Origin of the sequence: Shimia sp. R9_1 (genome assembly GCF_017743775.1) — a bacterium.
Classification (GTDB): domain Bacteria; phylum Pseudomonadota; class Alphaproteobacteria; order Rhodobacterales; family Rhodobacteraceae; genus Shimia.
On sequence record NZ_JAGHRN010000004.1, the window covers coordinates 54,978 to 168,627 of the forward strand.

106 protein-coding genes (1 of these 106 running past the window's edge) are annotated in these 113,650 nt (G+C 59.6%); 62 read left to right on the forward strand and 44 right to left on the reverse strand.

The window, feature by feature from the left end; translation table 11 throughout:
* Positions 1–541 precede the first annotated feature (541 nt).
* The 6 genes from J7399_RS13645 to tldD form a co-directional block, all read right to left on the reverse strand.
* Complete coding sequence (locus J7399_RS13645; protein ID WP_209086911.1) at positions 542–1,171, reverse strand: CoA transferase subunit B; 630 nt, start codon at positions 1,169–1,171, stop codon at positions 542–544.
* A gap of 2 nt (positions 1,172–1,173) precedes the next feature.
* The gene (locus J7399_RS13650; RefSeq protein ID WP_209081011.1) at positions 1,174–1,896 is read right to left on the reverse strand and encodes a CoA transferase subunit A; all 723 of its coding nucleotides are present in this window, start codon (positions 1,894–1,896) and stop codon (positions 1,174–1,176) included.
* Positions 1,897–2,087: 191 nt separating this feature from the next.
* Complete coding sequence (locus tag J7399_RS13655) at positions 2,088–3,443, reverse strand: adenylate/guanylate cyclase domain-containing protein (protein WP_209086913.1); 1,356 nt, start codon at positions 3,441–3,443, stop codon at positions 2,088–2,090.
* Positions 3,444–3,571: 128 nt separating this feature from the next.
* On the reverse strand, positions 3,572–6,175 hold the full coding sequence (gene topA, locus J7399_RS13660) for a type I DNA topoisomerase (RefSeq protein WP_209086915.1): 2,604 nt from the start codon (positions 6,173–6,175) through the stop codon (positions 3,572–3,574).
* A gap of 179 nt (positions 6,176–6,354) precedes the next feature.
* A complete protein-coding gene (gene dprA, locus J7399_RS13665; protein ID WP_209086917.1) occupies positions 6,355–7,503 on the reverse strand; it encodes a DNA-processing protein DprA in 1,149 nt (382 codons plus the stop codon).
* A 157-nt stretch (positions 7,504–7,660) separates the two neighbouring features.
* Positions 7,661–9,082, reverse strand: a complete 1,422-nt coding sequence (gene tldD, locus J7399_RS13670) for a metalloprotease TldD (RefSeq protein WP_209086919.1) — start codon at positions 9,080–9,082, stop codon at positions 7,661–7,663.
* A 178-nt stretch (positions 9,083–9,260) separates the two neighbouring features.
* Between tldD and coxB the strand changes: the two genes are divergently transcribed.
* The 11 genes from coxB to J7399_RS13725 all read left to right on the forward strand — a co-directional run bounded on the left by coxB (position 9,261) and on the right by J7399_RS13725 (position 19,271).
* A complete protein-coding gene (coxB, locus tag J7399_RS13675; RefSeq protein ID WP_209079405.1) occupies positions 9,261–10,109 on the forward strand; it encodes a cytochrome c oxidase subunit II in 849 nt (282 codons plus the stop codon).
* 95 nt (positions 10,110–10,204) lie between these two features.
* Positions 10,205–11,143 (forward strand): heme o synthase, encoded by a 939-nt coding sequence (gene cyoE / locus J7399_RS13680; RefSeq protein ID WP_209079404.1) that lies wholly within the window; start codon positions 10,205–10,207, stop codon positions 11,141–11,143.
* A 2-nt stretch (positions 11,144–11,145) separates the two neighbouring features.
* Positions 11,146–11,313 carry a hypothetical protein gene (locus J7399_RS13685; RefSeq protein WP_058240054.1) on the forward strand — a complete coding sequence of 56 codons (168 nt, stop codon included), beginning with the start codon at positions 11,146–11,148 and terminating at the stop codon, positions 11,311–11,313.
* Positions 11,313–11,912, forward strand: coding sequence for a cytochrome c oxidase assembly protein (locus J7399_RS13690; protein ID WP_209086921.1), 600 nt, complete (start codon positions 11,313–11,315; stop codon positions 11,910–11,912). The genes J7399_RS13685 and J7399_RS13690 overlap by 1 nt, the downstream gene beginning before the upstream one ends.
* A 48-nt stretch (positions 11,913–11,960) precedes the next feature.
* Positions 11,961–12,761: a cytochrome c oxidase subunit 3 gene (locus J7399_RS13695; RefSeq protein ID WP_209063767.1), complete on the forward strand. Its 801-nt coding sequence runs from the start codon at positions 11,961–11,963 to the stop codon at positions 12,759–12,761.
* Positions 12,762–12,871: 110 nt separating this feature from the next.
* Positions 12,872–13,558: an SURF1 family protein gene (locus tag J7399_RS13700; protein ID WP_209086922.1), complete on the forward strand. Its 687-nt coding sequence runs from the start codon at positions 12,872–12,874 to the stop codon at positions 13,556–13,558.
* Positions 13,555–14,943, forward strand: a complete 1,389-nt coding sequence (gene thrC / locus J7399_RS13705) for a threonine synthase (RefSeq protein WP_209086923.1) — start codon at positions 13,555–13,557, stop codon at positions 14,941–14,943. The genes J7399_RS13700 and thrC overlap by 4 nt, the downstream gene beginning before the upstream one ends.
* Positions 14,940–16,202: a pitrilysin family protein gene (locus J7399_RS13710; RefSeq protein WP_209086924.1), complete on the forward strand. Its 1,263-nt coding sequence runs from the start codon at positions 14,940–14,942 to the stop codon at positions 16,200–16,202. Before thrC ends, J7399_RS13710 begins: the two co-directional genes overlap by 4 nt.
* Positions 16,202–16,792 carry a GNAT family protein gene (locus J7399_RS13715; RefSeq protein ID WP_209086925.1) on the forward strand — a complete coding sequence of 197 codons (591 nt, stop codon included), beginning with the start codon at positions 16,202–16,204 and terminating at the stop codon, positions 16,790–16,792. Before J7399_RS13710 ends, J7399_RS13715 begins: the two co-directional genes overlap by 1 nt.
* Before the next feature lie 180 nt (positions 16,793–16,972).
* Positions 16,973–17,794: an MBL fold metallo-hydrolase gene (locus J7399_RS13720; protein WP_209086926.1), complete on the forward strand. Its 822-nt coding sequence runs from the start codon at positions 16,973–16,975 to the stop codon at positions 17,792–17,794.
* Between the two features lie 73 nt (positions 17,795–17,867).
* Positions 17,868–19,271: an FAD-binding oxidoreductase gene (locus J7399_RS13725; protein ID WP_209086927.1), complete on the forward strand. Its 1,404-nt coding sequence runs from the start codon at positions 17,868–17,870 to the stop codon at positions 19,269–19,271.
* 116 nt (positions 19,272–19,387) lie between these two features.
* Here J7399_RS13725 and J7399_RS13730 read toward each other — a convergent pair whose 3' ends face one another.
* A complete protein-coding gene (locus tag J7399_RS13730; protein WP_209063752.1) occupies positions 19,388–19,927 on the reverse strand; it encodes an adenine phosphoribosyltransferase in 540 nt (179 codons plus the stop codon).
* A 71-nt stretch (positions 19,928–19,998) separates the two neighbouring features.
* The gene (locus J7399_RS21105; RefSeq protein WP_280637739.1) at positions 19,999–20,127 is read right to left on the reverse strand and encodes a hypothetical protein; all 129 of its coding nucleotides are present in this window, start codon (positions 20,125–20,127) and stop codon (positions 19,999–20,001) included.
* A gap of 110 nt (positions 20,128–20,237) precedes the next feature.
* On the opposite strand from J7399_RS21105, the gene J7399_RS13735 reads away from it, so the two are divergent.
* On the forward strand, positions 20,238–20,462 hold the full coding sequence (locus J7399_RS13735; protein WP_209087344.1) for a hypothetical protein: 225 nt from the start codon (positions 20,238–20,240) through the stop codon (positions 20,460–20,462).
* Between the two features lie 36 nt (positions 20,463–20,498).
* Here J7399_RS13735 and J7399_RS13740 read toward each other — a convergent pair whose 3' ends face one another.
* The 4 genes from J7399_RS13740 to J7399_RS13755 form a co-directional block, all read right to left on the reverse strand.
* Positions 20,499–21,128: a LysE family translocator gene (locus J7399_RS13740; RefSeq protein ID WP_209063750.1), complete on the reverse strand. Its 630-nt coding sequence runs from the start codon at positions 21,126–21,128 to the stop codon at positions 20,499–20,501.
* A 79-nt stretch (positions 21,129–21,207) separates the two neighbouring features.
* The gene (locus tag J7399_RS13745; protein ID WP_209063748.1) at positions 21,208–22,047 is read right to left on the reverse strand and encodes a hypothetical protein; all 840 of its coding nucleotides are present in this window, start codon (positions 22,045–22,047) and stop codon (positions 21,208–21,210) included.
* Between the two features lie 63 nt (positions 22,048–22,110).
* Complete coding sequence (locus J7399_RS13750; RefSeq protein WP_209086929.1) at positions 22,111–23,007, reverse strand: S-methyl-5'-thioadenosine phosphorylase; 897 nt, start codon at positions 23,005–23,007, stop codon at positions 22,111–22,113.
* Positions 23,008–23,132: 125 nt separating this feature from the next.
* Positions 23,133–23,705: an invasion associated locus B family protein gene (locus J7399_RS13755; RefSeq protein ID WP_209086931.1), complete on the reverse strand. Its 573-nt coding sequence runs from the start codon at positions 23,703–23,705 to the stop codon at positions 23,133–23,135.
* A gap of 319 nt (positions 23,706–24,024) precedes the next feature.
* On the opposite strand from J7399_RS13755, the gene J7399_RS13760 reads away from it, so the two are divergent.
* Positions 24,025–25,698 carry a SulP family inorganic anion transporter gene (locus J7399_RS13760; protein ID WP_209086933.1) on the forward strand — a complete coding sequence of 558 codons (1,674 nt, stop codon included), beginning with the start codon at positions 24,025–24,027 and terminating at the stop codon, positions 25,696–25,698.
* An 81-nt stretch (positions 25,699–25,779) separates the two neighbouring features.
* On the opposite strand, the gene J7399_RS13765 is transcribed toward J7399_RS13760, so the two are convergent.
* Positions 25,780–26,160 carry a DUF805 domain-containing protein gene (locus tag J7399_RS13765; RefSeq protein ID WP_209063739.1) on the reverse strand — a complete coding sequence of 127 codons (381 nt, stop codon included), beginning with the start codon at positions 26,158–26,160 and terminating at the stop codon, positions 25,780–25,782.
* A gap of 125 nt (positions 26,161–26,285) precedes the next feature.
* Here J7399_RS13765 and J7399_RS13770 point away from each other — a divergent pair, with 125 nt between their 5' ends.
* A complete protein-coding gene (locus J7399_RS13770; RefSeq protein ID WP_209086935.1) occupies positions 26,286–27,197 on the forward strand; it encodes an AEC family transporter in 912 nt (303 codons plus the stop codon).
* A 93-nt stretch (positions 27,198–27,290) separates the two neighbouring features.
* Here J7399_RS13770 and J7399_RS13775 read toward each other — a convergent pair whose 3' ends face one another.
* Positions 27,291–27,923, reverse strand: coding sequence for a CatB-related O-acetyltransferase (locus J7399_RS13775; protein ID WP_209086937.1), 633 nt, complete (start codon positions 27,921–27,923; stop codon positions 27,291–27,293).
* 21 nt (positions 27,924–27,944) lie between these two features.
* Positions 27,945–28,553, reverse strand: coding sequence for a flavin reductase family protein (locus J7399_RS13780; RefSeq protein ID WP_209086939.1), 609 nt, complete (start codon positions 28,551–28,553; stop codon positions 27,945–27,947).
* Positions 28,554–28,646: 93 nt separating this feature from the next.
* On the opposite strand from J7399_RS13780, the gene J7399_RS13785 reads away from it, so the two are divergent.
* The 3 genes from J7399_RS13785 to J7399_RS13795 all read left to right on the forward strand — a co-directional run bounded on the left by J7399_RS13785 (position 28,647) and on the right by J7399_RS13795 (position 31,170).
* Positions 28,647–29,135, forward strand: a complete 489-nt coding sequence (locus J7399_RS13785) for an N-acetyltransferase (RefSeq protein ID WP_209079385.1) — start codon at positions 28,647–28,649, stop codon at positions 29,133–29,135.
* Between the two features lie 44 nt (positions 29,136–29,179).
* Positions 29,180–30,337 (forward strand): amidohydrolase, encoded by a 1,158-nt coding sequence (locus tag J7399_RS13790; RefSeq protein WP_209086941.1) that lies wholly within the window; start codon positions 29,180–29,182, stop codon positions 30,335–30,337.
* Between the two features lie 65 nt (positions 30,338–30,402).
* A complete protein-coding gene (locus tag J7399_RS13795) occupies positions 30,403–31,170 on the forward strand; it encodes an EcsC family protein (RefSeq protein WP_209086943.1) in 768 nt (255 codons plus the stop codon).
* 80 nt (positions 31,171–31,250) lie between these two features.
* Here J7399_RS13795 and ptsP read toward each other — a convergent pair whose 3' ends face one another.
* A complete protein-coding gene (gene ptsP, locus J7399_RS13800; RefSeq protein ID WP_209063727.1) occupies positions 31,251–33,494 on the reverse strand; it encodes a phosphoenolpyruvate--protein phosphotransferase in 2,244 nt (747 codons plus the stop codon).
* A gap of 249 nt (positions 33,495–33,743) precedes the next feature.
* On the opposite strand from ptsP, the gene J7399_RS13805 reads away from it, so the two are divergent.
* Positions 33,744–35,585: a hypothetical protein gene (locus tag J7399_RS13805; protein WP_209086945.1), complete on the forward strand. Its 1,842-nt coding sequence runs from the start codon at positions 33,744–33,746 to the stop codon at positions 35,583–35,585.
* Between the two features lie 52 nt (positions 35,586–35,637).
* Here the strand turns inward: J7399_RS13805 and J7399_RS13810 are convergent, their stop codons facing one another.
* The 4 genes from J7399_RS13810 to J7399_RS13825 form a co-directional block, all read right to left on the reverse strand.
* Positions 35,638–36,873, reverse strand: a complete 1,236-nt coding sequence (locus tag J7399_RS13810) for an aspartate kinase (RefSeq protein WP_209063725.1) — start codon at positions 36,871–36,873, stop codon at positions 35,638–35,640.
* A 205-nt stretch (positions 36,874–37,078) separates the two neighbouring features.
* On the reverse strand, positions 37,079–37,723 hold the full coding sequence (locus J7399_RS13815; protein ID WP_209086947.1) for an SDR family NAD(P)-dependent oxidoreductase: 645 nt from the start codon (positions 37,721–37,723) through the stop codon (positions 37,079–37,081).
* Between the two features lie 20 nt (positions 37,724–37,743).
* Positions 37,744–38,214 (reverse strand): DUF1178 family protein, encoded by a 471-nt coding sequence (locus tag J7399_RS13820; protein ID WP_209086949.1) that lies wholly within the window; start codon positions 38,212–38,214, stop codon positions 37,744–37,746.
* Positions 38,215–38,301: 87 nt separating this feature from the next.
* Entirely contained in the window at positions 38,302–38,790 is a 489-nt protein-coding gene (locus tag J7399_RS13825; RefSeq protein ID WP_247742900.1) for an NUDIX hydrolase, read from the reverse strand.
* A 262-nt stretch (positions 38,791–39,052) separates the two neighbouring features.
* Between J7399_RS13825 and J7399_RS13830 the strand changes: the two genes are divergently transcribed.
* The 9 genes from J7399_RS13830 to murD all read left to right on the forward strand — a co-directional run bounded on the left by J7399_RS13830 (position 39,053) and on the right by murD (position 50,432).
* Positions 39,053–40,279: a PIN-like domain-containing protein gene (locus J7399_RS13830; protein ID WP_209086951.1), complete on the forward strand. Its 1,227-nt coding sequence runs from the start codon at positions 39,053–39,055 to the stop codon at positions 40,277–40,279.
* A 946-nt stretch (positions 40,280–41,225) separates the two neighbouring features.
* Positions 41,226–41,717, forward strand: a complete 492-nt coding sequence (gene mraZ / locus J7399_RS13835) for a division/cell wall cluster transcriptional repressor MraZ (protein ID WP_247742913.1) — start codon at positions 41,226–41,228, stop codon at positions 41,715–41,717.
* A 2-nt stretch (positions 41,718–41,719) separates the two neighbouring features.
* Complete coding sequence (gene rsmH, locus J7399_RS13840) at positions 41,720–42,712, forward strand: 16S rRNA (cytosine(1402)-N(4))-methyltransferase RsmH (RefSeq protein ID WP_209086953.1); 993 nt, start codon at positions 41,720–41,722, stop codon at positions 42,710–42,712.
* A complete protein-coding gene (locus J7399_RS13845) occupies positions 42,713–43,060 on the forward strand; it encodes a cell division protein FtsL (protein WP_209063715.1) in 348 nt (115 codons plus the stop codon).
* Positions 43,057–44,841, forward strand: a complete 1,785-nt coding sequence (locus J7399_RS13850) for a penicillin-binding protein 2 (protein ID WP_209063712.1) — start codon at positions 43,057–43,059, stop codon at positions 44,839–44,841. The genes J7399_RS13845 and J7399_RS13850 overlap by 4 nt, the downstream gene beginning before the upstream one ends.
* 22 nt (positions 44,842–44,863) lie before the next feature.
* The gene (locus tag J7399_RS13855; protein ID WP_209086955.1) at positions 44,864–46,345 is read left to right on the forward strand and encodes a UDP-N-acetylmuramoyl-L-alanyl-D-glutamate--2,6-diaminopimelate ligase; all 1,482 of its coding nucleotides are present in this window, start codon (positions 44,864–44,866) and stop codon (positions 46,343–46,345) included.
* Entirely contained in the window at positions 46,342–47,784 is a 1,443-nt protein-coding gene (gene murF / locus J7399_RS13860) for a UDP-N-acetylmuramoyl-tripeptide--D-alanyl-D-alanine ligase (RefSeq protein ID WP_209086957.1), read from the forward strand. The genes J7399_RS13855 and murF overlap by 4 nt, the downstream gene beginning before the upstream one ends.
* Complete coding sequence (gene mraY, locus J7399_RS13865; protein WP_209086958.1) at positions 47,784–48,866, forward strand: phospho-N-acetylmuramoyl-pentapeptide-transferase; 1,083 nt, start codon at positions 47,784–47,786, stop codon at positions 48,864–48,866. The genes murF and mraY overlap by 1 nt, the downstream gene beginning before the upstream one ends.
* 159 nt (positions 48,867–49,025) lie before the next feature.
* Positions 49,026–50,432 carry a UDP-N-acetylmuramoyl-L-alanine--D-glutamate ligase gene (murD, locus tag J7399_RS13870; RefSeq protein ID WP_209086959.1) on the forward strand — a complete coding sequence of 469 codons (1,407 nt, stop codon included), beginning with the start codon at positions 49,026–49,028 and terminating at the stop codon, positions 50,430–50,432.
* Here murD and J7399_RS13875 read toward each other — a convergent pair.
* Positions 50,429–51,625, reverse strand: coding sequence for an NAD(P)/FAD-dependent oxidoreductase (locus J7399_RS13875; RefSeq protein ID WP_209086960.1), 1,197 nt, complete (start codon positions 51,623–51,625; stop codon positions 50,429–50,431). The two genes, murD and J7399_RS13875, sit on opposite strands and share 4 nt — an antisense overlap.
* A 232-nt stretch (positions 51,626–51,857) precedes the next feature.
* On the opposite strand from J7399_RS13875, the gene ftsW reads away from it, so the two are divergent.
* The 15 genes from ftsW to J7399_RS13950 all read left to right on the forward strand — a co-directional run bounded on the left by ftsW (position 51,858) and on the right by J7399_RS13950 (position 68,499).
* Positions 51,858–53,024: a putative lipid II flippase FtsW gene (ftsW, locus tag J7399_RS13880; RefSeq protein WP_209063699.1), complete on the forward strand. Its 1,167-nt coding sequence runs from the start codon at positions 51,858–51,860 to the stop codon at positions 53,022–53,024.
* Positions 53,021–54,118: a UDP-N-acetylglucosamine--N-acetylmuramyl-(pentapeptide) pyrophosphoryl-undecaprenol N-acetylglucosamine transferase gene (locus J7399_RS13885; RefSeq protein ID WP_209086961.1), complete on the forward strand. Its 1,098-nt coding sequence runs from the start codon at positions 53,021–53,023 to the stop codon at positions 54,116–54,118. Before ftsW ends, J7399_RS13885 begins: the two co-directional genes overlap by 4 nt.
* 1 nt (position 54,119) lies before the next feature.
* A complete protein-coding gene (murC, locus tag J7399_RS13890) occupies positions 54,120–55,529 on the forward strand; it encodes a UDP-N-acetylmuramate--L-alanine ligase (RefSeq protein ID WP_209086962.1) in 1,410 nt (469 codons plus the stop codon).
* Positions 55,530–55,597: 68 nt separating this feature from the next.
* Entirely contained in the window at positions 55,598–55,867 is a 270-nt protein-coding gene (locus J7399_RS13895; protein WP_209086963.1) for a DUF2484 family protein, read from the forward strand.
* A complete protein-coding gene (locus J7399_RS13900) occupies positions 55,864–56,109 on the forward strand; it encodes a DUF2484 family protein (protein WP_209086965.1) in 246 nt (81 codons plus the stop codon). The genes J7399_RS13895 and J7399_RS13900 overlap by 4 nt, the downstream gene beginning before the upstream one ends.
* Positions 56,106–56,432 carry a hypothetical protein gene (locus J7399_RS13905; RefSeq protein ID WP_209086967.1) on the forward strand — a complete coding sequence of 109 codons (327 nt, stop codon included), beginning with the start codon at positions 56,106–56,108 and terminating at the stop codon, positions 56,430–56,432. The genes J7399_RS13900 and J7399_RS13905 overlap by 4 nt, the downstream gene beginning before the upstream one ends.
* A gap of 96 nt (positions 56,433–56,528) precedes the next feature.
* Positions 56,529–57,455 (forward strand): UDP-N-acetylmuramate dehydrogenase, encoded by a 927-nt coding sequence (gene murB / locus J7399_RS13910; RefSeq protein WP_209086968.1) that lies wholly within the window; start codon positions 56,529–56,531, stop codon positions 57,453–57,455.
* A 238-nt stretch (positions 57,456–57,693) separates the two neighbouring features.
* Positions 57,694–58,608 (forward strand): D-alanine--D-alanine ligase, encoded by a 915-nt coding sequence (locus J7399_RS13915; protein ID WP_209086970.1) that lies wholly within the window; start codon positions 57,694–57,696, stop codon positions 58,606–58,608.
* Complete coding sequence (locus J7399_RS13920; protein WP_209086972.1) at positions 58,596–59,489, forward strand: cell division protein FtsQ/DivIB; 894 nt, start codon at positions 58,596–58,598, stop codon at positions 59,487–59,489. Before J7399_RS13915 ends, J7399_RS13920 begins: the two co-directional genes overlap by 13 nt.
* Positions 59,486–60,820: a cell division protein FtsA gene (ftsA, locus tag J7399_RS13925; RefSeq protein WP_209086974.1), complete on the forward strand. Its 1,335-nt coding sequence runs from the start codon at positions 59,486–59,488 to the stop codon at positions 60,818–60,820. Before J7399_RS13920 ends, ftsA begins: the two co-directional genes overlap by 4 nt.
* 370 nt (positions 60,821–61,190) lie before the next feature.
* Positions 61,191–62,876, forward strand: coding sequence for a cell division protein FtsZ (ftsZ, locus tag J7399_RS13930; protein WP_209086975.1), 1,686 nt, complete (start codon positions 61,191–61,193; stop codon positions 62,874–62,876).
* 212 nt (positions 62,877–63,088) lie between these two features.
* Positions 63,089–64,012, forward strand: a complete 924-nt coding sequence (gene lpxC, locus J7399_RS13935) for a UDP-3-O-acyl-N-acetylglucosamine deacetylase (protein ID WP_209063677.1) — start codon at positions 63,089–63,091, stop codon at positions 64,010–64,012.
* Positions 64,013–64,120: 108 nt separating this feature from the next.
* The gene (locus J7399_RS13940) at positions 64,121–64,975 is read left to right on the forward strand and encodes an outer membrane protein assembly factor BamD (protein ID WP_209063675.1); all 855 of its coding nucleotides are present in this window, start codon (positions 64,121–64,123) and stop codon (positions 64,973–64,975) included.
* A gap of 34 nt (positions 64,976–65,009) precedes the next feature.
* On the forward strand, positions 65,010–66,656 hold the full coding sequence (gene recN / locus J7399_RS13945) for a DNA repair protein RecN (RefSeq protein ID WP_209086976.1): 1,647 nt from the start codon (positions 65,010–65,012) through the stop codon (positions 66,654–66,656).
* 154 nt (positions 66,657–66,810) lie between these two features.
* The gene (locus tag J7399_RS13950) at positions 66,811–68,499 is read left to right on the forward strand and encodes a chloride channel protein (RefSeq protein WP_209063671.1); all 1,689 of its coding nucleotides are present in this window, start codon (positions 66,811–66,813) and stop codon (positions 68,497–68,499) included.
* 16 nt (positions 68,500–68,515) lie between these two features.
* On the opposite strand, the gene J7399_RS13955 is transcribed toward J7399_RS13950, so the two are convergent.
* The 9 genes from J7399_RS13955 to J7399_RS13995 form a co-directional block, all read right to left on the reverse strand.
* Complete coding sequence (locus J7399_RS13955; RefSeq protein WP_209086977.1) at positions 68,516–69,172, reverse strand: DUF3299 domain-containing protein; 657 nt, start codon at positions 69,170–69,172, stop codon at positions 68,516–68,518.
* A gap of 11 nt (positions 69,173–69,183) precedes the next feature.
* Positions 69,184–69,351: a hypothetical protein gene (locus J7399_RS13960; protein WP_209086978.1), complete on the reverse strand. Its 168-nt coding sequence runs from the start codon at positions 69,349–69,351 to the stop codon at positions 69,184–69,186.
* Positions 69,352–69,518: 167 nt separating this feature from the next.
* A complete protein-coding gene (locus tag J7399_RS13965; protein ID WP_209063667.1) occupies positions 69,519–69,863 on the reverse strand; it encodes a DUF427 domain-containing protein in 345 nt (114 codons plus the stop codon).
* Positions 69,864–69,946: 83 nt separating this feature from the next.
* Positions 69,947–71,743, reverse strand: coding sequence for an aminopeptidase P family protein (locus J7399_RS13970; RefSeq protein WP_209086979.1), 1,797 nt, complete (start codon positions 71,741–71,743; stop codon positions 69,947–69,949).
* Positions 71,744–71,974: 231 nt separating this feature from the next.
* A complete protein-coding gene (gene cobT, locus J7399_RS13975) occupies positions 71,975–73,849 on the reverse strand; it encodes a cobaltochelatase subunit CobT (RefSeq protein ID WP_209086980.1) in 1,875 nt (624 codons plus the stop codon).
* 96 nt (positions 73,850–73,945) lie between these two features.
* On the reverse strand, positions 73,946–74,362 hold the full coding sequence (locus J7399_RS13980; RefSeq protein ID WP_209063661.1) for a hypothetical protein: 417 nt from the start codon (positions 74,360–74,362) through the stop codon (positions 73,946–73,948).
* 220 nt (positions 74,363–74,582) lie between these two features.
* Positions 74,583–75,569, reverse strand: coding sequence for a cobaltochelatase subunit CobS (gene cobS, locus J7399_RS13985; RefSeq protein WP_209063659.1), 987 nt, complete (start codon positions 75,567–75,569; stop codon positions 74,583–74,585).
* A 193-nt stretch (positions 75,570–75,762) separates the two neighbouring features.
* Entirely contained in the window at positions 75,763–77,325 is a 1,563-nt protein-coding gene (locus J7399_RS13990) for an adenylate/guanylate cyclase domain-containing protein (protein ID WP_209086982.1), read from the reverse strand.
* Positions 77,326–77,489: 164 nt separating this feature from the next.
* Positions 77,490–78,113 carry a J domain-containing protein gene (locus J7399_RS13995; RefSeq protein WP_209063655.1) on the reverse strand — a complete coding sequence of 208 codons (624 nt, stop codon included), beginning with the start codon at positions 78,111–78,113 and terminating at the stop codon, positions 77,490–77,492.
* A 74-nt stretch (positions 78,114–78,187) separates the two neighbouring features.
* On the opposite strand from J7399_RS13995, the gene J7399_RS14000 reads away from it, so the two are divergent.
* Positions 78,188–78,454, forward strand: coding sequence for a BolA family protein (locus tag J7399_RS14000; protein ID WP_209086984.1), 267 nt, complete (start codon positions 78,188–78,190; stop codon positions 78,452–78,454).
* Between the two features lie 15 nt (positions 78,455–78,469).
* On the opposite strand, the gene J7399_RS14005 is transcribed toward J7399_RS14000, so the two are convergent.
* The 3 genes from J7399_RS14005 to J7399_RS14015 form a co-directional block, all read right to left on the reverse strand.
* Entirely contained in the window at positions 78,470–78,889 is a 420-nt protein-coding gene (locus tag J7399_RS14005) for a DUF4177 domain-containing protein (protein ID WP_209086986.1), read from the reverse strand.
* Between the two features lie 49 nt (positions 78,890–78,938).
* Positions 78,939–79,532, reverse strand: coding sequence for a class I SAM-dependent methyltransferase (locus J7399_RS14010; protein WP_209086987.1), 594 nt, complete (start codon positions 79,530–79,532; stop codon positions 78,939–78,941).
* 123 nt (positions 79,533–79,655) lie between these two features.
* Complete coding sequence (locus J7399_RS14015; RefSeq protein WP_209086988.1) at positions 79,656–80,156, reverse strand: thioesterase family protein; 501 nt, start codon at positions 80,154–80,156, stop codon at positions 79,656–79,658.
* 550 nt (positions 80,157–80,706) lie between these two features.
* On the opposite strand from J7399_RS14015, the gene J7399_RS14020 reads away from it, so the two are divergent.
* Positions 80,707–82,236, forward strand: coding sequence for an SEL1-like repeat protein (locus J7399_RS14020; RefSeq protein WP_209086989.1), 1,530 nt, complete (start codon positions 80,707–80,709; stop codon positions 82,234–82,236).
* Between the two features lie 232 nt (positions 82,237–82,468).
* Here the strand turns inward: J7399_RS14020 and gatB are convergent, their stop codons facing one another.
* The 4 genes from gatB to pepN form a co-directional block, all read right to left on the reverse strand.
* Complete coding sequence (gatB, locus tag J7399_RS14025; RefSeq protein WP_209086990.1) at positions 82,469–83,977, reverse strand: Asp-tRNA(Asn)/Glu-tRNA(Gln) amidotransferase subunit GatB; 1,509 nt, start codon at positions 83,975–83,977, stop codon at positions 82,469–82,471.
* A 74-nt stretch (positions 83,978–84,051) separates the two neighbouring features.
* A complete protein-coding gene (locus J7399_RS14030; RefSeq protein ID WP_209086991.1) occupies positions 84,052–85,383 on the reverse strand; it encodes a hypothetical protein in 1,332 nt (443 codons plus the stop codon).
* Positions 85,384–85,496: 113 nt separating this feature from the next.
* On the reverse strand, positions 85,497–85,931 hold the full coding sequence (locus tag J7399_RS14035) for a hypothetical protein (protein ID WP_209086992.1): 435 nt from the start codon (positions 85,929–85,931) through the stop codon (positions 85,497–85,499).
* Positions 85,928–88,489, reverse strand: a complete 2,562-nt coding sequence (gene pepN, locus J7399_RS14040) for an aminopeptidase N (protein WP_209086994.1) — start codon at positions 88,487–88,489, stop codon at positions 85,928–85,930. The genes J7399_RS14035 and pepN overlap by 4 nt, the downstream gene beginning before the upstream one ends.
* A gap of 208 nt (positions 88,490–88,697) precedes the next feature.
* Here pepN and J7399_RS14045 point away from each other — a divergent pair, with 208 nt between their 5' ends.
* The 4 genes from J7399_RS14045 (at position 88,698) to J7399_RS14060 (ending at position 93,914) form a co-directional block, all read left to right on the forward strand.
* A complete protein-coding gene (locus J7399_RS14045) occupies positions 88,698–90,830 on the forward strand; it encodes a malate synthase G (protein ID WP_209086996.1) in 2,133 nt (710 codons plus the stop codon).
* A 51-nt stretch (positions 90,831–90,881) separates the two neighbouring features.
* Entirely contained in the window at positions 90,882–91,307 is a 426-nt protein-coding gene (locus J7399_RS14050; protein ID WP_209063632.1) for a heme-binding protein, read from the forward strand.
* Between the two features lie 65 nt (positions 91,308–91,372).
* Entirely contained in the window at positions 91,373–92,152 is a 780-nt protein-coding gene (locus tag J7399_RS14055) for a gamma-glutamyl-gamma-aminobutyrate hydrolase family protein (protein WP_209086998.1), read from the forward strand.
* A 265-nt stretch (positions 92,153–92,417) separates the two neighbouring features.
* Positions 92,418–93,914: a diguanylate cyclase gene (locus J7399_RS14060; RefSeq protein WP_209087000.1), complete on the forward strand. Its 1,497-nt coding sequence runs from the start codon at positions 92,418–92,420 to the stop codon at positions 93,912–93,914.
* Between the two features lie 57 nt (positions 93,915–93,971).
* Here J7399_RS14060 and J7399_RS14065 read toward each other — a convergent pair whose 3' ends face one another.
* Complete coding sequence (locus tag J7399_RS14065) at positions 93,972–94,724, reverse strand: SDR family NAD(P)-dependent oxidoreductase (protein ID WP_209087002.1); 753 nt, start codon at positions 94,722–94,724, stop codon at positions 93,972–93,974.
* Positions 94,725–95,026: 302 nt separating this feature from the next.
* On the opposite strand from J7399_RS14065, the gene J7399_RS14070 reads away from it, so the two are divergent.
* The 13 genes from J7399_RS14070 to J7399_RS14130 all read left to right on the forward strand — a co-directional run bounded on the left by J7399_RS14070 (position 95,027) and on the right by J7399_RS14130 (position 107,144).
* Complete coding sequence (locus J7399_RS14070; protein ID WP_209087004.1) at positions 95,027–95,494, forward strand: isoprenylcysteine carboxylmethyltransferase family protein; 468 nt, start codon at positions 95,027–95,029, stop codon at positions 95,492–95,494.
* 134 nt (positions 95,495–95,628) lie between these two features.
* Positions 95,629–97,200 (forward strand): Re/Si-specific NAD(P)(+) transhydrogenase subunit alpha, encoded by a 1,572-nt coding sequence (locus J7399_RS14075; protein WP_209079338.1) that lies wholly within the window; start codon positions 95,629–95,631, stop codon positions 97,198–97,200.
* A gap of 13 nt (positions 97,201–97,213) precedes the next feature.
* Entirely contained in the window at positions 97,214–98,653 is a 1,440-nt protein-coding gene (locus J7399_RS14080; protein WP_209063618.1) for an NAD(P)(+) transhydrogenase (Re/Si-specific) subunit beta, read from the forward strand.
* 831 nt (positions 98,654–99,484) lie between these two features.
* A complete protein-coding gene (locus J7399_RS14085; protein ID WP_209087006.1) occupies positions 99,485–99,850 on the forward strand; it encodes a VOC family protein in 366 nt (121 codons plus the stop codon).
* Between the two features lie 201 nt (positions 99,851–100,051).
* The gene (locus J7399_RS14090; RefSeq protein ID WP_209087008.1) at positions 100,052–101,332 is read left to right on the forward strand and encodes a DUF3422 domain-containing protein; all 1,281 of its coding nucleotides are present in this window, start codon (positions 100,052–100,054) and stop codon (positions 101,330–101,332) included.
* Between the two features lie 291 nt (positions 101,333–101,623).
* On the forward strand, positions 101,624–101,905 hold the full coding sequence (gene ihfB, locus J7399_RS14095; RefSeq protein ID WP_209063612.1) for an integration host factor subunit beta: 282 nt from the start codon (positions 101,624–101,626) through the stop codon (positions 101,903–101,905).
* Positions 101,906–101,908: 3 nt separating this feature from the next.
* Positions 101,909–102,259, forward strand: a complete 351-nt coding sequence (locus J7399_RS14100; RefSeq protein WP_209063609.1) for a LapA family protein — start codon at positions 101,909–101,911, stop codon at positions 102,257–102,259.
* A gap of 39 nt (positions 102,260–102,298) precedes the next feature.
* Positions 102,299–102,943, forward strand: a complete 645-nt coding sequence (locus tag J7399_RS14105; protein WP_209087010.1) for a phosphoribosylanthranilate isomerase — start codon at positions 102,299–102,301, stop codon at positions 102,941–102,943.
* Positions 102,944–102,973: 30 nt separating this feature from the next.
* A complete protein-coding gene (locus J7399_RS14110) occupies positions 102,974–103,375 on the forward strand; it encodes a hypothetical protein (RefSeq protein WP_209087012.1) in 402 nt (133 codons plus the stop codon).
* A gap of 95 nt (positions 103,376–103,470) precedes the next feature.
* Entirely contained in the window at positions 103,471–104,724 is a 1,254-nt protein-coding gene (trpB, locus tag J7399_RS14115; RefSeq protein ID WP_209087014.1) for a tryptophan synthase subunit beta, read from the forward strand.
* 200 nt (positions 104,725–104,924) lie between these two features.
* Entirely contained in the window at positions 104,925–105,182 is a 258-nt protein-coding gene (locus tag J7399_RS14120) for a hypothetical protein (protein WP_209063599.1), read from the forward strand.
* Positions 105,183–106,103: 921 nt separating this feature from the next.
* Positions 106,104–106,616 (forward strand): hypothetical protein, encoded by a 513-nt coding sequence (locus J7399_RS14125; protein ID WP_209087016.1) that lies wholly within the window; start codon positions 106,104–106,106, stop codon positions 106,614–106,616.
* Between the two features lie 15 nt (positions 106,617–106,631).
* Complete coding sequence (locus J7399_RS14130) at positions 106,632–107,144, forward strand: helix-turn-helix transcriptional regulator (protein ID WP_209063594.1); 513 nt, start codon at positions 106,632–106,634, stop codon at positions 107,142–107,144.
* A 46-nt stretch (positions 107,145–107,190) separates the two neighbouring features.
* Here the strand turns inward: J7399_RS14130 and J7399_RS14135 are convergent, their stop codons facing one another.
* Positions 107,191–107,511, reverse strand: coding sequence for an antibiotic biosynthesis monooxygenase (locus J7399_RS14135; RefSeq protein ID WP_209087018.1), 321 nt, complete (start codon positions 107,509–107,511; stop codon positions 107,191–107,193).
* Between the two features lie 166 nt (positions 107,512–107,677).
* A complete protein-coding gene (locus J7399_RS14140) occupies positions 107,678–108,052 on the reverse strand; it encodes a DUF2237 domain-containing protein (protein WP_209087020.1) in 375 nt (124 codons plus the stop codon).
* Between the two features lie 113 nt (positions 108,053–108,165).
* Here J7399_RS14140 and J7399_RS14145 point away from each other — a divergent pair, with 113 nt between their 5' ends.
* Positions 108,166–109,530: an FAD-dependent oxidoreductase gene (locus tag J7399_RS14145; protein WP_209087022.1), complete on the forward strand. Its 1,365-nt coding sequence runs from the start codon at positions 108,166–108,168 to the stop codon at positions 109,528–109,530.
* Positions 109,531–109,595: 65 nt separating this feature from the next.
* Here J7399_RS14145 and J7399_RS14150 read toward each other — a convergent pair whose 3' ends face one another.
* The 4 genes from J7399_RS14150 to J7399_RS14165 form a co-directional block, all read right to left on the reverse strand.
* The gene (locus J7399_RS14150; RefSeq protein ID WP_209087024.1) at positions 109,596–110,762 is read right to left on the reverse strand and encodes a serine hydrolase; all 1,167 of its coding nucleotides are present in this window, start codon (positions 110,760–110,762) and stop codon (positions 109,596–109,598) included.
* 72 nt (positions 110,763–110,834) lie between these two features.
* Positions 110,835–111,872, reverse strand: coding sequence for a DUF2332 family protein (locus J7399_RS14155; protein ID WP_209087026.1), 1,038 nt, complete (start codon positions 111,870–111,872; stop codon positions 110,835–110,837).
* Positions 111,869–112,588, reverse strand: coding sequence for an aminoacyl-tRNA hydrolase (gene pth / locus J7399_RS14160; protein WP_209087027.1), 720 nt, complete (start codon positions 112,586–112,588; stop codon positions 111,869–111,871). Before pth ends, J7399_RS14155 begins: the two co-directional genes overlap by 4 nt.
* Positions 112,589–112,648: 60 nt before the next feature.
* A protein-coding gene (locus tag J7399_RS14165; protein WP_209087028.1) for a fatty acid desaturase crosses the window boundary here: on the reverse strand, positions 112,649–113,650 show its 3' portion. 90 nt of this gene lie beyond the right edge of the window; the window shows 1,002 of its 1,092 coding nt (coding positions 91–1,092); the start codon falls outside the window, past its right edge — the gene reads right to left on this strand; the stop codon is at positions 112,649–112,651.

The window sequence follows — 113,650 nt, forward strand, 5'->3', positions numbered from 1 at the left end:
ATTTCAGGTTTGGATTTTGAACAAAAAAAAGAGGCCGATCAATCGCCTCCGTCGCCGTCTCCATCGCTGTCCCACGCACCGCCCGCTGCGGAGGGGTCAGTGTAAGAGCTTCTTTCGTCGCCATGCCATTCTATCCAGACGTAGAGGCCGTCGTCTTGTTGTCGCAGGGATTTCCTTCGAACCCGGTTTCGGTAAAGGGAGAAGGCGATGAACGCGATCATCAAGGCGCATTGAAAAGGGTGGAATACCCATCCGGTATCCGCACTGTAGCTCAGCATAAGCTGTTTCCATCTGTTGTTTCGGAAGGTCAGACGAGAGCGCGTTGGGAAGCTTTGGCGAGGTTAGAGCTGTCCAACCTCTTGTGACCTTAGCAACCTGTAAAATCGAAACACGTCTCATGTCTGTCTCAATTGTAAGACGCGGAATGTAACGATTGCATGACAGGTGGCGAAGTGACGTGATTGTCTTGGGCGCACAGCGTGAAAAAACGCCCCGCCAGAAGCTGGCAGGGCGTTGAGATCTTTGTAAAGTCGCGCGCAGTTTAGTTGACCAGCGTGGCCTCGGTTGCGGCGCGGAACTCTTCTTCCGTGACACCATCGGCCAGCTCGACAAGCTTCAGGCCGCCTTCAACCACATCAAGCACACCGAGGTTGGTGATGATGCGGTCCACGACGCCTTTGCCGGTGAGGGGCAGGGTGCATTCCTTCAGCACTTTGGATTGGCCGTGTTTGTTGGCGTGATCCATCACAACCACCACGCGGCCCACGCCGGCGACCAGATCCATTGCGCCGCCCATGCCTTTCACCAGCTTGCCGGGGATCATCCAGTTGGCCAGATCACCGTTTTCCGCCACTTCCATCGCGCCAAGGATGGCCATGGCGATTTTGCCGCCACGGATCATCGCAAAGCTCTGCGCGCTGTCAAAATAGGCGGTTTGCGGCAGCTCGGTGATGGTCTGTTTGCCGGCGTTGATCAGGTCTGCGTCCTCATCTCCCTCAATAGGGAAGGGGCCCATGCCAAGCATGCCGTTTTCAGATTGCAGTGTGACTTCGACACCTTCGGGGATGTAGTTGGACACCAGCGTCGGGATGCCGATGCCGAGGTTCACATACCAGCCGTCTTGCAGTTCCTGTGCGGCGCGTGCCGCCATTTGATTGCGATCCCAAGCCATTGTTATGCCTCCTCGCGCGGGCGCACAGTGCGCTGTTCGATGCGTTTTTCGTGGTCGCCCTGAATGATGCGGTGCACATAGATGCCGGGCAGGTGGATCGCGTCCGGATCCAGCGAGCCAGTGGGCACGATTTCCTCAACCTCGGCGATGCAGATCTTGCCGCAGGTGGCTGCGGGCGCGTTGAAGTTGCGCGCGGTTTTGCGGAACACCAGATTGCCGGTTTCATCGGCTTTCCAGGCTTTCACAATGGCCAGATCGGCAAAGATGCCCTCTTCCATGATGTAGTCTTCCATGGCGCCATCCGGCCCGGTGGGGAACTGCTTTTCCAGTTTGCCTTCGGCAATCACGGTGCCCACGCCGGTCTTGGTGAAGAAGCCCGGAATGCCCGCACCACCGGCGCGCATGCGCTCGGCCAGCGTGCCCTGCGGGTTGAACTCCAGCTCCAGCTCGCCGGAGAGATACTGGCGCATGAATTCCGCGTTTTCGCCCACATAGGAGCTGATCATCTTTTTGACCTGTTTGGTCTGCAGCAGGATGCCGATGCCAAAATCATCAACGCCCGCGTTGTTGGAGGCGAAGGTCAGGTCTTTGACGCCGCTGTCTTTGATGGCGTCGAGCAGAAGCTCGGGGATGCCGCAGAGGCCAAAGCCGCCTGAGGCGATGAACATGCCGTCAGACAGCACGCCCTCAAGCGCGTCTGCGGCATTGGCATATACCTTTTTCATGGGTGTCTCTCTCCCTAGGGTCAGCAAATTGCGCAAAGTTGTGACGGGGCGTCACAGGGGAGTCAACGACCGCAGGGGCAAAGGCGTATTACTACGGGGGGCTGTTTGCGGGACAGGGCGAGGGGCCCGCCCCTCGCGCTCCCCGGAGTATTTGGCGCAGAATGAAGTTTGGATGGGGGGCTGTTTGTTCGCTAGGCCGTTGAGGAGACATAGTGTGGGTCTTGATGCACTTCAAAGATTGGCCATGGGGTGTCAAAGCCCTTGAGCTGGTGCGTGCCTATCGGATCAAAGGCCAGTGAGGTTTTGCCGATGGTGAGTTCGGTGACTGTGCGCGAGACGAGGATTTGGCCGGGCTGGCAGAGGGCTTCGATCCGGGCTGCGGCATGCACGGCGAGGCCGCCGATGTCTGCGCCGCGCAACTCGATTTCGCCGGTGTGCAGGCCGATGCGGCTTTGCAGCCCCAATGCACGTAAGGTTTTGCGCAGGTTGAGCGCGCAGTCGACGGCGCGGCCCGGTGCATCAAACAGGGCCAGCAGGCCATCACCGGTGAACTTGATCAGGCGGCCCCCGAAAAGATCAATGCAGGCTGCGGCTTGTGCTTCCATTTTCTGCAGCAGGACGTGCCATTTATGGTCACCCGCAGCTTTGGCGGCTTCGGTGGAGTGTACGATATCGGCAAAGAGCGGGGTGGCGAGCACCCTTTGGGTATCAAGCTGGTGCATTGGGCGGTCCATCAGGAAAGACCGTATGGTTGCCACGATCCGCGCGTTGTCATTGCCCCAGAAGAAATGCCCGCCGGGGCCGCAATCTTCAAACCGCGCATTGGGCACCTGTTTGGCAATATAGGTGCTGTTTTCGATGGGCACCTGCTGATCGGTGCTGTGGTGCAAAACAAGCGTCGGGTGCTGCACCAAGCCTAGAATGGCGCGGATGTCGATTTGCAGATTGAGATCAAAATACTGGCGCATGGCTGCCGGGGGGCAGGAGGCGCGCTGGATCTTGCCAAAGAGCTGTTGAGCGGCAGGCGAATGCGCCAGTTCGGGCACGAAGATCCCAAGGGTTTCCCCCGTGCCCCAACGCGCCAAAGTGTGTTCAATGGCTGCGCGGCGCACATCTGCGGGGGGCATATGGGGGTAATCGGCGCTGCCGCAGGCTTTGGCATAGGCGCCAAAGGTGATCACCTTGGAGATGTCAGAGGGGTGTGTGGCCGCATAGAGCAGGGCCATGGCCGCCCCTTCGGAGAGGCCGAAGAGCACGCAATCGTCAAGGTTCAACGCGGTGATCAATGCGGAGATGTCATTGGCGCGTTCTTCCAGCGTGGGCGCGGCACTTAGGCGATCAGAAAACCCCTGACCGCGCTTGTCAAATTCGACCACGCGGGCGAATTCCGTCAGTCGGGCGATGAAGTCGCTGTATTGTGGGAAGTCGTGATAGAGTTCGCAATGGGAGAAAATACCGGGCACCATGAGAATGGCGAGAGGACCGGAGCCGGAGCTGCGGTAGGCGATACTAAGCCCGTCACACTCCACATAGCCGCTTTCACTCATACCACCCTCACACTTTGCACAGATCTACAGTGTTGGGCATTGTCGGGCAGAAATCGACAGTTTTGTGGCGTGCCCTTTGCACAAAAACAAAAGGCCCCGCGTGGGGGCCTTTCTTTGGGTGGGACAGCTTATTCTGTGTCAGCCGCTTTTTTTGTTGTGGCCTTCTTGGCCGCTGCCTTTTTGGCGGGCGCTTTCTTTTTCGCAGCGGTTTTCTTGGGGGCCGCTTTCTTGCGCGTCGGCTTTTTCTTGGCCGCTTTTTCGGCGATCCACTGGACCGCCTGCTCCATGGTCACGTCGGCCACTTCCACCTCTTTGGGGATGGTGGCGTTGACTTTTTCCCATTTCACATAGGCGCCGTAGCGGCCGTCCATGATGTTGACCGCGCCGCCGTCATCGGGGTGTTCGCCCAGCTCGCGCAGCGGTTTGGCAGCTGCGCCGCCGCCGCGACGGCCCGGGTTGTTGCGCTTTTCAGTCAGCAGCTCGACCGCGTGGTTCATGCCGATTTCAAAGACATCGTTGGGGTCTTTGAGGTTGGCGTAGACCGGCTTTGCGTCGTCGGGCAGCTGGTGCATCACGTAAGGGCCGAAACGGCCAAAGTTCGAGGTGATCATGCCGCCTTCGGGGTGCATGCCGATTTCACGGGGCAGGGACAGGAGCGTCAGGGCCTTGGCGAGGTCCATGTCGTCCTTGTTCCAGCCACGGGGCAGGGAGGCACGTGGCGGCTTCTTGTTCTCAGGCGTTGGCTCACCACGTTGCACATAGGGCCCAAAGCGGCCAGCCTTGAGCCAGATTTCATCCCCTGCGTCTTCGCCAAGCACACGCTCGTCGCCATCAGCGCCTTCACCCGCAATCGGTCGGGTGTAGGTGCATTCGGGGTAGTTGCCGCAGCCGACAAAGCCGCCGGTGCGGGAGCTTTTGAGATGCAGCTGGCCGTTGCCGCATTTCGGGCAGACGCGCGGATCGGAGCCGTCTTCGCGTGGCGGATAGAGCTGTGGGGCCAGCGCGTCATCGAGCACGTCGAGCACCTCGGAAATGCGCAGCTCGCTGGTTTCGCCGATGGCGGCGGAAAAATCTTTCCAGAAGCGCGCAAGCACGTTTTTGTAGTCGCGGTTGCCTGCGGAGACGTCATCGAGCTCCTCTTCGAGGTTCGCGGTGAACTCATAGCCGACATAGGTGCGGAAGAAGTTCAAAAGGAAGATCGTGACGATGCGGCCTTTGTCCTCTGGGAAGAGGCGATTTTTGTCTTTGCGGACGTATTCGCGATCCTGAATGGTGGTGATCACGGAGGCATAGGTGGAAGGGCGGCCGATGCCGAGCTCTTCCATCTTTTTCACCAGTGTCGCCTCGGTGTAGCGGGGCGGTGGCTGGGTGAAATGCTGCTCCGGGGTCACGGTGCGTTTGTCGGCCTTTTCGCCCTGCATGATCTGGGGCAGGCGCTTGTCGTCGTCATCGACAACCTGATCGTCGCGGCCTTCTTCATAGACGCGCATGAAGCCGTCAAACAGCACCACCTGACCGGTGGCGCGCAGCTCGACCTGTTGATCGTCAGAGGCGATGTCGACCGTGGTGCGCTCCATGCGGGCGCCAGCCATTTGGCAGGCCAGCGTGCGCTTCCAGATCAGGTCATAAAGCTTGCGCTGATCGGCGTCGGTGACTTTCAGGTCATCGGGTTTGCGCATCATATCCGTTGGGCGGATACATTCGTGCGCTTCCTGTGCGTTTTTGGCTTTGTTTTTGTAGATGCGCGGCTCGGCGGGCACGTAGTCATCGCCATAAAGCGTCTGGATCGCGTCACGCGCTGCGGCCACGGCTTCGGGCGCCATGTCGATGCCGTCGGTCCGCATATAGGTGATGTAACCGGCCTCATAGAGGCGCTGGGCGGCGCTCATGCATTGGCGGGCACCCATGGAGAATTTGCGGCTGGCCTCCTGCTGGAGCGTGGAGGTCATGAAGGGCGCAGATGGGTTGCGGGAGGCGGGCTTGGCCTCGACGCGCGCCACAGAGAGGTCGCGGGACTGGATCGCCTGCACGGCCAGTTCGGCGGCGGTGCTGTTTTCCAGCGCGTATTTGTCGAGCTTCTCGCCGCCCAAAACGGTGAGGCGGGCCTCAAACTCTTTGCCGCGCGGGGTGGCGAGCAGGGCTTTTACGGACCAGTATTCGCGAGCGTTGAACGCCTCGATCTCCATCTCGCGCTCAACGATGAGGCGCAGGCACACCGATTGCACGCGGCCCGCAGAGCGCGCGCCGGGCAGTTTGCGCCAGAGCACGGGGGAGAGATTGAAGCCCACAAGATAGTCGAGCGCGCGGCGGGCGAGATAGGCATCCACCAGCGGCTGATCCACCTGACGCGGGTTCTGCATCGCCTCGGTCACCGCGGTTTTGGTGATCGCATTGAACACCACGCGAGACACAGGCGTGTCTTTCTTGATGGCGCGGCGCTTGCGCAGGGCTTCCTCAAGGTGCCAGCTGATCGCCTCTCCTTCGCGATCGGGGTCGGTCGCGAGAATGAGCGCGTTGTCTTCTTTCAGCGCATCGGCGATGGCTTTGACATGTTTGCGGCTGTCGGTGCCGACTTCCCATGTCATGTCAAATTCATTGTCGGTGTCGACCGAGCCGTCTTTGGCCGGGAGGTCGCGCACGTGGCCGTAGGACGCCAGAACAGTATAATCTGAGCCAAGATACTTATTGATCGTTTTGGCTTTGGCTGGGGATTCTACGACAACTACTGGCATTCAATTTCCTCTCGACTCGGCGCGAGCCTTATGGCGGCGAAAAATGTGGGGCGAAAGGGGGGATTGTCAATCCATGGTGGTTTTTGTTGTTACTTTGAGGTGAACAGGGCGTGTGTGTGATGTGGGGGGCAGGGCATTTGCGTGCAAGGTTTGGGCGGCTGCACAAAACACATGCGGGCTCAGTTTTTGCAGAGCAACCCACCGGAGAGGCGGGTGATTTTGCCGCTGACCTCCAGATCCAGAAGCGCGGGGGTGAGCTTTTGCGGGGATAGGGAAAGGTCGCGCACTAGCTGATCTTCGCTGAGCGGGGAGGGGCCGAGGCGGCCCAGGATTTCAGAATGCAGCGCGGCGGTTTCACGCAGATTGCGTTCGCGGCGCGGCGCGGGATCTGCGGGGATGTCGGTGGGAACGGCCTGTGGCTGCGCGCGCAGGGGCAGGGTGGTCAGCACCTCAAGCACATCCTCCGCACCGCGCACGAGCGTGGCCCCGTCGCGAATGAGGATATTGGTTCCGGCGGCGCGGGCATCAAACGGATGGCCGGGCACGGCCAGCACGTCGCGGCCCTGATCCAGCGCAATGCGCGCGGTCAGAAGGCTGCCGGATTTAGAGGCGGCCTCCACCACCACAACGGCGCGGGTCAGGCCGGAGATGATGCGGTTGCGGGCCGGGAAATGGCGCGCGCGGGGCTCCATGGCGGGGGGCTGCTCTGACAGGCACAGGCCCTGCGTGGCAATGTCGCCCGCAAGCGTCAGGTTCTGCGCGGGGTAGGGACGGGACAGGCCGCCTGCGTAAACGGCGATGGTGCCGGTTTCCAGCGCGGCGGCATGGGCGGCGGCGTCAATGCCGCGCGCAAGGCCTGAGACAATGGTGAAGCCAGCCTCACCCAGCTCTTTGGAAAGACGTGCCGCCATGCGCAGCCCCAAAGAAGAGGCGTTGCGCGCTCCGATCACGGCAATGGTGGGTTTGTGCAAAAGGTCCATTTGCCCCTGCGCCCACAGCATTGGCGGGGCATCGGGAATGTCGGCCAGAAGCGCGGGATACTCCGATTCTCCAAAAAAAATCGGCCGCGCTCCTGTAGCACGGCCGTCTTTCAGCTCTCGCTCTGCATCTTGATGGGAGGCGGCGCTATAGCGCGCAACTCCAGCGGATCTGGCAATGCCCGGCAGCGCCTCAAGCGCAGCCTCCGCTGTGCCGTATTCTGTCATCAATCTGTGGAAGGTGGTGGCCCCGACGCGTCGGGATCGCAAGAGGCGAAGCCGCAGCAATCGCGCTTCCTCCGTGGTGGGTGGGATTTGGGGGTGAGTGGAAGAAATTCGATCTTCGGTCATCCGCAACTCCGCCTGCTTGCAAGAGAATGTTTATGTCTTCAGTGGTTAACAGGGCGTAAACCAACGCATGAAAATCGAATTTTTTTCAAAATTATTTTCAAGCTCTGGTTGGAAGCCCTTGTTTTGTTGAGCTTAGGCAGTCGAGTTAAGTTGACGTTCAGGCAGCTGAGCCCCCCACGGTCAATCCGTCCATGAGAACAGTGGGTTGGCCGACGCCGACTGGAACCCATTGACCGGCCTTGCCGCAGTTGCCCATGCCCGGGTCCAGCGCCATGTCATTTCCGAGCCCTTTGATCTGCATCATGGCGGTGGCGCCATCCCCGATCAGCGTGGCGCCTTTGACGGGCGCGCCGACTTTGCCGTTCTCCACGCGGTAGGCCTCGGTGCAGGAGAACACAAATTTGCCGTTGGTGATGTCCACCTGACCGCCGCCAAAGCCGACGGCGTAGATGCCATCTTTCAGCGAGGCCACCAGATCGGAGGGATCTGAGATGCCGCCCTCCATGTAGGTGTTGGTCATGCGCGGCATGGGCGCATGGGCGTAGCTTTCGCGGCGGCCGTTGCCGGTGGGGGCGACGCCCATCAGGCGTGCGTTTTGGCGGTCCTGCATGTAGCCCACGAGAATGCCGTCTTCGATCAGCGTGGTTTTGCCAGAGGGCGTGCCCTCGTCATCCACGGTGATGGAGCCGCGGCGGTCGGGTATGGTGCCGTCATCAATCACCGTCACGCCTTTGGAGGCGACCTGTTGGCCGATCATGCCGGCAAATTTGGAGCTGCCTTTGCGGTTGAAGTCGCCCTCAAGGCCGTGGCCCACAGCCTCGTGCAGAAGAATGCCGGGCCAGCCGGGGCCAAGCACCACTTCCATCGGGCCAGCGGGGGCTGGGACCGCAGAGAGGTTCACGCAAGCGATGCGCAGCGCTTCGCGGGTTTTGGCCTGCCAGTCCGCCGGATCGAGCAGACCGTCAAGGCCAAGCCGCCCGCCACCACCGGCAGAGCCGCTTTCGCGGCGGCCGTTTTCCTCAACGATCACGGAGACATTCACACGGGTCATTGGGCGCACATCTGTGATCTGGGTGCCGTCAGGGCGCAGGATCACCACTTCCTGATGTGAGGCGGCCAGAGTGGCGGAGACCTGAACCACGCGCGGATCAAGATCGCGGGCAAAGGCGTCGATCTCACGCAGGGTTTCGATTTTCACCGGGAAGTCGATGCCGCCAATGGGATCTGCATCCGTATAAAGCCTGCGGTTGGTGGGCGAGGGGCCTGCGGCCAATGTGCCGCCGCCCGCGCCAACGGCGAGCCGTGCGGTTTCGACCGCGCGCTTGATCGCGGATTCGCTGATCTCTGAGGCATGGGCATATCCGGAGACTTCGCCGTTCACAGCACGCAGACCGAATCCCTCTGCGGCGTCATAACTGGCGGTTTTCAGACGTCCATCATCAAAAACCAAAGCTTCGGAGCTGCGACGCTCCAAAAACAGCTCTCCGTCTTCGGCGCCATCGGTGGCTGCGCGCAAAAGTCGCAGGGCGGTGCCCTCATCAACTTTATTTTCAAAGGGTTGGAAGTGGTTTTCGGCCATAGCCCATCATGCCTCTTAATTTGATCTAGATCAAAAAAGCGTCCGTTTGCCGCAAGCTTCGATCTTTATTTGAGTCTTAGAATATGGTTTCTAAGCCTAAAACAACAGCGGGGATGTGTTGAGAGCACAGCGCTTCCGCACAATTGAAAAAACAATACGCAACCGATCAGGGTGAGACATGCGACTTCTATCGACATTCCTGGGCCTAACGGCAGCTATTTCAGCGTCCTCCGCGCTCGCGCAAAGTGCTGAGACCATTGGCAAGCCAGTCCCCAATGCCACAGGGTTCCAGCCCGCAGCGACCGAGCTGGCACGGCAAATCCAGTCTCTTGATTGGTTGATCCTGGTGATCATCACGCTGATCGTGATTTTTGTGACCGCCCTGATCGTCTACTGCATGGTGCGCTTCAACCGCCGCTCCAACCCGACACCTTCTGCGTTTACCCACAACACACCGCTGGAAATTGCCTGGACGCTTGGTCCGATCCTGATCCTGCTGTTCATTGGTGTGAACAGCCTGCCGGTTCTGTTCAACCAGCAGGAAATCCCGGAAGGGGACGTGCACATCAAGGTGACCGGCTACCAGTGGTACTGGGGCTATGAGTACACCGACCACGAGTTCGAGTTTGACAGCTTCCTGTTGGGCAAAGAGGCGCTGGCGGAGTATGGCTACAACGAAGACGAGTATCTGCTGGCAACCGACACCAAAGTGGTTGTGCCTGTTGGCAAGACCGTGGTGATGGATGTGACCGGTGCGGACGTGATCCACAGCTGGACCATCCCATCCTTCGGCGTAAAGCAGGATGCGGTGCCTGGCCGTATCGCGCAGCTTTGGTTTGAAGCGGAGCGTGAAGGCATCTTCTTTGGCCAGTGTTCCGAGCTTTGCGGCAAAGACCACGCCTATATGCCGATCACAGTTCAGGTGGTGTCTGAAGAAGAATACAATGAGTGGCTGAAAGGCGCGATCGAGGAATATGCGGGCGACATGTCCACGCTGCCAGGCGTGCAGGTTGCTTCTGCTGACTGATCTTACTCAGGTGCGCGGCACGCTGCGCACCCTTTCAGTACCAAGGCCATATCTGTAGGGGGTGCGCTCGGCGCACACCTCAGACGGAGACAAGAATGAGCGACGCAAGCATCAACACGCAAGCCGGCACCGGTGATGCAGAATTTGGCGACTATTTTGCGCTGCTGAAACCGCGCGTGATGTCGCTGGTTGTGTTCACCGCTGCGGTGGGCCTGCTGGCGGCGCCCGGATCGGTGCATCCTTTTGTGGCCTTCTGTGCAATTCTGTTCATCGCCGTGGGCGGCGGCGCGTCTGGCGCGCTGAACATGTGGTATGACGCGGATATCGACCGTGTGATGAAGCGCACCCAGAGCCGTCCGATCCCTGCGGGCAAGGTGACTGAGGGAGAGGCGCTGGCCTTTGGCGTGGCGCTTTCCGGGTTCTCCGTTGTGATGCTGGGGCTTGCCGCCAATTGGGTGGCTGCCGGGCTGCTGGCCTTCACCATCTTTTTCTATGTGGTGATCTACACCATGTGGCTGAAGCGCTGGACCCCGCAGAACATCGTGATTGGTGGCGCGGCTGGGGCTTTCCCTCCGATGATCGGCTGGGCTGTGGTCACCGGTGGGGTGTCCATCGAAAGCGTGCTGATGTTTACGCTGACCTTCATGTGGACGCCGCCACACTTCTGGGCGCTGTGTCTGTTCATGAAGTCTGACTACAAAGATGCGGGCGTGCCGATGCTGCATGTGACCCATGGCCGCCGCGTGACCCGCAACCATATTCTGGTTTACACCCTGCTGCTGGCCGTTGTGGCCATTGGCATGGGCTTCACCGATGTGGGCGGCCCGATCTACCTGACCACCGCGCTGGTGCTGAACGCGCTGTTTGTGCTGGGGGCCTTTGCGATCTGGCGTCGCGATGAGGCTGCATCGGAAGCGGATGACTATGCGCGGGAAAAAGGGTTTTTCAAACTCTCGCTTCTATACCTCTTCTTGCATTTTGGGGCGATCCTCGCAGAGGTTGCTTTGGCCCCATACGGCTTGGGAGGCTGGTGAGCATGAGTTTTCGGGAGGAGCATGAACTACACAAGCGCAGATTTGGGCGCAACCTCGGGGTGGCGCTGGTGCTTGTGAGCTTCATTGTGATCGTCTTCGGCCTGACGGTCGTGAAGGTGACACGCGGCGATTATGAGCCGGAGAATGCCAGCATCCAGAGGGGGCAGTGATGGCGATGGACCCAAAAACGAAAACGCTGGTGCAGACCGTTGGCGTTGTTGCGTTGATGGGAACCCTCGCGTGGGTGTCGGTGCCGTTTTACGACTGGTTCTGTCGGGTGACCGGATTTGGCGGGGTGACCAACACCGCTGAGGCGGGCAGTGATGTCATTCTGGACAAGACCATCAAGCTGCGGTTTGACGCCTCATTGGATCGGGATATGCCATGGGATTTCAAGCCCATGCAGCGCGAGATGGAAGTGCGCATCGGCGAGACCGGATTGGCGTTTTACGAAGCCTACAACCCGACTGACCGTCCAGTGGCGGGCACCGCGAGCTACAATGTGGCGCCTTATGATGCCGGTGGGTTTTTCACCAAGATCGACTGTTTCTGCTTTGAGGAGCAGGTGTTGCAGCCCGGTGAGCGGGTGACAATGCCGGTGAGCTTCTTTGTGGATCCGGAGATCGTGGATGACCGGGACGCGAAATACATCAAGGTGATCACCTTGGGGTACACTTTTTATGAAACCGAATTGCCCGAAGAACTCGCCGCGCTGGCGGGGGAGGCTTCTGTCGATCTGACAGATGTGGGCGCAACTGAACGAAACTGACGGGCAAAACGACAAGAAAGCAAGCCGGCCAACGAGGGAATAACTATTATGGCGCACGCTAAAAATCACGATTATCACATTCTGGCCCCCTCCTGGTGGCCATTCCTGGGCTCTGTGGGCGGCTTCTTCATGCTCTTTGGGGCCGTGCTCTGGATGCATGACAGCGGCCCTTGGGTGTTTCTGATCGGTCTGGTGGCCGTGCTTTACGTCATGTTCGGCTGGTGGGCCGATGTGGTTGCGGAAAGCAAAGTCGGCGATCACACACCGGTTGTGCAGATCGGCCTGCGCTACGGCTTTATCCTGTTCATCATGTCCGAAGTGATGTTCTTTGCCGCTTGGTTCTGGACCTTCTTCAAACATGCCATGTACCCGATGGGGCCGGAAAGCCCTGCTGTGGATGGCGTGTGGCCACCTGCGGGCATCGAGACTTTTGACCCATGGCACCTGCCGCTGATCAACACGCTGATCCTCTTGTGCTCCGGCTGTGCGGCCACCTGGGCGCACCACGCGCTGGCGCATGAGGACAACCGTGAGGACATGAAGTGGGGCCTGATCATCGCAGTGGCACTGGGCGCGATCTTCACCGTGTTCCAGGCTTATGAGTACAGCCACGCGGCCTTCGGTTTTGCTGGCAACATCTATGGCGCGACCTTCTTCATGGCGACCGGTTTCCACGGCTTCCACGTGGTCATTGGCACCATCTTCCTGCTGGTTTGCCTGCTGCGTCTGAACGCGGGCCATTTCACCAAGGAAAAGCACGTCGGTTTCGAGGCCGCAGCCTGGTACTGGCACTTTGTGGATGTGGTCTGGCTGTTCCTTTTCGCAGCCGTCTACATCTGGGGCCAGTAAGCCGCTCCGATATGCCGCGCCACAAAAGGTTGATCCTGTAGCGCGGATAAGATTAAAGCAAATCGCGGTGGGTGTTCCTGCCGCGATTTTTCTTTGAAAGGACCACCTCTTTGCACCGTCTGATCCTGCCGCTGTTCTTTGGCATTTTGGGCACGGTTGTGCTGGTGTCGCTGGGCACTTGGCAGTTGCAACGGCTGACATGGAAAGAGGGTGTTCTGGCCGACATCGCGGCGCGAATTGCAAGCGCGCCGGTGGCTTTGCCAGAGGCTGTGGATCCCGAGCAGGACCTCTATCTGCCGGTTGCGGTGCAGGGCAGGGTCACGGCGGATGAAATCCACCTGCTTGCCAGCACCCGTGAAGTGGGGGCGGTTTACCGGATTGTCAGCGCCTTTGAGACCGCCGATGGCCGCCGGATCATGGTGGATCGCGGCTGGGTGAAGGCGGAAAACAAAGAGATGGCGCGGCCGTCCTTTGAGGCAGACATCACCGGCAACCTGCACTGGCCGGATGAGCGGGACAGCTTCACCCCTGAAAATGATCAGGCGGCAAACATCTGGTTTGCCCGTGATGTGGCAGAGATGGCGACGGCGCTGGATGCGGAGCCGGTGCTGGTTGTGGTGCGCGAGATCAGCGAAAATGCGCCCAAAGTCACGCCGCTGCCGGTGGATGGCGCTGCCATTCCCAACAATCACCTTGAATATGTCATCACATGGTTCGGACTGGCGATTGTCTGGGTGGCGATGACGCTGTATTACCTGCGCCGGATGCGCAAAACCAAAAAGGCTGAAGAGACGTGAAATACATTTCGACCCGCGGAAACGCCCCGGAGCTGAGCTTTGAGGAGGCGATGCTGACCGGTCTCGCGCGTGATGGCGGGCTCTATGTGCCTGAGACCATCCCGACGCTGAGTGCGGAAGAGATCGTAGCCATGGCCGGGAAATCCTACGAAGAGGTGGCTTTCACCGTGATGCGCCCCTTTGTGGGTGACGCGTTCACTGATGAAGAGTTCCAAGGCATCATCGCGCGGGCCTATGCCAACTTCCGCCATGAGGCGCGCGCACCGCTGGTTCAGCTGGCCCCCAATCATTTCCTGATGGAGCTGTTTCACGGCCCGACATTGGCGTTCAAAGACTTCGCCATGCAGCTGATTGGTCAGCTGTTCCAATTCTCGCTGGCGCGCCGCAATGAGCGTGTGACCATCGTGGGCGCGACTTCTGGCGACACCGGCTCTGCCGCGATTGAGGCCTTCCGTGGTTTGGACAATGTGGATGTGTTCATCCTGTTCCCGCATGGCCGGGTGTCTGACATTCAGCGCAAGCAGATGACCACGCCTGAAGACAGCAATGTGCATGCGCTGGCGCTCGATGGTGACTTTGACGATTGTCAGGCGCGCCTGAAAGACATGTTCAATGATTTTGAGTTCCGCGACGGTGTGAAGCTCGCCGGTGTGAACTCGATCAACTGGGCGCGGGTGCTGGCGCAGGTGGTATATTACTTCACTTCTGCCGTGAGCCTTGGCGCGCCGCACCGCAAGGTGAGCTTCACCGTGCCGACCGGCAACTTTGGCGACATCTTTGCAGGCTATATCGCCAAGAAGATGGGCCTGCCGATTGACCGGCTGGTGATCGCGACCAACCAGAACGACATTCTGCACCGCACCATGGAAAGCGGAGCCTATACCAAAGAGGGTGTGACCCCGTCGATCAGCCCCTCTATGGATATTCAGGTGAGCTCCAACTTTGAGCGCGCGCTGTTTGATGCCTATGGCCGTGACGGCGGTGCCGTGGCGCAGCTGATGGAAGAGCTGAAAGACGGCTCCTTTTCGATCAGCCAGGGCGCGATGGAAGCGCTGCGGGAGAACTTTGACAGCGGGCGCGCCTCTGAAGAGGAGACCAACGCCACCATCACCGGGGCCTTTGGCGCCTGTGGTGAGGTGCTCTGTCCGCATTCTGCGGTTGGCGTGAAGGTTGCGAATGCCTATCTGGGCGAAACACCCATGGTCACGCTGGCCACGGCCCATCCGGCAAAATTCCCGGATGCAGTGGAAGCGGCGATGGGGGCACGGCCCGCACTTCCGCCACATATGGCGGATATGATGGACAAAGTGGAGCGCGTGACCCGCGTTCCAAATGATCTCAAGGCGCTGGAAGCGCTGGTACAGGAACGGATTGCACAACGTTGACAGTTCAACTTCACACCCTTTCCAACGGGTTTCGCATCGCAACAGAAAACATGCCGGGGCTGGAAAGCGCCTCGATCGGCATCTGGGTGAGCGCAGGCGGGCGCCATGAGCGCGCGCCGCAGAACGGCATCGCCCATTTTCTGGAGCATATGGCGTTTAAAGGCACCAAGCGGCGCAATGCGCTGGAGATCGCGGAGACGATCGAGGATGTGGGCGGCTATATCAACGCCTACACCAGCCGCGAGGTCACAGCCTATTACGCCCGCGTTCTGAAAGACGATGTTGCGCTGGCCATGGATGTGGTGGGCGACATTGTGCTGAACCCGATCTTTGATCCCAATGAGATCGAGGTGGAGCGCGGTGTGATCCTGCAGGAGATCGGTCAGGCGCTGGATACGCCCGATGATGTGGTCTTTGACTGGCTGCAGGAGCGTGCCTATCCGGATCAGCCGATTGGCCGCACCATTCTGGGCGAGGGCGACCATGTGCGCCGTTTTGGCCGCGAAGACCTCGCAGGGTTTGTGGCAGAGCACTATCGCCCCGAACGCATGATCCTTGCCGCAGCGGGCGGCGTGGACCACGAAGAGATCGTGCGCCTGGCAGAAGAGATGTTTGGCCATCTGGAGCGGGGACCGGCGATTGAGGTGGTTCCGGCGCAATTTGCCGGTGGCGAATACCGCACCGAAAAGGCACTGGAGCAGGCGCATTTTGCGATTGGCTTTGAAAGCCCGGATTATTGCAGCCCGGATATCTACACCGCGCAGATCTATTCCACGGCTCTTGGTGGCGGCATGTCGAGCCGCCTGTTCCAGGAAGTGCGCGAGAAACGCGGCCTGTGTTACTCGATCTTTGCCCAGACCGGCGCTTATGCGGACACCGGCATGACCACGATCTACGCGGGCACCTCGGGCAGCCAGATTGCCGAGCTGGCCGAGATCACCATTGATGAGCTGAAGCGCGCGGCGGAGGAAATGTCCGCCAAAGAGATCGCGCGGGCACGCACACAGATGAAAGCGGGCCTGCTGATGGGGCTTGAGAGCCCGTCAAGCCGCGCGGAACGTCTGGCGCGGATGCTGGCAATCTGGGGCAAGATTCCGGGGCTGACAGAAACCGTGGCGCGGATTGATGCGGTGAGCGACGCGGATGTGCGCGCCTTTGCCGAGCAGATGGCCACCAAGGCCCGCAGCGCCATGGCGCTTTACGGTCCTGTGTCCGGTGCGCCGGCGCTTGAGGCGCTGGAAGAAAGGCGTGCTGCCTGATGTTGATGACGCGGCGCAAGGTGCGGATCGAGACCGATCGGCTGACCCTGCGTCCGCCGATTCACGCGGATTTTCGCGAATGGGCCGCGCTGCGCAGCAAGAGTGAGGATTTCCTCACCCCGTGGGAGCCGGTCTGGGCCAGCACCCATCTGAGCCGCAAGAGCTTTACCAATCGGGTTTACTGGGCGCAGCGGTCGATCTCTGGAGACACGGCGGTGCCGCTGTTTATCTTTCGTCGGGCGGATGAAACGCTGTTGGGAGCGATTACGCTGGACAATATCCGGCGCGGGCCTGCACAGGCGGGCACGCTGGGCTATTGGGTGGGGCAGGCCTTTGCCCGCAACGGCTATATGAGCGAGGCGATTGAGGCGGTTGTGCACCATGCGTTCACGCGGCTTGATCTGAGCCGCATCGAAGCCGCCTGTCTGCCTGAAAACGTCGCCAGCCGCGGGGTGCTGGAGAAATCCGGTTTCAAATACGAAGGTGTGGCGCAGAGCTATCTGCAGATCAACGGCCGCTGGCGCACCCATGTTCTTTACGCCGCACTGCGCCATGACCGACGTGGGCGCACTCTTGCGGGGCAGGTCTGAGGACTTGGGCGCGTTTGGGGGCTTTGCCCCCGCCACATCTGGGATGTGTCTCCCCATGAAAACGCTAAGTACCTAGAGGCAGAATGAAGACCTATCAGGCCGCCTGAAGTGCACGCGCGCGAGGCGGCGCAAATTCTGCTATGCTCCGGCTCAATGGCGAGCCACAGGGAGGCAGGCAGAATGCGAATTCTCATCGGATTGGGCGCGGCATTGGCGCTTTGGGTCGGAGCCGCAGAGGCGCAGGATCGGCGGCCAAGCCACTGCATCGCTTTGGCGGAAGCGCCGGGGATCACCTATCTGCACAAAGCCTCCTTTCGCGATCCAGTGGCCGAGCATGCGGTGCGCATCAGCTATATCTCCCACGCCTCTTTCCTGATCCAGAGCCATGACGGCATTGATGTGGTGACCGATTATACCGGATTTCTGGGCGCCACGGATTTTGTGCCCGATGTGGTCACCATGAACCACGCCCACAGCACCCATTGGACGGCAAATCCCGATCCCGCGATCCCGCATGTTTTGCCGGGCTGGGGGGACTATGGGCTGGGCATTGAGCACCACCTTGATCTGGGCTCCATGCTGGTGCGCAATGTCTCGACCGACATTCGTAGCTATGGCGGGATTGAGGAAAAGGGCAATTCGATCTTTGTCTTTGAGGTGGCGGGGCTGTGCATCGGCCATCTGGGCCATTTGCATCACGAACCAATTCCGGCGCAATATGCGGCCCTTGGGCGCATGGATGTGGTGATGGCGGCGGTGGATGGTGGCATGAGCCTTGATGTGGTGACCATGATGCGGGTGCTGCGCAATCTGAAAGCGCAGGTGGTGATCCCGATGCATTGGTTTGAGAGCTGGACGCTGGAAGCGTTTTTGACCGGCATGTCAGATGAATACCTGATTGAGCGCAATGCCGGTTCCTCGCTGACCGTGAGCCTGCGGGATTTGCCGAAACAGCCGACCATCAAGGTGCTGATGCCCCGCTTTCTGCAAGACCCGGAGTGAGGGCAAGCGGGGCGGCGCGCTCTTTGCGGGCTGCGCTCTGGACGGGGGAGGCGGGCTCCCGTAAGTCTTTGGCATGACATTACAAGCCGCCACCCCCGCCTTTGCTGACCGTCTTGCCGCCACGCTGCCCGCAGACACGTTGCGTGCGCCTGAGGCGCGGTATCTGGAAGAGCCGCGCGGGCGGTTCTTTGGCGGTGGCGGTGTTTTGGCCCTGCCACGCAGTGCCGAGGAAGTCTCCGTCATTGTGAAAGCCTGTGCGGCGGCGCAGGTGCCGCTGGTGCCATATGGCGGCGGCACGGGGCTTGTGGGCGGGCAGATCAAAACCGAGGGACCGGCACCGGTGGTGCTGTCGCTTGAGCGGATGAACCGTATTCGCGCCGTGCATCCGTTGGAGAATGTGCTGGTTGCCGACGCCGGGGCCATTCTGGCCGAGATCCAACAGGCTGCAGAGGCTGTGGACCGGCTGTTTCCGCTCTCACTTGGTTCCGAAGGCTCTGCCCGCATTGGTGGCAATCTTTCGACCAACGCGGGTGGGCTCAATGTGCTGCGCTATGGCAATACGCGCGACCTCTGCCTTGGGCTGGAGGCGGTGCTGCCCAATGGGGAGATCTGGAACGGGCTGACGCGGCTGCGCAAGGACAACACCGGCTATGATCTGCGCAACCTGCTGGTGGGGGCGGAAGGCACGCTGGGGGTGATCACCGGCGCGGCGCTGAAGCTTTTTCCGCGGCCACGCTCGGTGGGCACGGCGATCTTGCAGGTCACCGATCCGGAAGCGGCGCTGCGACTGCTCGCTTTGGCGCGTGATCAGGTTGGCGAAGGCGTGAGCGCCTTTGAGTTGCTGAGCGCTCAGGGGATGCATTTTGTGGCGGAGACCTTGCCGGATGTGCGCCTGCCGTTTGAGACGCCGCCCGCGTGGTCTGTGCTGATCGAGCTGGGCCTGCAAAACGGCGCGGATGCGGCGCTGGAGGCGTTGTTTGTGGCAGCACTGGAAGCGGGGCTGGTGCGCGATGGGCTGATCGCGCAAAGCGAAACGCAGCGCGCAGAATTCTGGAGCCTGCGGGAGCATATCCCGATTGCCAACAAGAAGATCGGCTCAGTGGCGAGCCATGACATTTCGCTGCCGCTGAGCGCCTTGCCGGATTTCATTGTGGAGGCGAATGCCAAGGTTGAGAGTTTTGGCCCATTCCGGATCAACTGTTTTGGCCATCTGGGTGACGGCAATCTGCACTACAATGTCTTTCCACCCAAAGGTGGCAACCGGCATGACTATGACAACATTCGCCACAGCGTGAGTGAGGCGGTCTATGACCTCGTGCACAGCTATGGCGGCTCGTTCAGTGCGGAGCACGGGGTAGGGCGGATGAAAGTCGCGGCCTTGCAGAAATACGGTGATCCCGCGCGACTGGCGGCGATGCGCGCCATCAAGGCGGCGCTGGATCCGGCCGGGATCATGAACCCCGGCGCGGTGCTTTAGGGCGCGCCAGGTTTCCTCTTGCCCCAAATATCCCGGGGTAGACACATCGCAGATGTGTCAGGGGCAGCGCCCCTCACTTTACGTAAGGGCGCGCCACCTATCCGTTTTGGGTGGGCTCAGAGGCCTTCAAACTCGCAAAGCACGGAGACATCCATGCCCATGGCTTCGAGCTTTTCGCGGCCGCCGAGTTCGGGCAGGTCGATGATGAAAGAGCAGCTGATGATTTCGCCGCCCAGACGCTCGATCAGCTTGATGCCGGCCTCAGCGGTGCCGCCGGTGGCCAGCAGATCATCCACCACCAAAACCTTTTCACCCGGCTGGATGGCGTCATCGTGGATTTCCACGATCGCCTCGCCGTATTCCAGTTTGTAGTCCTGGGAGATGGTGGTGCCGGGCAGTTTGCCTTTTTTGCGGATCGGCACAAAGCCGACGCTCAGCTGGTGGGCAATCGCGCCACCGAGGATGAAGCCGCGGGCCTCAAGCCCGACCACCTTGTCGATGCGTGTGCCCGCATAGGGGTGCAGCATCTGGTCAATCGCCATGCGAAAGCCGCGCGGGTCGGCAAACAGCGTGGTGACATCGCGAAACATGATGCCCTCATGGGGGAAGTCCACGATGGTGCGGATGTAGTCTTTGACATTGGCGGCTTTGGGCATGAGGTCCCTCAAAATGGTGCTTATGTGACGGCTCACATCTGCCCAATACCGCAAGATTTCGCAAGAGGAGGTTATTGACGTTTTGCCGAGCCTTTGTAGCGGCGCAGGCGGTACATCGCGTTGGTGAGCCAGCGCGCGTGCGGTTTGTGCCAATCCAAGCGATCATTCACCAACAGAGTTTTGGCGGTGTAGAGATTCATCGCATGTCCTTTCGTTAACTGCTTCTGCTTTTTAGAATTTTCTGGACTATGTATATTTAACGTATATACGCTTCTCAGGATATCAAGGTATTCCTTACCAGGGGGTTAAGGTGGCAGATCAGGGTGCAACAGAGGCAGGGGCTGCGTCTTCGAGCAAGAAGACAAAAGCGAAGGCCAAGGAAAAGTCCAAAGCCAAGAAGGACAGTCAGCTGATTTTGCGGCTTGATAAAGAAGAGCGCGACGCCTTCGTGGAGCTGTGCAAAGAGCTCGACACCAGCGCCGCGCGGGAGATCCGCGGGTTTATCCGCAAGTTTCTCAAGAAAAACAGCGCCTAAGGCGGGGCGCTTCGTCTGGGGTTATTGCCGGGTGCTTTAGCTTGCGCGCTTCAAGGTGGCCGTGAGCAGGCCCATACCCATGAGGGTTGCCCCACCCAGGCGGGTGAGAGTGCGTAACACGGCGGGGCGCGAAATGCGGCTGCGCATTTTGTCTGCCAGAAGCGCATAGGCCAGCGCGTTGAGCGCGGCGAGGGTGACAAAAGTTACGATCAGAATGGCGAATTGCGGCAGCATGGGCGCGGTCGGCGTGATGAACTGCGGCACAAAGGCGATGAAGAAGCCGATGCTCTTGGGGTTGAGGGCAGTGACGGCGGCGGCATGGCCAAACACGCCGCGCGCCGGAAGCTCGCTGCTTTTGGCGAGGTCGCCAAGATCGGTTGTGCCCGCACTGCGCAGCATCTTGAAGCCGAGCCACAGCAGGTAGACGGCCCCGACCCATTTCAGCACCGTGAAGGCGGTTGCGGAGGCCAGTACAATGGCGCCAAGTCCCAAGAGAGAGGCCGACATGGCGATCAGATCGCCCAAAGCGACACCGGCTGCCGTGGCCACCGCCACCTGCCGCCCTTGAGTGAGCGCGTAGCTCAGCACCAGAAGGATGGTGGGGCCGGGGATCAGCAAGAGCGCGGTGGAGGCCGCGACAAAGGTCAGCCAGAGATCAAAGGGCATGGGGCAACCTGATTTGAGGGTGATGTTGTGTTCGGGCAAGAAACAACATCACATCCGCGGCGTCCAGCGCAGATTGGGGTTAGGGCAGTTTGATGGCTTGGACATGCATCCAGTCAAAGTTCTTCTCGCGCCCGAGAGATAGCCAGCCTTCTTCTTCCCAGAAGCGCCAGAAATCGAGGCAGTCTGCGCGGGCGAGGCGGGCGCGATCCCAGCCCCATTTCAGCTTGTTGCGGCCCGGATCAAAATCGATCGCGCAAGCGAAGGAATGGGTCGACCATGTGGAGCCGCCGCGTTTTTTGCGCACGTTCAAGCAACCGCCATAGATGTCCAGACCGAGAAGTTCGCGCGCAGACTCGTCGTAATGCTCTGCGATGTTCGTGAGCACTTTTTCCAGGCTTTGGGCCACTTTGGGGTGGCAACCAATCTTGGTGGTTTTGACCGAGCGGTCCCAAGCGAGTTTCAGCGTCCAAGGCGCTCGCACGGAGGTGGTTGCCGGTTGCCCGCCGTTGTTGGGGTTGAAGTCAAAAAAGTCAAAGAGTTCAGCTTGTCCCGAGCGGTCTGTTGGCCAACCGTTTGGGTTGGCATTGAGCGGTTCAATGTCGCGGAAACTGAGAGGGCGTTCGCCGGTCTCTTTGAAAAATCGAAAGTCAGAATAGGCCGACTCTGTCATGGTGCCCCAGAGTCCATCAGCCGGGCCTGGATCAAACTCTGCGTCTTTGCAAATCAGTTGAAAGGCGGCGACCCGTTTGCGGGCCGCGCTCCAGCCGTCGGGCGATTTGCTCAAGTCGCTTTTGCGCGCTTCAATAAGGCCGCCGACGGATTTGTCGAGCGCTGCGTTGAGAGTACCGTTGATAGGGCCGGTGTACTTTCCAGCCCGATCCAATTCGTCTTGCAATATGCGAATGGCGCCTTGTTTCATAAGCGTTCTCCCAAAATAACTTGTCTGAAATTGGGAGGATCATAGCACAAAGCGCCCTGTGTTTTAAGCGACGGGGCTGAGGACCCGCCCGGCCACTGCGTTGAGTTTCTCGACCATGGCCGGGTCGCGTTTGTCCGGGGCTGTCAAAATCGCAAATTCCAGCGCGCGGTCACAGCCGTGCTCACAAGGCGCACGCTCGGCACTCAGAAGGGCGGGGAGGCGGCGCACCATGTTGCGGCCTTTGTCGGCGTTGCCCATTAGGATCTTGATGATCTCAGCAACATCCACCTCGCCGTGCTCGGGATGCCAGCTGTCATAGTCGGTGACCATGGCGACGGAGGCGTAGCAGAGTTCGGCTTCGCGGGCGAGTTTGGCTTCGGGCATGTTGGTCATGCCGATCACATCCGCGCCCCAGCTTTCGCGGTACATTTTGCTTTCCGCGAGTGTGGAGAACTGCGGGCCTTCCATGGCGAGATAGGTGCCGCCTTTGTGTACATTGATGCCTGCGTCCTTGGCGGCGGTGAAGCAGGCTTCTGAGAGGCGCGGGCAGGTTGGGTGCGCGACGCTGACGTGCGCCACAAGGCCGGGGCCAAAGAAGGATTTTTCACGTGCAAAAGTACGGTCAATGAATTGATCCACAATAACAAAATCGCCCGGTGCCATCTCTTCGCGGAAAGAGCCTGTGGCGGAGACAGAGATCACATCGGTTGCGCCAAGGCGTTTGAGCGCGTCGATGTTGGCGCGGTAAGGAACCGAGGAGGGCGTGTGGACATGGCCGCGGCCATGGCGCGGCAGGAAGGCCATTTTGACGCCATCCAAACGACCAGTGAGGATTTCGTCAGACGGGGTGCCGAAGGTGCTTTCGACCGCCTGCCATTTGGCGTCCTCCAGCCCGTCGATGTCATAAATTCCGGAGCCGCCGATCACGGCGATCATGGTCTCTTTGGTGGCCTCAGTCATGGCTGTCTCCCAGTTCCAGATGTTGGAGGCAGTCTTGGGCGGCGGGCCGCGGAATTGCAAGGAAAAGGCGCGGGTGTCACCGCTCTGTCAGAGGCTTTGGTGCGCGCGCCAGCACATGGCGCTGTTTAAGGCGTTTGCAACCCGCGCTCAGACAGCTGGGCGACATAGTCCGTATAGGCGGCTTCAAACCCTGTGAGCGGCCATGTCAGATCCTGCGAGGTGCCGTGGCGGTCGCGGAAGGTGAAGCGCAGATCGCCGCCGGTGCGCATTTCCTGAACCAGCGTATCGGCCGCCGCGCCGTCAAAGCGACAGGAGGCACCGGTGAGACAGCCCACGCGGTTGGTGTGCCAGACGGAGGCTTGATCGCGCTCGATCCGGAAGTTGCCGGCGGCGGTCAGCGTGCCGAGTTCCATGCCAAATTCGATGTCATAGCCGCTCTCCGCACCGGGGGTGAGGAAGAAGAACTGCGCGGCAAATTTGGGCTGTGGGGAGAAGACATCGACGCGGCGGATATAGCAGCGCTGGGCGAGCGTGCCGCTTTCTTCGCGCTCGTCACAGATGGTGTTCCAGATGTCGTGGATCTCATGATGGGTGACGCGCCAGTTGGAGGGGCGGTCGTTGCCGTCCTGATCCTGAGCGGCCAGGGGGGAAGTGGCCAGGGGGGAAGCGGCGAGAAGCAGTGCGATGAGCCAGCGCATGGTTGGTCCTTTGGCGAGACGGGGAGGGCGTGAGTGGTGGCGTGTGAGTGGTGGCAGCGTGAGTGGGCGAAACTGGCGACAGCTTCTCCCCATAGGCGTGCATTGTCCAATCACGTGACAACATGAGTTTGTGATCAGGGCCGCTTTGTGCGCCCGAGAGGATGCCGGTTTTGGCAGCAGTGCCAAGCCTATGTGCCCTTAAGCGTTGTGGAAATGCCCCCCCGAGCCTACGCCACAGGTGCCCGCTATTGTTTGCAAGGCTCAAACCCGTTAGGGAGGCCACAACAGCGAACATTCCCTGACAGACGTAGGTAGCCATATGAGACGCGCGGCGTTGGCCATGCTGGCCAAGAATATTTCTCCTCCCAACCTTTCCATCATGCAAGATGAGGGGTTCACCCCCGGCCGGATCAAGACCGAGGTGCTTTCGGGCCTGACGGTTGCGCTGGCGCTGGTGCCTGAAGCGGTGGCCTTTGCCTTTGTTGCAGGGGTGCACCCGCTGGTCGGCCTTTATGCGGCCTTCCTTGTGGGCCTGATCACCGCACTGATCGGTGGTCGTCCGGGCATGATCTCCGGTGCAACTGGCGCGCTGGCTGTGGTGATGGTCGCCCTGGTGGCCGAACATGGTGTGGAATACCTCTTTGCGACGGTGATCCTGATGGGGATTTTGCAGGTCTTTGCCGGGGTGATGCATTGGGGCAAGTTCATCCGCCTTGTGCCGCATCCGGTGATGTTGGGCTTTGTGAACGGTCTGGCGATTGTGATTTTCCTCGCGCAGCTGACGCAGTTCAAAGATCCGGATACCATTGTGAACACAGGCCATGGCGCCGGTGGTGGCGAGTGGTTGGCCGGGCCGCAGTTGTTCATGATGCTCGGGTTGGTGGCGCTGACCATGGTGATCATCTGGGGGCTGCCCAAGCTGACCAAAATTGTTCCAGCACCGCTGGCGGGCATTGGCATCACGGCGATCCTGGTGATTGGTCTTGGCATTGACGTGCCAACCGTTGGCGATATGGCCTCTATCTCCGGTGGTCTGCCGAGCTTCCACATCCCGTTTGGCGAAGGCGAAGGCATTTACCCACCTGCGATGCTGGCACCGTTCAACCTTGAAACGCTTTATATCATTCTGCCTTACGCGGTGATCCTTGCTGCCATCGGTCTGATCGAGAGCCTGCTGACCTTGAACCTTGTGGGCGAAATGACCGGCAAGCGCGGTGGCGCGAGCCAGGAGTGTATCGCGCAGGGGACAGCCAATGTGGTGACCGGCTTCTTTGGTGGCATGGGCGGTTGTGCGATGATTGGTCAGTCGATGATCAACGTGAAATCCGGTGGCCGCACACGGATCGCCGGCATTGCGGCGGCGCTGTTTCTGCTGGCCTTCATCGTGGTGGCAAGCCCGCTGATCGAACGTATTCCACTGGCGGCGCTGGTGGGCGTGATGTTCATGGTGGTGATCGGCACTTTTGCCTGGAACAGCTTCAAAATCATGCGCCGCGTGCCGCGTATGGATGCCTTTGTGATCGTGCTGGTGACGGTTGTGACCGTGCTGGAAGACCTCGCTGTGGCGGTGGTTGTCGGGGTGATTGTGAGCGCGCTGGCCTACAGCTGGCAGAACGCGCGCCGCATCCATGCCCACACCCGCGAGAGCGAGTCTGATCCGGGTGCGAAGGTCTATGAGATCGAAGGGCCGCTGTTCTTTGGCTCTGCAGATGGCTTTGCCGAGCTGTTTGAGATCGAGAGCGATCCGGCGCATGTGATCGTGGATTTTGCCCGCTCCCGTGTGGTGGACCAATCTGCGCTGCAGGCGATCGAAGCCGTGGCAGCAAAGTATGAAGAGGCGGGCAAGCAGCTGGTACTGCGTCACCTGAGCCGGGATTGTCATGAGCTGCTGAGCAAGGCAGGTCACCTGATGGTGGATAGCGATGATGACCCGGAATATGAGATCGCCGTGGATTACTCGGTGCGCACGGGCGTTCTGAGCGGCGGACACTGACCGCTACTGAGCGGAAACAGTGTGGAAAAGAAGAAGGGCTGGCCGATGGGCCAGCCCTTTGTTGTTTGGAGAGGCTTTAGATTATGCGGCCTGAAGATCGCCACCGGCAGAACCGCCGAGTGGGTCCGGGCCGTAGCGGTTGTCGCCCTGGGTACCGGGGACAAACAGAAGCGCGAGGGCAAACAGAATGCCGATGCCCGGAATGATGGTGATCAGGATGGCCCAGCCGGTCCAGCCAAAGTCACGGCAGCGCTGGCTGCCAACGGCCCAGCTTGCCACGAAGAGCGGCAGGATCAGCACCAGAAGGATGAGGCCAAGGCCTGCAGTTGCCGTGGCCAAAGCGGCAATAACGGCACTCAGAACCATGGAGATGATCACCATGGTCAGAACGAAAAGGAAGTAGCTTTTGCGGTTGCGGCGACCGGAAAAGGAAAAGATATCTTGAAAGACGGGCTTGGACATTTTTGCTCCTAATAGTTGAATGTTTTGGTCATTAATATTTTTTTAATACCTGTGCTAGTGCAAATTCCCGTAAGTAAAACGCTCTAAAATCCGCTACACAACTCGGGTAGGGCTTGGGAGGCATGATGCCGTTTTTTGCTATTCTGATTGGGCTTTTGCCGTCGTTTCTTCTGGTGGTTTTGGGCGGTGTGGTGCGCGGGCGTCTCTCGGTGAATGCCTGGCAGGGGCTGGACAGGCTCAACTTCGAAATCCTCTTTCCGGCGCTCTTGTTTGTGGCGGCCAGCCAGCGCCCTTTGGAGCTCGCGCAGGTGGCGGCGATTGCGCCCATCGTCTGGGGGCTGCTTGCGGTTGCGCTGGGCGTGGGCTATCTGGCGCGCCCGTTTGGGCCGGAGGCCTTTCGGGATTTTGCGGCCGGGTGGCAGACCTCCTGGCGGACCAATACGGCATTGGCGTTTATCGCGGTGGCCACCACCAACACGGCGGGTGTGGGCGAAATGGCTGTGGTGGTGGGCATGGGGGTGCCGATGGCCAATGCGCTGGCGGTGATTGTGCTGAGCCGGGGCGGCAGCCTTGGGCTCTGGGGGACGTTGCGCAAGGTGGCGCTGAACCCGTTTCTGCTGGCGTCGCTGAGCGGTGTGATCGTGGGCTTGTCTGGCTTGCGCATTCCGGGGCCGGTGCTGGCACCATTGGAGTTGCTGGCGGCGGCAGCCATACCGATTGCGTTGATTTCAGTGGGCGCGACGATGAATTGGGGGGCGCTGGCGCGGTTGGACCGGTTCAGCGGAGCGATATGCGCCGCCAAGCTGGTTGTGATGCCTGCAAGCGCGCTGGCGGTCGCTTCGGGCTTGGGGCTTGAGAGTGGCGTGGCCGCGGCCATGGTGATCTGGGCAGCCCTGCCCACCGCAAGTGCGGCGCATGTTCTGGCGACGGGCTTTGGCGCGGATCGGGAGCTGGCGGCCACTTTGGTGGCGCAGACAACGCTGCTGGGTGCGGTGAGCCTGACGCTTTGGATCACCTTGGTGGAGGTGGTGTTTTAGCCGCAAACAGAGACGCGCCTGACCCTGGGTGGGGGCTGAAAGCGCCCTCCCGTGGGGAGGGTCTTGCGCGGCTCGGCGGTGCCGAGCAAGACCTCAGAGACGTTCTAGCGCCTCAACATCTCCAGCCATGATCGCGGGGATGGCGGCTTCGATCCGCTCCTGTGGCCAATCCCACCAGGCGACCTCCAGAAGGCGGGCAATGATGGCTTCGTCAAAGCGCTTGCGCACAATGGCGCCGGGATTGCCTGTTACGATCCCATAGGGCGGGACTGTGCCGCGCACCACCGCGCCTGCGCCGATGATCGCGCCATGCCCGATCTGCGCGCCGGGCAGCACCATTGCACCGTAGCCGAGCCAGACGTCATGGCCCACAATCGTGTCGCGCTTATCGGGCTGATAGCCTTCGGGCACGGTTTTGCCGAAAATCGGGAAGGGATAACAGCTCAGCCCATCCATGGCGTGATTGGCTGAGGAGGTGATGAAGCGCACCCCATGGGCGATTTGGCAGAATTTGCCGATCTGCAGCTTTTCCTGCGAGAAAGGGAAGAGGTAAGGGGCCAGATGGGTGGCCCAATCCTCTGGCGGTGCAAAGTCGGAGGCATAGGTGAAGTCTCCGACCGAGAAGTTTGGCTGGTCAATCACGGCGGAGAGCAGCACTGTGCCTGCGTGGCGTGATCCATCCGGGAGCACGATGGGGTGCGGCTGGGTTGGATCGGGCAGGGGCATGGGGCTCTCCGTGTGTTGGGGTCAGCTTTGGCCGGGGCGGGCCAGCGTGAATGTGTTGTCGACCACCGAGTAGTCTTTGTAGCCAAGGCGGGCGAGGGGGCGGAAGGTGGTCACGTCAAAGATGCCGTCCACAAGGCAGTCGTCGCGCAGATGCACGCCGGTGACTTCGCCCAGAACCATGAAGTTGTTTTCCCCCAAGAGCGGCACGATCTGGGTCATGCGGCATTCCAGCGAGGCCGGTGCACCGATGAGGCGGGGGCAGGCGATGGTGTCGCATTCTGCGGCCTCAAGACCGGCTTTCTCAAACTCGTCCACGTCTTTGTCAAAGCCATCGGTGGAGATGTTCATCGCATCGCGCATGTCAGAGGCAACAATGTTCACACAGAACACCTCGGTGGCGCGGATGTTGGAGAGGCTGTCTTTGCCCTCGGCCTGATCGGGTTTCGCCCCGGTGGAGGCAAACATCACCTGCGGCGGGTTGTCCGCGAGGCCGTTGAAAAACGAATAAGGCGCGAGGTTGCGCACGCCGTTTGCATCCTGCGTCGACACCCATGCAATCGGGCGCGGGGTGATGATCGCTTTGAACGGGTTGTGCGGGAGGCCGTGGCCGTCCTTTGGCTGATAGAACATGAGGTTTCCCTTATTGGTTTGCAGGAAGTCGTAGCGCCATGTTAGGGGCGAGGGAACCGTAAAAAGACGTCACAATCGGGCAGGGAGCGGGCGGTGTTCACGCTGGCAGTGGAGACAGGTGAGGATTGGTGGGAGGTAGAGGCGCTGTATGACCTCTGCTTTGCGCCGGGGCGTGAGGCGCTGAGTTCTTACCGTTTGCGCGATGGGGTGGATCCTGTGGCCGGGCTGTCGCTGGTGGCGCGGGATGTGGATGGCATTCTGGCAGGCGCAATCCGGTATTGGCCGGTGAAGATCGGCGACGTGAAGGCCTTGCTCTTGGGGCCGGTGGCCGTGCACCCGACCCATCAGGGCGAAGGATTGGGCGGTTTGCTGATCGAAGACAGCCTGAGCCGCGCAGCACCCTTGGGCTGGGAGCGGGTGATGCTGGTGGGCGATGCGCCTTACTACCGCCGCTTTGGCTTTGAGAAGCTTGCAGATGTTGTTATGCCGCCGCCGACCAACCCTGAGCGGGTGCTGGGGCGGGCGCTGGTGGACGGCGCTTGGGAGGACATCGCAGGGGATGTTGAAAGCGTGGCTGGCTGAGGCTCCGGAAACGCGCTGTTGGGGCCAAAATAGGGGGCAAACCCATGTCATATGAGCTGACCACCAAGCAGATCACGGATCTGACCGCGCTGCGCCACGCGCTGCATGAGACGCCTGAAATCTCCGGCGAAGAGGCACAGACCGCCGCGCATATTGCGGAGGCGTTGCGCCAAGCGGGGGCTGATCAGATTTGGACCGGCCTTGGTGGGCATGGGGTGGCCGCAGCCTTTGAGGGCAAAGCGGCGGGGCCCACGGTGATGATCCGCTGTGAGCTGGATGGCCTGCCGATTCATGAGGTGTCTGATTTGCCTTACCGTTCGCAGATTGATGGCAAAAGCCATGTGTGCGGGCATGACGGGCATATGACAATGGTGATGGGCTGCGCGCTTGCGCTGGCCCGCCGCCCGGCGCGCGGCCGCGTGATATTGCTGTTTCAACCTGCTGAGGAAACCGGCAGGGGCGCACCTGCGGTGGTGGATGATCCGCGTTGGTCTGCGCTGAAGCCGGACTATGTCTTTGCCATTCACAACCTGCCGGGCTTGGCGCTAGGCACGGTTGGACTTTGTGCGGGCACGGCCTGTTGCGCCTCACGGGGGATGCAAATCAGGCTGGCGGGCAAAAGTTCTCATGCGGCCATGCCGGAGGATGGGGTGTCCCCCGCAGGGGCTATGGCGGAGCTGATGACCGCCTTGCCCGCGCTGAGCCGTGGGGGCGCACTGGATGAGGCCTTTCGCCTTTGCACGCTGACCCATTGCAGCCTCGGGGAGCCGACCTTTGGCATTGCACCGGGGGATGGGGAAATCCGCTGCACGCTGCGCTGCGTGAGTGATGCCACCATGCAGGGGCTGATCGAAGAGGCGGAAACAGCGGTGACGGAGGCCGCCGCGCGCCACGGGCTTGAGGCCGAGATCACCTGGCACGATGTCTTTGCCGCGACGGTCAACGCTGATGAGGCGGTTCAGCTGACACAGCAGGCCGCGCAGGCGACGGGGCTGGCGGTGGAGATGTTGCCGGAGCCGATGCGGTTTTCTGAGGATTTTGGCTGCTTCGGACTGGATGGCGCGACCACGGCGATGATTTTTCTGGGCTCCGGAGTGGATCAGCCGCAGCTTCACAATCCTGATTTTGACTTTCCCGATGCTTTGATCCCGCATGGGACACATCTGTTTCTGAACCTGATCACACAGCTGCTGGAGGCGTGAGCTTAAGCGGGCCTACAGCATAGGGCATAGGTTGAAGCCTTGGGCGGGATGCCTACCTATTCTTCATGACCAAAGTAGAGATTTTGCCGGACGCGCCGCTGCGCGAGATTGATCTGGAACGCGAGTTGGATGCGCTGGCCAAGCGGTATCAGGGCGCAAGCGGGCTGGGGATGAAGGTGCTGGGTGTGCTCGGCATCCCTGTGGGCGGCTTGCTAAAATCGCTGCCGCAAGAGGTGCAGACCGGGCTTGGCGGCGCCACAGAATATGCGCTGACGCAGGCTGTGAAATGGGCCGATGGCAGCCGTGGGGTGATCAAGGATCAGCCGGATTGGATCAATGCCTCGATCACTGCGGCGCTGGGCGCGGCGGGGGGCGCAGGCGGTGTGACCTCGTCATTGGCAGAGTTGCCGATCACGGTGACGGTGCTGCTGCGTGCCATCCAAGGGGTCGCAGTACAGCATGGGTTTGACCCGTCAAAGGAAAGCGTGCGCTTTGATTGCGTGCGTGTGCTGGCGGCCAATGGGCCGTTTGAGGAAGACCGCGGCGCGGATCTGGCGATGCTGGAGCAGCGCGCGGGGCTGGCGGTGGGCGGCGCCAAATGGGTGACATCGGTGATTGTTCCCCGTCTGGCGCCCGTGCTGGGGCAGAAGCTTGCAGCGCAGGCGGTGCCGGTGATTGGGGCCGCTGCCGGTGCGGCGACGAACTACGCTTACACCAGCTATTACCAAGACATCGCCCATGTGCATTTTGGCCTGCGCAAGCTGGCTGTGGAGGCCGATGTTGCACCGGACGTGCTGGTGGCGGGGATGCGGAAGAGGTTGGGGACAGAGTAAGTCTCGTAGCGCCCTCCCGTGGGGTCGATCGGGCGATGCTTGGCGGCGTGCAAGGCACGCCGTTGTTCCGAGCCTAGCCCTTAATTTCCGTTGCGCAGATACTCCATCACGGCGGGGCGGACGGATTGATCACCTTGTTCACGCGCCTGATGGATCACGCGGCGCACCTCGCTGAGGTCCACGCGGCGCAGCAGGCTTTTGACCGGACCGATGGAGGCCGGGCGCATGGAGAGGTGGCGCAGCCCCATGGCGGCCAAGCAGACGGCCTCGATCGGGCGGCCTGCGTCTTCGCCACAGAAGCTGAGCGGCGTGCCGGTGTCGATACAGCGGTTCACGATGCCCTCGAGGAAGGTCAGGAAGCTGACATTCAGCGTGTCATAGCGGCGGCGGACCCGTTCGTTTTCCCGGTCTGCCGCGAAGAAGAACTGCTTCAGATCGTTGCCGCCGATGGAGAGGAAATCGACCTCCTCATAGAACTTCTTGGGGGCAAAGCCGAGGCTTGGGGTTTCCAGCATCGCGCCCACTTCCAGCGTTTCCGGCAGAGGGTGTCCAAGAATACGCTCGCGCTCCATCGCCTTGTCCACCTCAGCACGGGCTGCGGTGTATTCCTCATATTGGGCGATGAAGGGGAACATGATGGTCAGCGGGCGGCCATTGGCCCCGCGCAAAAGCGCCTGAAGCTGCATGCGCATGACGCCGGGCTTATCCAGCGCAACACGCACGGCGCGCCAGCCAAGGGCCGGGTTGGGCTCATCCTGAGGTGCCATATAGGGCAGCACCTTGTCAGAACCGATGTCCAGCGTGCGGAACACCACGCGCTTGCCCTCTGCCGCATCCATCACGCGGCCATAAAGCTGCGCCAGTTCGGTGCGTTTGGGCATCTGGTTGCGGATCAGGAACTGCAGCTCGGTGCGGAACAGGCCGACCCCTTCCGCCCCGGAGGTGGGCAGGGAGGGCAGGTCTGCCATAAGGCCTGCGTTCATGTGCAGATGCACCAGTTGGCCGTCTCGGCTTTCTGCATCCTTGTCGCGGATTGAGGCGTAGCGTTCCTGGGCCTGGGTCGCCATGGCGATCTTGTCGCGGAAGGCGGTGACCACGGTGTCATCCGGGCGCAGGTGCACAATGCCCTGATCGCCGTCCACCATAATGTGGTCGCCATTGAGCGCTTCGGTCGTGATTTTGTCGGCGTGGATCACCAAAGGGATCGCCAGCGCGCGGGCCACAATGGCGGCGTGGCTGCCAACAGAGCCTTCTTCGAGCACGATGCCCTTAAGCTTGCGGCCATATTCCAGCAGCTCGCCGGGGCCGATGTTGCGGGCAATCAGGATCGGGTCGGAAGGCATTTCCGCGCCGGTTTCGCTGCCCTGACCGGTCAGGATGCGCAGCAGGCGATTTGAGAGATCATCGAGATCATGCAGGCGCTCGCGCAGGTAGGCATCGGTCACTTGTTCCATGCGGGACCGTGCGGCGGATTGCTCCATCTCCACAGCCGCCTCGGCAGAGAGGCCGCGGGAGATGTCCTGCTCCATGCGGCGCATCCAGCCTTTGGAATTGGCAAACATGCGGTAGGCTTCGAGCACGTCGAGCTGTTCTTTGTCGCCGCGCGCCGCCGTATCAAGCATCTTGTCCACGCCGACGCGCAGCTCTTCGACCGCATCATTCAAACGCTTCAGTTCGACCTCGGGATCGTCTGCCACAGGGTTGGTGACCACCACGCGCGGCTCATGCAGCCAGACATGGCCCTCAGAAGCCCCCTCCTGACCGGAGGTGCCGCGAAACATCTCTGATTGCTGGTGCAGGGCGCTCATGGCCGCGCCTTCGCCGATGAAGGCGCCAAGCTCGGTCATTTCAGCAAGCACCATGGCGACAACTTCCAGCGCGTAGACTTCGTCCAGCGAGAAGGTGCGTTTTTCCTTGGATTGCACCACCAGAACGCCAAGATTGTCGCCCAGTCGTTGCACCGGCACGCCGCAGAAGCTCGAAAAAATCTCTTCGCCGGTTTCCGGCATATAGCGGAAGCCTTTGGCGTTGGGTGCGTCGTCGGTGTTGACCACGGAGGAGGCGCGGGCCACGCGGCCCACAAGCCCTTCGCCCACGCGCATGCGGGTCTGGTGTACCGCTTCGGGGTTCAGGCCTTCGGTGGCGCAGAGCTCAAGCGTTTCATCATCGCGAAACAGATAGATCGAGCACACCTCAGTGCCCATCGAACTGGCGATCAGGCTGGTGATCTTGTCGAGGCGTTCCTGACCGGCACTGTCTTCGGCCAAAGCGTCTCTGAGCCGCCCCAGCAGTTTGCGGCTTTCCGTCTGGGTGTCTTGCGCCATAAACGGTGTGGTCCTTGGTTGTCGCTCACCTTGCGAATAGACCACAACCGCGCGGAAATCAAAACGCTTTATCTGCACCTTACCGGTGCTAGGCAGTGAAGCTTACCGGCTACGCATGGATTTTGGTCAATTTACGCCACCATCCGTGGCAGGAGGTTGCGCGATTTTCTCCACATCTAAGAGATTGTTGACTGAAACTGTCTCGCGTTTAAATTGAGGCAGTTAAAACCAACGAAGTACTTTCTGACGATGACTATTGTGAAATCGCTGTTGGCAGCGACAGCGCTAACTTTGAGCTCTCTGACCTTGGCCGCACAAACCGCAGATCCTACTGAGCTTGCGTTTTGGGATACAGTCAAAACATCCGAAAATGCCGAAATGCTGCAGCTTTATCTGGAAAACTATCCAGAAGGCGCATTTGCCGGCTTGGCAAAGATCATGATCTCACAGCTTGGCGGCGCGCCTGCGGAGCCGAAAGCGGCGGCGGATGAGAGTGCGACGGATGAGGCAGCATCGCGTGCGGAGCCAAGTCAGTCGGCAGCCATGCTGGAAGAGGCAATGCGCAACTGTGATGCGCTGGTTGGGGATGTTGAGAGTTATCTGCGCAAAGATGCTTATCTTCCGGTGTTTGATCTGTCTGATGCCGATCTTCGAAAGGCGCTCTCGTCGTGCTCGATGGCTGGGCTCACGGAGCAACCCTCTGCCTATTTTAAGCATTTCATGGCGTATTACGCTTTGCTGGATCGCGAGGAGCGGGGGTTGTCAAATGAGGAATGGTCGGTGCTCCAAAAAGCGGCGGATGCGGATTTTCCGGCGGCCATTGTCTGGGCTGGGCGGCTGTATCTGCACACATATACTGGAGGCGCGGAGCAGAGCTTTTTGAACGAGGGGCTGGCGATTCTGGAACGCGGCGTTGCGCTTAGCCAAGAATATGCCGCGTTTGAATTGGGTCAGTTTCATAGCGGGGCAGAGCCATACTATAGCGACGCGGAAGTGCCTTACCATGTCGACAATCCGACGGAGGATTATGGGAAGGCGTTGCAGTACTTTGCCAAGGCGGAGTCCTTTGGCAGCGCCACAGAAGCGGCCTTTGAGCAAGGCGCACTTTATGGCGATTTAACGTTGGACATCCGCGATGCGGATGCGGCCGTGGCGGCCTATGAGCGCAGTATCGCGCGGGGGCAACGCCTTGCGGACTCTCACGGAAGACGCAGCGTTTTTCTGACCATACCTGCTTTATCGTCCGCTCGGTTAGATGTGCCGAAAGATATTATGGGCTTTCTCTCAGAACCTGACTTTGCAAGCGGGGTTCAGGCGGCCATGACGGCTGCCGAGCTTGGGTGGGAAGAGGGGGAAGCCTTTTGGTCTACCCGTGCGCTGGAGATGTTGCAGAAGTTGCTGTTTGTGATTTCGGATGCGCAGGCCATAAGCTACGAAAACGATTTTGCGGCCTGGCGTGGCTCTGAGGACAACACAAACGTCATTGGGTTCTTGAATGCGATTGCGGATACGATCGAATCCGAAATGGTCACCCGGTTTGAGCAAGACCATCACGGCGAGAGTGGCGAGGATGCGGAAACGATGCGCGCCTGGCGGGAGGCGTTTGATCGCCTGATGGATGACCGTGTATATGCGTTCACTGAATTGAATGAAGTCACCGGTTGGGATTTCGATTTTCGGAGTGCAGATGACTGTATCAAGTGGGTGAATGAGGAGTGGATCTCTGTGCGGGTGTTCGAAGTCGAGGTATTCAATGAATGCCCTGCGGATGTGAGCTTTGCTATGGCGGTTGATCAGGTGTCTCACTCAGGGAAAATCCATAAGCACGAGAAGCGCATTGAGCTTCCTACATGGGGAGAGGAGACGCTTCGGTTTAGCGCCCCCTTCGACGCTAAAACGGCCAACTACAACTGGCGGGCGTGTTATTCAGTGCAGGGGGATATTGTGTCGTATGACGACAGCGATGCCCTGTCTTGCGAGGGGGCTGATCCGACCGAGGCGCGCGATCTGGTGGGAAACTATATTGGGCGGCGTGACGCGCTCAAACGGCATGTGAAAGAACTCCTGGAATGGGAACTCGAACAGTTTTAACAAAAAAGCCCGCCAGATGGCGGGCTTTTGATTTTGGGTGGATGGCGTGGCCTTAGGCTTTCTCAAGCTCAAAAGCGTCGTGCAGGGCTTGCACGGCCAGTTCCATGTATTTGCGCTCGATCAGCACGGAGATTTTGATCTCGGATGTGGTGATCACTTTGATGTTGATGCCTTCGTCAGACAGCACTTTGAAGGCCTTGGCGGCCACGCCGGACTGGCTGCGCATGCCGATGCCAACCACAGAGACCTTGGCGACCTCCTCGTCGATGACCAGCTCGGCAAAGTTCAGGCCGCCGGAGGATTTCAGGGCGTCCAGCGCGGCTTCGGCGCGTTTCACCTGATCGGTGGGCAGGGAGTAGGTCATGTCGGTGCGGCCATCTTCAGAGATGTTCTGCACGATCATGTCCACATTCACGCCCGCGTCAGACAGGCAGCCAAAGATGATGGATGCGATGCCGGGGCGGTCGGCCACGGACAGCAGGGTCATTTTGGCTTCGTCGCGCGAATAGGCGACACCGGAGACGACGTTGGATTCCATAATTTCCTCCTCATCGCAGACCAGCGTGCCTGCTTCATCGGATTGTTCTTCAAAAGAGCTGAGAACCCTCAGCCGGACTTGGTTGCGCATGGCCAGTTCCACGGAGCGGGTCTGAAGGACCTTGGCGCCGAGGCTGGCCAGCTCGAGCATTTCTTCAAAGGCGATCTTGTCGAGTTTGCGCGCCTTTTGGCAGATGCGCGGGTCGGTGGTGTAGACGCCATCCACATCGGTGTAGATGTCACAGCGCTCCGCCTCAAAGGCGGCGGCAAAAGCCACGGCTGTGGTGTCAGAGCCGCCACGGCCCAGGGTGGTGATGCGGCCTTCCTCGGAGATGCCCTGAAAGCCTGCCACAACGGCAACACGCATGCCTTCGCCAAATTTGGCGTTGATGTTGTCGGTCGGGATTTCCTCGATGCGCGCCTGGCTGTGGGCGGAGGTGGTTTTGAGCGGCACTTGCCAGCCCTGCCAGCTGCGCGCCGGTACGTCCATTTCCTGCAGGGTCAGCGCCATCAGGCCTGCGGTGACATTCTCACCGGAGCTGACCACGGCGTCATATTCGCGTGCGTCATAAAGCGGGGAGGTTTCGTCGACATAGCCGACAAGCTTGTTGGTTTCCCCGGACATGGCAGAGACGATGACGATGACGTCATAGCCTTTGGCCACTTCCACGCCGACGCGTTTGGCGGCGCGGCGGATGCGGTCAAGGTTGGCAACAGAGGTGCCGCCGAATTTCATCACAAGTACGGGCATGGCGCGTCCTTAAATCGTAAGTCGGAGGGGGTTTACGCGGTTGGGGGGCGAGAGGCAAGCTTGATTGACTTTATCGGCCCTTGAGGTGGGAAAGAGAGGCGGTAGGAGCGGCATGAGGGGCCAGCCCCTCTGGCGCAGCGGGCTGCTCCATTCACCCCGGGATATTTGGGGAATGAGAAGTTTGTGAATGAGAAGACAGGCGCGCTCAGAAGGCGTGGGCGCGGCCGTCCCAGGTTTCAAAGCAGCCGGTGGTCTCAAGAGACAGGGCGTCAAACCGGTTGATCAGGCCGGAGGTGCTTTCCTCCAAGGTGATGTCGGCCTGGGTGCCACCCATATCGGTTTGCACCCAGCCGGGATGGTAGATACCAACGGCAATGCCGATGTGGGCGAGATCGGTCGCCAGATTGCGCCCAAGGTTCAGGGCGGCGGCTTTGGAGGCGCGGTAAATATAGGAGCCCCCCGGCGCACGGGTGTGAGAGGCCATCTGCGAGGAGATGATCGCGATTTTTGGCGCTTCAGAGAGCTGCAGGTTGGGCAGCAGGTTCTGCACATTCAAGAAAACGCCGGTGACATTGGTGGCAAAGCTGTCCGCCCACATGTCTGCCGGGTAGCCGTCTGCGAGGTTTTGGCCCTTGTCCAGATAGACGCCGGCATTGCAGATCAGGAGATCGATGGGCTGGGCATCCAGCGCTGCGGCCATGGCGGCCTGGCTGCTTGCGTCGCGCACATCCAGAGGCAGGAAGTCTCCTCCGGCGCGGCTGGTGCCGGTGACCTTGTGACCTGCCTTGCGATAGTGATCAGAAAGCGTTGCGCCAATGCCTCGGTTGGCGCCGGTGATCACGATGTGCATGGGAATGTCCTCTCTGAGTGTCAGTTGGTTTTGCGGCCGATGGCAAAGGGCAGGGGCGCGACCGGCACGCCTTCTTCGATCAGGGCCTTGGCCTCTTCGGGCTTGGCTTCGCCATAAATGGCGCGCTCCGGGGCGCTGCCTTCATGCATGGCGCGGGCCTCGGAGGCAAAATTCTTGCCGACATAGTCGGAGTTGGCCTCAACATGTTGGCGCAGCTCGCGCAGGGCCTGCTCTGCCGGGGAGGCCGGAGCGGAGAGGGCGCCGGGGTTGGGCTTGGGCGCCTCGGCTGGTTGTTCCTGTGGTGCCGGGACGCTGGCCGCTTTGCGCGCCGGACGCACGCGGGGCGCCATCATCGCCTTGGTGACATCCGTGTTGCCACAGAGGGCGCAGGCGACCATGCCGCTGACCTGAAGCTTGTCGAAGGCTTCTGCGGATTGAAACCAGCTGTCAAATCGGTGGTCGTTGGCGCATTTTAAGGTGTAGTTGATCATCGCGGTGGCGTGTCTTGGTCAGCTCTTGGGTGGCGCGAACATATGGTGCGTGTTGGGGGGGATCAAGCGTGGCGCGGCTGTTCGGCTCTATGACCTTGCGCGTTTCTTGAGCTGTTTGGTGTCAAAGTTGCGCAGGATCTCTGCCAGTTCCGGAATGCGGATGTGTTTGGCGGCCTTTTTCGGGCGCATCCATTTGCGGCGACGCTGGCCTGCTTCGGGGTAGTGTTTGGCGAGTTTGTCGACCTCCAGAGCAAACACCATCACGCGGATTTTCTGGCCGCGCAGCGGGCCACGGGTTTTGCGGTAGCGGAACTGGCCGATGCTGTGTTTGCCGATCGCGCCGGTGATGCCGGCCTCTTCCCAGGCTTCCTGTGCTGCGGCTTTGTGGGGCTTCATCCCATCCATGGGCCAGCCCTTGGGGATGATCCATTGCTGGGTGCCGCGGGAGGTGACCATCAGGATCTGCGGTTTGCCCTTGCGGATGCGGTAGGGCAGCGCGGCAAATTGCAGGTTTTTCCCGGTTTTGCGGGCTTTCTGGATCATGGCCTCAAGGGCCGAGGGGGCGAGGAGGCCCATCAGCCAACTCCTTGGTTCACGACACGCGCATGAGAGCGTTTGTGAGGAAGGTAGCGCAGATTGGGGAGGGGGCAAGCGCATAGTCGTCGCAGCCCGCGATTTCTCGTGGAGGGTGAGCGCGATCATGGGAAGTCCTGAATAGGTCGGCATTTGAGCTGCTAGGCGTCTTCGCACTCGCCAACGACCGCGCTACAACCGTTGCGACAGCTGTCATTTGCTGTATCAATCTCCTGTTTGTGAAATCGCACAAAAGAATAGGGGAATGAATTTGAAAGAGCGTTTTTGGGCAAACCACCCGCTGACCGCACAAGTAAAAAGAGAGATCTGGCGGGACGCAATATTTACCTTCGATACGAGTGTCCTTCTTGATCTTTATCGGTTCTCCGAAACCACACGTGCTGAAGTTTTTGAAATTTTGGAAGTGTTAGGTGATCGTGCGTGGCTAACTGCTCAAGTTGCTAAAGAGGTCTACGCAGGTCGCCTCGGAGCGATCCGGGATGAAGTAAACGCCTATGATCCCGTTGTTGAGTACTTGTCGAGCAAACATATCGGGCAAAAGCTGCTGCGGCCACTTGGCAAGAGACGTCACCCTTATGTTTCTCAGGACACCTTCGACGAGCTTAAGGCGGTTATTGAAAAGGTTCGAGCAGAGGTCAAAGAAGAGCGCTCAGCTCTTGAAGACCTTGCCGCAAATGATCCCATTTTGCCAAAGCTGTCTGAGCAGTTTGGGGTTCGCGTTGGGCCGGAATTCGATGATGCGGACTTAGAAAAACACCGCAAAGAAGCTCTGCGGAGGGTCAAAGAACGCGTCCCGCCTGGATACGCTGATGAGACAAAATCTGATGACCTTAAGGTTGGCGACTACTTTGTATGGCGGCAAGCCATGGACTTGTCGAGCGCGCGAGCCAAGCATTTGGTCTTTGTGACTTCAGACAAAAAAGAAGATTGGTGGCAGTTGTACGGGAAGGGTGAACAGGCTCGCATTGTCGGCCCCAGACCTGAGCTGTTATCAGAGTTCAAGGATGACACAGGGCACAGTGTGTTGATGTTGGAACTGGATGAGTTTCTGTCTCTTTTTGCCGACTTTGAGCATAGGGCGATTTCAGATCAGGCGCGGCAGGAAGCTGCGGCGGTCTCTTTGAATGAAGCCCGGCGAGCTTTTCGTTTGAAGCGGAAGTTCAAGGAGTTCTACGTCGCTAATCCAGATGGTAGTGTATCTTTAGCAGTGCCACCCTTGGGGTCAGCTCGCACAGACGGATCACCCTTTGAGGAAGAGGAAAAGAGAAGGGCGCTCTGGCAGGATCTCATTCTTTCAAAGCCACTTGAGGAACTGAGGTCTCTCCCCCGACAAGATAGGAAGTTCACCCAAGAAGAAGTAGCCCGATTGCTCGGCAAACACGCTACCTCTATTCTATTTGGAGAGGAGCATACTTCGAGTTCAGACGGCGAGACAACAGAGCCTCCGGAAGAGTCTGACGAAGAACAATAACTACTAATTTGGATAGAGGCATTATCTATCTGTCGCCTTTGAGTGCTGGGGCAGTTTCGCAGGAGCGAGCTGCCCCAGTTGTTTTGCGCGCAACAACTGTCGTTTTAACATGTAGCCTTTAATAAGCCCGTTAAATGAGGCGGCGACGCTCGGAGTTTTAACCCCCTAAACCCAAATTAGCTCAACAGCTGTCCGAAAGGTGCTGGTGGCTGTGCTGCGCGCAAATCCGAAAAATCGTTTTGCTGCAATTATTTCCATAAATCACTGTAAACTTTTTCCGCACGCTACAGAGGGTGTGGTTTGGGTCGCGTTTGGGAATTCATGGGGCGCGTGGCCGGTGAAATGTGGGAATGAATGGGATGGATGGCGATTTTCATGGGAACTCACTGCGAATCACGTGGGTGTGACGGCGATTTGTGGGGGTGATGCGGTGCATTTTGAGGCGTTTTGAGCGCTAGGTGGAAATTTTTTTGGGATTTCTTGGGAAGTCGATTTCTGTGGATAAATCACACACTATTTGGTGCTCAAAAGTAAATGCCTGTGGATATGTGGTGTAAATCGAATCGATTGGCACCAATTGGGCGCGATTTCAGAGGTGCGAAAATCGTGTATATAGACTCTGTGGGGCAAAATTTATGTTGCCTTCCATAAATTCCCATGGCATCCCTAAATCCACGATGAGGACGGGAACAAACGAGGCGCTAAGACCTCAAATCCCAAGTCAGGTTTCATACAGGCGCCCGCTTTCATCGAAAAAAAGAGATCCGGTGCGTGGGCGAGCAGAACATCCCCCCAGGTGGCACGCGCAACTGGACACCCGCACAAGCGGGACGAGGGCGGCGGATTGATCAGTGGCAGCAGATCAATCCGCCGTTTCGCTTCCACCGGACCCATTCCGGGTGGTGGGGCAGGCAGAGGTTGAAAGGGGCCATAGGCAGTGGCGCTTATGTTTCGCGGCGAGAGCCGTAACAAGGTGGATACAAAGGGACGGATGTCGATTCCGGCCAAGTTCCGCCGTGTGCTTGAAGCAGGCGACCCAGACTGGAAAAGTGGCGCAAACCCCAACCTCGTGATCGTATACGGCGGCAAGACCCGCGACTATCTGGAATGTTTCACGGTTGAGGCGATGAACGATGTGGTGGCCCGCATCATGAAAATGCCCCGTGGCAGCAAGAAGCGCCTTGCGCTCTCCAATCTCTATCTGACCCTGTCGATTGACGCCTCGGTGGATGATACCGGGCGGATCGTGCTGCCCAAAGAGCAGCGTGACAAGATCGGTCTTGCGGACATGGCGGTGTTTGCCGGTAAAGGCGACACCTTTGAGATCTGGAACCCGGAGACCTATGAAGCCACCCAGGCGGAGGCGCTTGAGGCGGATGACGACTTTGATCCGGATGCCGATCCTTCGATTTACCTTGATGGCGACGAGGGGTTCTAAGGATGGCGAGCCCTGAAGATCCCGCCACCAAACGCCCTCACATTCCTGTTCTGCTTGCGCCTTTGCTTCGCGCGGTGGCACCTGTTTCTGGGCGTTGGCTTGATGGCACATTTGGCGCGGGTGGCTATACCTGTGGGCTGATTGAGGCCGGGGCCAGCAAGGTTTACGGCGTGGACCGTGATCCGCTGGCCTTTGAGATGGCGGCCCCGTGGGTGGGAGGCTATGGCGATCAGATCGAGCTGGTGGCCGGTGTGTTTTCCAAGATGGATGAGTATGCCGAGGATCTGGATGGCGTGGTGCTCGACCTTGGAGTCAGCTCGATGCAGCTGGATCTGGCGGAGCGCGGCTTTTCCTTCATGAAGGATGGCCCGCTGGACATGCGGATGAGCCAGGACGGGCCTTCGGCTGCGGATCTGGTGAACGAGGCCGGTGAGGCCGAGCTGGCGGATATCATCTATCAGTACGGAGAAGAGCGGGCGAGCCGTCGGATTGCCAGGGCGATTGTGCGGGAGCGGTCGGCTGCGCCGATCACCACCACATTGCGTCTGGCGGAGATTGTCGAGAGCTGCTTGCCGCGCCCGAAACCGGGTCAGAGCCATCCGGCGACGCGCAGCTTTCAAGCGCTGCGGATCGCGGTGAATGATGAATATGGCGAGCTGTTTCGTGGGCTGATGGCGGCAGAGCGCGCGCTGAAGCCCGGCGGGCTTCTTGCGGTTGTGACCTTCCATTCGGTGGAAGACCGGATGGTGAAGCGGTTCTTGCAGTCGCGCGCGGGCAAAACCGGCAACGTCAACCGCTATGCCCCTGAGACAGAACAGGAAAAGCCTGCGTTTGAGCTGATCACCCGCAAGGCGGTTGGACCTGATCCGGAAGAGCTTGAAGACAACCCGCGTGCGCGCTCTGCGAAACTGCGGGTGGCGCGGCGCACCGATGCGCCGGCGGGTGAGATTGCGGGCAAGGCGATTGGAATGCCAACCCTTGGAGGGCGGAAGTAAATGCGGACGGTGTTGTTTGTTTTGGCGGCTGGTATGGTGATTGCGCTGTCCGTGTGGGCCTATCAGGAGAACTATCGCACGCAGGCGATGATCGGTGAGACCGAACGTTTGCAGCGTGAGATTGGCGAGGCGCGGGCGCGTCTGTCGGTGCTGAAGGCGGAGTGGGCCTATCTCAACCGTCCCGACCGTCTGCGCGATCTGGCCGAGATCAACTATAACGATCTGCAGCTTTTGCCGCTGCGCCCCAACCAGTTTGGGCGCGTGGAGCAGGTGGCCTATCCGGCCAGCGGCGTGCTGTTTGACATTGAGAATGCAGTTGAGGTCTCCGCTGAGGAGGTCACACCATGACACGCACACCTCTGAGACCGCTTGCGTCGATCCTGCGGGCGCGGGATGTGGGGGAGAACCCGGACAGCATTGAGCGCGCCAACCTGCGCGCGCGCCATGAGGAAATGCGCAGCAAAGGGCGTGCCCGTGCTGAAGGGCGCCTGCTGATCATGGCGGTTCTGTTCACCGGAGCGTTTATCACTGTGGGTGCGCGGATGGGCGTGGTCAGCATGTCTGAAGCCACCGAGCCGCGCACAAGCTATGCCGGGAGCCGCATTCAGGCGGAGCGCGCTGATATTGTCGACCGGCATGGGCGCATTCTGGCAACCAACCTTGAGACCCACGCGCTTTATGCGCAGCCACATCACATGATCGACAAGGAACGCGCCGCAAAAGAGCTGGTCGCGATCTTTCCGGATCTGGATGAAGAACGTCTGATTAAGGATTTCACAGGAAAGAGAAAATTCCTCTGGATCAAGAAGAAGATCAGCCCTGAGCAACAACAGGCTGTGCATGATATTGGCGAGCCGGGGCTGCTGTTTGGCCGCCGCGAGATGCGTCTTTATCCAAACGGGCGTTTGGCGGCGCATATCCTTGGCGGGGCGAGCTTTGGCAAGGAAGATGTGCATGACGCCGAGCTGATCGGTGTCGCGGGTGTTGAAAAGTATTTTGACGATGCGCTGCGTGATCCGGCCAATGGCGACAAATCCCTGACCCTGTCCATTGACCTCACCGTGCAGGCCGCAGCCGAGCGCGTGCTTTGGGGTGGCATGAAGCTGATGAATGCCAAGGGCGCGAGCTCTGTGCTGATGGATGTGAAAACCGGTGAAGTGATCTCCATGGTCAGCCTGCCGGATTTTGACCCCAACAATCGCCCGCGCCCGCCGGTGCAGGGGCAGGCGGCGGACAGCCCGCTGTTTAACCGTGCGGTGCAGGGGCTTTATGAGCTTGGCTCGACCTTCAAGATTTTCACCGCCGCGCAATCCATCGAGCTGGGAATTGCCGCGCCTGAGACGTTGATTGACACCAAAGGGCCGCTGCGCTGGGGCAAATTCCGCATTCGGGATTTCCGCAACTACGGCGCGCAGTTGACGCTGACCAAGGTGATCGTGAAATCCTCCAACATCGGCACCGCGCGGATTGCGCAGCTGATCGGGGCGGCGCGTCAGCAGGATTTCCTGCGCAACCTTGGCTTCTTTGAGCCGACACCGGTTGAGGTGGTCGAGGCGCGTGGCGCGCAGCCACTGCTTCCGCGCAACTGGTCTGAGCTGTCGACCATGACAATTTCTTACGGCCACGGCATGTCTGCCAGCCCGCTGCATCTGGCGGCTGGCTATGCGGCGATCGCCAATGGCGGCACCAAAGTCACGCCAACCCTGCTGAAACAGGATGATGTCGAAACCGGCCCGCGCGTGATGAGCGCGGAAAGTGCCGAAGCCGCGCGCACCATGTTGCGCAAAGTGGTGAGCGAGGGCACCGCCTCCTTTGGCGAGGTGCCCGGCTATGCGGTGGGCGGCAAGACCGGCACGGCTGACAAGCCGAAAGAAAACGGGCGCGGATATTATGAGGACAAGGTGATCGCCACCTTTGCGGCGATGTTCCCGACCCATGATCCGAAATATGTGCTGATCCTGTCGCTGGATGAGCCGGTGGAAACCACAGGCGATGAGCCACGCCGCACAGCAGGCTGGACCGCAGTGCCGGTGGCGGCTGAAATGATCGCGCGCGTCGCACCTCTTTTGGGGCTGCGTCCCGAAGTTGAACCCACGGAGTTGGCTGATATAACGCTGACATCAAACTAAGCCGAGCAAAGGCGGGGCACGGATGGCAGTGGGCGCAAAACATCTTTCTGAATTGGGCCTGACGGCCATTGGCGGGGCAAATCCGGCGATCACCGGCTTAGCGGTGGACAGCCGCGACGTGAAAGAGGGCTTTCTGTTCGCAGCGATGCCCGGCACGCGGGTGCATGGGGGCACATTCATTCAATTTGCTCTGCGCATGGGCGCGTCTGCGATCTTGACAGACGCGGCGGGCGCAAAGATTGCGGAGCAGGAGTTGGCGGCAAGTGATGCCGCTGTGGTGATTGCAGAAGACCCGCGTCAGGCGCTGGCCTATACGGCAGCGCTGTTTTTTGGCGCGCAGCCCGGCATTATGGCGGCCGTCACCGGCACCAATGGCAAAACCTCTGTGGCGACCTTCCTGCGGATGATCTGGCAGGAGATGGGGCTTGAGGCGGTGAACCTTGGCACCACCGGTGTGGAGGGCGATTTCACCGCCCCGCTGCATCACACAACGCCCGAGCCGATCACCTTGCACCGCACCTTGGCGGCTGCGGCGGAGGCGGGCATTGGCTTTGCCGCAATGGAGGCCTCTTCGCACGGGCTGGCGCAATGCCGCCTGGACGGGGTGCAGCTGAAGGCGGCGGGGTTCACCAATTTCACGCAGGATCACCTCGACTACCACGAGACCTTTGATGAGTATTTCAACGCCAAGGCCGGGCTTTTTGCGCGCGTATTGCCGGAAGATGGCACGGCGGTGATCAATGTGGATGACCCACGCGGCATGGAGATGGCGCTGATCGCGGGCGGACGGGGGCAGGGCGTTCTGACCGTTGGCAAAGGCGACGCGGATCTCGCGCTCACAGCCCAGCGGCTGGATGCGACCGGGCAGGATGTGCGCTTTACCTTCCGGGGCAAAAGCTATCAGACGCGGCTCAATCTGCTTGGCGGGTTTCAGGCGGAGAATGTGCTCTTGGCGGCTGGTCTGGCTGTGGCCTGCGGAGCGGAGCCGGAGCGGGTGTTTGAGGTGCTGCATGAGCTGAAAGGCGTACGCGGGCGGATGCAACTGGCGGCAACGCGGGCCAATGGGGCGGCGGTTTATGTCGACTATTCCCACACGCCTGACAGCGTGGCGACAGCGCTCAAGGCTCTGCGCCCCCATTTGATGGGGCGGCTCATCATTGTGGTTGGCGCAGGCGGGGACCGCGACAAAACCAAACGCCCGCTGATGGGGCAGGCCGCCGCAGAATACGCCGATGTGGTGTTTGTCACCGATGACAATCCACGCAGCGAGGATCCTGCGGTGATCCGTGCGGCCGTGATGGAGGGCGCGCCCGAAGCCACCGAAGTGGGTGACCGGGCCGAGGCCATTCTGCGCGCGGTGGATGCTTTGGGGCCGGGCGATGCGCTGTTGATTGCGGGCAAAGGGCATGAGACCGGGCAGGAAATCGGCGAGGATATCCTGCCGTTTGATGATTGTGAGCAGGCAAGCGTGGCCGTGGCCGCTTTGGATGGAGGTCTGGCATGACGCTTTGGAGCTCTGTCGCCGCCGCAGAGGCAACCGGTGGGCGCAGCACGCGCGACTGGACCTGTAACGGTGTCTCAATTGACACGCGCACCCTTGAAGAGGGCGATCTGTTTGTGGCCCTCACCGCGGCGCGGGATGGCCATGAATTTGTGGCGCAGGCTTTGGAAAAAGGCGCCGCCGCCGCATTGGTGAGCCGCATTCCAGAAGGCCTCACGGAAGATGCGCCCCTGTTGATTGTCGATGATGTGCTGGAAGGTCTGGAGGCTTTGGGCCGCGCTGCCCGTGCGCGCACGGAGGCGCGGGTTGTGGCGGTGACTGGCTCCGTTGGCAAGACCTCGACCAAAGAAATGCTGCGCGCCATGCTTGCGGGGCAGGGGCGCACCCATGCCTCTGTGGCGAGCTACAACAACCATTGGGGCGTGCCGCTCACCTTGGCACGGATGCCTGAAGACACCGAATTTGCTGTGATTGAAATCGGGATGAACCATCCTGGCGAAATCTCGCCGCTCGCCAAAATGGCACGGCCGCATGTGGCGCTGGTCACAACCGTCGCCGCTGTGCATCTGGAAGCTTTTGAGAATGTCGCGGGCATCGCGCAGGAGAAAGCGGCGGTTTTTGACGGGCTGGAGCCGGGTGGCGTGGCCATCGTGAACGCGGATATCGACACGGCAGATGTGCTGCGCGCCCATGCAGCAGCTCTGGGGGTTGCCAAGCAGGAGTTTGGTGAGAGCGCAACAGATTGGCAGCTGGGCGAGATCACGCTGCAAGGCAATGTGACCGTGGCGCGGGCCATGCAGGGCGATGAACCGTTGCTCTTTAAGGTGCAAAGCGCCGGGCGCCATTTTGCGATGAATGCGCTTGGCGCTTTGGCCTCGGTCGACGCGATGGGCGCAGATTTGGCGCTGGCTGTGGCCGATCTTGGCCGCTGGACCCCGTTTGTGGGGCGCGGGGCGCGGGAGACCCTGGTGCTCGATCCGGTGGAAACCGACCGCACTCTGGAGCTGATAGATGAGGCCTATAATGCCAATCCAACCAGCCTTGGCGCTGCGCTTGAGGTTCTCGCCGCGGCAGGGCCCCAAAACGGTATTGGCCGTATCGGCAAAGGCCGTCGGATCGCCTTTGTCGGGGACATGAAGGAACTGGGTGCGGATGAGGTGGCGATGCACGCGGACCTTGCCAAACACCCGGCGATGGCGGAGATCGACATCGTGCATTGCGTTGGTCCGCTGATGCAGCACCTGCACGCCGCGCTGCCCGATGAGAAACGCGGGCTTTGGGCTCAGACCAGCGCAGAGCTGGCGGCAGAAGTGCGTCGGCTGGTTGATGCCGGTGATGTGGTCATGGCCAAGGGCAGCCTGTCGATGGCACTGGCGAAGGTGGTTGACGCCATCCGCAAACTGGGTCATCCCGCCCCGCAATCCAAAAACGAGGACCTGTAATGTTCTATTGGCTGACCGCGCTGTCGGATGGCGGTGATTTCTTCAACCTGTTCCGCTACATCACCTTCCGCGCGGGTGGTGCCTTCATGACGGCGCTGATCTTTGGCTTTCTGTTTGGCCGCCCGCTGATCAATGTGCTGCGCCGCAAACAGGGCAAAGGCCAGCCGATCCGTGACGATGGCCCCGAAGGGCATTTCGCCAAAGCGGGCACCCCGACCATGGGAGGCCTGCTGATTGTGGGCGCTTTGGTCACCTCCACCCTGCTTTGGGCGCGCTGGGACAATGGCTTTGTCTGGCTCGTGCTGTTTGTCACGCTGGCCTATGGCCTCATCGGGTTTGCCGATGACTATGCCAAAGTGTCCAAGCAGAACACCAAAGGTGTGTCGGGTCGCGTGCGCCTGTTGCTGGGCTTTGTTATTGCAGGGATTGCAGGGGTTTGGGCGACATTCTTGCAGCCCGATACGCTGCAGTTCCAGCTTGCTGTTCCGGTCTTCAAAGAGGTGCTGATCAACCTCAGCTGGGCCTATGTGCCTTTCGCCATGTTCGTGGTTGTGGGCGCGGCCAATGCGGTGAACCTGACCGATGGTCTGGACGGGCTGGCCATCATGCCGGTGATGATTGCCGCAGGCGCGCTGGGTGTCATTGCCTATGCGGTGGGCCGCGTTGACTTCACCGAGTATCTGGATGTGCATTATGTGCCCGGCACCGGTGAAATCCTGATCTTTGTGGCGGGTCTGATTGGCGGCGGTCTTGGCTTTCTGTGGTACAATGCCCCGCCCGCAGCGGTCTTTATGGGCGACACCGGCTCGCTGGCGCTTGGCGGCGCACTTGGGGCGATTGCCGTGTCCACCAAACACGAGCTGGTGCTCGGCATCATCGGCGGCCTCTTTGTGGTTGAGGCGCTCAGCGTGATCATTCAGGTGCTCTACTTCAAGCGCACCGGCAAGCGGGTGTTCCTGATGGCGCCGATCCACCATCACTATGAGAAGAAGGGCTGGTCGGAACCGCAGATCGTGATCCGCTTCTGGATCGTGGCTGTGATCCTCGCGATGATTGGTCTTGCGACGCTGAAGCTGCGCTAAGCGACCCCTACAGGTGAGACAATGAGAGGCGTGCCGATTTTGGCGCGCCTTTTTGCTTCTCATTCTCCAAATATCCCCGCCGGAGGCATCCGACGTCTGCGGCTTGTGCCTCCCTCGCGGTCGAGGCACTGTTGGCGCGGAACTTTTTGGGGGTGTCAGATGATTCCAGTACAGGGCTTTGAGGGCGCAAAGGTCGCCGTTTTGGGCTTGGGGCGCTCAGGTCTTGCCACAGCGCGGGCGCTGCGTGCGGGCGGGGCGGAGGCGATCTGTTGGGACGACAACCCCAAGGCGCGCGAAACCGCAGAGGGCGAAGGGTTTCTCTGCGCCGATCTGCTCAAACAAAACGCCTTTGACGGCATCGCCAGCCTGATCGTCAGCCCCGGCATTCCGCATCTTTACCCAACGCCAAATCCCGTGGTGGCGGCTGCTTTGGAGGCCGGTGTTGCGGTGGACAATGACATTGGGCTGTTTTTCCGCTCCTTCGCCAATGGCGGCTGGGAGATGTTTGAGACCATGCCCAAAGTGGTTGCGGTCACAGGCTCCAACGGCAAATCCACCACTTCTGAGCTGATCCATCATGTGCTGAGCGAGGCCGGGCGGCGCACGCAGCTCGCAGGGAACATTGGCCGTGGGGTGCTGGATCTGGACCCGGCGGAAGATGGCGATGTGATCGTGCTGGAGCTGTCGAGCTATCAGACCGATCTCGCGCGCAGCCTCACGCCGGATATTGCCGTCTTCACCAACCTCAGCCCCGATCATCTGGATCGCCATGCGGGCATGGGGGGCTATTTCGCCGCCAAGCGCCGCCTCTTTGCCGAAGGTGGGCCGGATCGCGCTATTGTTGGCGTTGATGAGATCGAAGGGCGCTATATGGCGGGGCAGCTGTCTGAAGGCCCCTCTGATGACCGGGTGATGCGCATTTCGACTGAGCGCAAACTGACCTGGCCGGGGTGGAACGTTTTTGCCCGCAAAGGATTTCTGAGCGAGTACCGAAAAGGCCGGCAGGCCGGTTCGATTGACCTGCGCGCCATCAAAGGGCTGCCCGGCGCGCACAACCATCAGAACGCCTGTGCTGCCTATGCGGTCTGTCGCGCGTTGGGGCTTGCGCCGCGTGTGATTGAGGCGGGTTTTGCCAGCTTTGGCGGCCTGCCGCATCGCAGCCAGATCATCTCGGAGGCGGGTGGCGTGACCTATGTAAACGACAGCAAGGCCACCAATGTGGATGCGGCGCAAAAGGCGCTGGCGGCGTTCAAAAAGATCCGCTGGATTTGTGGCGGGTTGGAGAAAGAAGGCGGTCTGGGCGATCTCGCTGAAAGCGCGGACGAGGTGGTGAAGGCCTATGTCATCGGGCGCGAGGCCGCAAATTTTGCCATGCAGCTTAAAGGGGTTGAGACCGAGGTCTGCACCACGATGGAACAGGCGGTGGCGCGCGCCGCCGCAGAGGCGCAGGACGGCGACACCGTTCTGCTGGCCCCGGCGGCGGCGAGTTTTGATCAGTACGACAGCTTTGAAAAACGCGGCGAGGATTTTGTGGCGCAGGTACAGGCGGCGACAGGCGCAGCTTAACCCCGCTTGGCCGCAATCGCCTGACCTGCGGCCCAGCCCGAACTCCAGGCCCATTGGAAATTGAAGCCGCCGAGCCAGCCGGTGACATCCATGGCTTCGCCAATCACATAGAGGCCGGGCACGGCTTTGGCTTCCATGGTTTTGGAGGAGAGGCCGTCTGTGTCGATGCCGCCAAGGGTCACTTCGGCAGTGCGGTAGCCTTCGGTGCCGGAAGGCAGCAACTCCCAGTTTTGCAGCCGATCACAGAGCGCTTGCAGGGCAGCGTCGGACTGATCGGCGAGATTGCCGGATAGATCCATGGTCTCGCTGAGGTGGTCCACCAGACGGGAGGGCAGCAGCGTGGCCAGCTCCGTGGTGAGATTGCGGCGGCCCTGTTCCTGACGGCGGTTGCGCAGGGTGTCAAACGGGCTGCTGTCCGGAAAGAGGTTTACGGAGATTGGCTGACTTTCCCGCCAATAGGAGCTGATTTGCAGCATGGCGGGGCCAGAGAGGCCGCGATGGGTGAACAACATGGCCTCCTCAAAGCTGGTGCCGTTTGCCGCCGCGCGCACCGGATGCGCCACGCCGGAAATGGCTTTGAAGCGGCCATCAGAGAAGGTGAAAGGCACAAGCCCCGCGCGGGTGTCTGTGACGGTGAGGCCAAACTGGCGCGCGAGGTCATAAGCCAGCCCGGTTGCACCCATCTTGGGAATGCTCTTGCCACCGGTGGCCAGCACGATGTTGGTGCAGGTGAGGCTCTCGCGTTTGCCGCTCTTTTCGACTTCCACACTGAAGGTCGTGCCGTCATGGGATAGGCTGACGATCTGGGTTTCAAGCCAGAGCGCGGCACCCGCCTGCGCCATCTCTGTCTGCAGCATCGCGATGATGTCTTTGGCGCTGTTGTCACAGAATAGCTGCCCGAGGGTTTTCTCGTGATAGGCGATGTTATGGCGCGCCACCATGTCGATGAAATCCCACTGCGTATAGCGGCTGAGCGCGGATTTGCAGAAATGCGGGTTGGCGGACAGGAAGTTTTCAGGGCCTGCATACATATTGGTGAAGTTGCAGCGCCCGCCGCCGGAGATGCGGATTTTCTCGCCCGGCGCTTTGGCGTGATCAAGCACCAGCGTTTGCCCGCCGCTCTGCGTGGCGCACATCATGCCCGCCGCACCGGCGCCGAGGATGATACTGTCCCAATGTGTCTGTCTGCTCATGCTGGCGGGGTGCCTGATGATGCGGCCTTGGTCAAGAGGGGCGCTGCCCCTGCCACATCTGCGATGTGGCTACCCCGGGATGTTTTGGGAATGAGAAATCCCTGACGGCTCTCTGGAGCTCAGAGGGCAGGCAAATCGGCCATCTCTATACTTTTCATAAAGCCTGTTGGGTGTTAGACTTTCACCCAGACCCGGAAAACGGGCGTTTTGAGGCAGAGATCGGCGTATTTCGATGACAGAGATGGTTTATGGCGCGTTGCCCGTTCGGGCGCGTGAACCCGTGCTTCCGAAATGGTGGCAAACACTGGACAAATGGACGATGACATCCATTGTGTTGCTGTTTGTGATTGGCTTGATGCTGGGCATGGCAGCAAGCCCCCCTTTGGCGGCAAAGAACGGGTTTGAGCCGTTTCACTACGTCAAGAAACAAGCTTTCTTTGGCGGGTTGGCGATGGTGACGATGGTTGTCACCTCGATGATGTCCCCCACATTGGTGCGCCGCCTTGCGGTGGTTGGCTTTGGCGTGTCCATGGTTGCGCTGGCGCTGTTGCCGGTGTTTGGCACGGATTTTGGCAAAGGCGCGACACGCTGGTATTCGTTGGGGTTTGCCTCCTTGCAGCCGTCTGAATTCCTCAAGCCGGGATTTGTGGTGGTCGCGGCCTGGTTGATGGCGGCCAATGAGGAGATCAATGGCCCTCCGGGGCGGCGCTGGTCCTTCCTGTTGATGATGACCATCGTGCTGATGCTCGCCATGCAGCCTGACTTTGGCCAGGCCTGTCTGATCCTGTTTGGCTGGAGCGTGATGTATTTTGTCTCCGGTGCGCCGATGATGCTGATTGGCGGGATCATCCTGTCGCTGATCCCGGTGGCGAATTTTGCCTATAACAACTCAGAGCACTTTGCCCGCCGGATTGACGGGTTTCTGGATCGCTCGGTCGATCCGACCACACAGATTGGCTATGCCACAGAGGCGATCCGCGAAGGCGGTCTGTTTGGCGTCGGTGTGGGCGAGGGGCAGGTGAAATGGTCCCTGCCGGATGCGCATACCGATTTCATCATTGCGGTGGCGGCTGAGGAATACGGGCTGATCCTTGTCTTTGCGATTCTTGCACTCTACGCGACCATTGTGCTGCGCTCGTTTTTCCGCCTGATGCGGGAGCGTGATCCGTTCATTCGGCTGGCGGGCACCGGCCTTGTGGCGATTTTCGGCGTACAAGCGCTCATCAACATGGGCGTTGCAGTGCGGCTATTGCCCTCCAAAGGCATGACTTTGCCGTTTGTGAGCTATGGCGGCTCTTCCCTCATCGCCGGGGGGATTGCAGTTGGCATGATTTTGGCGTTTACCCGCAGCCGTCCTCAAGGTGAGATCGGGGACATTCTGCGGGGGCATGGTAGATGAGTAGACAGCCACTTTTGGTGATTGCAGCAGGTGGCACGGGCGGCCATATGTTTCCGGCGCAGGCGCTGGCGGAGGTGATGCTGCGCAAAGGTTGGCGGGTCAAGCTTTCCACGGATGCGCGTGGCGCCCGCTACACCGGTGGCTTTCCCCATACGGTTGAGATTGAGGAGGTCAGCTCGGCCACCTTCGCGCGTGGCGGAGCGTTGGCCAAGCTGGCGGTGCCGTTTCGCATCCTTGGCGGCGTGTTTGGCGCTGCGCTGAAGATGCGCAAAGATCGGCCCGATGTGGTGGTCGGCTTTGGCGGATATCCGACCATTCCGGCCATGGGGGCGGCCTGGCTGTTGAAGCTGCCGCGGATGATCCATGAGCAGAACGGTGTGCTGGGCCGGGTCAATCAGGTGTTTGCCAACCGCGTTGATGTGGTGGCCTGTGGGACTTGGCCAACGGCTTTGCCGGACGGTGTCGAAGGCACGCCGGTGGGCAACCCTGTGCGCAAGGCCGTGATGGACCGCGCGGGCGCAGGTTATATCGCGCCGGGAGACTACCCAATGTCGGTGCTGGTGATTGGAGGCAGCCAAGGCGCGCGGATCTTGAGTGATGTGGTGCCTGCGGCGATTGCCGCTTTGCCCTCTGACATTCTGGGAAACCTGCGCGTGGCGCATCAGGCGCGCGATGAGGATTTTGATCGGGTGTCGGCCTTTTATGCAGAGGCGGGCATTTCGGCGGATGTGCAGCCGTTCTTCACCGACGTTCCGGCACGGATGAGCGAAGCGCAGCTGGTGATTTCACGTTCTGGCGCGAGCTCGGTGGCGGATATCTCCATCATTGGACGCCCGTCGATCCTTGTGCCCTTTGCGGCAGCGGCAGGCGATCACCAGACGGCCAATGCGCGGGGGCTGGCAGAGGTGGGCGGGGCGATTGTTGTGCCCGAGAGCCTTCTGACGCCGGAGGCACTGACCGAACAAATCACAACCATTTTGAGCAACCCGCAGGGCGCGAGCCAGATGGCGCAGGCCGCGCTGTCGGCGGGCAAGCCGGACGCGACCGAGGCGCTGGTGGCGCTGGTCGAGCATCTGGCGAACAAGGACCAATAAGATGAACGCAGCAACCAAACTTCCCGGCGACGTGGGCGCCATCCACTTTGTGGGGATCGGCGGCATTGGCATGTCCGGCATTGCCGAGGTGCTGGTGAACCACGGCTATACGGTGCAGGGATCGGACCTGAAAACCACCAAGATCACCCAGCGTCTGGTAGGCATGGGGGCGACGGTGTTTGAAGGACAGCGCGCGGAAAATCTGGAAAACGCCGAAGTGGTGGTGATTTCCTCTGCCATCAAACCGGGCAATCCGGAGCTGGATGAGGCCCGCCGCAAAGGTCTGCCGGTGGTGCGCCGCGCGGAAATGCTGGCGGAGCTGATGCGTTTGAAATCCAACATTGCTGTGGCAGGCACTCATGGCAAGACCACCACCACTACCATGGTCGCAGCCCTGCTGGATCATGGCCATTTTGACCCGACAGTGGTGAACGGCGGGATCATTCACGCCTATGGCTCAAACGCGCGTGTGGGCGAGGGCGAATGGATGGTTGTGGAGGCCGACGAGAGCGACGGCACGTTCAACCGTCTTCCGGCCACCATTGCGATTGTGACCAATATCGACCCGGAGCATATGGAGCACTGGGGCACCGAGGAGGCGCTTCATAAAGGCTTCTATGACTTTGTTTCCAACATCCCGTTTTACGGGCTGGCGGTCTGCTGCACCGATGATCCGGATGTGCAGACGCTGGTGGGCAAGATCACCGACCGGCGCGTGGTGACCTTTGGCTTCAACGCCCAAGCGGATGTGCGCGCGGTGAACCTGACTTATAAAGCGGGCGTGGCGCATTTTGACATCGCGCTGCAGGCTGAGGGCAAGGTGATCGAAGGCTGCACTTTGCCGATGCCGGGGGACCACAACGTGTCCAATGCGCTGTCGGCTGTGGCCATCGCGCGCCATTTGGGCATGAAGCTTGAGGAAATCCGTGCAGCACTCGCCGCCTTTGGCGGGGTGAACCGCCGTTTCACCAAAGTGGGCGAAGTGCTGGGTGGCGTGCCGGTGATTGATGACTATGGCCACCATCCGGTGGAGATCGCCGCGGTGCTGAAAGCCGCGCGGCAGGCGATTGGCGACAGCGGCGGACGGGTGATTGCGGTGCATCAGCCGCACCGTTTCACACGCCTTCATTCGCTGTTTGAGGATTTCTGCACCTGCTTCAATGAAGCCGATGTAGTTGGCATTGCCGATGTCTTTGCCGCCGGTGAGGCTCCGATCGAAGGGGCAAGTCGCGATGATCTGATCAATGGGCTGGTGGCGCATGGGCATCGTCATGCGGTGGCTATCTCTGAGGAAAACGATCTGGTCGCCTTGGTCAAAGACACGGCAAAACCCGGTGACATCGTTGTCTGCCTTGGGGCAGGGTCGATCAGCGCCTGGGCCAATGGGTTGCCAGGGCATCTGGGCGCATAAGCTGTGGTGGCTTGCGTGCGCCTCACAGCGCATTAGAGTGCCTCTGAAAGAGATATGAGGGACATGACGTGAGCCTATCTTTGACTCTTGCCTGCGTTTGGGTGCTGGCCGCCGCCGTGGTGGCCATGCTGCCTTTGCAGAAACAATTCGCTGTCGGCTGGGCCTTGTTTGTGGCCGCGATAATCCTGATTGCGGTGATCTTTTATGAGCACGGTTGGCTGTTTGGCGGGCTGGCGCTTTTTGGTTTTGTCTCCATGTTCCGCCGTCCGTTGAATTACTATCTGCGCAAGTGGATGGGGCTGCCCGTCGAGAGCGACATTGCCGAGGCTGAGGAATGAGCCTGTCGCTGACCTGTGCCTTTGTCTGGCTGATTGCGGCCAATCTGCGCGCGATGTTTCCGTCCAAGGACAATCTCTGGTCCTTTGCTTATGTGATGATTGCGCTTGGCGTGCCGATTGTGATCGGTGTGGCCATTCAGCATAACATCTGGCTGGCGCTGGTGCTGGTGGGTATGGGCGCTTGGATCATGCGGTGGCCGGTGATTTATCTGTGGCGCTGGGTGAAAGGGAAGATCGGATGATCGCCGATCTGATCCTTGATGTGACCCTTGGGCTGAACGCGCTGGTCTGGTTTGCGGTGATGTTGATGCCGCTTTATGGCGCGGTAACAGGGTTTCGCCGCACCCGACCTTTGCTGAAACGCGCAAGTCTGATCCTGATCTGTCTGGCGGTTCTGTTGGCCTCGTTGCTGGTGACGCTCAGCACCTTTGACACCGTTTCTGATCCGGAGTCATTGGCGGCGCTTTATGCCTATAGCGGCCGGCTGGTGTTGGCTTTGCCCGGCGTGCTGGCGATGGGCTGGGGGCTGCATTTTGCATTCTCCCGGCTGCGCAATCGCGCTTAGGCGGGAATTGGCACCGTGGCGGAGGTCAGGGGCTTGCCGGGATAGGGTCGCTTCGGTATCGGTGCAGGAACCATAAGACCCCGAAGGACCCCTGACATGACTGATCTGCCCACACCGCGCGGCAAGCTAACGCCTAGCAAGGAGCTGTCGGGGCTGACGTGGCTGCGTGTGGGTGGCCCGGCGGATTATCTGTTTCAGCCCGCGGATGTGCAGGATCTGGCGGATTTCCTCAAAGCGCTGCCCAAAGATGTGGCGGTTTTCCCGATGGGGGTTGGCTCCAATCTGATCGTGCGCGATGGCGGTTTACGCGCCGTGGTGATCCGCATGGGGCGGGGCTTTAATGCCATTGAGATTGAGGGCAATCGCGTGCGCGCCGGTGTGGCTGCGCTGGATGCGCATGTGGCGCGCAAGGCTGCTGCCGAAGGCGTTGATCTGACGTTTCTGCGCACCATTCCCGGCGCGATTGGTGGGGCGGTGCGTATGAATGCAGGATGCTACGGCTGCTATACCGCGGATGTGTTTGTGCAGGCGACGGCTGTCACGCGCGCGGGCGAGATCGTGACGCTTACAGCGGAGGATCTGAACTTTCAGTACCGTCAGACGGATCTGCCAGAGGGCTGGGTGATTGTGGAGGCGGTTTTGGAAGGCCCATCCGGTGATCCGGAAGAGCTGGCTGCGCGCATGGAGACACAATTGGCCAAGCGCGATGCGACGCAACCCACCAAAGACCGCTCCGCTGGCAGCACCTTCCGCAATCCGGCTGGCTTCTCCTCTACCGGGAAGGCGGATGATGTGCATGACCTCAAAGCCTGGAAGGTGATTGATGATGCAGGGATGCGCGGCGCACGCATAGGTGGCGCGCAGATGAGCGAGATGCATTCCAATTTCATGATCAATACCGGCGACGCCACAGCGGCAGATTTGGAAAATCTGGGCGAGGAAGTGCGAAAAAGGGTTTTCCAAAACAGCGGAATAGAGCTACAGTGGGAAATCATGCGGGTCGGGGAACCGTCCGCTGATTAACTTCTTACCAAATGCTTAATAACAGGCACAAAAAAGCGGTTTGAAGATATCACAACAAGGGCGCAAAGCCCGATAAAACAGGGCAAAGCCCGAACTGAGAGCAGGGCACAAAGCCCAATCCGAGCAGGCATCCCTTGCCTGAATAAAAATGCAGCTGAACAAGGCCGCGATAACGAGTCCGAAGGGCTCAAACCAAAACAGGGCCGAAAACGGCTCGGGACATTGAGGCACGTTGGGTATGTCAGAGCAGACAAACCCCAAAGTTGCAGTTGTGATGGGCGGACCCTCTGCAGAACGCGAGGTTTCGCTTTCCACAGGGCGTGAATGCGCCGCTGCGCTGCGGGAAGCAGGATATGAGACCGTCGAGCTTGATGCCGGGTCGGATCTTGTTGCGCGCCTTAAAGAGATTTCTCCGGATGTGATTTTCAATGCGCTGCATGGCCGCTGGGGCGAAGACGGCTGTGTGCAGGGCATTTTTGAGTGGATGCGCATCCCCTACACCCATTCAGGTGTGCTGGCCTCGGCGCTCGCCATGGACAAGCAGCGCGCCAAAGAAGCTTTCAAAGCCGCCGGTCTGCCGGTGGTGGAAAGCGTGATTGCGGACAAAGCCGATGTGGGCGCGCGTCATGTGATGGAACCGCCCTATGTGGTGAAGCCCAACAATGAGGGTTCCTCGGTTGGCATCTATATCGTCAACGCCGGTGCCAACACGCCGCCCAAGCTGGCGGAGACCATGCCGGATGAGGTGATGGTGGAAACCTATGCACCTGGCCGCGAATTGACGACCACCGTGATGGGTGACCGCGCTCTGGGCGTGACCGATATCATCACCGACGGCTGGTATGACTATGAGGCGAAATACGCCGAGGGCGGATCGCGCCATGAGATCCCCGCGCAGGTGCCGCAAGAGATTTACGACGCTTGCATGGACTATGCCGTGCGCGCACACAACGCGCTTGGCTGTCGGGGTGTGTCGCGCACCGATTTCCGCTGGGATGAGGCGCGTGGTTTGGATGGGCTGATCCTGCTGGAGGTCAACACCCAGCCGGGCATGACCCTCACATCCCTGTCGCCGGAGCAGGCGGCACATTGCGGCATGTCTTTTGCAGAGTTCTGCAGCTGGATGGTGGAGGACGCCTCATGCGATCGCTGAGCGCGCCAAAGCGCAAAAAGCCGCGCCACGATCCGGCGCCGAGCCGGTGGGCCTATCGCTTTGAGCGGCTGATGCTGACGCCGCTCTTTCGTTTTTGCCTGCGTACGGTTGTGCCTTTTGCAGTCGTGGCCGGCGGGACGCTGATTTATTTCTCTGATGAGGATCGCCGGGAGGCGTTGAGCCTTGCGATCAATGATCTGCGCCGCGAGATTGCGACACGCCCTGAGTTCATGGTCAGCGCCATGGCGATTGATGGTGCCTCAGATGGCACCTCCGAGGACGTCCGCGATATTCTGTCGCTGAGCTTTCCGGTGAGTTCCTTTGATCTTGATCTGCCCGCCATTCAGGCGCGGGTCAGTGAGCTGCCGTCTATTGCCAGCGCCTCGGTGCGGGTGCGCACCGGCGGGGTGCTGCAGCTTGATATTGCCGAGCGCACGCCAGTTGTTGTTTGGCGAACCCATGAAGGTCTGACTCTTGTGGATCCGGATGGTCATGTGACCGGCCCGGCCGTGTCGCGCAGCGCCCATGCGCAGATGCCGCTGATTGCGGGCGAGGGCGCTGAGGGCCATGTGCGCGAAGCGTTGGAGCTTTTTGCTGCGGCCGATCCGATCGCGGATCGTGTGATCGGCCTTGTGCGTGTCGGAGAGCGGCGCTGGGATGTGGCGCTGACCCGTGAGCAACGGATTTTGCTGCCGGAGCAGGGGGCTGTGCAGGCGCTTGACCGAGTGGTCGCGCTTAACAGCGCGCAGGAGCTTCTGGAGCGCGATATTTCGGTGGTGGACATGCGGCTGACCCGTCGTCCGACCATCCAACTTACAGAAAATGCCGTCGAGGACTGGTGGCGCACCAGTCAGATAACCTTGGGGACAACAGGACAATGACAGAGCTGTATCAAAGCCAGCGCGCCATGCGTGCGATGCGCAAAGCGGCCATGCAACGCGGTGTGATTGCGGTTCTGGATGTGGGAACGTCCAAGATCGCCTGTCTGGTTCTGCGCTTTGACGGCACGGATCGGCTCGCCAGTGTTGAGGGCATCGGCTCCATGGCGGGGCAAAGCGGTTTTCGGGTGATCGGCGCCAATACCATCATGTCCCGTGGTGTGAAATTTGGCGAAATCGACACCATGCAGGAAACCGAGCGCGCCATTCGCACGGTGGTGCAGGCTGCGCAGAAGATGGCCAAGATCCGCGTGGATCACGTGATCGCCTGTTTTTCCGGCGCGGAGCCGCGCTCTTACGGTCTGGACGGGCAGATTGATGTGCATGGCCAAGTGGTTGGCGAGCAGGATGTGGCGCGCGTGCTTGCCGCCTGCGATGTGCCCGACTACGGCGCAGACCGCGAAGTGCTGCACGCACAGCCGGTGAATTTTGCGCTGGATCACCGCTCCGGTCTCAATGACCCGCGCGGGCAGGTGGGGCAGGTGCTGACCACCGACATGCATATGCTGACCGTCGACAAAGCGGCGGTGCAGAACCTTGTGCATTGCATCAAGCGCTGTGATCTGGAATTGGCGGGGATTGCCTCCTCGGCCTATGTCTCCGGTCTTTCTGCGCTCGTGGAAGATGAGCAGGAGCTTGGCGCGGCGTGCATCGACATGGGCGGCGGGGCGACCAGCCTGTCGATCTTCATGAAGAAGCACATGATCTTTGCCGACACGGTGCGCATGGGGGGTGATCACGTCACCGGCGACATCTCCATGGGGCTTCAGGTGCCCATGGCCACGGCGGAGCGGATCAAGACTTTCTATGGCGGCGTTGTGGCCACCGGGATGGATGATCGCGACATGATCGAGCTGTCCGGGGACACCGGCGATTGGGAGCATGATCGGCGCACGGTGAGTCGCGCAGAATTGATTGGAATCATGCGCCCACGTGTCGAAGAAATCCTGGAAGAAGTGCGCGCGCGGCTGGATGTGGCCGGGTTTGAGCACCTTCCGAGCCAACAAATTGTGCTGACCGGCGGCGGCAGCCAGATCCCGGGATTGGACGGCCTCGCCTCCAAAATCCTGGGGCAGCAGGTCCGCCTTGGCCGCCCGATGCGCGTGCATGGGCTGCCTCAGGCAGCGACCGGACCGGGCTTTGCCGCCACGGTGGGCATGTGCCTTTTTGCAACCCATCCGCAGGACGAATGGTGGGACTTCGACCTGCCGGTGGATCGCTATCACTCGCGCACCATCGGGCGCGCGGTGCGGTGGTTCCGGGAAAATTGGTGAGGCTTTAGTTGGGGATAAAGTGACGAAAGTGACTTTTTGGGGGTGACCTCTTCGGACTGCGCCGTTAAGGTTTTCGTAACCGCCAGAGAACGCGGATCAAGCAGGCCGAGCAGTGGTCTCCGATATCATAGTAGCCAGTCTCGTGACGCCAGAGGTGTCTCGGATGGTTCCGTAGTGTTGTGCTGCGCATGGATTGCCCCGCAAAATATCGCGGTTTCGGCAAGATGCCGCTAGTTTTATAATTTTTCCTCCACATTTTGTGGCGAAATGCGCTTTTTGGGATGACGATTCCGGAAAGCGTGTTTAATAATGTGTTGGAGTAGGCAGAAAATGGCCCGCTGTGGCGGGTAAACAACAGGCGGACAGTTCTATGGCTTTGAATCTGACGATGCCCGATGAGGGTGATCTGAAACCCCGTATCACCGTATTTGGTGTAGGCGGCGCAGGCGGCAACGCGGTCAACAACATGATCGATAAAGCGCTGGAAGGCGTGGAGTTCGTTGTGGCGAACACCGACGCGCAGGCGTTGCAGCAGAGCAAATCTGACAGCCGTGTGCAGCTGGGCGTAAAGGTCACCGAAGGTTTGGGCGCTGGGGCGCGCGCAACCGTTGGCGCCGCGGCCGCTGAAGAAAGCATTGAGGAGATCGTGGATCACCTCGCAGGCGCACACATGTGCTTCATCACCGCAGGCATGGGCGGTGGCACCGGCACCGGTGCAGCACCGATCATCGCACAAGCAGCGCGTGAACTGGGTGTTCTGACGGTGGGTGTTGTCACCAAGCCGTTCCAGTTTGAAGGCGCCAAGCGGATGCGTCAGGCCGAAGAGGGCGTGGAGCAGCTGCAAAAGATGGTCGACACGCTGATCATCATCCCGAACCAGAACCTGTTCCGCCTCGCCAATGAAAAGACCACCTTCACTGAAGCCTTCTCCATGGCGGACGATGTGCTGTATCAGGGCGTGAAAGGTGTGACGGATCTGATGGTGCGTCCGGGCCTGATCAACCTCGACTTCGCGGACGTACGCGCCGTGATGGACGAGATGGGCAAAGCGATGATGGGCACGGGCGAAGCAACCGGCGAAGATCGTGCGATCCAAGCGGCAGAGAAGGCGATTGCCAACCCGCTGCTGGACGAGATCTCCCTGCGCGGTGCCAAAGGCGTTCTGATCAACATCACCGGCGGTCACGACCTGACCCTGTTCGAACTGGACGAAGCGGCCAACCGCATCCGCGAGGAAGTGGACGCCGACGCCAATATCATCGTGGGCTCCACCATGGACGACACGCTGGAAGGTGGCATGCGCGTATCCGTCGTTGCCACTGGCATCGATGCCGCAGAAGCCAACGCAGCCATGCCACTGCCGCGCCGCTCCATGAAAGCGCCGCTGCCACAGGCCGAAGTTGAAGCAGCACCCGTTGCCGCAGCCCCTGTTGAGCAGGCACCGGTTGCCGCACAGGCCGCGCCAGCGGCTGCGCAACCTGCCGCAGCAGCCCCGGCAGAGCCATCCCTGTTCCCGCAGATGGACGCGCAGCGCGCCGCAGCGGAAGAGCAGATGGAAGACATCTTTGAAGCGCCAGCCGCACAGGCCGCAGCACCGGCCGCGCCGACCTTTGATGCCGCCTCCGCAGGTGCCGATGTGCCTCCACCGGCTTATCAGCCGACCGCAGCACAGCAGGTGCAGCCGCAGATGTTTGAGGAAGAAGAGCCTCAGGATTTCGTCGCGCCACAGCGTCCGGCACCGGGCACACCAACGCCACAGCTGATGCAGCGCCTGCAGGCCGCCGTTGAAAAAGCGCCTGCCGCACCGGCCCGTCCGGCCGCAGCAGCGCCTGTGCAGGAGCCACGTGCCGAAGAGCGTCCGCGCTTTGGTATCAATTCGCTGATCAACAAGATGACCGGCCACGCTGCTGAGCAGCAACCAGCCGCACGTCCGGCACCTGCCGCACCAGTGGCACGCCAGCAACCTGCGGTTCAGTCGCAGGCACCGGCCACGCAAATGGACGAAGATCAGGAACGTATCGAAATTCCGGCCTTCCTGCGCCGTCAAGCGAACTGATTTATTCAGCTTAACACGTGAAGAGGTCGCCTTTCGCAGGCGGCCTTTTTCTTTTTATTTGCAATGGTTTGTGTGGTTCGTGGCGGGGTTTTGCCGAACTGTTACAAACATGTTTCAGTCCGTTGCAAAGCTTTATTTGAGGTGACGGGCGGAACCAACTACCTCACTATTGCGGCCAAATGGGGTGCGCCGCGTAACCTTTGAGGATCACCGTGCAAGCCACTTTGAAAACACCAGTTCATTTCGTTGGAACCGGCCTACACTCCGGCGCTGAAGTGCACCTGACCGTGCGCCCGGCATCGGCAGATTACGGCATCTGGTTCAAGCGGACGGACATTCTGGTGGGCGATGCGATGATCCCGGCACGCTGGGATGTGGTTGAGCAAACCGCACTCTGCACCCGCATTCTCAACACCGCAGGCGTGGCTGTGTCCACCATTGAGCACCTGATGGCAGCTCTGGCGGGCTGCGGCATCCACAACGCGTTGATCGAGATCGACGCGCCTGAAGTGCCGATCCTTGATGGCAGCTCTGCGGAGTTTGTGCGCGGCTTCCTGAAAGCGGGCATCGTGAGTCAGCATGCATCTGTCTGGGCTATTGAAGTGCTGAAGCCCGTGTCGGTCACTCGCGGCGACGCGGTGGCCGAACTGCTGCCAGCAGATGAAATGCGCATCGATTTCCACATCGACTTTGTTGATGAAGCCATTGGTCAACAGACCAAGACCCTGAGCCTTGCCAACGGTAGCTTTGTTCGTGAGCTGTGTGACAGCCGCACTTTCTGTCGTCAGGCGGATGTCGAAGCGATGCAGGCCAATGGTCTGGCGCTGGGGGGCGACCCAACCGAGAACGCTGTGGTGTTTGACGGCGCCAAAGTCAGTGCGCAGGGTGGTCTGCGCCACTCCGATGAGCCTGTGCGCCACAAGATGCTGGACGCGATGGGTGATCTCTATCTCGCCGGTGCGCCTCTGCTGGCGCAGTATCGCGGCCACCGTGCCGGTCACGCCCTGACCAATGCGCTTCTGCGTGAACTTTTTGCGGATCCATCAGCATGGCGTCTGGTGGAATGCACGGCCGCACAGGCCGCACGTTTGCCTGGTGCGGGCGTGCATATGGGCGAGGTTCCTGCGGTCGCCTAAATGTGATTGCAAGATTTGAAGCCAAAGACGTTTTGCCCCGGAAAATTCTGTGCTAACAGCATTCTGGAAGGGTGGGTAAATCCCGCGATGAAGAGAAGGTTGAGCACTATGTCAGGCATCGGGTCGCGGGCACGTCTTCTGGGATCGGTTCTGGCACTGGCCGTTGTGGTGGCCTGTGGCGACAATGACGCAAGCGACGCACGCCGTGGTTTGATCGATCTGGAACAATTCACACCGGAACAGATTTACGAGCGTGGCGAATTCGAGCTGGCACGGAATCGCGGCACGGATGCGGCGTTCTTCTTTTCCGAGATTGAGCGGCTGTACCCTTATTCAGAGCTGTCCCAACGCGCCTTGATCATGCAGGCGTTCTCTTATCATGCCGATAAGAGCTATCCCGAGAGCCGGGCTGCGGCACAGCGGTATATCGACTTTTATCCGGCGGATGAGGATGCAGCCTATGCGCAGTACCTTCTGGCGCTGAGCTATTATGACCAAATCGACGAAGTGGGCCGTGACCAAGGCCTGACATTTCAGGCGCTGCAGGAGCTGCGCAAGGTCATCGAGATTTATCCGGACAGCGAATATGCCCGTTCGGCGGCGCTGAAATTTGATCTGGCCTTTGACCACCTCGCCTCCAAAGAGATGGAAATCGGCCGCTATTACCTGCGCCGGGATCACTATGCGGCGGCGATCAAGCGTTTCCGTGTGGTGGTAGAGGATTTCTCCACCACGACCCACACGGCAGAAGCGCTGCACCGTTTGGTTGAGGCGTATCTATCGCTGGGTCTTGTGCAGCAGGCACAGACTGCTGGGGCCATTCTCGGTTACAACTTCCAGTCCACCGAGTGGTATGAAGACAGCTACAAACTGTTGACCGGACGCGGGCTTGAGCTTGAGGCCGCAGGCGACGGCTGGCTCAACCAAGTTTACCGTCAGACCTTGAAGGGGCAATGGCTGTAACGGCGCGCAGGTTGCGCCCTGCCAACTGACCCACATGCTGCGCTCTCTTGATATCCGCGATATGCTGATCATTGATCGGCTCGAGCTGGCGTTTCAGCCGGGCCTCAATGTGCTGACGGGTGAGACCGGGGCAGGCAAATCCATTTTGCTCGACAGTCTGGGCTTTGTGCTTGGCTGGCGCGGGCGTGCCGAGCTGGTGCGCGCGGGGGCGGAGCAGGGTGAGGTTGTCGCAGAGTTTGATCTGCACGAAGGCCATCCGGCCCATGCTATTCTCGAAGAGGCTGGGCTGCCCGGAGGCGAAGAACTGATCCTGCGGCGGGTGAACCGCACCGATGGCCGCAAGACAGCCTGGGTGAACGACCGCCGTGTGTCGGGGGAAGTGCTGCGGCGCTTGTCTGAGACTTTGGTGGAACTGCACGGTCAGCATGATGATCGCGGGCTGTTGAACCCCAAAGGCCACCGCGACCTGCTCGATATCTTTGCGGAGACCGAAAAGCTGCGCGGTAAGACCCGTAGCACATGGAGCGCGGTGACCAAGGCGCGCAAGGCGTTGACCGCAGCCGAGGCGGCGCTGGCCGAAGCGAAAGCCGAAGAGGATTTCCTGCGCCATGCGGTGGCTGAGCTTGATAAGCTTGACCCGCAACCGGGGGAAGAAGCCGAGCTCGATACCCGCCGTCGTATGATGCAGGGTGCGGAAAAGGTGCGTGAGGACGTCAGCCGCGCCCATGCGGCGCTTGGCAATGGCGGTGCGGAGAGCGCCATGGGCGACGCGCTGCGCTGGCTGGATGGTGCTTTGGCGGAAACCAGCGGGGCGCTTGACGCGCCGGTCGCGGCATTGGAGCGCGCGCTCAATGAGGTGAGCGATGCGGTCGATGGCATCGAGCGCTGTTTGGAGGCGTTGGATTTCAACCCGCATGAGCTGGAAGAGATCGAAGAGCGCTTGTTTGCGATCCGGGCTTTGGCACGCAAGCATGGCGAAGTGCCGGACGAGCTTGGCACATTTGCGCAAAACCTGCGCACGCGTCTGGCCGCTCTGGATGCGGGCGAGGGCAATATTGCGGCGCTGACCGCAGATCTCAATGCGGCAGAGAGCGCTTATGACGCCGCTGCAAACGCCCTGACCAAGGCGCGCCAGACCGCGGCGAAAGGGCTTGATAAGGCCGTCATGGCTGAGCTTGCGCCGCTCAAGATGGAACGCGCGGTGTTTGAGACCCGTATCAGCGAAGGCGACGCCGGTCCGGAAGGCCGCGACGCGGTGGAGTTTGTGGTGGCCACCAACCCCGGTGCTCCGGCAGGCCCGCTTGCCAAGATCGCCTCAGGCGGTGAATTGAGCCGGTTCCTTCTGGCGCTTAAGGTGTGCCTGACCAGCGACATCAGTGGCATGACCCTGATCTTTGATGAAATCGACCGCGGTGTGGGCGGCGCGACTGCGGATGCGGTGGGCCGACGCCTGAAGGCGTTGGCCGATGGCGGGCAGGTGCTGGTTGTGACCCACTCTCCGCAGGTGGCCGCGCTTGGCGCGCATCACTGGCGCGTGGAAAAGAGCGTGAAAAACAATCAGACCCTCAGCCGTGTGGTGCCTTTGAGCGCGGATGAGCAGATTGACGAAGTGGCCCGCATGATCTCTGGTGACACGATCACCAGCGAAGCCCGCGCCGCCGCCAGAGCGCTTCTGGGCTGACACAACCGTCTGCGCTGCCTCAGGCGTGGCAGCTGTCGCACAATTGTCCACATTCACGTGAAATGCGGCGCTTACCCCTTTGCTATGACAGCAAAACCCGCGTAGAGCAGAGAAGACCCCCTATGGGTCTGACTCCCGGAGATTTTGCGGCCCAATGGCGAAATCGGTTGGCTCCTTTCTGGCGGAAAGCGCTCAAGACGCGGCAAACACTTGTCGTGGCGGATGGCGCGTGCTGGTCACCAAGGGGCCAAGTCAGTTTCAGTTCTGGATCATCGCGCTTTGCATCGGGATTGCCGCCGGTTTTGCGGCTTTGTTCTTTCGCAAGGGCATCCATTGGCTGCAGTCCACGCTTTATGGCGCTGAGGATCTGACCAAGCTGCACAGCTTTGCCTATACGCTGCCATGGTACTGGCTGCTGGTGATCCCGACTGTCGGCGGCTTGGTGGTTGGATTGATCCTGCACCACTTCACGCCGGATGGGCGGGTGCGCTCTGTGGCGGATGCGATCGAAGGCGCCGCACTGCATGAAGGGCGTGTGGAGAAACGGGCCGGGATTGCCTCTGCTTTTGCCTCGCTGATCACCCTGTCCTCTGGCGGCTCCACCGGGCGAGAGGGGCCTGTTGTGCATGTGGCAGGCGTGATTTCCAGCTGGGTCAGCGACCGCATCAATGCCAATGGCATCACCGGGCGCGATCTGTTGGGCTGTGCGGTTGCGGCGGCCGTTTCTGCCTCCTTTAATGCGCCGATTGCCGGGGCGCTTTTTGCGCTGGAGGTGGTGCTGCGCCACTTTGCTGTGCACGCCTTTGCGCCCATCGTGATTGCCGCCGTCGCTGGCACGGTGATCAACCGGCTGGAGTTTGGCGATGTCACGGAGTTCATGCTCAACACCGGCACCGAGCTGCAATTCTACCAAGAGCTGCCCGCCTTTCTGATCCTCGGCGGGATTTGCGGGCTGGCGGCTGTGGCGCTGATGTGGACGATCTTCTGGGCCGAAGATATGGCCAACCACGTGCAGGAAGAGCTGCGCATCCCACGGTGGCTGCGTCCGGCGATTTCGGGCATTTTGCTGGGCATTCTGGCGATCTGGTTTCCGCATATTATTGGCGTCGGTTATGAGACCACCTCTGCGGCCCTGACGGGGCAGTTGCTGTTGCATGAGGCGGTGGTCTTTGCGGTGTTGAAGGTGATTGCGGTCTCCATCACCATGGCGGGCCGTATGGGCGGGGGCGTGTTCTCGCCTGCCTTGATGCTGGGCGCGCTGACCGGTTTGGCCTTTGGCATGATTGCCACGGCGATTTTCCCCGATGTGTCCGGCACCACCACGCTTTATGCGCTGGCCGGGATGGGAGCCGTGGCCGCCGCCGTGTTGGGCGCGCCGATTTCTACAACGCTGATCGTGTTTGAAATGACCGGCGACTGGCAGACAGGGCTGGCGGTGATGGTGGCGGTTTCGATCTCCACCGCGCTCAGCTCCCGTCTTGTGGATGGGTCGTTCTTCCTCACCCAGCTGGAGCGGCGCAACGTGCATATCGCGGCGGGCCCGCAGGCCTATCTGCTGGCGCTTTGTGGCGTGGCCAAGGTCATGCGTAGCAACGATGATCCCAAAGCCGCCCCAGAGGAGCGGTGCTGGGAGATGGTGGCTGAGGGTTGTTATGTGAGCGGCAATGCCACGCTGGAAAGCCTGATGCCGATGTTTGAAGCCACAGGGGAGGCCTTTATCCCTGTGGTTACGGTGGTGGGTGAAGATGCCTCACCAGAGCTGTTGGGAGCGGTCTTTCACGTGGATGCGCTGCGGGCCTACAACAAGGCGCTGGCGGAGACCGCAGCCGAAGAGCATTCCTGAGCGCAGGCGCGCTCGCTTACTCGTAAAATTCCACAGAGGTTGCCCGCAGTTTATAGGTCGCGCTGACATCAGAGTCCCCATCGACCAGAAACAAAGAGCTTATCGTCGGATCGTTGCGCAGCTCGCCGGTGATCCAGACCGGGGTGTAAAGCCCCTCCGGCTCAAAGCCCTCGGGATAGCTCACATGCACAATCTGATTGGCAGGGGGCGGGGGCACATGGATACAGGCGCCGACTGTTGGCACCAACAGGAATTCGGTGGCCTTGTCGCCGTTCATCTCAAGCGGCAGCAGGTAGCCGGGCAGGCGGATGGATTGGCCCACCACAGCGTCATTGGGTGCGCTGGCCTCAGCCTCCAGCTGCGCCATGATGCGCAGGCGCTCAGACAGCAGGAAATCCACCTTCACACCCTGATCATAGAGCACGCCACGCAGAGCCTTGGCATCTGCGGCGGCGTCTTTGTCGTTGTCTTCTTCGGCGATGGTGTCCAGGCGCAGCACGCGGGCGAGGTTTTCCATCTGTTCGTTGGTGAGGGTTTCAAAGGGGTTTTTGATCGGCGTGGTTGGCCCCACCAGATCATCCCAGCCCAGCTCACGCGGCTCTGAGGCAAGGCTTGCGGTGCTCAGGCCCGCAGAGATCAGCGCTGCTGCGGCTGCGGTCAATAGCGGTTTCATCGTTGGTGTCCTCACACTCTAAGCCGTGTTGCCAGCCCATCTGCCAACGCAATGCGATATATACCCCAAGCTGGCAGAAAACCGGCCAAGAGGCCAAAACAAAAGATCGCGATCAGGAAGCGCAGATCCGGCGCCGAGATCGCGGAAAAACCAATGCGGAAGCCGACAGCAGGGGGCATGTTCTGCGCCTGCGCAGGAGCATGCGTTCGCCAGCCTCTATGCAAAGCGACACCTGCATGATCGCAGGTGCCTTCTTGTCCGGCCACCCTTAGGTGAGCGCCTCAGTCTTCGTGCCCGCCATCGTCCCAGCCTCTTTGGCGAGAAGACGAGCGGCGGGAAGATTGGGTCAGACGCGCTCGACCGTCACCAAATCGGAGCCGTGAAAGGCAATATGCGCCTTGATCCGCTCGACTGCTTCAATCGGGGCCTCATAGCTCCAGGCGGCATCCTTGATGGTCGTGCTCTTGGTCACGATGGAATAATAGGAGGCGTCGCCCTTATGCGGGCAATGCGTGGTCTTTTCACTGTCGTCCAGAAAGGCTGTCGCGATGTCGGCGCGGGGGAAATAGATCACAGGGGCATGGCCCTCTTCGCTCAGCTCCAGTGCTGCGCTGCTTTCGCCCAAAATGGCGCCGCCAGCCCGCACAACCCAATTGCCGTCTGCCTTGCGAATGGTGATATTGCCGCTCATCAAATTTCCCCTTTTCCTCATCCTGTTGCCACTATCGCCGCTTTGTGACAGCGCTATGTCAGCTCAAACGACCTGCCGTACAGTCAAAGCGGCGCAGTTGCGCCATCCAACCACACATTCTCCTCTGGTGCGAGACGTGGTGACAAAAGCTGACGACACGTCGCATGGTAGTCATTGAGCCAGTCACGCTCATCAGCGCTCAGCATGTCGGGCACAATCAGCTCGCGGGAAATGGGTGTATAGGTCAGGGTGCGGAACTGCAGCATTTCGCGGTGATCGTCGCCACCGGGCAGAGCAGGGGCTTCCTCAACCACAATCAGGTTCTCAATGCGAATGCCAAAAGCACCGGGGCGATAATAGCCCGGCTCATTGGACAGGATCATACCTGCCTCAAGCGGCACGTCGCTCACCCGGCTGAGGCGTTGGGGGCCTTCATGCACACAGAGATACGCACCAACACCATGGCCCAACCCGTGGTCAAAATCCTGTCCGGCCATCCAGAGTGGCAAACGGCCAATGGCCTCGATATGGCTGCCTGCGACGCCTTTGGGGAAGCGCATGCGTGACACGGCGATCATGCCCTGCAGCACACGGGTGAAGGCCACTTTGGCCTCAGTGTCGACTTCGCCAACCGGCAAGGTGCGGGTGATATCCGTGGTGCCATCGGCATATTGTCCGCCGCTGTCGAGCACCATCAGGTCGCCCTCTTGCAACTGGCGGTTGGTGTCTTCCGTGACGCGGTAATGCATGATCGCGCCGTGCGGGCCGGAGCCGGCAATGGTGTCAAAGCTGATGTCCAGCAGCGCATTGGTGGCGCGGCGGCTGTCTTCCAGTTTGCGCACCACATCGATCTCGGTGAGGGCGGTTTTCTCCTGTGCGTCAAACCAGCTTAGGAAGGTGCTGACGGCCGCGCCGTCCCGCAGGTGCGCCTCCACCATGCCCGCGATTTCTGCGGCGTTTTTGCGCGCTTTTGGCATCACGCAGGGATCCTGATCATAGGCAATCTCTGCCGCACTCTGGGCCACGGCGGCCTGCACTGCGATTGGTGCGCTTGCCTTGTCCAGCCGCACGGTGCCGCTGGATTTGGTCAGATGGGCAATAAAGCCTTCCGGATCATGGACACGCACCTCTGCGCCCAGATGGTCCTGAACCGCTGCAAGCTTTGCCTCTGCCATGAACAGATCCACGCTGGCATCTGCGTTGAGTATGGCAAACCCATGGGCCAGCGGGTTGCGCGGAATGTCGGCGCCGCGGATGTTGAGGAGCCAGGCGATGCTGTCCGGAAGCGTGATCACTGCGGCGTCATGGCCTGCGGAAGATAGCTCGGCGGCCAAACGGGTGCGTTTCTGGGCGTGGCTTTCCCCGGCAATATCCGTGGGATGGGCTTTTACGGCGGCCATTGGCGCGTCGGGCTGATCTTCCCAGATTGCGTCAATCGGGTTGGCCATGGGCGCAAAGGTGATGTCTGTGCCAGCCACGGCTTTTTGCAGCGCTTCAAGCTGACCGATTGTGTAAAGCCAAGGGTCAAAGCCAACGCGCCCCGCGCCCAGATGCTCCACAATCCAAGGCCCTGGCAGCACCTCAGGCCAGTCCACTGGGGTGTAGCAGTCGGCCACCTGTTCTTTGACCTGTGTGCGGTAGCGCCCGTCGACAAACACACCGGCGATGTCGCTCAGCACCACGCAGAACCCGGCTGAGCCGGTAAAGCCCGTCAGCCAGGCCAGACGATCGTCACGTGGCGCGACATATTCCCCTTGATGGGCATCCGCGCGCGGCACCAGAAACCCGTCCAGCCCTTGCGCCTTCAGACCCCCGCGCAGTTTCTCAAGCCGGGCAGGGCCTTGTTCCGGGCGTGCGGTGACGTTGAAATCCTGAAACATGGTGAGGCTCCGTGGCTGTAGGTTGAACGCGCGTTCAGTGATACGCAATCGCTCTGCAATGGCAAGTCAGTAAGAGAGGGAACTGGTGTTGGGGGAGCGGGGAGGGGACAGCCCCTCTCAGCCCCAGGATATTGAGTGGGACATTTGGCGCATGAGAAAACCGGCTTCTCATTCGTCAAATATCCCGGGGTGGGCACATCGCAGATGTGACAGGGGCAGAGCCCCTATCCCTTAACCTGCTTTGCGCATGCCCATCACACGTGCACGCGCACGCGGGTCGCTGTCAAACAAGGCGGCCAGCTGTTCAGTCATGGCACCGGCCAGCTGTTCCACATCAGTGATGGTCACCGCGCGGTCGTAGTAGCGGGTCACATCATGGCCGATACCGATGGCCAGCAGCTCAACAAGCTTGCGTTTTTCCACCATGGCGATCACGTCGCGCAGGTGTTTTTCCAGATAGTTGGCCGGGTTGACCGACAGGGTGCTGTCATCCACCGGCGCGCCATCAGAAATCACCATCAGGATTTTACGCTGCTCTGGCCGCATCATCATCCGGCGGTGCGCCCATTCCAGCGCCTCCCCGTCGATGTTTTCCTTGAGCAGACCTTCTTTCATCATCAGGCCCAGATTGGGGCGCACGCGCCGCCATGGGGCGTCGGCGTGTTTGTAGATGATGTGGCGCAGATCGTTGAGACGACCGGGCTGTTGCGGACGGCCTTCATTGAGCCATTTCTCCCGGGCCAAACCGCCTTTCCAGGCGCGCGTCGTGAAGCCGAGGATTTCGACCTTCACGTTGCAGCGCTCAAGCGTGCGCGCAAGCACATCGGCGCAGATCGCGGCAATAGAGATCGGGCGGCCGCGCATGGAGCCCGAGTTGTCCAGAAGCAGCGTCACGACGGTGTCGCGGAATTCGGTGTCATGCTCCATTTTGAAGCTCAGAGGCGTGGTAGGGTTGGCCACAACCCGCGCCAGACGGCCCGCATCCAGCGTGCCTTCCTCCAGATCAAACTCCCAGCTGCGGTTCTGCTGGGCCTGCAGGCGGCGCTGCAGACGGTTCGCAAGGCGGCTCACCGCGCCTTTGAGCGGTTCAAGCTGCTGGTCGAGATAGGCGCGCAGGCGCTCCAGCTCGACAGGCTCGGCCAGATCTTCGGCGGCAATCTCTTCGTCGTTGGTGGTGTCAAAAACCACATAGTTGGGGTCAGCCTCAGACACCGGAGGGGGCGGTGGCGGATCCAGCGGGGCCTCGCCATCAGGCATCTCCGCCTCATCAGACATTTCGTCTTCGGCCATGTCATCCATAGTGACCTGAGCTTCGGACATGTCCTGCTGCTCTTCCTGAGACTGCTCAGGGTTGGCTTCCGCGTCTTCTTCGTCCTGATCGTCCTCGCCGGTGCTGTCCGGGTTGTCCTCTTCCTCGGATTCCGGTTCTGCCTCGTCCTGATCATCCTCAAAATCGTCAGGGTCGTCGCCAAGCTGGTCGCCGTAGCCGAGGTCGTCGATGATCTGACGGGCGAATTTCGCAAAGGCCTGCTGATCTGACAGAAGATCCTGCAGATCGTCCAGATGTTCGCCGGCGTTCTGTTCGATATAGCCGCGCCACAGTTCCATCACATTGGCCGCTGCCGGGGGCAGATCGCGGCCGGTTGCCAGATGGCGGATCAGATAACCTGCGGCGGTGGCCAGAGGGGCCTGATCGCGGGCGGTGATCTCACCATAACCGCGGCCTGCAGCCTCATGGCTGATCTTGACGTCAATATTGGTCGCGGTGCCCGGCATCTCGCGCGCGCCCATGGCCTCGCAGCGCGCGGTTTCCATCGCCTCATAGAGGTCACGCGCCATGCCCTGACCGGGCGCATAACGCAGATGGGTCGCGTCATCGTGATATTTGTGCTGCAGCGCCAGCGCATCCGCTGTGCCGCGCGCCAAAAGCACCTCATCGCGGGTCATGCGACGGCTCACTTGCGGCAGGCGCAAGCTGTCGCCGGAAATGCCGGAAGGATCAACCGTGTAGGTCACCGACAATTCCGGATCGTCGGCCATCACTTTGGTGGCCTCTGCCAAGGCCTTTTTGAACGGATCAGCGGGGTTGTCGGACTTCTTGATCATGCCAGTGATTAATCACGGGAGCGGCGGCATGTGCAAGGCGTGAATGCGATTTCCTATGGTCTGAACGTCGCGGCCAATGTGGCGGTGCTGGCAAGGTTAAAGCACCATGTTGCGGCAATCGGCAATACGTTGGACAAGCGCCGCCTCGGCGCGTTCAGCCACACCGCGATCAAAGCTGTAGAACGAATGCGCGAGCAGACCGGCGACTTCGCTCCAGCCTTGCGCGCGCCACTGCACGGAAACCTGCGTGCCATCCTCGTCTGGCAAGGCATCGGGCAAAACCGCTTCGAGCATCAGATCAAAGGTTTCCACCAAGGCGGCATTGCCATCCGCTTCGGGGTTTTGAACCGCACGCTGATGTGTGGTCAGCGCCGAGATGCGCCCGGAGCAGGTGGCAAAGGCTTGCGCCTGTTGGTGCGGCCAAATTGGCAGAGAGGAAGCAGCGGTGCCCATGGTCAGCAGGGCGGCGCCACAGAGAAGGCTGCGGAAGGTCGTGCGTGCTGAATATGTCATGTAACAAGTTTATGACGCTTCGGCGGTCAGTCAATACTGTATATACAAATGATATTACAAATATATCTCACGTGTGAGTGAGCGTGCCTGAAGCATGTGCGTTCTGCGGCTCCGATTTGGAGGCTTTGCTGAACGCGCAACATTTCAGCCGCAGGCTGGGCTTCGCACAAACAAAAAAGCCGCCTCAAGGAGGCGGCTTCTAAAATCTCTGAAAGCAGGCTTAGCCGAGGCTGACGCTGGCTGCGCTTTCCGGCAGTTCTTCGTCAAAGCAGCGCTGGTAGAACTCTGCAACGGTCTGGCGCTCCAGCTCGTCACATTTGTTCAGGAAGCTCAGGCGGAAGGCATAGCCGACATTGCGGAAGATTTCCGCGTTCGCGGCCCAGTTGATCACGGTCCGTGGGCTCATCACGGTAGAGAGGTCGCCGTTCATGAAGGCTGTCCGGGTCAGGTCTGCGACGGTGACCATCTGGTTCACAATCTTGCGGCCCTCAGCGGTGTTGTAGTGCGGCGCTTTGGACAGAACGATGGCGGCTTCAGCGTCATGGCTCAGATAGTTGAGCGTGCTGACCAGCGACCAACGGTCCATCTGGGCTTGGTTGATCTGTTGGGTGCCGTGATAGAGGCCGGTGGTGTCACCCAGACCAACGGTGTTTGCGGTGGCAAACAGACGGAAGTAGGGGTTCGGCTTGATCACTTCGTTTTGGTCGAGCAGCGTCAGCTTACCGTCTGCTTCCAGCACTCGCTGGATCACAAACATCACGTCCGCACGGCCCGCATCATATTCGTCAAACACGATCGCAGTCGGGTTGCGCAGCGCCCATGGCAGGATGCCTTCGTGGAATTCAGTGACCTGCTTGCCGTCGCGCAGTTTGATCGCATCCTTACCGATCAGGTCGATACGGCTGATGTGGCTGTCGAGGTTCACACGCACACAGGGCCAGTTCAGACGCGCCGCAACCTGTTCGATGTGGGTGGATTTACCGGTGCCGTGATAGCCCTGAATCATCACACGACGGTTGTGGCCAAAGCCTGCGAGGATCGCCAACGTGGTTTCCGGGTCAAACTTATAGGTCGGGTCGATTTCCGGCACACGGTCTGTACGCTCCTCAAAACCCTTGATTTTCATATCGCTGTCGATGCCAAAGACTTCGCGCAGATCAATGTCTTCAGTGGGCTTTGTGTTGCTGTCCATGATGCCGTCGGCCATGCTCGTTGTCCTTCCATGTGCCGCGCAATCAGGGGCGGCCGAAATCTACCGGCCTTTGGTGCATCAAATTGAAAAGGATCACAAGCGAAACCACAAAAAAGACGCGGCGTTGTGCATTGGCTGCAAGAGGCCGCTCTTTTGGCGCGCTATTGATCGGGCAAAAGTGCCCGCCAAAGGCACTTGCGTTGCGCCTTTAAACCTCGTCCAGCGCGGCGCGCACTGCTGCTGTGATTTTCTCGCGGCTCGCAGCATCCAGGCCCTGCATTTCCACCACAAGCTTGTCGCCTTGCTCGGTGGCGCTGGCGGCGCGGCGGTTGGTGCCGTGGCGCAGCACACGATAGGGGGTGATGGCGCGCGAGATGCCTTTGAAGTGCTGCGGCTCCAGCGGCTCGGCATCGACCAGATCACGGGCATGGGCGTAGGTTTCATAGCTCATCACAATGCCGCCGGGCTCCGCGATGCCTTCCAGCCGCGCGGCCAGATTGGCCTCCGCGCCGATGATTGTGTAATCCATACGGGTTTCTGAGCCGAAATTGCCGACGTTACAGTAGCCGGTGTTCAAACCCATGCGTGCGCGGAACGGGTGTTCCACCCCGCGTGCCCGCCAGATTTGTTCCAGCTCATCCAAGCGCTGTTGCATTTCAAGCGCCATGCGCACGCAGGCGCGGGCGTCTTCTGACACGCCTTGGGTGGAAGGATCCCCCACAAAGGCGACAATCGCATCGCCGATAAACTTGTCGATGGTGGCGCCGTGCTTGGCCGCGATCAGCCCCATTTCCGAGAAGTATTCATTCAGCAACGCGGTCAGCTCTTCGGGCTGCATCCGTTCCGTGGTGGCGGTGAAGTCTTTGATATCGCTAAAGAACACCGTCAGCTTTTTGCGCTCAGTGCTGATGGAGGCGTCTTTCTCCCCCTCAAAAATCGAGCGGTAGACCTGCGGTTCCAGATATTTGGAGATCTTGAGGGAGACATCGGCCAGAAAGGCGTTGTTCTCTGTCAGCTCTTTGTTGGCGTCGCGGAATTTGCCGGCCAGTTGCAGCTGGTGGCGCGCAAAGGTCACCACCAGAAAACCAGCCACCAGCATATAGGTCAACAGGAATTTGAATGAGCTCAGGTTCAGAGAAAGCGGCTGGCGCACATGCACGATTTGCAAGCCGCGCACCGCTTCAGGAGGCCAGGAGGCTGCGGTATCGGTGCCGCCAACCGCGACACAATCCGCGCAGTCCTCAGCATGGATCAGCGGCGTGGCCATTGTCAGACGGTGACCAAAGAGGCCGCCTTGCTCCTGCACAAGATGGGGGCGCTTGTTGTCAGGATCACGCAGGGTGGTGAGCGCATTGCGTTCAAACGGGCTCAGGTCTGAAGCCGACGCCTCGGTCCCCAAATCATCAAACACATAGCGGAAAGTCACGCCGGGCAGGATTTCTGAGAAGCGTTCTGACAGCGCGATCGCAGCCGTTTCCGCTGACGGGACACCAGCGTCAAGCTGCTCCGGATCGGAGACCTCCTGGCGGTAGAGCAGTGTCGCCTGCTGTGCGCCTTCTGCATCGCGCACAAAGACCTCAACATTGCTGGCGTAGTAGCTGCGGATATTGTCCATCAGCCGGTTCAGACCGGTCGCCTGCCGGTGCAGGTTGTGGTGGGACAGGCTGTTCAAATCGAACCACAGCGCCACAGGCAAAAGCATGATCGCGGTGGCCGCCACCAAATAAAGCTGCCTTGGGTGCGCTGTCAGGTGGTCGATCAGTTTCTGCATAAGTGTCCCCAACGGGCTAAGGGTGGTGCGGCGGGTGGTGCGGCAAAGGCCTCCTGCCATCGTAGCGGGACTTTGGCGCGGGTCCACCGGTGAAAGAGCACAGAGGTACAAACGCAAAAGGCGCGGCCAATCGGCCACGCCCTTTGGTGAAGCTTGCCATGCAACTATTTGAAGTTGCGGCTTTCCTTGATCTGATCCCAGGCCCAGACAACTTCTTGAAGCTGCTCTTCCTGGCTCCGGTCGCCGCCGTTCATATCCGGGTGCAAAACCTTGATAAGCTTTTTGTAGGCTTTGCGCACCTCGGCCTTGGTCCAATGGTCTTTGGCGTCCAGAATTTCGATCGCACGGCGCTCTGTTGGGGGCAGGCGCCGTCCGCCACCACCACCTTTGCCGGGGTTCTGCGTGGCGTTGCCGCCCAGCACCTGATGGGGGTCTTCAATGCCCAGTCGCGCCCATGCGCGCGTCTCTGGGTCAACAAACTTCTTGGTTTCGCGCTCCCAGACTTTGTCTTTGGAGTTCTGCGCGTTCATTTCGGCTTCGGTCTTGCCGTCAAAGAAGTTCCACTTGAGGTTATACTCGCGCACGTGGTCCTTGCAGAACCACTTGAATTCATCAAGCACATCCGGCGCGCGCGGGGCGCGGTAGGCGCCAGCCTCTTCGCAGCCGGGGTGCTCGCAGGTGCGGGTCGATGTCTCTGACGCACCTGTCATGCCACGGCGGCCGCGCGGGTTTTTCTTCTTCGCCGACTTCACGGACATATCGAAACCAAAGGGATCTGATTTGGTCATGAACTCACCTTTTCGACTCGGAGCAGAGAGTTTACCCTAACCAGAGGCAGATTGAAGAGGCTGGACGTAGAAAAATGAGCGTTGCACAAGAAATTCACAATAAGTTGGTGAGCGCTTTTTCGCCTGCTGAACTTGAGGTCGTTAATGACAGTGCGCGCCACGCTGGCCATGCGGGTGCCCCCGATGGCGGGGAAAGCCATTTTAATGTGCGTATCCGCGCATCTGCCTTTGCAGGCAAGTCGCGTCTTGCGCGTCACCGCGCCATTCATGCAGCTTTAGGAGAGGCGCTGATCGGCCGCATTCACGCGCTGGCCTTGGACGTTGATACGCCCGAAGACTAGGCGTTTGGCTGCCGCTCACTCTTGTTTGAGGGACTGCACGCCAGCACGCACCACTTCGTCCTGATCCCGCTCGGCAGGTTCCTCGGCATCTGCTTCCGGTGCTTCGGATGGCACGTCAGCCGCTGGTTCGGCGGAGTCTTGTGACTGTACCGGAGAGGGCAGTGCGGCGGGCGTCGGTGTTTCCGTCGAAGCGAGCGGTTCCGATAGGGCGGGGCGGCGGTACACAAGGACCGTGCGATAGGTGGTTGTGGTGCTGGTCAACCCGCTGCGCTCTTCATGTGGCAGGGTTTCGGCGCGCACAAACTCCCATCCCTCAGCGGCAAGGTCATTCATATGCAGCTCAAGCGCATTGGCAAACCGGCCCTCAGGCCCTTTGATACCTTTGCCCTTCTGTCCGCGGGTTGGGGAGGGGACCACCTTATATTCATACGTCATATGTGTATTCCAGCGCCTAAAATAACTTGATCAGATCCGTCTGCGGCCGCTAGCCGCGCATTTTCTTGGGCAAAAGGCGCAGCCGCTCCGGGTAGTCGGGCACCTCTGCATGTTCCTTGAAGAACGCCCAGCTCGGAAACTTGTCCTGCGGGTCGCGTTTCTTGGACAGGGCCGTGCGCATGACCGACTGACCGAGCTCTTTGGCCAAGGCATCAACGCAGATCTGCACAAGCGGCCACTTCTTGTGGTAGTCATGCCCGGCGATCATGCCGCCGACTTTCACCTTGGCGAGCCAGTCAAACATGGTTTTGCCGCGCTCTTCGCCCGTATGGGCATAGCCATCAATATATACAAAATCGAAGAACTCATCAGGGAAAGCATCCAGCGCGTCCTCAAAGCTCATGCGCAGCAGCCAGTAAGGCTTGCCCATCCCGACGTTTTTGAGCGCGTCGATGTATTCCTTGGTGTCGTGGTGATCTCCGTAAAGATCCACCCCATAGAGTTCTTTGAAGAGTCCGCTTTCCATCAAACGCTTGGAATACCAGCCGCCTGCAACGCCAAGTTCAATGCCAATCAGCCCGTCACGTTCCAGGAACTGCGGCAACTCTTTGCGCTCTTGCAGAATGTCGATCACGTCTACCATTTGAAGTCAGCTATTCACGTAATTTCACCAAGGGTCCAGCATGCAGGAGGCCGTCTGCGGCCTTTGCGCCAAAACGTGGCGCGGCTGCATCGTCCTCATAGCGAGGCCCCACTCATTTCCGGTTTATTTTTTCGCGGTTTTTGCGGTTTTGCGGCGAATGCCCATCTGACGGCCAACCCGCTCAGGGCGGCGCAGTTTGCTATGGGCCTCCGCTAGCTTGGCAAAGTTGGCTCGTATGTCCTCAGGCATCGGCGTGACGTTTGGGCCGGACCGATCAATATGAAGCCCGAGACCTTCGCCTGTGGCCGCAAGCCAGCCATCTTCGTGCCAAAGCTCCTGATAGAAGTGGAAGCTCTTCTCATCATGATCGAGCAGCTGGAATGTCGCTTGCACCCAGTCGCTGACATACAGCTCACGGATATAGCAAAGGTGGAACTCTGCTGAGAAGGTCGTATTGCCCGTCGCGGTGCGATACTCCGCGTTCAATCCCAATTGGTCAAAAATCTGATCCACGCCGCGGTCAAACAGAACATTGTAAAACGCCATGTTCAGGTGGCCGTTAAAGTCGAGCCATTGCGCCTCGACAACCATCGGGGTGGAGAAAAACGGGGCCTTAAATGTCATGCTTAGGTTCCTCAAAACGTGACAGAACTTATGCGGCGCTGGGGGCGATGCATCAAGAGAAAGTCGCCTTTTACGGGCGGACAAGCTGGCGGTTTTGATGGGACGAAGGTTCTGTCAGGTGCAGCACTTCTGGAACAACGACCCGTGGATCACTCTGCAGCCGAACACAATTCTGCGAGGAGTTTCAAATTGGTTAATTCGTGTCTTGATTTAGGGCTGCGCCGCTCTATACACCTCTCACTTATTGGAGCAGGTACATGACTTACTTAAGGTTTTTCTTTCCGTGGACGTCAGGAATGGCGCTCAAGACTGACGTATCTCTGCTCCGAAAGCAGATCCGCGCCACCTAGCGCGCGATCTCAGGCCATGAGCGCTTTCGCCTGAGCGGGTGTTTCAATGAGACTCGCTGCAGGGGAGGGACTCCCGCACTTTCTCTCAGGCACAACCACCTCAAATGGTGCGTTTTTACCCAGGAGGACTTCGCGTCAGCGACACATGTCTTCGGTACGCTGGCGTGTAACGGTACTAAGATTAAAGAGGAAATCACCGAATGTTTGACCTATCTTATGCGCGGTTTTGGTCCGCCGCTGCATTTTGTGCGATGGCAGGGGCGTCACAGCCCGCGCTGGCGCAAGACACCGCCATGAGCAGCGAGGCGGTCGCCTTGCAAGAGAGCTGTGCAGCGGGGGAAATGGAGAGCTGTTATGAGCTTGGCCATCTGTTCTACAGCGGCGAGGGTGTCGAGTGGGACGAAACCAAGGCTGCGGCACTTTATGTTCGGGCCTGCGACGCAGGGTTTGAGCGCAGCTGTGCAGATGCCGGATACATGTATCGACACGCGCGCGGTGTAGAGCTCGATTTGACACGCGCAGCGGGCTACGACGTGAGAGGCTGCGAAGCCGGAGAAGTCTGGGCCTGTACATCGGTTGGCCGCAGCTATGAGCTTGGCAACCGTGTCGACGAGGGCGATGTTGCGCAGGATATCGCGAAGGCGGCACATCTGTACAATCTGGCGTGTGAAGGCGGTCGGGCCGAAGGCTGCGCATACCTCGGCATCTTGCAATCAGAGGGGCGCGGCGTTGCGCAAGACTATGATCTGGCGATAAAAAACTTTGAAGCGGCTTGCTATGATGCGGGCAATTCCCTTGCTTGTTCCAAGCTTGGGTTTCTTGCCATTGAAGGGGACGGGATGAAGCAAGACTTCACCCAAGCCACGATCCTGCATTCCTATGGGTGTGACAGCGAACAATGGGCAAGCTGTCGTGCGCTGGGGCAGGTTTATGAACATGGATACGTGGGAATTGAAAACAAACGTCTGGGACTGAGCAAGTATATCCAGGCCTGCGAAGGGCGCTATGGCTATGATGCTGAAGGCTGCGCTTATGCGGGTATCGTGTATGATTTCGGCAGAGGCGTTCCCGTGGATGACCAACGGGCGGTTCATTATTATGAACGCGGCTGCGAAGGTGGATCGGCCACTGGGTGCGCAAGTCTTGGTGGTGCCTATGCCAAAGGGGAAGGTATCGAGCAAGACCATGAAAAAGCACTGCATTACTCGGTGATGGGCTGTGAGTTGGGCAGTGAATATGGCTGTTTCAACAGTGGCCTCGCATACATGTTGGCAAACGGTGTCGAGGAAGATCCAGTGGTTGCGGCGAATTACTTTGATCAAGCCTGCCAAGGCGGCCACGTTTCGGGCTGCAGCAATCTCGGAACCGCTTATCGGGACGGGGACGGTGTAGAGCAGGACTTTCAGAGAGCGTATGAGCTCTATGAGTACGCCTGTGAGAAAAATGATGGTCTCTCTTGCAGCAACTTAGGCTGGCTCTATCGGAACGCCCAAGGCGTCGAGCGGGACTATGAAAAGTCGCTGGAAATCTTTCTGGGCGCTTGTGAGAAAGGCTATGCCCATGGCTGCTATGTGGTGGGTTTCCAGTATCTGAAAGGGGAAGGGGTCGACAGAGACAAAGAGGTCGCTGAGACCTACCTCAATCAAGGCTGTGAGATGGGCGAGGAATATGCCTGCGAACTGCTCGAAGACGAATTTGGTGGTTTCAGATTGAAAAAGAAGAAACGCTAAACTGTCTGACAGACCTGTATGCGGCCCGCTGGTTTTCACCGGCGGGCCGTTTTCTTTGCTGGCACCTCCACGCGGACGTGTTGGCGATGTTTCGGCGGCTATGCCTTCCCCAAAAGCGGGGCAGGTTTGGCGCGCAGGCGGTTGGTGCATTAACCTTTGAAATGCAAAAACGCGCCGGTTTTTACACCGACGCGTTAAAGTCGCGATACAGACGCAATACCGACGTTGCGGTTTAGCCGTTCAGCTTCTGCGCCACCAATTGGTTAACAGCCTTCGGGTTGGCCTTGCCGCCGGTGGCTTTCATGACCTGACCCACAAACCAGCCAGCCAGTTTCGGGTTCTGTTTGGCTTTCTCCACCTGAGCCGGGTTGGCTGCGATGATCTCATCCAGCGCCGCTTCGATTGCGCCGGTGTCGGTTACCTGCTTGAGGCCTTTTTCTTCAACGATCTTAGCGGGATCGTCTTTGGTCTCGATGTGGATCTCAAGCACGTCTTTGGCGATCTTGGTGCTGATTTCGTCAGAGGCGACCATGGCCAGAATGGCGGCGTTTGCTTCTGGTGCGACCAGCTCCTGTGGGCGAACCTCAGCTTTGTTGGCGCGGCCCAGAACTTCGTTGATCACCCAGTTTGCGGTCTTCTTGCCGTCACCTTTGCCCACGGAGGCTTCAAAGTAATCAGCCAGATCAACCTCAGCCGTCAGCACCGAAGCATCATATTCGGTCACGCCGTAGTCTTTGATAAAGCGTGCTTTTTTCTGATCGGGCAGCTCTGGCAGAGTCTTGGCGATATCATCCACCCAGCCCTGTTCGATCTCCAGTGGCAGGAGGTCGGGATCGGGGAAGTAGCGATAATCATGCGCTTCTTCTTTGGAGCGCATGGAGCGGGTTTCGTTCTTGTCCGGATCATAGAGACGGGTCTCCTGATCAACAGAGCCACCGGCCTCGACAATCGCAATCTGACGGCGCGCTTCATTTTCGATCGCCGCCTGAATGAAGCGCATGGAGTTCATATTCTTGATTTCGCAGCGGGTGCCCAGATGCGAGAAGTCCTGTGTTTCCATGTACTTCTCATACTGGCCCGGACGACAGATAGAGACGTTCACGTCCGCACGCAGGTTGCCGTTCTGCATGTTGCCATCGCAAGTGCCCAGATAGCGCAGGATCTGGCGCAGCTTGGTGACATAGGCGGCGGCCTCTTCGGGGCCACGAATGTCAGGACGGCTCACGATTTCCATCAGCGCCACACCGGTCCGGTTCAGGTCCACGAATGACATGTTCGGATCCATGTCGTGCACGGATTTGCCGGCGTCCTGCTCAAGGTGGATACGCTCAACACGCACCAAGCGTGCAACGCCGGGGCCCATGTCCACGAGGATTTCGCCTTCGCCGACAATGGGTTCATAAAGCTGGGAAATTTGGTAACCCTGCGGCAGATCCGGATAGAAGTAGTTCTTGCGGTCAAAGGCGGATTTCAGGTGAATCTCGGCGTTCAGGCCAAGACCTGTGCGCACCGCTTGCTCCACGCAATACTCGTTGATGACAGGCAGCATGCCCGGCATCGCGCTGTCCACGAAAGCCACATTGGCGTTGGGCTCTGCACCAAAGGTGGTGGAGGCACCGGAGAACAGCTTCGCATTGGAAGAAACCTGCGCGTGCACCTCCATACCAATGACCAGTTCCCAGTCATGTTTGGCACCCGCGATCACTTTGGGCTTGGGGGTCTCATATGTCAGGTCGAGCATCGCTCACGCTCCTTGAATATCTGGCTGGTCTGCGTTCTAGGCCAGCCAGAAGTGAGGAGCAAGGGGGCAGCCGCCTATGGGTTGGCCTGAGTGATGCCTTCGGGCGTGAAATGCACGGTTTGTCCGGCTTTCAGGCTGCTCATGAAAGGCATGGCCACGGCCTGAAGGGCCACGTCGCGCCCCTTTTCAGAGAGGCGCTCTTTGGAAATCACACGAGAGGTGTTTTCAAAGCCTATTTCCGCATGGCCCCAGATCAGTGGATGAATTTCGCGCAGGTGGTCATGAACCACCATGTCAAAGCCCTTACGCAGGGCGGGCGGCAAGTTGCTGTTGAGCGCGCCGGTGTCATATTGCCCGCGGGCATATTGCCAGCTGCGATAAAGGTGGGCCGCCATGAGATTCGCCGCATGTTGATCGCCACGGCGCTTCAATGCGTCGGAGACACCATCAAGGAAGTATTCAATTTCAATGACTTCCAACCCGCTTGGGTCAATAAGCAGAGAGTCAAACCAGACCCATGCATATGCGCCTGCGCCCCAGATGTCATAGGTTTGTGCCGCGATCCGGCGGGCTTGCAAGTCGAGCTGGTCAAAATCACCGTACCAGCGGGGCAGCAGATAGTTCCCCAAGGCCCGCATGTGCCGTGGGTTCAACGGATCCAGTGCGATCAGCGATTCATATTCGGTGCAAAGCGCCTTTGTCGGGTCTTCCAATCCGGGGAGCAGCGCGCAGCGGGCTGCTGACAGCGCGGAGGAGTGGTGGATCTTGGGGCAGAAGCGATCCAGAATTTCCGTGGCCCGCGCAAAATGGGAGTGAAACGCCTCGCGATTGATTTCCCGTGTGTCGTCTTTAGCGATCGCGCCGCGCCACGCCCAGCCGATGTCGATGTGCATATGGGCCACAACCAAGGCAATCGGATAGCTGTCAGCGAAATCTTCCAGCAGATACTCCATAGCCTCGATGCCATGGAAAAAATCCGCGTCTGAGGCGGGTTTGCCGTGCAGCAGCGCATGTTCCGCCGCACGCACCACATCGGCACGTGCACCAAACAGCATGAGTTCTGACAAGGGGGCGCCGGAGGTGGTGGCCGCGCGGTTTTGATCATGTGTGCGGATCAGATCTTCGAGCTCTTCCCAGCGCTCTTGCCGGGCAAGGAACTGGCCCTGCGCACGGGTGTCTTCGCTCTCCACTTGATCTGGCGTTTCGGCGTTGACCGGAATTTGCAAGCGTGTGAGCAGATCGCGATAGGTCTGCTGAGTGTCAGAAGGGCGACCCGCCGCCGGAGTGGCGCGGGCAGGGGCAAAGGCCTCATTCAGCTTGCGCAGCGCTGGAGCCGCAAATGCGGACGCAGGACGAACGTTTTGAGGTGTTCGCTTGCGTGTCCGTTCTTTGAGAAAGAATTTCATTGTGGCTCCGTGATCTAATAGAGCCCACTATGATTTCGCTTTCAGGCTAAAAAAGGGCATCAACTTGAAATCATGCCGTCAAGTCGGCGTCGATTTTCAAGCAAGGTTTGCGGCTAGATCAGCCGCAAGCGGTCATGTTCGACCGCAACGCCAAGTGTTTGCAATGCCGCCTCCAGATCTGCTCTGGGTGGTAAAACATCCTGTGGTATCCGCACCTTAGCGCCATCCTGCATGACAAATGTCATGCGAAAAGCCACGTTCAGGCGGGTCGCGATCTGGATGGATTTGATCTGCCCCAGCTCTATTTCCGCCTCCTGAGTGGCGTTTTTCCAGCGCACCTCAGCCTCAGAGAGGGCAAAATTTGCAACCGGATTAAAGAGCACATCCACCAGAGTGGGGAGCGCAAAGAGCGACAAGAAGGCGACGATGGCCCAATAGGTGCCAGCCAGCAGCATGCCGCCGAGCGCCATCACCGCCAAAATCAAGACGGTGATGCTGCGCGCGTTGCGGCCCTGCGCCCTGTGCGTGAGGATCGGCTCTGCTGTCATGCGTTCAGGATGCGGGTCACCATTTCGGTGGTGTCCCGGCTGAGGCCGTCTTGACCGGCGATACGCTCAAGTTCGGTGCGGATTTTGCCTTGGCGTGTTTCATCATAGCGCTTCCATGTTTGGAAAGCGCTGCACATGCGGGCGGTGGTTTGCGGGTTCACCGGATCAAGCTTGATCAGCCAATCCGCCAGCAGGGTGTAGCCTGCGCCATCCTCAAAGTGGAAACCCGCGTGGTGCATCGCCAAAACGCCCATCACTGCGCGGAAGCGGTTCGGGTTTTTCCAATCAAAATCCGCATGTTGGGTGAGCGCTTGGGCGGTTGTGGCGACATTTTCGGGCTTGGCCTGCATGATCTGCATGGAGAACCATTTGTCGATCACAAGGCGATCATTCTGCCATTGATCATAAAATGCGCTGAGCGCGTCCTCGCCTTTTCCAGCATCCAGCAGTGCGCCAAGCGCGGAAAGTTGCAGGGTCATGTTGTCCGCTGCATCATACTGTTTGGCGGCTGTTTCGCCGCCGTCCAGCCGTGTCAGCAGCGAGAGCGCGGCATTGGCAAGGCTGCGTTGGCCGGTCGGGCCAGCATCCGGGCGATAGGGGCCTTCTACCTGATTGGCAGCATAAAGCGCGGGCAGCAGCTCTGCGAAACTCTGTGCTTTGGCTTCGCGCAGGGCTTCGCTGGCGGCGTGGATGGCCGCAGGATCGGGTGTTTCGCCCATCTTGTGCAGGGTTGCAGCGAGTTCGGATTGGGACGGCTGGCCCAGCATCAGCGCGCGGTAGGCCGGATCAAGGCTGTCATCACGCAGAAGCGCTTTAAGCCCATCCAGGTAGGCTGCGCTGGGCGCGTCGCCCTGCAGGATCGCCTTCAGCAGGCTGTCACGCGCCAGATCGCGACCGGCTTCCCAACGGTTGAAGGCGTCTGTGTCATGGGCCAGCAGGAACGCGCGGCGGTCATTGTCGATGTCATGCGTCAGCGTGACCGGCGCCGAAAAACCACGCAGGATAGAGGGGATAGGGCGGGTGGCGTGGTCGGGAAAGGTGAAGCTTTGCTCTTTTTCCGTCAGTTCAAGCACCTGCGTGGGCAGCACTTCGTCGCCGTTATCATTCAGAAGGCCAACTGCCACCGGGATAACCTGTGGTGCCTTTTGATCCTGCCCGGGTGTGGGCGCGCTTTTCTGGCTGAGGTGCAGCGTGAAGGTGTCTCCCTCATAGTCTTCGCGCACGGTCACCTCTGGCGTGCCGGATTGGGAATACCAGAGTTTGAATTGGCTCAGATCACGGCCCGTGCTGTCTTCAAACACCTGTATCCAGTCCTCAATGGTGCAGGCCTGACCATCGTGGCGGTCAAAATAAAGGTCGAGCGCCTTGCCGTAGGCCTCATCCCCAACCAGTGTTTTGAGCATGCCGATGACTTCGGCGCCTTTTTCATAGACGGTCGCAGTGTAGAAGTTGTTGATTTCTTGAAAGCTTTCCGGCCGCACAGGGTGGGAGAGTGGGCCCTGATCTTCCGGGAACTGGCGCGCGCGCAGGGCGATGACGTCGTCGATCCGTTTGACTGGCTCAGAGCGCATGTCCGCGGTGAACTGGGCGTCGCGGAACACGGTGAGGCCTTCCTTCAGGCAGAGCTGGAACCAGTCGCGACAGGTGATGCGGTTGCCTGTCCAATTGTGGAAATACTCATGAGCGATGATCGCCTCGATGCGCTCAAAGTTGCCGTCGGTAGCGGTTTCCGGAGAGGCCAGCACGCAGGAACTGTTGAAGATATTCAGCCCCTTATTCTCCATCGCGCCCATGTTGAAATCATCCACCGCGACGATGTTGAACTCATCAAGATCATATTCGCGGCCATAGACTTCTTCGTCCCAGGTCATGGATTTTTTGAGTGCTTCCATGCCGAAGGCACATTTGTGCTCGTCCCCCGGGCGCACCCAGATGGCCAGCTTGACCGGTTTGCCGGACATGGTGGTGAAGCTGTCTTCATGCGCGATGAGGTCGCCGGCGACCAAGGCAAAGAGATAGGCGGGTTTGGGCCAAGGGTCTGTCCAATTTGCAAAACCTGCGCCGCTTTCCGCACCGTTGCCGTTGGAGAGCATGACCGGTGTGTTGTCGCCGTCTGCCTCGATCCGCACATCAAAGGTGGACATCACATCGGGGCGGTCGGGGTAGTATGTGATCTTGCGGAACCCCTCGGCCTCACATTGGGTGCAGTACATGCCATTTGACATATAAAGCCCCTCCAACGCGGTGTTGGCTTGTGGGTTGATCTCGACCTCTGCCTCCCAAGTGAAGGCCGCGTTTGGCACGTCTGCTTCAATACCCCCCTCGACTGTGCGTGGCGTAACCTCAGCGCCGTCAACTTTGGCGGAAATCAGCGTAAGCTGTTCGCCATGCAGGAAAAAACGGCTGTCTGTTGCATCCGGATTTGGACGGAACCGGATTGTGGAAAGCACACGTGTCGCCGTTGGGTGCAGGCGGAACGTGAGCGCGACACTGTCCACGATGAAGCCAAAAGGCGTGTAGTCTTTCAGGTAGATCGTTTGCGGCGCGGCGTCTTTCATAGGGCTCTCCATCCATTGATTGCCTCTTGGTGTAATCCATCCGTGGCTGCCTGCAAGGGCTGAGTGTATTGGATTTACTTACGAAGACAGGGGCGAATGTTCGGTTTTGCCTGAAAATATCTTTGGTAAAAAAAGATAACCAATTTTGTTGCCTATCGGAAACCCATGCACTAATTGAAGTTCATCATAAGCCAAATGGAGAGCCGCGATGACCGATCGGGTGGAGAAACACGGGCTGCAAATTGCGCAGGAACTCTATGATTTCATTGTAAATCAAGCGTTGCCGGGGACGGATGTTGCGGAGGATACCTTTTGGGAAGGGCTGAGTGCGCTTGCGCATGATTTTGGTCCTGAGAACCGCGCGCTGCTGCAAAAGCGCGAAGAAATTCAACAGAAACTGGATGGCTGGCATCTGGCTCACAAAGGCCAAGCGCATGATGCCGAGGCCTATAAAGCGTTTCTGACCGAGATCGGTTATCTGGTGCCGGAAGGCGCGGATTTCGCGGTTGAGACAGGCAATGTCGATCCTGAGATCGCGGCGATTCCCGGCCCGCAGCTGGTGGTGCCGATTACCAATGCACGCTTTGCGCTGAACGCGGCGAACGCGCGTTGGGGCAGCCTTTATGATGCGCTTTATGGCACCGATGCGATGGGCGATCTGCCTGCCGGTGGCGGCTATGATGTGGAGCGCGGTGCGCGCGTGATCGCCTGGGGCCGTGACTTCCTGGACCGCTCCGTGCCGTTGGCCGAAGGCTCCTGGAGCGATGTCTCTGCATTGAGCGTTGTCGATGGTGCCCTGCAGCCTGCATTGAAAGACGCCGGCGCATTTGCCGGTCACGTTGGAGATGCCTCAGCTCCGTCGCGTATCTTGCTGAAAAACAACGGCCTTCACGTCATCGTCGAGATCGATCCGACCGGCAATATTGGCGCAACCGACGCGGCCAACATCAATGACATCACGCTGGAAAGTGCACTTTCCACCATCATGGACTGCGAAGATTCCGTGGCCTGTGTGGATGCGGAAGACAAGGTTGTCGCATATGGCAACTGGCTTGGCCTGATGAAACGTGACCTCGCAGAAGAGGTTGCCAAAGGCGGCAAAACCTTCACGCGCGTGCTGAATGGTGACGTGACCTTTACCGCAGCGAACGGTGCGGAAAGCGTTCTGAAAGGCCGCTCGCTGATGCTGGTGCGCAACGTTGGCCATCTCATGACCAACCCTGCCATTCTGGATCGCGACGGCAACGAGATTGGCGAAGGCCTGATGGACGCTTTGGTCACTGTGCTGATCGCGATGCACGACCTGAAGCAAGAGGGCGGCAACTCGGTGCATGGCTCGGTCTACATCGTGAAGCCAAAGATGCACGGCCCCGAAGAGGTTGCCTTCTCTGACCGTATTTTTGCGAAGGTCGAAGATGTGCTTGGCCTGCCGCGTCACACGGTGAAAATGGGCATCATGGATGAGGAACGCCGCACCTCGGCCAACCTCAAAGAATGTATCCGCGCGGCGAAGTCCCGTGTGGCCTTCATCAACACCGGCTTCCTTGACCGGACCGGCGACGAGATCCACAGCTCGATGGAAGCAGGCGCATTCCTGCGCAAAGGCGAGATGAAGACCACCCCTTGGATCCTGTCTTATGAGGATCGCAATGTGGACATCGGTCTGGCCTGCGGTCTGCAGGGCAAAGCCCAAATTGGTAAAGGCATGTGGGCCATGCCGGATCTGATGGGCGCGATGCTGGAGCAGAAAATCGGCCATCCGAAATCCGGCGCGAACTGCGCTTGGGTGCCATCGCCAACCGCAGCCACGCTGCACGCCACGCACTACCATGAGGTTGATGTGCTGGCGCGTCAGGACGAGCTGAAAGCCGGTGGCGCACGTGGCACGCTGGATGATCTGCTGACCATTCCGGTGATGGACGGGCAAAACCTCTCTGAAGAAGAGATCGCGGCGGAAGTCGAAAACAACGCACAGGGCATCCTGGGTTACGTTGTGCGCTGGGTTGATCAGGGCATCGGCTGCTCCAAGGTTCCGGACATCAACAACGTTGGCCTGATGGAAGACCGCGCAACCTGCCGTATCTCGAGCCAGGGTCTGGCAAACTGGCTGCACCAGGGCATCGTGTCCCAGGAGCAGGTGATGGAAGCCATGCAGAAGATGGCGGCCGTTGTGGATGCGCAGAACGCCAATGATCCGCTTTATGTGGCGATGGCGCCGGGCTTTGACGGCGTGGCATTCCAGGCGGCATGTGATCTGGTCTTCAAAGGACGTGTGCAGCCATCGGGTTACACCGAGCCGGTGTTGCATGCGCGGCGCCTGGAACTTAAGGCTCAAGCATAAAATTCAAGGTCAGGGCCATGCCCTGACCTTTCTTTATGGGAAGGAAACACCATGACAATCTCTCTGCGCCGCGCGCGTACAATCATCCGTAAGGCTCTGGAAAAAGGCCGTGAAATGGAACTCAAGCCACTGTCCGTTGTGGTTCTGGACGCTGGCGGCCACGTGCAGGCGTTTGAGCGCGAAGACGGCGCAGCGCCCGGACGTTTTGCCATCGCGCACGGCAAAGCTTACGGTGCTGTGATGCTGGGTATGGCGGGCACCGCACAGATGGCGCGTGCCGAACAGCAGGCCTATTTCATGGCGGCGGTCAACGGCGTTTATGGCGGTCAGGTTGTGCCTGTGCCGGGTGGCGTTCTGCTGCGCGACAAAAAAGGCGCTGTGATTGGCGCTGTGGGCGTGACCGGCGACACGTCTGATAATGATGCAATTGCTGCAATGGCAGGCATCGATGCGGTTGGATTGACCGGCGAAATCTGATCGGGGCTTTCTCTTGAGCTGCGCAGCGCCTATGTTGAGCTGCGCAGCAAGACAAAGAGGCCTACATGACGCGTCCTGTCGTCGGGATTATCGGAAACCACCACCTTATCAATGACGAGTATCCGGCACATGCTGGCGGATCCATGAATTCCGAAGCGGTTTCAATGGTTTCGGGCTGCATACCACTGCTCATCCCAGCGGACCCGCGTTACCTCTCGGTGGAGGAGTTGCTGGCCACATGTGATGGGTTTCTGCTGACCGGCGGCAGGCCCAATGTTCACCCAGAAGAATACGGCGAAGCGGCCACGGAGGCGCATGGTGCGTTTGACCGGGCGCGGGATTCGATTGTGCTGCCATTGGTGCGGGCCTGCGTGGAAAGCGGGCAGCCGTTTTTGGGAATTTGTCGGGGATTTCAGGAGGTTAATGTTGCCATGGGTGGCAGCCTTTACCCCGAAATTCGCGATCTTCCCGGGCGGGACAACCACCGGATGCCGCCGGATGGGACACTGGAAGAGAAGTTTGCCCTGCGCCATATCGTGACCTTCAGCGAGGATGGGCCGTTTCATAAGCTGATGGGCGCACGCGAAGTGATGACCAACACGCTGCATGGCCAAGGCATCAAACGGGCGGGAAATCGTGTGATCATAGATGGTTACGCCCCTGATGGTACGCCGGAGGCGATCTATATTGATGGCGCGCCGGGGTTCACCATGTCTGTGCAATGGCATCCGGAGTGGGAGGCGGGTGTTGACCCTGTGAGCCGCCCGTTGTTTGAGGCCTTTGGCGAGGCTGTGCGTGCCTGGGATGCCAAGAAAGAGGCGCGGCCGGTCCTGAAATCCGCCTGATTTTGCGCAAAGGTTAACGCCGGATTCCGCCTGTTTTGAACGTCGGTATCGCGTCTGTATCGCAGTGGTATTGCGTAGGTGCGAAATTCGGGGTGTAAAAACCTTAACGTGCCGACATCGAGATGTCATTTCGACCGGTTGGCGATGCAGCTGCGGCACGCCATTAATACAATTTTCAGAAATTTAGAGCGCTGAATTTAGCGCCGTTTCAAGAATTTAGTGCCTAGTGTTGGTCTGACTTTAGAAGACCAGCAAGGACCGAGCCATGCTTGAACAACGCGCGCCACTCATGGCCGAAAGATCAGTAAATACAGATGTGATCCGGCGCGAGCAGATGCTGGAGATTCTCAACAAGATGGAGCAGGGAATCGTTGTCTGGGACAGCGATGAAAACTGCTTGATGTTTAATGAGAGGATCTTTGTGGTTCTGGAGCTGAACCCGACGGATCTGCATATCGGGATGAAACGCGAGGCCTTTCTGGAGACAGCGGTCAGGTTGCAGGTCATTACGGCGGAGAGCAAAGAAGAGGCGCAGGCAAAGTTTAAGTCCGGCCAGCCCTTCAGCTTTGATCGCAGCCTGCCGTCGGGAAAAGTCATTTCCTCCTTTGCGCGGCCGATTTCGGGGGGCGGATATGTGGTGACATTCACGGATGTGACCCAGTTTCGCAAAGATGCTGCCGATCTGGTTGAGGCCAAGAAGACGGCGGAGAGAGCGGAGACCAAGGCGCTGAAGATGCTTGCCAAGGAGCAGGCCTGGCGCGAGGAGGCCAAGCTTCTTGGGGATCTGGATGAATGGTTGCAGAGCTGCAAATCGCTTTCAGAGCTGTTTGAAGTGGTTACCCAGTTTATGACCAAGCTGCTGCCGGACACGGCCGGGGAGCTCTATCTTTATTCCAACTCGCGGGACGTTTTGGACGGAGCCTGTGTGTGGGGCGGTGGCGAGGTGCATGAGCATATTGCGCCGGACAGCTGCTGGGCCCTGCGTCGCGGGCGGGGCTATCGTTATGACGCGGCGGGCCTTGGGCTGCAGTGCAGCCATGTGAGTGATCATCCCAGAGACAGTAAAGTCGACAACTCCCTTTGTGTGCCGATTGTGGCCCATGGCGACACCGTGGGTCTGATGCATGTGGTCTATCCCAAAGGGGCGTCAGAGGCTGAGGTCAAGCAGGGCTATGAATTTGCCTTGCAATGCGGGGAGCACATTAGCCTTGCGATTGCCAATGTGAAACTGCGCGATGAGCTGCATGATCAGAGCACACGGGATTCGCTGACCCGGCTGTACAACCGTCGCTATTTCCTTGAGGCGATGCGCACCGAAGCCAGCATGGCGGCGCGCAAGCGCACGGATTTCTCGCTGCTGTCCTTTGATGCGGATAAATTCAAATCCTTCAACGACAACCACGGCCATGATGCCGGTGATATGGTGCTGCGCGCCATTGCCGACAAAATGCATGAGATGTTCTCTGAAGGGGCAACGCCGTGTCGCTTTGGCGGCGAGGAGTTTTCGGTACTGTTGCCCAATGTGGCGGCCGAAGAGGCCTACGGAGTGGCAGATGAATTGCGCCGCGCGGTGGAGGAAACCACGGTGCGCTATGGGGCAGGGGAGCTGCCACCGGTGACCATTTCGATCGGGGTTGCCAGCTTTAGCAACCATGGGCCGCTATTGCAGGACATCATCAACGCCGCAGATCGCGCGCTCTATCAGGCCAAGAAAGACGGGCGCAATTGTGTGCGCTGCGCCAGCGCGCTTGAAGCGGGCTGATCCGCACGGAACCTTAGTGAGGAGGGCGGGCCCAGCGATGGGCGCGCCCTTTGTTTTTCAGACTTCGCCGCCTGAAACTTGGATCATCTGGCCACGGATCGAATCCGCGAAATCGGAGCAGAGGTAGAGTGCGGAGTGGGCGACCTCTTCCGGGGCGATCAGACGGCCATGGGGATTGACGCCGACCATCATGTGACGGGCCTCCTCCTCGGTGCAGCCAGTGCGCGCCATGATGCTTTCGATGTTCTGGTCGATGATGGCGGTTTCCACATAGGCCGGGCAGATCGAATTGAAAGTGATCGGCTTGGTCGCATAGTCCGCCGCCAGTGATTTGATCATCCCGTTCACCGCGTGTTTGGTGGTGGAATAGGCTGGCGCACCTTTCAGGCCGCGCAGACCGGCGATCGAGGAAATCACCATGACCCGGCCCCAGTCGGTCTGGTTCATGGATTTGAGGCTCTCGCGGATGGTGAGAAAGACGCCATCAATGTTGATGGACATCATCTTACGCCAAAATTCCATATCGGTTTTGTGCAGTGCGCGGCCCTCGGCGATGCCTGCGTTGGCCACACAGATCTGGATCGGCCCGCGTGCGGCCACGGCGGCGGCAACCCCTTCTACCACAGAGCTTTCTTCTGCCACATCCATGGCAAGCGGGTGCAAACCCTCGGTGGCGGCCTCCTCAAGCACATTGAGACGGCGCCCGGTGATGGTGACCTGCGCGCCCTCTGCGGCCAGTGCCTTGGCGATGGCGAGCCCGATGCCCGTGCCGCCGCCGGTGACCAATGCGTGTTTTCCTTGCAGTGACATTGTGATGCCTCCCTCATACGATTTGCCAAGGAGACTAGCTGGCTGAGGAGGGCAGACAAGCGTGCCGCCCGCAAACGCCGCGCCGTCATTTGGTGCAGAGCCCCGGAACGGCAGCGCGATTCTGCAGAAATTTGTGCGGTTTACGTTTCACTTCGTTGAAAACAACAGACATTCTGTCCTTTTTGGGGCTTGTGGCATTTTGTTTCGTTGCGCCGACGCCAGACATCGCTAAACCGAAGTGGACGCTTTTGCGTCGGATCCAGACGCACGAAGCGTCGCAAGCCAGTATGAGGAGCCTGTGCATGACAACGACCGCAAGACGGCTGTTTTTTGACCTGCCGCCGGTCTGGCTTGTGTTGGCCCTGCTGATTGCTTGGATTCAGGCGCGATATTTTCCTTTCGGATTGAGCTTTGGCCCGGTGTGGGCGGACCTGCTTGGCGGGCTGCTGGTGGGCGGCGGTGGTGTGCTGATTGTGTTGGCGCTTGTGGAGATGCGTCGCCATCAGACCACGGTGCACCCCCATCACACACCTGCCCATCTGGTGCAGAGCGGGATTTTCAAACGCTCGCGCAATCCGATTTATCTGGCGGACATGTGCATTCTGACGGGGTTTATCCTGTATTGGGATGCGGTGTTGTCTCTGCCGCTGGTGCCGCTGTTCCTTTGGATGCTGGAGCGGCGCTTTGTGATCCCGGAAGAAAACGGGCTGCGCCGTCAATTCCGCATGGATTTCGCGAAATACTGCGAAAAAACGCGTCGGTGGCTGTGATGCCGTTGCGTCGCAGCAAGATCATGCGCCCCTGTTTGCTTGTGCAGCATAAAAGGTGGCGTTAAAACTTTATGCAAGTGCAGCATGTTCTGCGTGAAACATTATTGCTCTGACTCTTAAGGGGGATAAGAAAGGTGAAAATAGGTACACCAAAAGAGGTGTTTGAGGGCGAAAACCGGGTCGCGATGACTCCGGACTCGGCCAAGCAGCTCCAGAAACTGGGCTACGACTGTGCCATCGAAAGTGGTGCAGGCGCAGGTGCAGGGTTTTCCGATGCGGCCTATGAGGCGGCGGGTGTCGAGGTTATCAAAACCGCGGCAGGCCTTTGGAAAGAGGTCGATATTGTTGCCAAGGTGCGTCAGCCCGATGCGACCGAACTCAAGCGTCTGACCAGCGACAAAACGCTGATCTCCTTCTTCAACCCGGCGGGCAACGAAGAGGGCATGGAAGCGGCCAAAGCCAAGGGCGCCAATGTGATCGCCATGGAAATGGTGCCACGTATCAGCCGCGCCCAGAAGATGGACGCGCTGTCCTCCATGGCCAATATCGCGGGCTACCGTGCGGTGATCGAGGCAGGCAACAACTTTGGCCGATTCTTCACCGGTCAGGTGACCGCGGCAGGTAAAGTGCCGCCAGCCAAAGTGCTGGTTGTGGGCGCCGGTGTGGCCGGTCTGGCCGCGATTGGTACCTCCACCAGCCTTGGCGCCATCACCTATGCGTTTGACGTGCGCCCCGAAGTGGCGGAGCAAGTTGAGTCCATGGGCGCCGAGTTTGTCTATCTGGACTTTGAGGAAGAGCAGGCGGATGGCGCGGCCACCGGCGGCTATGCCTCTGTGCAGTCTGAGGAATTCCGCGAAGCGCAGCTGGCGAAGTTCCGCGAGCTGGCCCCGGAAGTGGACATCGTGATCACCACAGCACTGATCCCGAACCGCGCAGCACCAATCCTTTGGACCAAGGATATGGTTGAGGCGATGAAGCCGGGTTCCGTGATTGTTGACCTCGCAGCAGAGCGTGGCGGCAACGTGGAAGGCACCGTGGCGGATGAGAAGGTTGTGACCGACAATGGCGTGACCATTGTGGGGTACACCGACTTCCCAAGCCGGATGGCGGCGCAGTCCTCCAGCCTCTATGCGACCAACATCCGTCACATGATGGCTGACCTGACCCCTGAGAAGGACGGCCAGGTCAACCACAACATGGAAGACGATGTGATCCGTGGTGCGACGGTGACCTTTGAAGGTGAAATCACCTTCCCGCCGCCCCCTCCGAAGGTGCAGGCGATTGCGGCCAAGCCCAAAGAGGTGGTGCCGGAGCTGACCCCGGAAGAGAAGCGCGCGGCAGAAGTGGCGGCGTTCAAAGCACAGACCAAACAGCAGGTGACCCTGCTGGGTGTGGGCGGCGCACTGATGCTGCTCGTGGGTCTGGTGGCCCCGGCAAGCTTCATGCAGCACTTCATCGTGTTTGTTCTGGCGTGTTTCGTGGGCTTTCAGGTGATCTGGGGCGTGGCGCACAGCCTGCACACCCCGCTGATGGCGGTCACAAACGCGATTTCGTCGATCATCATTCTGGGTGCTTTGATGCAGATCGGATCGGGGAGCTTCCTCGTGATCCTGCTCGCTGCGCTCTCTGTTTTCATGGCCGGGATCAATATCTTCGGCGGTTTCCTCGTGACACGGCGCATGCTCGCCATGTTCCAGAAATCCTAAGGAGTAGAGAACCATGATTGGATTTACTACTGCGGCCTATGTTGTTGCCGCTGTCCTTTTCATCCTCTCTCTGGGTGGTCTGAGCAATCAGGAAAGCGCGAAACGCGCGGTATGGTATGGCATTGTCGGCATGGCGCTGGCGGTGTTTGCAACCCTCATCGGGCCGGGTTCCGGTCTGTGGCTGCTGTCTGTGCCGCTGATCATCGGGGGTGGCCTGATCGGCTATCAGCTGGCGTCCAAGGTTGAAATGACCCAGATGCCGGAATTGGTGGCTGGCATGCACGCGCTGGTTGGTCTGGCGGCTGTGTTTGTGGGCTTCAACGCACACTTTGAGATCGGCAACGCGGCGGCAGCTGTGGCGGCTGGCGGCGACGCGGTGAAAGAGCTGGGCGCCTTTGGCCAACTGATCGCCAAGAAGTCTGCGGCGGAAATCAACATTCTTTATGTTGAGCTGTCCCTTGGTGTCTGGATCGGTGCGGTGACCTTCACCGGTTCCGTGATCGCCTATGGCAAGCTGTCTGGCCGTGTGACCTCTGCAGCCGAAAAACTGCCCGGTGGCCACATGCTGAACGCCGGTGCGGCGGCGCTCTCGCTGCTCTGCCTGATCTGGTATCTGAACTCCGGCGGCATCTTCCCGCTGTTGATCCTGACCATCGCAGCGCTGTTCATCGGCTACCACCTGATCATGGGCATCGGTGGCGCGGACATGCCGGTGGTTGTCTCCATGCTGAACAGCTACTCCGGCTGGGCGGCAGCGGCGATCGGCTTCTCCCTTGGCAACGACCTGCTGATCGTTGTGGGTGCGCTGGTGGGCTCCTCGGGTGCGATCCTGTCCTACATCATGTGTAAGGCGATGAACCGCTCCTTTGTGTCGGTGATCCTGGGCGGCTTTGGTGGCGCATCCGGTCCGGCCATGGAAGTGGAAGGTGAGCAGATCGCAATTGAGGCCGACGGTGTGGCGGCAGCGCTGGATGACGCAGACAGCGTTGTGATCATCCCGGGCTACGGCATGGCGGTGGCCCAGGCACAGCAGAATGTGGCGGAGCTGACCCGTCGTCTGCGCGCCAAAGGCAAGAACGTGCGCTTTGCGATCCACCCGGTTGCAGGCCGTCTGCCAGGCCACATGAACGTGCTCTTGGCGGAAGCCAAAGTGCCTTATGACATCGTGCTGGAGATGGATGAGATCAATGATGACTTCCCGGAAACGGATGTGGCCATCGTGATCGGCTCCAACGACATCGTGAACCCGGCAGCCCAGGAAGATCCGAACAGCCCAATCGCAGGGATGCCGGTTCTGGAATGCTGGAAAGCGAAACAGGTGTTTGTCTCCAAGCGGGGTCAGGGCACCGGCTACTCCGGCATCGAGAACCCGCTGTTCTTCAAGGAGAACACCCGGATGTTCTATGGTGACGCGAAGGCGAGCTTGGACAAGCTGCTGACGATGATTGAGTGATCAATCCAGACAGTTAAGATAGGGAAGGCGCTCCGGTTGGGGCGCCTTTTCTTTTGACTGCTCTGCGCCGCGCTATGGGATGCCTCCGGCGGGGATATTTGGGGAATGAGAATGCGGGGCGGAAGCGAGCCTGCGCGTTGTAAGTGGATGTTTGTTCTGATCTTCCAGAGGGGTAGGCGAAACAGGTCTACGTACTCTGTTCTGTCCTAAGAACTTGCGGGTTGAACCCAACGGTTGCCGTACTCCCGAAGGACCATGCTCCAATATAGAAAAGAAGGCGCGGCTCTTTTAACTTAATCTTTAGGTGCCCTCCGTTTCCCGTATATTTCTCTGCCCAGCTAATTTCTTCTATTTGGTCCGCAGCAATGTATAGGCCCAGAGGCTCGAAGCGGAGGCCAGTACTATCGACCACAATCTCGCGGAATTTTCGGTATTGGATGAAAAAGATCCCGGCGAACAACAGGCAGCCGGTTGCGATGAGGAATTGCTCTGCGCGTTGATAGATCGAATCTGGAGGATCTAAGACCAACTCAATCCCCATGCCTGGGCCACTCAAGCCAAGTAGCAAGAACAAACATAGGTTAAATCGTTTGAACCAAGGGCGATACACATGTCTTCCTTGGATTTCTTGAAGGAACTTTACAGAGTTTGGGGAGAGTTCTGGGGCACGAAGCATGGATTCGACCAACTTTCATTCGGGTATAACGTTGCCCTTCTTGCAAGAGAATGCGGCAATAATTTGGGCGAACTACCCTCAATCGGTTTCATCTATAGGTTTTATTTTGCCAAGTGGGGAGCAATCAGCGCTATCCTCCTGCCAGGAGGTGCATCATGGAGAAGGTGAATGGCATAGGCGGCGTGTTTTTTCGGGCGCGCGATCCTGAGGCGTTGGGGGCGTGGTATGAGACCCATTTGGGGGTGAACCAGCTCAACCCCATGCCCTGGAAACAGCGAGAGGGGTTTACGGTGTTTGCGCCCTTTGCGCAGGACACAGATTATTTCGGCAATGACGAAAAGCAGTGGATGATCAACTTTCGTGTGGATGATCTGGCGGCCATGACGGCGCAGTTGGAGGCGGCGGGGATCGCGGTGGAGACCCATACGGACTGGGACAGCGAGGTGGGTAAATTTGCCCGCATACATGACCCGGAAGGCAATCCGATTGAGCTTTGGGAGCCGGCGGCCCCTACGGCGTGAGCGGCAAAACCTGTTTGCGATTATGCGCTGTTGGGCGGTGCTTCACGCGGCTTGATGTCTTTGGCCGCGGCAAAACATGCCCAAATCAAGGGGATAGCGGGTTTGTATACCGCGGTATTCACGTAACATGCTGAAATAAAAGAATAATTGATGTCTTGGGTTTCTGTCGTATAGTGCGCCGACTGTCACACGGAGCCTGCTATGACGCCGATCAAGGATGACCCTTTGCGCTACAAGCTTGCCAATGAGCTGCATGCGCGTCCGTTTCCAACTTTGGATGTGCCCTGCCGCGCGGTTTTTGTGGCGTGGCGGATCGCGCCGGATCATCTGGGCACCGGAGGAGAGGCTGCGCGGGCGCATCTGATTGATTTGCTGGACCGGTTTGGGGTGGCGCATCCCAATCCGGAGGCGACCCATTTCACCTGTCAGATCGGGCGGGACACGTTGAAGTGGGAGCAGCATGCGGAGTTTGTGACCTACACAGTGTTTCTGCCGCAGCTGAGCGCACGGGCGTTTGATCCGGTGGATTTTGATGTGTTTCCAACAGATTGGCTTGCGGCCGCGCCAGGGCAGCGGGTGACCTCGGCGATGATCCGTGTGGCACCGATGTCCGATGAGGCAGAGATCAATACACAGATCGACAGCTGGTTTTTGCAGGAAGCGGTGGCGATGAACTATGTGCTGGATGGCTCCTGCGTGGTGGCGACTGATTTTCGCATCGCGGCCAATGGCCATCAGTGCATGGCGGTCTTTGTCGCGCCGGATACGGGCGCGCGCCGTGTGGGCCGTGTGGTGCAGCGTTTGTGCGAGATTGAGACCTATAAGTGCATGTCGATGCTGGGCTATTTCCGGGTGAAGGCCATTTCCGGAGAGCTAGGGGCGCTGGAGGCGGATGCGGGGCGTCTGATGGGGAGATTGCGCAGTGAGGAAGGGGACGCGGCTGCGACGCTGCAAAGCCTGCTGGGGCTGTCCGGGGATCTGGAACGTCTGATCGCGGACACCTCTTTCCGGTTCGGAGCCACCGGGGCCTATGAAACGATTGTGTTTCAACGGATCGATGTGCTGCGGGAGGAGCGGTTTCAGGGGCGGCAGACGTTTCGGGAGTTTATGACGCGGCGCTATGATCCGGCGATGCGGACGGTGAAGCACAGCCAGAGCCGTTTGCAATCTTTGGCGGAGCGTGTGGGTCGGGCGGCGCAGCTGTTGCGCACCAAGGTGGAGGTCGCCCGTTCGGCGGAAAACCAAGCTTTGCTGGCCAGCATGGACCGGCGCGCCGATCTCGCGCTGCGGTTGCAGGAGACCGTAGAGGGGCTGTCTGTAGTGGCGATCAGCTATTATGCGGTCTCGCTGGCCGGATATGTGGTTTACCCGCTGGCGGGGCCGTTGGGGCTGAGCAAGGGCATGATGACGGCCATGCTGACCCCGGTGGTGGTGGCGCTGGTTTGGTGGATGGTGCGGCGGATCAAGGCGCGCATGCATTAAACTACGATCACCTCTGCTTTATCGCAGAAGAGGGTAACCCTGCGGAAAGCGCGGCTTTCTGTTGCGAATCAAAGGGTTCTTGCCGCGCTGCGGCAGAGGGTGGGTGTGAAAAGGGGGCTTGCGCTTTGTTGGAAACTGTCAGAAATAGCGGCCTGACCATGCAATTTCTGTGGATTTGAGCGGTTTTCCACCATCGGGCATCGGGTTTCCGTTTCCGTTGAGCCGCTTTCTTCCTATAGTCAGAGAGATGCACGCGGTAAGACCTGCACGCCCTCAGGGAGATAGACACCGATGATCCGTTCGGAATTGATTCAAAAAATTGCAGACGAAAATCCTCATTTGTTTCAGCGCGATGTTGAGCGCATTGTAAACACCATATTTGACGAAATCACCGAAGCCATGAGCCGGGGAGACCGCGTGGAACTGCGCGGTTTTGGCGCTTTTTCCGTAAAACAGCGCGAGGCCCGCACCGGGCGCAACCCGCGCACGGGGGAGTCGGTGGACGTAGAAGAAAAGCACGTGCCGTTCTTTAAGACCGGCAAGTTGTTGCGGGACCGACTAAACGGAAAGTAAGCCATGCGCTACATTCGCTATGCCTTTCTCGGCGCCCTTGGCGCCGCACTCATCTCGGTGGCGTTGGCCAATCGGGATCTCGTCACGCTGACGCTCTTGCCACAAGCATTGAGCGATCTGGCGGGGCTCAACCACAGCATCGAATTGCCTTTGTTCCTCGTGATCCTCGGGGCAATTGTGGTCGGCCTGCTGGTCGGCTTTGTCTGGGAGTGGATGCGGGAGCACCGCATGCGGTCTGACAAGACCAAAGCGGAGCGCGAGCTGCACCAGACCAAACGCGAAGTGCGTCGTCTGAAAGGCCGTGAGGCTGAAAAGAAAGACGAAGTTCTGGCGCTGCTGGATGAGGCAAGCTGAACCCTTTGCTTTGCATGGCAACTGCGGTAGGGCGGTCTCATGGATATTCGGGTCAAGATTTGCGGGCTGAAAGAGCCTGAGCATGTGGTCGCGGCGGCTGAGGCGGGCGCGGCCTATATCGGTCTCAACTTTTTTGCCAAATCGCCACGCTATGTGGATTTTGAGCGGGCGCGTGAGCTGTGCCTTGCGACGCCTGTGGGCGTGGGCAAAGTGGGGCTTGTGGTGAATGTGGACGACGCTTTTCTGGAAGAGCTTGTCGACAAGGTGCCGCTCGATTTCCTGCAGCTGCACGGCAAAGAAACCCCTGAGCGGGTGGCCGAGGTCAAAGCGCGGTTTGGTCTGCCGGTGATCAAGGCGATTGGCATCGCTGAGGCGGCGGATGTGGCGCAGATTGATGCCTTTGGCAGCGTCGCAGATCAATTGCTAGTGGATGCCAAAGCCCCCAAAGATGCGGTTTTGCCCGGCGGCAATGGGCTGGCCTTTGACTGGCGGTTGGTGAACCGGAAGTACTGGCCTTGCCCATGGTTGCTGGCCGGTGGCCTGACTGTCGACAATGTGGCAGAGGCGATCCGGATGACCGGCGCGCGGCAGGTGGACCTCTCCTCCGGTGTGGAAAGCGCGCCCGGTGTGAAAGATGTCGGCATGATGCAGGCCTTTATGGAGGCAGCGCTGAGCGCCGTCTAAACCCCGCAAAAATTCTATGGTCTGACCGCCATGCCACTGCGTATTCGCAACAAAAGAGGATGCGCAGATGGTGATGGTGGCGATCGGGGCGGCAAAGCTCAGACATTGGTGGGACACGCCGCGGTTTGTGACGGTGGCGATCCTGTCGCTGCGCCATGCGAAGCGCTCTGCGGGCAACCTGCATGCCGAAGTATTCCCCATGCGGGCCATTTCTTTTCACTCACCGTCTGGCAGCGTCCGGAAGACATCAAAGGCTTTGCCACCACCGGGCCACATCGGATGGCGCTGAGGATGCGGGAGCGGCTCACCGAGACCTCGCGGTTTCATGTCTTTGAAAGTGAGGCCATGCCGGAGCGTGAGGTGGCGTTGTCGGCATGGTATGCGGCTCTGCCAGCGCCTTTGCAGCGGCAAATGCCTGTGATGATGGTCTGACACCTCACGTTACCAGCGGGATCGCATCCAGATTCGGGTGGCAAATCCCGATCCACCCCCCTAAGAACAATTCAAACACCGTGGGAGAGACCTGAATGTCCAACGATCTTTTCAACAGCTTTATGACTGGCCCAGACGAAAACGGCCGGTTTGGCGATTTTGGCGGGCGGTTTGTCAGTGAGACGCTGATGCCGCTGATCCTGGATCTGGAAGCGGAATATGAAAAGGCCAAGGATGATCCGACCTTCTGGGCGGAGATGGATGATCTGTGGAAACACTATGTGGGCCGCCCAAGCCCGCTGTATTTCGCCTCCCGCATCACCGAAGAGCTGGGCGGCGCGAAGATCTATCTGAAGCGTGACGAGCTGAACCACACCGGCGCGCATAAGGTGAACAATGTGCTGGGCCAGATCATTCTGGCGCGCCGCATGGGCAAGACCCGCATCATTGCCGAAACCGGTGCTGGCCAGCATGGTGTGGCGACCGCAACGGTTTGCGCGAAGTTTGGCCTGAAATGTGTGGTCTATATGGGCGCGCATGATGTGCAGCGTCAGGCGCCAAACGTCTTCCGTATGCGCCTTTTGGGTGCGGAAGTGGTGCCTGTGACCTCCGGGCGTGGCACGCTGAAAGACGCGATGAACGATGCGCTGCGTGACTGGGTGACCAATGTGCGCGACACATTCTACTGCATCGGCACTGTGGCTGGCCCGCATCCTTATCCGGCGATGGTGCGTGATTTCCAATCCATCATCGGCAAAGAGGTGCGCTGGCAGCTTGCAGAGCAGGAAGGCGAAGGCCGTCTGCCGGACACTGTGATTGCCGCAATCGGTGGCGGCTCCAACGCAATGGGCCTGTTCTACCCGTTCCTGGATGATCCATCCGTCAACATCATCGGTGTTGAGGCCGGTGGTCGTGGCGTGGATGAGAAAATGGAGCACTGCGCCTCCCTGACTGGCGGCCGCCCGGGCGTGCTGCATGGCAACCGCACCTATCTGTTGCAGGACGACGATGGCCAGATTCTTGAAGGTTATTCGATCTCTGCAGGTCTCGATTATCCGGGCATCGGGCCGGAGCACAGCTGGCTGAATGACACGGGCCGTGCACAGTATGTTTCCATCACCGACAAAGAAGCGCTGGAGGCGTTCCAGTTCTCCTGTGCGATGGAAGGCATCATTCCGGCGCTGGAGCCAAGCCATGCGCTGGCTCATGTGATGAAGATCGCAGGTGATCTGCCCAAGGACCATATCATCGTGATGAACATGTGTGGCCGTGGCGACAAAGACGTGCAGACCGTGGCGCGCCATCTGGGCTTTGACATGTCTGACACCGAAGGCCGCACCGCCGACTGATCCGGCGGACCTCGTGGTTTGAGTTTGGAGCGTCCTTCGGGGCGCTCTCTTCTTTTGTATAGGTGGCTATGCGGAAGCGATGGCCGCTGATCTCCGGTGTGTGCTGGCGCTGGGGCACAACTTGCTAGGGTTTTGAGACAGGCTGTGATGCGGAGTTGAGCCCGCAAGCAGCTGTCCGATCTGCTGGGAAGGAGAGCCAGATGACACAGACCAATGAACAAATCGGCGTGCGTATTTCAGAAAACACCGGGCTTGATCGCGCCAAGCGGCTTGCGGAGCGTGTGGTCACCTCGATGCAGGCGCAGGGCTATCAGGACATTGAGTATATTCTCACGGATTGCCAGCTGACCGTGGTGGCCAGCGCGTCAGGCAAGATGCCGAAGACGCAGTACCTGACCCTGCCGCATGGATCACGTCGGGAGCGGAAAGCGCCCTATGAGCACAGGTTTGTGCTCTGAGTGGATTTTCTGCGCTGGAGACATGTTCGATGAGGCGTGCCTTGGCAAGCAGGGCGTCCGAGGGTGCATAAACCTGAGTTTATGCGCATAAACCCGCAGGTTATGCATGACTAATTAAACCGAAGTTCTATAGCGCACCGTGCCGCGCTCGGGCAATTCGACCCTGCGCTTCCTATGAAAGGGAGGCCACTTCTTCGCAATTGTACTCACGGAGTTGTCGATGAACCGAGCAGAGCAGAATGCCGCACCACTTGGACCTCAAGTGGAACATCCAGGTTTCGATTTTAAAGCCGGGAAGCGGTTATCTACTGCGATGCGCGCTAGCGGATTTTCGGAGGCGCGCGTCGGCTGTATCGATGGTGAATTGAGAGTTTCGGGACAACGCGCAGGTAAAGAAGCTGTCGCCATGACAGTGAGTTTCCCAGCATCTTGGCGCAGGAGCGGCCCAAGAGCTCATGCGGACACCGACGATAGTGCAGTTCCGTTGGCAGGAGGTGGCACAGAAAAAAGTGGGCTGAGAGTGACTATTCGCAAACCCAAAGCGCAAGGGCGCGCGGAGACTACAGCGATCGCTAAGACAGAGGAGGCACTTGTTTAGAAGCGCAGACAACCATTTTTGGAAGTCTTGAAAGCGTGTTGCAGAATTTCCCCTCTGCGGATCAGTGTTTTGCCATCCACTCACGGACATATTACATGTAGGACACGATAGACGCTTTCAGGTGGCCGGCGCTTTGGGAGAAAGCGCCGGCACTATTGGATTGGTAGATGGCGACAAGAGAGTTGAAATTTTTGTTGAGTGCGGCCTTGCTGATTTCTTCAGCTGGGTCTCTTGCTGCTGAAAGTCGGGCTCAGTCTATCGCGCGACAGCTTAACCAGCAGGGCTACTCTGAAATAACCGTCAGCCGTACGTGGCTTGGGCGCATGCGTATTGAGGCCCAAAAGGGTGAGGTTGAGCGCGAGATTATCGTCAATCGACGCACCGGTGAGATTTTGCGTGATTACACGCACACTGACCGTAGTGATCAAACGCTCCCCCGCGCGCAGCGCGACAGCAGCACTGACGCGCGCAGAGGTAACATTGGCACAGAAGCTGGACAAGACCGCCGTGGCGCTCAGCGCTCCGGGACGCATGACGATGACATGTACGAAGACACCGATTTTACAGCAGATGCCATCGGCGGTGACGATGGGGCCTATGACGGTTTATTCAGTGGCGATGACCCTGATTATGATTCCGGTGGCTCACATCGTGAGACCGACAATGCGTTTGGCGGCGATTTTGGTGATGTAGACAACGACGACTGGGACGGAGGACATGCCGAGAGTTGGGATGGCGGTCACGACGGGGGAGATCACGGAGACTATGGCGGAGGTCATGATGGGGGCCATGACGGAGGTCAAGGAGATGATGCCACGGGTGGTTGGGACAACTAACATGTGGTGCGGCATATGGGGCTGCCGCTGTGGGGGGCATGTGTGAAGTCTTCAGGGGTGTTGTTGGCGCTCCTGGCGCTACAGTCGTTTTGTGCGCTGTTCTTTCTGTTTGAGATTCTGGCCTCGATCTTGGGGATCAGAAGTGTGCCGATCCCATGGCATGTGCGCGAACTTCTTGAAATCGGCGCCGCCTTGGGGCTGCTGCTCGGCGCGATCCTGGGCGCGGTTGCGCTGCGTCAGGCGTTTCGTGCGCGGGCGAGGGCAGAGGCCAACCTGGCTCAGGTTCAGAAAGCCTTCCGCGAACATATTGACGCCAGCTTTGCGCATTGGGAATTGACCCCGGCAGAGCGGGATGTGGCGCTGTTTTCGATCAAAGGTCTGTCTATTCAGGAAATCGCGGGGTTACGCGAAACCTCAGAAGGCACGGTCAAGGCGCAGTGCAATGCGATCTACCGGAAGGCGGGCGTGAGCGGGCGCGCCCAGCTTATGAGCCTGTTCTTGGATGATCTGCTGGCCGAAGAGGCCTAGAGGTTCACGGAGCGCCCGACTGTAGGCGTTCCGATAATATTTGCGCTCAGGCTTCGTGCAGTACGGTTTCAAAGCCTTCAAATTCCGGGCGGCCGATGATCACGCCTTCGGTTTTGGAGTTGCCGGAGTTGCGGTGGGCATCCCGGAATTGCTCCGACTTGGTCCAGGCCTGAAAATCCGCCTGTTGGTCCCACAATACATGGCTGGAATAGAGGGTGAAGCCGTCGCCCTTCGGGCCTTTCAGCAGGCGAAACTCGCGAAATCCCTTGAGCTCTTTGAGGCGGCTTTCGCGCGCTTTCCAGACCTCTTCAAAGTCCGCTTCACGGCCCTCGGCGATTTTGAAGCGGTTCATAGCGATATAGCCCATGGCAATGCCTTTCTGATGCGTGTGTTCACTGCGGGAATGTAGGCTTGCTGGCCGAACAAAACGGCGGGGCTGGCGCAGAGGCGCAGTAGTGGCACAACTTGCGCGCGCAGGTCAATCGCTCAAGATATAGGGCATATTGGCGCGCCGCAGATCGGGCGCCACAGTCTCAGGGCAGGGCGTGTTCCTGCAAGACGCGCAAAGGCACGATATCAAGGGCCTTTTGGTGGGTGGCCGCCAGATTGGCCTTGGGCGCGCAGCCTTCGTCATGGGCCTGCAGGAAGCGCGCGGCACACAGGCACCAGTGATCCCCGGGTTTGAGGCCTGCAAAGTTGAACTCCGGTCGAGGGGTGGACAGGTCGTTGCCGACATATTTGGAATAGGCGAGGAATTCGGCTGTCATCACCGCACATACGGTGTGGCTGCCCTGATCCTGTTCGCAGGTGTTGCAATGACCGTCGCGAAAGAAGCCGGTGACCGGATTGGTGGAGCAGGGGGCAAGCGCGCCGCCCAGCACATTTACGGAAGCGTCTTTTTCGATCATGGCGTTAGCATTGCATACGTGATGCTCACGGGGCAATGCGCAGTCTGAAAAATTGAATGGCCATTCAAGAAATGAATTGACCCATCGGGGCGGCTGCGCGAAGCATGGCGCCTATGAAACAGATTACCGAACCCGCCCGCCAGATTGATGTGATCCACGAGACCGACGTACTTGTTGTGGGCTCAGGCCCCGGCGGCTTGTCCGCTGCTTTGGCTGCGGCGCGCGCCGGTGTGGAGGTCACGCTGGTGGAGCGCTTTGGCTGCTTTGGCGGTAATATCACTGTGGTCGGCGTGGAAGGCATGCATTGGTATCGCCACGAGCAAACCGTGGAGAGCATGGGCATCCCCAAGGAGTTTGAGGACGCCGCCAAAGAGGCAGGTGCCGCGGTGCCGGAAAGCCAGTCCCTCAGCTATGAGATTGACAGCGAAGGCTTCAAACTGGTGGCGGACCAGATGGTGCAGAAGGCGGGCATTCACCCGATGCTGCACCGCGCCTTTGTGGCCCCGATCATGGAAGGCGATGAGATCAAAGGCATCATCACCGAATCCAAGGCAGGCCGTGAGGCGATCCTGGCCAAAGTGGTGATCGACGCCACCGGCGATGCGGATGTGGCGCATCGGGCAGGCGCGCCTTGCCAGATGGCCCCGCGCGAAAATCTGATGGCGGCCTCGGTGATGTTCCACCTCGCAGGTGTCGACAAAAGCGCCTTTATGGAGGGCATCAAGGCTGATCCACAGACCTACGCCGATTGGGGCGGCGGCGGTGAATGGAACATCGAAACCTCTGGCAAAGAGGATCAGATGTTCTCCCCCTTCCTCTACAAACCCTTTGCGCAGGCCATCGAGGCCGGGCTGATCCCGCCTCATCTGAACACCATCGCAGGCACCTGGGGGGCGATGCATGACACCGGAGAGCTGACCTATATGAACCTGATCCATCTGGACGGGATTGACGGCACCGATCCGGACAGTCTGACCTATGGCGAGATCGAAGGCCGCCGTCAGACCATGCTGGCGATTGAGGCGCTCAAACGCTTCCTGCCGGGCTGTGAGAACGCGCGCCTCAGGAACTTTGGCATGACTTTGGGCATCCGCGACACGCGCAAGGTGGACACGGTCTATGCCATGAGCGAGCTGGATGTGCGCGAGCAGGGGCGCTTTGAAGACAGCATCGGGATTTTCCCCGAGTTTATCGACGGCTATGGCGTTTTGATCCTGCCCACCACTGGGCGCTATTTTGAGGTGCCTTACCGCAACCTTCTGCCCCAGGGTGTGAAAAATCTGCTGATCTCCGGCCGCGCCACGGCAGGGCATAAGATTGCCCATGCGGCCACCCGCAATATGGCCTGCTGTGCGGTGATCGGGCAGGGGGCTGGCGTGGCTGCAGCGCTGGCTGTGAAGCAAGACCGCGCGCTCGATGCGCTCAATATCTCAGATATTCAGGCTGGCTTGGAAGCACAGGGCGCGCGGGTCCACTAAGGCTTCATTCTGCCAGAAATACTCGCGGGGGTGCGGGGGCAGCCAGCCCCCGTCCGTCCACTTTATTACTGAGCGGTTTCCGCAATCTCGCGGAACAGGGCGATATTGCCATCGGTGACGCCGCTTTCCTTGAACTTCCGGTCTGCAGAGTTTACCGCGATCACCACGCCCTCAGCGCGGTTGATGTAGATGTATTGCCCATAAACACCGATGCCAAAGAACTCTCCCTCGCGCGGGTCCTTGGGCATCCACCACTGATAGCCATAGTGCAGCTTGCCGGGCTGGGTGTTGGCGCTGGGCACGGTGGCGGCGGCCAGCCAGTCAGCCGGCACGATCTGTTCGCCGCCATATTGGCCCTCTTGCAGGACCATCTGACCAAAGCGGGCATAGTCACGCGTGCGGATATTCAGCCCGCCCAAGACAAAGGCCACGCCTTCGCCATCGGTGACGTAGTAAGGCATCTGCTCATAGCCGAGCTTGGAGATGATCTTTTCCCCCAGAAGATCGGGGATGGACCGGCCGGTGGCGCCACGGATCACCATGCCGATGACATGGGTGTCAATCGAGACATATTGAAACTGCGTGCCCGGTGCGACGAAGGTCTCTGTGAGGCCCGCGGCAAAGCCGTCCAATGTGCCACCCAAGGCAAGAACGCGGCCCATGCGGTTGATATCAGAATGAAAATCCAGATAGTCCTCGTTGAAAGTCACCCCTGAAGACATCTGAAGCACGTTCTTGATGGTTGCGCCGTCATAGGCCGAGCCTTTGAGCACAGGCGCATATTTGGTGACCGGATCGTCAAGGCTCTCGATGTGGCCTTCCGCCAGCACAATCCCCATGAGGGAGGACAGATAGGATTTTGCCACCGACCAGCTGATCTTCAGATCCTCAGGCGCGGTGTCCTGATGGTAGCTCTCATGCACAACCGCTCCGTCTTTGAGCACAACGAGGCTGGTCACGGCGCGCTCTTTGAGCCAGCTTTCAAAGCGGGCTGGCATTTGCATGGCTGTGCCGCTTGGCAGGGGGCTGACCGCAGCGTCGCCCTGTGCGATGTCTGCAGTGAGGAACAGCGTGTCCATATTGGAGAAGTTGGAGACGATCTTTTCTTCGGCAAAGAGGGAGTTCACCGCCAGAAGCCGGGTGATCTCTTCGCGTTTGAGAAAATAGACCGCCACGGCCGCCAGAGCGAGCATCAGCAATATGCGGCCCAGCCACTTCCCGAATGTGCGCATTTTTTCCTCCCCGAAATGCCTCACCTTTTAAATAAGTTGAGCATCTTGCGGGGCTGGGCTGCAATGCTGACGTTAGGTGAGCTTCTCTGGGGCCTGCCAGTCTACCCAGCGGCCATGAAAATCTGCGCGGCCGAGGTTTATGGTCACATCACCGGGCCAAAGGCGTAGGGTGAGCGCCGCGCCGGGTGTCTGGTCATCGGCTTCATAAGAGAGCCAAGCGAGGGGTGCGGTTTCGGTGGCTTTGGCCCCTGCGGCTTCCATGATCTTGGTGCCGCGCATCTGGCCCGCTGCAGGAAAATACTGCCAAGCCACGGTGGAGTAGACGATATGCAGCGCGCCGCTCTGTGGGGCGGCAACACGCGCCTCCAGCCAGTCTATCGCATCGCTGGCATCTACCGGCGCGTCCTGCACGGCGATGGCGGCGCGGGTGCGGGTGATGCGCTCGGCTTGATCGGCCCACAGATAGGCCTGAAGCCGCAGCGCGTGCTCGGGATCATGGCTGTTGAGAGGGTGCAGGTCGACGCCGCGGCAGTCCACCACCGAGAGCGCGCCTTGTGGCGGCAGCGCGCCTTGCCAGTCAGGTGTCAGCACGACGTCGCTTTGCGGCCCATAGCCGTCACCCACGGCGAGGTGGAAGTGGTTAAACATCAGGTTGAGACCGGCAGAGGCCCCAAGCTCGGAAAGTTTTAACGGCAGGCCAAAGCGCGCGGTCAGCAGCTGCGCCGTGGCGATCAGGACGGCGCTGCGGCGCACTTCGTTGGTTTGCGGCGCATTTGTGATCCAGTCACACAAAAAGGCGTCATGGCGGTGCAGGGCGGCGAGGACCGCGTCTTGCAGCTCTGGGTCCGCCGGTGCGTTGGGCGGATAGACCGTTGCCAGCGCTGGATCTGTTTGTTTCAGCACCAGTGCATGCAGGCCGCTGGCGATGCGCAAGGGTAGGCTGTGGCCTTTGGGGCCGATGTCGCCCGCAAATGTGGCGCATTTTTTGGCAAGTGCGGTGTCTGTGGGGCAGTTGGCAGAAAGCATGCGCAGCAGACGACCCATAAACGGGCTGTCCAAGGCGTCGCAGCTGTCCGCCTGCTCCAAAAACGCCGCACTCAGGGCGTTCATGAGAACTTGTCCATCAGTTTTTGCAAATGGCTGCGGCTGTCCTCTTCGGGGGCGGGCTTGCCCTCTGCCTTGGGTTTTGCGGTTTCCGCTTTGGCAGGGGCGGGGGTGCCCCCCGCTTTCGGGCCTTTGGTGCCGGTGGAGGGCCGCGGCGGGTTCAGGCGCATGGCGACCGCGTTTGAGAACTTTGCGGTGTCCCCTTCGGCCAGATGCGCCGCGCCGTCAGAAATCCCGCGCAGCATGTCATCAAGCCAATCCTGATCTGCCTTGGCAAAATCGCGCAGCACATAGCCGCTCACCAGCTCTTTGCGGCCCGGATGGCCAATGCCCATGCGCACACGGCCATAGGTCTCGCCGATGTGCTGATGGATGGAGCGCAGCCCGTTGTGCCCGGCATGGCCGCCGCCCATTTTGTACTTGAGCTTGCCCGGTGCGAGATCCAGCTCGTCATGAAAGACAACCACATCCTGAGAGGTCAGCTTGTAAAACCGCATCGCCTCGCCAACCGACTGGCCGGAGAGGTTCATGAAGGTTTCAGGCTTCAGCAGCAGCACCTTCTCACGCCCCAGTCGCCCTTCGGTCAGCGCGCCCTGAAACTTGCCCTTGAAAGGCGCAAAGCCGTGGTCAGAGGCGATCTGATCCATCGCCATAAAGCCAATGTTGTGGCGGTTTTGCGCGTATTTGGCCCCCGGGTTGCCAAGGCCGACGAAGAGTTTCATGAGATCTGCTCGCTGTGATTTCTGCGCTGCAGTATAGGGATGCTGCGCGGCTGAGGCAAATCACTCCGCGGGTTTGATCTCTCCGCCCTGACAGCGGGTCAGGTGATCTTCCTCATGCAGTTTCAGGCGACGAGACGCGGTGAAATCATGGCGCACATGATCCCACCAAGCGCCAATGTAGCTGCGCTCGGCTTCGGCATGAAACACCTCCGGTGCCACACGGCGCAGGGTGGGCAGGCGCGTCCATGGGACATTGGGGAAGGAGTGATGCTCGTTGTGATAGCCGGTGTTGAACAGCAGCCAGTTGATCGGCCCATAGGTCGAGCGCGTCGGGTTCACATCATCGTCGCCGGGATGCTCGGTGAGGGATTGGCCAAGGTTGGTCACCCCTAGTTTTCCGAGGAAAAAGGACAGGGACCAGAGGTGGTAGAGCAGCGCCCAAGGGCCCAGCAGCGCCAGCATCACGAGATTTGAGATCACAGAGGTGATGATAAAAGGGCGCATTTCGGCCGTGTCAGGAGAGGTGCCGGTGAAGCGCGGTTGCGGATCGCGCACCGGGCGGCCAGAGGCCCAAGCGTAAAGCGGGGGCAGGATCTTGTCGGCGATGAACACAGAGCCGAGCGGCAGAGCGTGCAGGATGAGGGTCAGACCCGTGAGCGCGTGTTGCAGGGCGGGGCTGGTTTTGGCGATGGAAAAGCGCGCCTGCAATGCGCAGAGGTCTTCGTGCTCATAGTCGTTGTCATAGTCGCCGATGAAAGGATGGTGGCTGGTGACATGCTGATGCTGATAGGTGAGCTGTTTGCCGTATGAGGTGAGGATGAATTCCAGCCCCAGATCAAAGGCCAGCTTTGGACGCGCGGAGCGGAACACCAGCTTGTGGCAGGTTTCATGGATCAGCGAGGCGGCGGAGTGATAGACCAGCTGCCCGATCAGAAAGGCGGCAAGGCCGATGACCCAGATCGGCTGATCCGAGATCACCCATGCGATGCCCCAATGCACCGCCAGCAAGACCGGCAGCGCGAGCGCAGTCAGCGGCTGTGGCCCGGACAGGGCGGCCAGCTC

What these genes read in the sequence shown, in the direction of transcription:
- J7399_RS13715 (WP_209086925.1), top strand. Translation starts at nt 16,202, where the DNA reads ATGTTGATGACGCGGCGCAAGGTGCGGATCGAGACCGATCGGCTGACC.
- J7399_RS13695 (WP_209063767.1), top strand. Translation starts at nt 11,961, where the DNA reads ATGGCGCACGCTAAAAATCACGATTATCACATTCTGGCCCCCTCCTGG.
- J7399_RS13690 (WP_209086921.1), top strand. Translation starts at nt 11,313, where the DNA reads ATGGCGATGGACCCAAAAACGAAAACGCTGGTGCAGACCGTTGGCGTT.
- pth (WP_209087027.1), bottom strand. Translation starts at nt 112,588, where the DNA reads ATGAAACTCTTCGTCGGCCTTGGCAACCCGGGGGCCAAATACGCGCAA.
- J7399_RS13810 (WP_209063725.1), bottom strand. Translation starts at nt 36,873, where the DNA reads ATGCCCGTACTTGTGATGAAATTCGGCGGCACCTCTGTTGCCAACCTT.
- J7399_RS13875 (WP_209086960.1), bottom strand. Translation starts at nt 51,625, where the DNA reads ATGAGCAGACAGACACATTGGGACAGTATCATCCTCGGCGCCGGTGCG.
- J7399_RS13950 (WP_209063671.1), top strand. Translation starts at nt 66,811, where the DNA reads ATGGCGAAATCGGTTGGCTCCTTTCTGGCGGAAAGCGCTCAAGACGCG.
- J7399_RS13820 (WP_209086949.1), bottom strand. Translation starts at nt 38,214, where the DNA reads ATGATCAACTACACCTTAAAATGCGCCAACGACCACCGATTTGACAGC.
- J7399_RS14070 (WP_209087004.1), top strand. Translation starts at nt 95,027, where the DNA reads ATGACAACGACCGCAAGACGGCTGTTTTTTGACCTGCCGCCGGTCTGG.
- murF (WP_209086957.1), top strand. Translation starts at nt 46,342, where the DNA reads ATGACGCTTTGGAGCTCTGTCGCCGCCGCAGAGGCAACCGGTGGGCGC.
- J7399_RS13830 (WP_209086951.1), top strand. Translation starts at nt 39,053, where the DNA reads ATGAATTTGAAAGAGCGTTTTTGGGCAAACCACCCGCTGACCGCACAA.
- J7399_RS13645 (WP_209086911.1), bottom strand. Translation starts at nt 1,171, where the DNA reads ATGGCTTGGGATCGCAATCAAATGGCGGCACGCGCCGCACAGGAACTG.
- rsmH (WP_209086953.1), top strand. Translation starts at nt 41,720, where the DNA reads ATGGCGAGCCCTGAAGATCCCGCCACCAAACGCCCTCACATTCCTGTT.
- ptsP (WP_209063727.1), bottom strand. Translation starts at nt 33,494, where the DNA reads ATGGCGCAAGACACCCAGACGGAAAGCCGCAAACTGCTGGGGCGGCTC.
- J7399_RS13740 (WP_209063750.1), bottom strand. Translation starts at nt 21,128, where the DNA reads ATGCCCTTTGATCTCTGGCTGACCTTTGTCGCGGCCTCCACCGCGCTC.
- pepN (WP_209086994.1), bottom strand. Translation starts at nt 88,489, where the DNA reads ATGAAAGACGCCGCGCCGCAAACGATCTACCTGAAAGACTACACGCCT.
- J7399_RS14045 (WP_209086996.1), top strand. Translation starts at nt 88,698, where the DNA reads ATGACCGATCGGGTGGAGAAACACGGGCTGCAAATTGCGCAGGAACTC.
- J7399_RS14110 (WP_209087012.1), top strand. Translation starts at nt 102,974, where the DNA reads ATGCCACTGCGTATTCGCAACAAAAGAGGATGCGCAGATGGTGATGGT.
- J7399_RS14055 (WP_209086998.1), top strand. Translation starts at nt 91,373, where the DNA reads ATGACGCGTCCTGTCGTCGGGATTATCGGAAACCACCACCTTATCAAT.
- J7399_RS13825 (WP_247742900.1), bottom strand. Translation starts at nt 38,790, where the DNA reads ATGGGCCTCCTCGCCCCCTCGGCCCTTGAGGCCATGATCCAGAAAGCC.
- J7399_RS13790 (WP_209086941.1), top strand. Translation starts at nt 29,180, where the DNA reads ATGTCATATGAGCTGACCACCAAGCAGATCACGGATCTGACCGCGCTG.
- J7399_RS13845 (WP_209063715.1), top strand. Translation starts at nt 42,713, where the DNA reads ATGCGGACGGTGTTGTTTGTTTTGGCGGCTGGTATGGTGATTGCGCTG.
- J7399_RS14015 (WP_209086988.1), bottom strand. Translation starts at nt 80,156, where the DNA reads ATGACATTTAAGGCCCCGTTTTTCTCCACCCCGATGGTTGTCGAGGCG.
- J7399_RS14155 (WP_209087026.1), bottom strand. Translation starts at nt 111,872, where the DNA reads ATGAACGCCCTGAGTGCGGCGTTTTTGGAGCAGGCGGACAGCTGCGAC.
- mraZ (WP_247742913.1), top strand. Translation starts at nt 41,226, where the DNA reads ATGTTTCGCGGCGAGAGCCGTAACAAGGTGGATACAAAGGGACGGATG.
- ftsA (WP_209086974.1), top strand. Translation starts at nt 59,486, where the DNA reads ATGACAGAGCTGTATCAAAGCCAGCGCGCCATGCGTGCGATGCGCAAA.
- J7399_RS14090 (WP_209087008.1), top strand. Translation starts at nt 100,052, where the DNA reads ATGACGCCGATCAAGGATGACCCTTTGCGCTACAAGCTTGCCAATGAG.
- J7399_RS14010 (WP_209086987.1), bottom strand. Translation starts at nt 79,532, where the DNA reads ATGGTAGACGTGATCGACATTCTGCAAGAGCGCAAAGAGTTGCCGCAG.
- J7399_RS13750 (WP_209086929.1), bottom strand. Translation starts at nt 23,007, where the DNA reads ATGACTGAGGCCACCAAAGAGACCATGATCGCCGTGATCGGCGGCTCC.
- J7399_RS14085 (WP_209087006.1), top strand. Translation starts at nt 99,485, where the DNA reads ATGGAGAAGGTGAATGGCATAGGCGGCGTGTTTTTTCGGGCGCGCGAT.
- J7399_RS13940 (WP_209063675.1), top strand. Translation starts at nt 64,121, where the DNA reads ATGTCAGGCATCGGGTCGCGGGCACGTCTTCTGGGATCGGTTCTGGCA.
- J7399_RS14050 (WP_209063632.1), top strand. Translation starts at nt 90,882, where the DNA reads ATGACAATCTCTCTGCGCCGCGCGCGTACAATCATCCGTAAGGCTCTG.
- J7399_RS13770 (WP_209086935.1), top strand. Translation starts at nt 26,286, where the DNA reads ATGCCGTTTTTTGCTATTCTGATTGGGCTTTTGCCGTCGTTTCTTCTG.
- gatB (WP_209086990.1), bottom strand. Translation starts at nt 83,977, where the DNA reads ATGCTCGACCTGACATATGAGACCCCCAAGCCCAAAGTGATCGCGGGT.
- cobT (WP_209086980.1), bottom strand. Translation starts at nt 73,849, where the DNA reads ATGATCAAGAAGTCCGACAACCCCGCTGATCCGTTCAAAAAGGCCTTG.
- mraY (WP_209086958.1), top strand. Translation starts at nt 47,784, where the DNA reads ATGTTCTATTGGCTGACCGCGCTGTCGGATGGCGGTGATTTCTTCAAC.
- J7399_RS13805 (WP_209086945.1), top strand. Translation starts at nt 33,744, where the DNA reads ATGACTATTGTGAAATCGCTGTTGGCAGCGACAGCGCTAACTTTGAGC.
- J7399_RS14140 (WP_209087020.1), bottom strand. Translation starts at nt 108,052, where the DNA reads ATGATCGAAAAAGACGCTTCCGTAAATGTGCTGGGCGGCGCGCTTGCC.
- J7399_RS13900 (WP_209086965.1), top strand. Translation starts at nt 55,864, where the DNA reads ATGAGCCTGTCGCTGACCTGTGCCTTTGTCTGGCTGATTGCGGCCAAT.
- J7399_RS14150 (WP_209087024.1), bottom strand. Translation starts at nt 110,762, where the DNA reads ATGCGCACATTCGGGAAGTGGCTGGGCCGCATATTGCTGATGCTCGCT.
- J7399_RS13920 (WP_209086972.1), top strand. Translation starts at nt 58,596, where the DNA reads ATGCGATCGCTGAGCGCGCCAAAGCGCAAAAAGCCGCGCCACGATCCG.
- ftsZ (WP_209086975.1), top strand. Translation starts at nt 61,191, where the DNA reads ATGGCTTTGAATCTGACGATGCCCGATGAGGGTGATCTGAAACCCCGT.
- ftsW (WP_209063699.1), top strand. Translation starts at nt 51,858, where the DNA reads ATGACAGAGATGGTTTATGGCGCGTTGCCCGTTCGGGCGCGTGAACCC.
- J7399_RS13960 (WP_209086978.1), bottom strand. Translation starts at nt 69,351, where the DNA reads ATGCCCCCTGCTGTCGGCTTCCGCATTGGTTTTTCCGCGATCTCGGCG.
- J7399_RS14030 (WP_209086991.1), bottom strand. Translation starts at nt 85,383, where the DNA reads ATGAAATTCTTTCTCAAAGAACGGACACGCAAGCGAACACCTCAAAAC.
- tldD (WP_209086919.1), bottom strand. Translation starts at nt 9,082, where the DNA reads ATGGCCGAAAACCACTTCCAACCCTTTGAAAATAAAGTTGATGAGGGC.
- J7399_RS14060 (WP_209087000.1), top strand. Translation starts at nt 92,418, where the DNA reads ATGCTTGAACAACGCGCGCCACTCATGGCCGAAAGATCAGTAAATACA.
- J7399_RS14005 (WP_209086986.1), bottom strand. Translation starts at nt 78,889, where the DNA reads ATGACGTATGAATATAAGGTGGTCCCCTCCCCAACCCGCGGACAGAAG.
- recN (WP_209086976.1), top strand. Translation starts at nt 65,010, where the DNA reads ATGCTGCGCTCTCTTGATATCCGCGATATGCTGATCATTGATCGGCTC.
- J7399_RS13965 (WP_209063667.1), bottom strand. Translation starts at nt 69,863, where the DNA reads ATGAGCGGCAATATCACCATTCGCAAGGCAGACGGCAATTGGGTTGTG.
- coxB (WP_209079405.1), top strand. Translation starts at nt 9,261, where the DNA reads ATGCGACTTCTATCGACATTCCTGGGCCTAACGGCAGCTATTTCAGCG.
- J7399_RS13795 (WP_209086943.1), top strand. Translation starts at nt 30,403, where the DNA reads ATGACCAAAGTAGAGATTTTGCCGGACGCGCCGCTGCGCGAGATTGAT.
- cobS (WP_209063659.1), bottom strand. Translation starts at nt 75,569, where the DNA reads ATGGCCGACGGCATCATGGACAGCAACACAAAGCCCACTGAAGACATT.
- J7399_RS14035 (WP_209086992.1), bottom strand. Translation starts at nt 85,931, where the DNA reads ATGACAGCAGAGCCGATCCTCACGCACAGGGCGCAGGGCCGCAACGCG.
- J7399_RS21105 (WP_280637739.1), bottom strand. Translation starts at nt 20,127, where the DNA reads ATGAATCTCTACACCGCCAAAACTCTGTTGGTGAATGATCGCTTGGAT.
- J7399_RS14065 (WP_209087002.1), bottom strand. Translation starts at nt 94,724, where the DNA reads ATGTCACTGCAAGGAAAACACGCATTGGTCACCGGCGGCGGCACGGGC.
- J7399_RS14130 (WP_209063594.1), top strand. Translation starts at nt 106,632, where the DNA reads ATGGGGCTGCCGCTGTGGGGGGCATGTGTGAAGTCTTCAGGGGTGTTG.
- murB (WP_209086968.1), top strand. Translation starts at nt 56,529, where the DNA reads ATGACTGATCTGCCCACACCGCGCGGCAAGCTAACGCCTAGCAAGGAG.
- J7399_RS14100 (WP_209063609.1), top strand. Translation starts at nt 101,909, where the DNA reads ATGCGCTACATTCGCTATGCCTTTCTCGGCGCCCTTGGCGCCGCACTC.
- J7399_RS14080 (WP_209063618.1), top strand. Translation starts at nt 97,214, where the DNA reads ATGATTGGATTTACTACTGCGGCCTATGTTGTTGCCGCTGTCCTTTTC.
- ihfB (WP_209063612.1), top strand. Translation starts at nt 101,624, where the DNA reads ATGATCCGTTCGGAATTGATTCAAAAAATTGCAGACGAAAATCCTCAT.
- J7399_RS13655 (WP_209086913.1), bottom strand. Translation starts at nt 3,443, where the DNA reads ATGAGTGAAAGCGGCTATGTGGAGTGTGACGGGCTTAGTATCGCCTAC.
- J7399_RS13725 (WP_209086927.1), top strand. Translation starts at nt 17,868, where the DNA reads ATGACATTACAAGCCGCCACCCCCGCCTTTGCTGACCGTCTTGCCGCC.
- J7399_RS13650 (WP_209081011.1), bottom strand. Translation starts at nt 1,896, where the DNA reads ATGAAAAAGGTATATGCCAATGCCGCAGACGCGCTTGAGGGCGTGCTG.
- J7399_RS13995 (WP_209063655.1), bottom strand. Translation starts at nt 78,113, where the DNA reads ATGACCAAATCAGATCCCTTTGGTTTCGATATGTCCGTGAAGTCGGCG.
- murD (WP_209086959.1), top strand. Translation starts at nt 49,026, where the DNA reads ATGATTCCAGTACAGGGCTTTGAGGGCGCAAAGGTCGCCGTTTTGGGC.
- J7399_RS13905 (WP_209086967.1), top strand. Translation starts at nt 56,106, where the DNA reads ATGATCGCCGATCTGATCCTTGATGTGACCCTTGGGCTGAACGCGCTG.
- J7399_RS13685 (WP_058240054.1), top strand. Translation starts at nt 11,146, where the DNA reads ATGAGTTTTCGGGAGGAGCATGAACTACACAAGCGCAGATTTGGGCGC.
- murC (WP_209086962.1), top strand. Translation starts at nt 54,120, where the DNA reads ATGAACGCAGCAACCAAACTTCCCGGCGACGTGGGCGCCATCCACTTT.
- J7399_RS13885 (WP_209086961.1), top strand. Translation starts at nt 53,021, where the DNA reads ATGAGTAGACAGCCACTTTTGGTGATTGCAGCAGGTGGCACGGGCGGC.
- J7399_RS13720 (WP_209086926.1), top strand. Translation starts at nt 16,973, where the DNA reads ATGCGAATTCTCATCGGATTGGGCGCGGCATTGGCGCTTTGGGTCGGA.
- J7399_RS13760 (WP_209086933.1), top strand. Translation starts at nt 24,025, where the DNA reads ATGAGACGCGCGGCGTTGGCCATGCTGGCCAAGAATATTTCTCCTCCC.
- J7399_RS13775 (WP_209086937.1), bottom strand. Translation starts at nt 27,923, where the DNA reads ATGCCCCTGCCCGATCCAACCCAGCCGCACCCCATCGTGCTCCCGGAT.
- J7399_RS14105 (WP_209087010.1), top strand. Translation starts at nt 102,299, where the DNA reads ATGGATATTCGGGTCAAGATTTGCGGGCTGAAAGAGCCTGAGCATGTG.
- J7399_RS14145 (WP_209087022.1), top strand. Translation starts at nt 108,166, where the DNA reads ATGAAACAGATTACCGAACCCGCCCGCCAGATTGATGTGATCCACGAG.
- J7399_RS13765 (WP_209063739.1), bottom strand. Translation starts at nt 26,160, where the DNA reads ATGTCCAAGCCCGTCTTTCAAGATATCTTTTCCTTTTCCGGTCGCCGC.
- J7399_RS14135 (WP_209087018.1), bottom strand. Translation starts at nt 107,511, where the DNA reads ATGGGCTATATCGCTATGAACCGCTTCAAAATCGCCGAGGGCCGTGAA.
- J7399_RS13915 (WP_209086970.1), top strand. Translation starts at nt 57,694, where the DNA reads ATGTCAGAGCAGACAAACCCCAAAGTTGCAGTTGTGATGGGCGGACCC.
- J7399_RS14125 (WP_209087016.1), top strand. Translation starts at nt 106,104, where the DNA reads ATGCGTATTGAGGCCCAAAAGGGTGAGGTTGAGCGCGAGATTATCGTC.
- J7399_RS13970 (WP_209086979.1), bottom strand. Translation starts at nt 71,743, where the DNA reads ATGTTTCAGGATTTCAACGTCACCGCACGCCCGGAACAAGGCCCTGCC.
- J7399_RS13850 (WP_209063712.1), top strand. Translation starts at nt 43,057, where the DNA reads ATGACACGCACACCTCTGAGACCGCTTGCGTCGATCCTGCGGGCGCGG.
- dprA (WP_209086917.1), bottom strand. Translation starts at nt 7,503, where the DNA reads ATGACCGAAGATCGAATTTCTTCCACTCACCCCCAAATCCCACCCACC.
- J7399_RS13815 (WP_209086947.1), bottom strand. Translation starts at nt 37,723, where the DNA reads ATGCACATCGTGATCACCGGCGCCAACCGAGGCATTGGCGCAACGCTT.
- J7399_RS14020 (WP_209086989.1), top strand. Translation starts at nt 80,707, where the DNA reads ATGTTTGACCTATCTTATGCGCGGTTTTGGTCCGCCGCTGCATTTTGT.
- topA (WP_209086915.1), bottom strand. Translation starts at nt 6,175, where the DNA reads ATGCCAGTAGTTGTCGTAGAATCCCCAGCCAAAGCCAAAACGATCAAT.
- J7399_RS13730 (WP_209063752.1), bottom strand. Translation starts at nt 19,927, where the DNA reads ATGCCCAAAGCCGCCAATGTCAAAGACTACATCCGCACCATCGTGGAC.
- J7399_RS13755 (WP_209086931.1), bottom strand. Translation starts at nt 23,705, where the DNA reads ATGCGCTGGCTCATCGCACTGCTTCTCGCCGCTTCCCCCCTGGCCACT.
- J7399_RS13855 (WP_209086955.1), top strand. Translation starts at nt 44,864, where the DNA reads ATGGCAGTGGGCGCAAAACATCTTTCTGAATTGGGCCTGACGGCCATT.
- J7399_RS13990 (WP_209086982.1), bottom strand. Translation starts at nt 77,325, where the DNA reads ATGCAGAAACTGATCGACCACCTGACAGCGCACCCAAGGCAGCTTTAT.
- cyoE (WP_209079404.1), top strand. Translation starts at nt 10,205, where the DNA reads ATGAGCGACGCAAGCATCAACACGCAAGCCGGCACCGGTGATGCAGAA.
- J7399_RS13955 (WP_209086977.1), bottom strand. Translation starts at nt 69,172, where the DNA reads ATGAAACCGCTATTGACCGCAGCCGCAGCAGCGCTGATCTCTGCGGGC.
- J7399_RS13980 (WP_209063661.1), bottom strand. Translation starts at nt 74,362, where the DNA reads ATGACATATTCAGCACGCACGACCTTCCGCAGCCTTCTCTGTGGCGCC.
- J7399_RS13780 (WP_209086939.1), bottom strand. Translation starts at nt 28,553, where the DNA reads ATGTTCTATCAGCCAAAGGACGGCCACGGCCTCCCGCACAACCCGTTC.
- J7399_RS14120 (WP_209063599.1), top strand. Translation starts at nt 104,925, where the DNA reads ATGACACAGACCAATGAACAAATCGGCGTGCGTATTTCAGAAAACACC.
- J7399_RS14000 (WP_209086984.1), top strand. Translation starts at nt 78,188, where the DNA reads ATGAGCGTTGCACAAGAAATTCACAATAAGTTGGTGAGCGCTTTTTCG.
- trpB (WP_209087014.1), top strand. Translation starts at nt 103,471, where the DNA reads ATGTCCAACGATCTTTTCAACAGCTTTATGACTGGCCCAGACGAAAAC.
- J7399_RS13745 (WP_209063748.1), bottom strand. Translation starts at nt 22,047, where the DNA reads ATGAAACAAGGCGCCATTCGCATATTGCAAGACGAATTGGATCGGGCT.